This window comes from Kutzneria chonburiensis (assembly GCF_028622115.1).
In the GTDB taxonomy this organism is placed as follows: Bacteria; Actinomycetota; Actinomycetes; order Mycobacteriales; family Pseudonocardiaceae; genus Kutzneria; species Kutzneria chonburiensis.
Map to the genome: position 1 here is coordinate 2,904,001 of NZ_CP097263.1, position 115,343 is coordinate 3,019,343.

Sequence of the window (115,343 nt, forward strand, 5' to 3'; positions counted from 1 at the left end):
GCAGCGAGCACCGCCAGTGCGATGTCACGCGACCCGGCCACGGCCAGATCCGCGGTCAGCTCTTCCGCGCCCAGCCGTTCTCCGCCTGCCAGCAGCAGGTACGAGGTCATGTCGCCACCGGTGTGCACGACCCCGTGGCATGCCAGGTGCAGCAGGCCTCCAGCTCCCGGTTTGTCCAGCCACCCCTCGACATCGGCCTTCGAACCCAGGCCGTCCGGGGCGGTCGTGCCGTCGGGGAGCCTTCCGACGTAATGCATTTCGGGGTAGAGACCAGCGACCGCCGCCGCCTCGGCACGCGCGGCGACCAGTTCCCGCGCGGCCCCGGCGGTATCCGGGTCGCCGACCACCAGACCGGCACCGCTCAAGGCCATCCTGCTGCGCCACGCCACCTGGCACATCAACCGCGCCGACGGGGTGTAGGAGAGGACCGCGCGCTCGATGGCGCGTTCACCCGTTGCCATATTGTGGGCGGCATGCCACGGCACTCGTGCCAGTTCCCGCACCGGCACCAGCACCAGGCGGGCCGGACGGCCAGGCGTTTTGAGCTTACGCAGCAGAGGTCCCATGGCCGCGTCCCACGCCCACAGACACACGTCGTCAAGAGGTTCGGTCGCGGTCTCGCCGGCGGGTTTGACTTTCTGCGCCACCCTCAGATCCCGGGCAGCACCGTCGAGATAGCTCTCGAACGAGCGGAGCTTGGTCGCGTCGAGCGCGGGCAGGGACATCCGGTAGGCGTCATCCCCCGCCGGCACCACGACGGCGACACCGGTCTTGCCCTCGCCTGGGAGGAGGTAGACCAGCGCATCCACCTCCAGGGTCGACAGTGCGGCCCTGATCTCGGCGAGCTCCGGAGGGTCCAGCAACGGAATCTTGCTCTCACCGCGTTGCCCGCCGCTGTCCGGCATGATCGGCACACCGGTCAGGGCACTCATCACCCGGCGTCGCAGATCTTCCGGCTCCACTTGGGAAGCTCCGCGCAGCGACGCCGCCCACTCCTGAGCGAGGCCCGGCTCTCCCACATCGATCAGCCGCTTCTCCAGGTCTCTCGTCTCGAGAGAGGAGAACAGCAGCAGTCCCCGTCCGAGCTCCAGCGCCGCGACTGCGCGTTCGACATCGCTGTCCGCCAAGCACATCCGCGCCACGTCCAAAGCGGTGGAGGCCGCGGACCTCCCCGCGGTGATCACCGCGTCGGGACTCGTTTGCAGGAGCGCGCTCCAGGCCTGGGAGCGAAGGCCGCTGAGGGCCACCTGCCTGCCCAGCTCAGCACGACCAGAAGCGCGATACGCGTACGACAACGGGATGGACAGGGTGCTCCAATGCGTGTTGGCGATCGTCTTAGCATGATCTCTGGCGTGTTCCAGCACCGAGATCGCCCATGTGAGGTCACCGCGTTCGTGCTCCTGGACGAACCTCTCCATCAGCGCCGAGCCCATCGTCGTCTCGTAGAAGACCCGTCGGACGTCGTGGGCAGGTGCCCGGTCCAACGCCAGGGCCAGTAGGTCGATCGCCCTGTCGAGCGAGGACTTTCCGCCGCGGGCGAGGTACCCGACGGCGCTCGTCACCGCTCGGCTCACCCACTGCTCCGTCGACTCGCCAGGACGCGGAGCCATCCCTGGATCTTCAGGCGGCGGGCCGGCCGGATCGATGTCGAAGCCGATGTCGTTGTCCGGGGTCACCGTGGCGTCCGACATCCATGCGACGAAGGGACGCATCGGCTCAACCGACTGTTTGAGAGACACCCGCAGAGACTCTTCGATCCGCGGGTCCTCGGAGAGCGCCACATACCGCGGCCAGAGTGCCTTCAACCGCATGAGATCCTGACGCACCAAGGCCGCCTGAAACTCGGCGAGCACCTCGTACCTGTCCCGGAGCGCATCGTCGAGCACGCTCGGCAGCCTGATCTCCGGCATCCCGAACTGCGGCTGCTCAACGTTGATCAACCGGTGCAAGCCGTCGATCGCCATGTCGACCATCGTGCGGTACGGCTTCTCGTCTCCGACCACCGCGACAAGCCTCTTCGCCTCTTCGAGCGCCGCGACGAAACCGAACCCTTCCTCGCCGTACTGCGCCGCGATCAGCAACCCCAGTGCGCGAACTGCCGCCGAGGCCATCGGCCAGTTCTGAAAGGGCACCGGATCCGCATCAGCCAACGCGGTCAGCCGCACCGCGGCACGGACTCGTTCCTTTCCTCGCATCGCGCCACGTCTGAGTACCGCCGTCACCGCGTACGCGGCCAGCTTCGGCCTGCCAGGAAAGGTCTCGGGCAACGCCAACACGTCAGCGAAGACCCGCTCGATGTCGCCATCGTCCCCGTTGAGGTGCTCGATCCGGACCGCGAGCATCCAGGCGCGCGCGAACGTCCAGCCCGCGTTGTCAGGCCGGCCAACCTGGTCACCCGCAGCCGACGTGTAGTCGATCACCGCCTGCAACGCGTCCTGGCTCAACGCAACTCCTCCGTCGACTCAAATCCTTCGAAGACCATCACCAACGCGCGATCAACCGATTTCGCGCAGTTCTCGGGCAAATCCTGATCGCCAACCGGGTCTCGGCCATTACTACCGACACGTCGGCCTCGATCAAGAGAATCACGTTCTACCAGGTGAGAACCCCATCAGCCCGCCGAAATTCACCCGCATGGCGCAACTCCAGACCTAATCCAGGTGAGGACGAATTTGAAGTCCCGTACGTCGCGAGAAACATCCACCGGAGTCGCGGCGATTGTTCCCGATGACTGTCACGCGTGAATACCAGGGCCAGCACGCACTCGACGACCGCGCGGAAGAGGAGTGAGGAGATGTGAACCACTGTCGCGGTCTTGAACGGTCGCATCGATGATCGGGCTCATCACCGTCTCAGTCGTCATACCCGACAAGCTGACGGACGGCTGGCTCGCACCACTCGCGAACCCCTGCCACGAGTCACCCAACCATGATCACGCCGTCCGATGACGACCTTCCTTGGAGCGCAGGTGAATCCAGCCCCGATTCCCCAAATCCCCGTCTCCCGGAGCAAAGTTCCTTCGGAACCGCAGTGCCGATCGGCCTCAGATGAGCCGGCAGCACACTCCTCCCGCGCCCCACGACGCCAGCACCGCAGGGTGCACACCACTGACGAGGACGACCTGAACGGACGAGCAACAGCGTCAAACCGGCGACGCGCTAAACATCACCCTGCTCGGCGAGAAGAACACCACCGGCGGCTGGCAGGCGGTATTCCCTCGATCCGCCGCAGCCGCCGCGCAACCGTTCATGATGCCCGGGCCTTTTCCCGGTGACGTCAACGACTATCTCGGACACGAACTCGACGCCGGCGCCTATATGCTCGGCGGCACACACCTCCAGATCGAGGTGGAGGGCCGGCGCAACGAGGAGATCATCCTGTACGACGTGCGTCCGCTCGTGCCCGCGATCAAATGCCCACCGGGCCGGTCACAGCGATCGGCAGCCAGGACGGTGAGGCCCTCCAGATGACGTTCAACCTGGACGCTCCGCGGCCGACCGCCACAATTGCCGACGGCTCGCCACAGGACGGCGACGCGTACTTCGACGACCGCCGCATCGGCTTCTCCGACAGCCACAAGGAGACCCTCTCGCTGTCATTGGACAGCCAACACGGGCGCGTACTCCTTCACCATCGCCTTCGACTACGAGATCAGCGGCGTCAAGTACACCCCAAATGCTGCACAGCGGCGCCGGACCGTTCCGCGTGGCGGCGCCGCTGTGCGTGAACCAATCCAGCAAGGCTAGATTACCGGCCGACGTGCAACGCACGTTCGCCGGCTTGAGCTATCAGTCCGCGGTCACGGTCAGGTTCACCGACAGCCCTTACCAGATCGTGCCGATCGATCCGAAGACTGTCTGCATCGGACACTGAGGGGTTCTCGGTTGCCAAGCGCCGACGAGGCCGCGGATCGAGACGACCGTGCGCAGACGCCCAGGCCCACGACGCCCGCTCGCTTGGGCATGGCGGCGTTTCAACACACCCCGATGCCACCGCAGCACCGTCTCCGGGCTGACCAGCAGTCGAATCCGGCGCACCATCACGCGGGCCAGGGGCACGAGCAACGCCCTGTCCTCGGGCCGCAGTCGCGGCCGCTGATCGCCGAGTTGTCTCTGTAAGACTGTAAGTTGATGGCGTAGGGCAAGGATCTCGATGTCTTTCTCGCGGTCCGTCATGTGCAACAGCCGTAGCGCGGCGAAGGCGTCGGAGACGGCGAGGTAGGCGAAACGGACCAGCACGAGCCATGATCATGCCGGCTCGCGACCCGCCACACGGCGATGCCTGCTGACCTGAACGGACGTAGCTATCAGCACGGACAGCATGGCCTACCTAGGCCGCCGGTGCGGGGCCGGGGTGTTTGCGGTGGCGGTGCACGGCGTCCCACGTCGCCACGACCAGTTTGAGGAAGGGGTCCCCGCTGGCCTGGGAGATCATGGCAACCGCGTGGGCTAGCTGGATGCCTGCGAAGGCCTCCGGCGAACCGATGACATTCAACTCGCGCAGGACATCCAAGTGCCCGCAAGGCAATCGCGGCGATCGAGCCATCAGGCTGCATTCCACCAAGGCGTCCAGTTCCGACCGTGGCGTCTTCCCCTGAGGCACACGGTGGTTGCGCCAGCGGCCATCGAGCTGCCGTTTGTGATAGTTGATCTGCGACTCCGACAGCCAGATACCCAGATCGGCTGCGACTCGGACAACAGCAGAACGGACACTCTCCGCAAGACGCTCCTGCCACGCCTGGCGTTTGTCCTCGACCTGCTGCACGGCCATCGCCGCGTCGGCCAACTCGGCGATGGCCTCGGTCAGCTCAACGATCAACTGCTTCGCGCTGGTCGCCCAGTTTTCCGGGGTGCTAGGCAGTCGAGTGCCGCAGGCCTGGTGGTACCAATCGGCTTGAGCACTCGAGTCCAACTCGGACGGCGAGTGCACAAGGACCGTCCGCGCCCGCTTCAGCTCACGCCCGAATCTCTGCGCCCGCTTGGTGTCCTGTCCCGGCACCCCGACAAGGAAACCCACATCCCGCCCCCACTCCTCTTGCCAGAGGACATACACATGGGACACGAGGTCTTTGAAGGTGGAGCGATTGTCGACCTCCGCCGGCAACTCCTGCCGGAGCAACGAGGGCAACGGCTCCCCTGTGCAGTTCCGCTTGTGCTGCGACAGCCGTCCGTGCTCCGCTTCGAACTGCGCGAACTCATCCCACATGGCGCTGCCCACCCTCCGGCCGGCGAGGTCCACGCGCCGGATCCGCGAGCGCGCCCCGCATGTTGAACGCGATATGGAAGTCCGGCAGCGTGTCCCCACGTTGGGGGAGTTCGGAGCCGGTGAAGCGCTTCGGGATGAACGCCATCTCGATGGCGAGATTGTCCAACCACACCTTGCCGCGCCGACCGTCCGGCGAGATCCACGTGACGCGTCCGCTGTGCAGCTGAGGCTCACCGGTTTCTGTGGAGGCGAGGTAGGTGGTCACCACCCTCGAGGAGAGCTCCACAGTGCGCTGGTCGAGATCCTTGAACACCGTCTCCGACCTCCGGTACTGGCCCAGGTGGAACAGCGCGAGGCCGTGTAGGAACTCCATGCGGTACCGGTCGAACGACACCGTGGAGGACATGGACTGCACCAACTGCACGCAGTCGCTCCAATCCTGCTGGGAGAAGGCCAACGCCTCTCGTTCACGTCGCAGGAACTTGTTGCCAGTCTTCAACTCCCAGAACAGATCGAGCAGCAAACGGCAGCACCGCCAGTCCTCCCGCACCTCCGGCGCCGCATCGCGGAGCCTGCGCACGGCCGCTTCTTTGCCCTCTCGGCCCTTGCCGGCGTCGAGCCGGGCCAGGAAGTAGAAGGCCGCGGGATCGTTGTTCGACTCCAGCGACTCCAAGTGCCGCTGCTCGACCACCGGATCGTTGAGCAGTCGACCTACTTCCCTTCTGCGCGAGTCGTACAGGGCACGTTGGCCCGGTGACAGCCCTCCCTCGTCCACCGAGTCCAACGATGCCGCGACGTTCGCCAGCAGGTCCACCCTGACCGTGTCCTCGAGTGCCACGTTCTCCAAGGCCTTCGAGGTTGACCAGGCCACGACGTCGACAGGATGGTAGTCCTCGGGGTCGAGCTGGCGCGCAGCCAACAGGGGACGGGTGACTTCCCTCATCAGCGCCGACAGATGGGCACTGCTGGCCGTCGACGCCTGCTCGTACACCTGTGCGCCGACCGTGCCACCGAGTTCCACCAACAGGTTTCGCTTCGCCTGCCCGGGCAGCTGACCGTTCTCTATGGTCTCCTCGAGCAGGTGTTGGGTGTCGACCAGCAGCGCCAGCCGGGCAGCTTTGTCGTTCTGGGGGTCGTTCTGCCCCCGTTTCACGGATTCCCGCGTCAGGTTGGCTTCGGCCAGCACCAAGCGGTGTTGGGCCCGGCCGAGCTTCTCCCTGAGGTTCTTAAAGGCCACGGCCACCTCCAACCAGTGCCAGGAGTATCTGGGGACATCGAGGGAATTGTGGCCGATCTTGTCGACGAGGGCGACGATGAAGTCGACCTCCGCCCCGCCCCGGTTCGACTGGTCCGGACGCAGGCTCTCGATCATCTCGCAGATCACGCTGATCTCGGCCTCAGTGCTGAGATCTTCCCGGGCCAGCAGTTCCGCCTCGAGCTGGGTGCGCACTCCCAGCACCTGCTCGCCGTCGGGCTCCTCCTCCCACCGGAAGAGGTCGAAGTGCGCAACGATCTCGGCTAGGTGGACCCAGCCGTCCCGCCCGATCACTCGAAGAACCAGTTCGAGCGGCACGGTGAGTCCCCATTTGCCGGCCACCAGCACGATCGCCGTCAGCTGTTCGGCCGTGCTCCGGTCCGAGAATGGCAGGTCGTGCAGGTCTTCGTTCGGCCGCTCGGAGGGCCGCAGCCGGTTGATGTCGTACCCCGCGTCGGCCAGCGCCTGCGCCAAGGTGGTCAGCGGGATTCCCTCGGGTGTCGACTCTTTGGCCAACCGCTCGAACGCGGCCTCGTAGTGTCGAGCCTCCCTCGTGAGTCCTCGTTCAATGCTGAACTTCGAGTCCGGCACCAACCTGTACAGGAGGGCGAGGAAGGATGAGTCGACCCCGGTCCCGACGCCTTGGGGAAGTTCTAGTCCGAACCGCCCCAGCCATTTCCTGGCCTTGACAACCTCTGCCTTGGACAGATTGATGTCGACGAGCACGTACCGGTCGCGATTTCCGAGGGCGCGGTAGTTGCTGCCCACGATCAACACGCGGCGTCCGCGGGCGCGCAGCCTCTTCTGCAGCGAGTAGTACTCGTCGTCGTCGACCATGCCATCCCAGATGAGCAGTGTCGGCAGCCCGGCCGCCTCCTCGGCCCACACGGCGAACTGCTCGACCGCCGCCGCCGTGGGGCGGTCACCACGCCTGGCCTGGTGAAGGACCGCGGCTTGGCCGCTGCGCGCCACATCGAGGGCGAGGCCACACAGTCCGAGGCTCTTTCCCGCAGCGGTCTGCCCGGACACGATGATCGGGTTGAGCGTCGAGAAGTCGGCGAGGCGACGGGTGACGCGTTGGAGCATGGTGTCCTCGAAGTCCCGGCGCAGCTTGTAACCGCTGGCCACGGCCTTGAACGGCAGGACGCCGTCGCTGTAGCCGATCAGGTTGCGGAACCGCTCGTAGTCGATGGCCTCCGACGCCGCGGGGAACGGTTCGAGCAAGCTCGTGTCGATCGGTCGGGCAGCGCTGATGACCTGGTTCCACGTGCCGACATCTAGCTCGACGAATCCCTTGCCGGCCGGGATCAGCCGGCGGCCGCCGGCCCCGCGCCGGACCGCCGTCAGGTCCAACCGGCCGTCAGCCACGGCGTCGCGGAGGACCTGCGCGAAGCCGTCGACGTGGGTCCGGAGCAGACCACGCTGCACGGCAGCGCCGATGAACCTGTCCTTCAGAAGCTCCGGAGTCACGGACAGCAGATGGGCCTGATCGACGTCGAGCCTACTCAGAAAAACGAACAGGTCCTTTGTGGTCAGCCAGTCGCCGATCGCGTAGCCGTCGATGACCACCACGCCACGCGGCGTTATCAGGCGCTCGGCGAGCAGGCCCAGGCTCTCGTTCGCTTGGGCGGTCGCCTCCACCTCGGCCACCAGGTCGGACGGCGGACGCTCGTCCTCGGGCAGGAACGTGCCACCGAACAGGTGGCGGACCTGCAACTCGGTCGCGCTACGCGAGTTCCTCCCCAGCTGCGGCACACCGATCGACCTGACTCGGCGCCAGCTCGCGGTGAACGCCGGCTCCAGCGCGGGGTCGAAGCGCGAGGTGAGGACGCCGTTCCACGGAAACTCGACGATGTCGGCAAGCAGCTCGGGCGTGTCTGCCGAGCTCACCGCATCCGCAACACGCTGGTATGCCCCAGGATCGCTGCCCAACGGGGGCATCGCCGGGAGCGGCTCGGCCCCACAGTCGGCCCACCGCACGGACGCCTGCCCGAGCAGCAGGAACGTCGGCCCCACCGCAAGGCGAGGCAGAAGGGCTTGTAGAGCGTCTTCGTCCATGCCCGACCTCACGCTTCAACTCATCGGGTCGGACAGCTACAGCACGGCCGAACCTGTCCGAAACACACCTACTCATCGACGGATGGCGGAAAACGCTACGGGTACCCGCCGATTGGGTGACCGCTCGCCACAGGGGCTCAAATCTCCCGGAAGGTCAGGCCGAACGCGATGTGCGTCCGCTCTCCGCCGCCTGCATCGTCGGCAGGGTCGGTATCGACTGAGACCGACCCTGCCGAGATATTCTGGATCCCACAGTCCATGGCCTGAGCGGAGCGCGGAAAGGCTGGCATAGCGGGCCAGCACAGCACCGTGACACCCGCTGTCGTCACCGCCGTCAACCCGTTGGTCCAACCAAGCGTTATCTGCCGTGCGGCGGTGCCTTCATCCCGACCGAACACGGCGGCCTAACCTGTGGGATTCCAAAAGCCAGTCATCGGCTTGACCAGCAGCTTTACGCGGCTGGTTCGTACTCGTTGATCAGGCCTCCGAGGAGCCGCTGTCGCGTGATCCGCTGGGAGTCGAGGTTTGCCACGGGGTGGGTCGGGCGGCGTGGTCGGAGCTCGCGGGACCGGTGCGGCCGTCGGCCGTCGTAGTGCTGGATGTATTCGGCAAGCACGGCGTGCAGATGCCGCTGGCTCAGGATCAGCATGCGGTCGGCGAGTTCGGTTCTGACGGTGCGCACCGGGACGGCGTCGAACGAGGCCGCGAACTGGCCAACCCGATCACGGACAAGGAACCTGAACTCCTCGACCCGGTCACCGAGGTCCATCACGAGGGCGTGGACCTACTGGGCAGTCCACGCACCGTCCGGATTGGTTGTCGTGCCGAGGAGGTGGACGTAGCGGCTGCCGACTTCCAGCACGAACTCGCCGGCGGACCGGCCGTGTGGCAGCGGATGGACGACCCGCTCCCAACGTGGGAGGACCTCGACACGCATCATCACGCCATGCCGCACTGAAGGGCCTCCCGTAAGACAGTGCGGCGACGGCGTCAGCAGGTCTGCTCCAGCGCCCGTAGTCGCTCGCCGAGGCTCGGCAACACTTCCTCATAGAGCGTCTCCTGCTCGCGGCCCTCGCCGGTGACGGCGATGTGTTCGGCGAGGGAGCGGAGCGAAACGGGGCCTTCAGCGGCGAGGCGGCGAGCGAGGGTTCGGCCGCGGGCGAGCTGACTGGCGGTCTGCTTACGGTAGGGGCCGGCCATCCAGTGGTCGACGTCCATGCCGATCGGGTGGATAGGGGTCTCGAGGCGGGCCGAGAGGTTGGTGATGATGCCGATGCCGTCGGCGTCGAGGTCGCACCAGGCGGCCAGGGGAAAGGCGGCGAGCTTGTCGAGCAGGGCGACCAGGGCGCGGCTGGCGTAGCCGCGGCCCCACACGCACAGCCACCGGTCCACGATCTCGGGCCGCAGGCAGACCTGCTGGAAGGTGTCCTTGTTCTCCACAAGCAGCACGCCCCGCACGCCCGAGGTGTCGACGCTGCCAGCGAGCCGGAGTCCGGCCGACGGCAGCCCGACCCACGGCTGGACGGCCATGGCGTCGGCGACGACGCTGCCGATCGTCCACTGCAGCTGACCGCGCATCAGGATCTCCACGTCGGCGTCGTCGACGGCGAGGTCGAACGCGGTGCCGACGAGGTTGGCGAAGGCGGTCTCGCGCTCGGAGGTCCAATCCTTGGAGTCCTCAAAAGCGTGCCCAGCGAGGGCTTTCGCGGTGTGCCGGACACCCATCGCCTCGTCCGGGATCCACCGGCACGCGGCACGAATGGCGGCGTCGTACACCGACCACGCCGTGGTGTTGGTGCGCGAGCCGGCGGGGACCCGCAGCGGCGAGCCCTCGGCGACGGCGGTCAGCAGGTCGTGCTCGTCGGCGAGTTCCACGACCGGACGCATCCTGGCCAGGAGCTTGGCCCTGGCCTCGTCCGGATCGGCCTGGCCGGTGAGCTCGGCCAGGTGGTCCTCGGCGATCTCCGCCCAGGCCTCGGTGAGTCGGAACGACGCCGGTTGGTAGTCGAAGCCGTCCACCGAGCACCGGACCACGCCGACGCCGGCCCGCACCAGCTCGATCGCGGTGTCCCAGGCCTGGTCGCCGAATCGCGAGGTCATGCCGGACCAGCGGCGCACGGACTCCGTCCGCAGGATCCAGATCAGGTCGCGCACCGGCAGCGAGGACGGCGGTGCGAGGAACTCGTGTTGGGCCCGTGCGAGGAGGTCGACCTTGGTGACCTTCACCCGTCCCTTGCGGTCTCGGGGCACCCGGTCGAAGTCGAAGTAGTCCGGCTCGCCCGCCGGCACCGGCTTGGGGACGGTGAACGCCGCGAGGTCGGCGGGCAGCTCGGGCAGCATGACCTCGCGCCGGCCGGCGGCCTCGTCGACGAAGAATCCCTTGGCGGGCTTGGTGTCATGCATCGCCACGCCCGCCAAGCAGCTGGTCGGCGGTCAGGTCGACGCGGGCGGCGTTGCTGTCGAATCCCCATACCCGGGTAGGGTGGTTGTAGGCGTTGGCGGTGCTGGTGTGGGAGAACCACATCAGCTCGCCGCACACGTCGGCCGCGTCGGCCAGCACACTGTCCTGACAGGTGCCCAAGATCGTCACCTGCTGCTGCTCGGCGACGCGTTTGAGGGCGCCGAGCACGTCCTTGCGGTTGACCTCGCCGAGGCTGTTGCCCAGTTCATCGAGGACGAGCACCCGGCCGTGGGTGTCGGCATCGGACAGCAGCGCCGCCAGCACGAGCTGCACGGCGTACACCTTGACCTGCGCGCCGTTGGCGACCTCGCGGTAGGGCACGAAAGAGCCGCTACGTGACCGCTTCCAGCGGGGGACGACCTCCCACACCCACTCCCCCGCACCGTTCGGGCGACGGCTGACGAAGGCGATCTCGGCCCCGCAGCCACCACGGTCCTCGTCCAGGCGGTAGAAGGCGGCGCTGACCCGCTTGAGAATGCTCTCGATGCGTTGCTCGATCATGTCCTGCAGCGTCGTGACGCGGACCTTCCAGGCCTCCAGCTCGGTCTCCAATGCCTGGTGCACCTCGGCCCGGCTAGTTCGATCCGCCTCGATCTTGGATCTGGTCACGCGGTCAGTGGAGGCCAGCCCATCGAGCCGCGTCCGCAGCGGCAACACGATGGCGTCTAGGCCGACCGTCGGTGGCCGGCCGCTATTGTCGCTGGCCAGTGCACGCCGTTGGACCACGGCTTCGCGCAGATCGCCGGACAGTGCGGTCAGGTCGCGTTCGTCGATGCCGTAGCGCGTGACGGCGTGGGACAGGTGTTCGATGGCCAGCACCCGGATGCTGGCCGGTGTCCCAGGTTCGCGATCGGCCAGCAGATCGACGGCTTCCTGCTCGCCGGCGCCCCAGAGCTGACGCCAGCGTTCGACCTGGAGCTCGTCGCGCTGTCGGCGCTGGTGCTTCAGCTGGTCGAGCCGCCTCTGTTCCGTCGCCTCCTTGCTTTTGCGTCGCTCGTCCAGCAGCGCGAGCTGGGACTCGCGGCCGGCCAGCAGCTTGAATGCCTCCTCCCAGGCCTGCTGGCACCGCCGAACGTCGGCCAGCACCGGCCTGAGGAGGAGGTCGAGGTCGTTGATCTCCGCGCCGACCTTCTCGATCAGGCTCCGCACGACGACGATCCTGGCTTTGGCAACGGCCGCGTCATGATGGCTTTCGGCGAGTTCGACCGCCGCCCCGGCCTGGCTGACCAGCCGCACCATGTCAGCGAGGTGGTCCCGCGCCTGCTGGAGTTCGCGGCGCTTGCGGTCCAGGAGGGCCTCCCGGCCGGTGACGGGCTCGGCGAACCCGCCCCGGATCCGGAGCCCGAGCGCCTCATCGTGGACGTGCACAGGATCGGCCCCATCGACCAGACGAGAGCCGAGCTCAGCGAGGAAACCGTTGACGGGCAGGCGACAGCGGATTCCGTCGAGTTCGGCGACCGGTCCTGGGTCGGTGCTGATCAGCTGGGCGCCGGCCAGATCCGCGATGGCGGCGAGCGCGTCCGGCAGGTCGTGGTGGTCGACCACGACCGCGTCACGCCAGGGCCACAACCGAAGTTCCCAGGTCGAGCGGAGATCGTCGGCCAGCTCGATGACGTCGAACAGGGCGGTGCCGCCGACGTCGGCGGCGTTCAACGCGTCGATCACGAGGCCGGCGTCACCGCTGCGGCCGTCTTCAGCCCGTCGCAGGGCTTCGCCGGCCTCCTCCACGGCGGCTTCGGCCTGTCTCCGCAGGACATCGAGCTCGCCGCGCCGACCGACGGCGACGCGCAGCGCGTGCTGTGTTTCCTCGGGCGATCGGCCGTCCCAGCCGTCCAGCTTCGGGGACAGGCGGTCGTGCTCCGCGTCGAGTGCCGTCCTTTGGCCGGTGTACTCGTTTCGCTTCTGTTCGAGTCGGTTTTTCTCGATCTGGGCCAGCTGCAGTTCGCGGCGGGCATCATCCTCGGCGGTGGCCAGATCCCTGCGCCCACGCAATTCGGTGAGCTCCGCCACGACGACCCGGGTTTCGGCGGCGGCCTCCTCGTGCAGCTCGGTCAGTTCCCGCAACTGCTGGTCGAGGGCGCGGTCCTGGGCCAGGGCCGAGGTGTACTGGGCAGCGAGGTACTGCTGCCAGAGGCGTCCCGCTTGGTCGAGCTCGTACCGGGCGGCCTCGCGATCACCGACGCCTTTGAGCTCGGCTTCCTCGCGAGAGTGCTGTTCCTCGCCGTTCTCGACAGCGTCGTCGCGCTCGCGCTGCTTTTCCAGCATCCGACCGCGCTGGTCGCGCTCCTCGTCGAGATGGATTTTTGAACCCGACAGGGCGATGAGCGACTCGCCGATCTCCCGTGGCGCCATCTCGGTCATCTGCTGGCTGAGCAGCGACGGCACGGCCGGCCGTAGCGGGGTGTCCAGGTAGGTCAGGCAGCGCGGCGCGTCCCCGTACAGCGCCTCGGACATCTTCTTCGCGGAGAAGGTGCTGTTGCCCCGCATCTCGTGCCATAGCTGGTCGGCCTGGAGGTAGCGGTCGCCGTCGTCGGCCGCGTCCGCCAGGTGGACGCCGTCGGCCGACCTGGCCTGCACGTACGGCGCCGTGGTGGACAGCCGGACCCAGACAGTCAACGCGGAGTCGGCCGGCGAGTCCTGGTCCGCGAACATGCCGGCGATGTAGCCGTAGGTCGCGGGCCGGATCTGCTGCGCCGGGTCGACGCCGGCCGACTCGGGCCGGAACAGCACGCCCGCCGCCGACTTGCCACCCTGGGTGTCCAGCCGCCATTGGGGATCGGCGAGCAGGATCGACACAGCGGCCAGGAAGCTGGTCTTGCCCGAGCCGTTGGAGTCACCCTGGGGACCTTGGCCCGACACCGCGACGAAGGTGCCGGGCACGATCGGGATCACGTGGTTGGTCAGCCGGGCAACGTCGAAGGTCTGCACGGCGACCAGCTGCCGGGAGCCGACGACACCCCTGCTCGCGGTGCGCCGCAGGAACTGCATTTCGGTCACGCGGGATGCTCCTCGTGCGATGGGGCGGGTCGGCCGCGCTCCCGGCGGATCGACAGCGCGAGATCGCCCTGGGGTTCGGCGAGCAGGACGAGTTCCTCGAACAGCACCGAGGTGGCCCGCGAGGTCAGCCGCAGGAACTGCGGGCCGGGCACGATTCCGTTCGCCACCCGTCTGATCAGCCCGGCGTAGCCCAGGTCACGAAGCGCGGTGCGCACGACCGTGGCTTGCAGGGTGCCGGTCTCAAGCAGCTGCGGCGACACGGGATGCTCGCTCGTCCACATGTCGTCGCCGCGCAGGTGTCCCTCGGCGCGCGGGATGGCCACGGTGAACAGCAGCACCATGGTCAGCACGGCCCGTTGTTCCGGCGTCAGGATGCCGATGCCCAGGTCGGCGAGTTCGGCCGCGACCTGGTCGTCGTAGCCGGACACGTAACCGGGCCCGACCTTGATCAGCACTCGGCCGGCGCGGTGCAGAAGCTGTTCGAGGACGTGGCGCAGCGGCGGTTCGAGCAGCGCGCGGAAGTCCTTGGCCGGCACCGGGAAATGCGCGGATTCGACGGCCGCGAGCGCGGCCAGCACATCGGCCTGCCGTTGGAGCGGCAGGCTTTCCATGAGGTCGTCGGTCACTCCTGCTCCCTCGCCGCCGGCAGTTGGTGGTGCTCCCGCCGCAGCGAGGCGATGTCGGCGTCCCGCCAGAACGCGACGTCCGGCCCGAGGCGAACGGTGCCGCTGTCCACCAGCACAAAGCCGAGCACCACCAGTCGATTGAGTGACCGGGTCACGCCACTGATGCCGAGCGGTCGCAACGCGGCGGCGATATCGGAGACCAACGCCGTTGCTCCGGGGTAAAGGGGCTCGTCGGGGTCGGGCCAGCACGCTCGCAGGCAGGCGGCCAGCGCCAGGATCTCGCCTTCGGTCGGTTTCGGCGGGCCGCCAGGGTCGTCCGGCGTCAGGGCGTTGTCCTGCTGCCAGCCCAAGGCCAGCTCCGGTGCGCCGTCCCGGGAGCTCGTCTCCACCAGCCGCCGGCCGGCTCGCGCGGCGGCGACGCGCACCTCCGCCAACTCGTCGACGTCCTCGGGCATCGGCAGGGTGCGGGACGCGCGCAGTGCGGCCAGCCGGACGCGATCATCCATCGTCGTCGTCCTTCGTGGCGCGGCAGAGCCGGAGCGGCGTGAGGTAGGTGACGGAGGCAGTGCCGTCCACGAGCAGGGCCGTCGACAACGTCACCGTGACCGGGATCTCCGGGTCGGCCGAGGCGGCCAGCAGGTCGATGACCAGCTTCGCGGCGCCCGGCCAGCCGGCGGCCTGGATCTCGGCGGTGAGGTCGACCTCGGGTTGGCCCTTGAGGTGGATCTGCACCGCGGCAGCGCGACGCCGCCGCAACGCCTCGCGCCGATGGTGGGACCGTGCGACGGGATCGTCGGTCGTGGGCAGGTCGACCGGGCGGGGCGGGCGTTGCGACACCTCACGCGGTCGATGCTGTTCGAGCGTGAGGAGGATCTGCTCCGGGCCGATCGCGGCCGCCGGCTTGTCGAAGACGGTGCGGCCGAACACCGCGGCCAGCGCCTCGGTGTCCGAGTACAGCGCGGCGGTTCGGTACTGCTCGGGCTCCAGCATGGAGAAGTCCCGCTCGGCCCGCACCTGTCGCAGCAGCCGGTCGACCAGCTCGTTGGCGGCCGCCGAGTAGCGCAGCGCCTGGGTGATCAACTGGCCGCCGGCCGCGCTCAGCTGCGGGAATCGCGTCTCCACGACCTCGACCAGCGTCTTGGCCTGGAACAGCAGCCGGTCGGCTGCCCGGTGGTTGCGGCGCTGCGCGACCAGCTCCATCACCGGTCTGGTGCGCAGCTGGGCGAGCTCGCCGGCGTTGATGGCCAGCGCCCGCCGCAACGTGGCCAGCTTCGCCGCGACGTCGTCAGGTCCCAGCAGTCCGTCCCGGATCCCCTGCGTGGTCTGGTCGAGCAGGAGCAGGATCTCCTGCACGCCGCCCTCGCGCCGCAGCCGTTCGAACAGCAGCAACGCGGCGACGCCAGTCGTGCTGAACACCAGCCGCCGGTGATATGCCTGATCTCGCGGCGCGGCGACCAGGCCGAGCGCCTTGAACACCGCGAGCCTGCTCTCGAACGTGCCGGGCCCGGCCTGTCCGCAGGCTGCCTCGATCTCCGCGACCGTCAGGCCCTCGCCGGTGTCGTCGCGATCGCCGAACGCCTCGTACACCGCGTGCGCCCAGCGCAGCAGCTCCGGATCCTTGATCACCGCGTCCGACTGGTGCGCCACCGGGGCCATGAACGCCTTGAGCCGATCGAGGAAAGCCGCGTCGGGCTCCGGTTCCGGCTCCGGGGAGAACAGGTCGAGCTCCGTCACCGCCGAACGTCCTCGTCGTCGGGCATGCCCGCCACGCCGCTCACCGGTCAAGGATCGACAGGACCGGCCGCGAGCGTTAGCCGCTTCACCGGCAATTCATCCGAATAGACGAGTCCCGGGAAAGCTGTGCCGCGACCGTCGACCCAACAGCCACCGATGCACCCTAAACCGCCCCCGCGGCTAGGCTTTCCGCGTTTTGCGGAACATCTTTCGCATTACGCAAACCCGACCAAGCATGCCTACATGCAGACTGAAATCTAAATCTGCATTCACACAGAGCAGGGCTTTCCAATCACTCGACATGGCAATTAGCGACGCCCACCATCCTTTTACCCGCGCGCTGTGGTCGAGCAGTTCAACCGCACCCTGGCCACCATGCACGCGTGGCTCGACGTCGACGGCCACCGGCACGAGCAGGTCAACGCGTACGTCGGCATCTTACTGACCATGGGCGACATCGCCGGAGCCCGGCGACTACTGGCCGAGGACAACGTGCCGGCCAGCCGACTCGGCCTCGCCGAGCAGGCCCGCTCGCCATGCGCACCGGCGAGTTCGACCACGCGCTGGAGCTGACCCGCCGCTGCATCGTCGGCGGGCCGGCGTTCGGCTTCGGGCCGAGCCAGGTCGCCATGATCCAGATGATGGCCCTCGTCCTGCTCTCCCGCGGCCGCATCGCCCGCGCCCGCTACCTCCTCGCCATCGCCCGTGCCGCCGAACCTGCGCTCCCCACCTACTTGCCGTCGCGGAGTCCTGGATCACCACGCTCCTCGGCGAGCTCGAACACGCCCGCACCGGCAGCCCCGCCGGCACCGACGAGATCTGGTACACCGCCACCCGCCTCGCCGTCGCCGCCGGCGACTTCGACGGCGTCCACCGCTGCCGCCATGAAGCCGAACGCGTCGCCCTTCAACTCGGCACCGCCCGCGCCGAGGCCTACAGCGCCGTAGTCCGCGCGTTCGTCGAGCCCGCGCACGCCCCCGAGGCCATCCGCCTCGCCCGCGAGCGCAACAAGCCCTTCGAGCTCGCCCTGATCATCCACGACCTAGTCCTCGTCGGCGTCGGCGATCCCCACCTACTCGCCGAGGCCTACACCATCGTCGACGAGATGGGCTCCCTCCTCTTCCGCTTCGCCGTCCGCAACCACATGCGCGACCACAACATCCCCATCCCTGGCCGACAGTCCACTGTGGAGGAGAACGAGCAGCTCCTCACCGTCCTGGTGGCCGAAGGCATGGGCAACCGCCAGATCGCCACCATCCTCGACACCAGCGAGAAGAGCGTCGAAGGCCGCCTCTCCCGCATCTTCTCCCGCACCGGCCGCCGCTCCCGCGTCGAAGTAGCCGTAGCCCTCCTCAACGACCAGCTCTGACCGCGCTCCTTCGCCAGCGCGCTACTCGTCCGGCTCGCTGTCCGCTCGCATCGCTGCCCGCAGATCCTCAAGTGCCACCAGGGTGTTTCGAGTAAATTGGTGGTCAATGCCGTACACACGGCGCTGGTCCCGCAGCAGTTCCTCGAACTCGGCGATGGCCCGAGCGGGATCACCGGCCGCGGCCCGCTGCGTGGCCAGATTGCTTCGAATGATCAGCACGTTGGGATCGTCGGACCCACGCACCTTGCTCTGATCATCCAGGAGGCTCTCGAACTCGGCGACGGAGCCGGCGGGATCACCCATCTGGGAACGCCAGAGTCCTAGGTTGTTGCGGGTGGTCAACGTTCCCGGGTCGTCCGGGCCAAGTATCCGGCGCTGGTCGATCAGCAGGCCTTCGAGCACAACGACCACGTCCGGGCTGTCGCCGGCTCGAGCTCGCCAGATGGCGAGATTTCCACGGTTGGCGAGGGTATCCGGGTGGTCAGGTCCGAGCACGCGAAGAAGGTCGACCATGAGAGCGGTGGACTCGCTGGCCGCGAGCGCCGTTTCTCCCGCCTTCCCGCGCAGGGCGGCCAGGTACGCACGAGCCTTCAAAGTGCCGACATGGGCGGGGCCGAACAATTGCGATTGATCGTCAACCAAGCGTTCCATCTCCCGGACCGCCCAGCCGACATCACCCAGCTCCGCCTTCCGGACGATGAGATCGCTGCGCGCACGCATCATGATGGGGTGGCGGCGATCCAGGCCTGCTTGACCTTCCTCGAGTACGCGTTCGAGATCAGCGACAGCTCCCGTGACGTCACCACTTCCAGCTCGCCTGGTCGCCAGGTCGCTGAGAGTGGCGAGAGTGTCCGGATGGCCAGAGCCAAGGACCCGCGAGCGATCCTCGACCAGCCGACCGAGCTCAGCCATCGCGCTGTCGGTTTCACCCGACTCCGCCAGCCAGGTCGCCAAGTTGTGCCGGATCGTCAAGGCCGCAGGGTCGTCAGGCCCGAGGATTCGGAGGGCGTCGACCGCAAGAACCTTGAGCTCTCCAACAGCGCCAAGGTTGTCTCCCGCTTCGCCGCGAGAAACGGCAAGGTTGTTTCTTGCGAGCAAAGTCTTGGGGTGATCGGTACCGAAGGCTCGACCGACGTCGACGACGAGACTTTCGAACTCGGAGATCGCTGCGGCAGTGTCGCCGGCCTTCAATCTCGCGTCGGCAAGATCGTTTCGAGTAGCCAGGGTGTCCAAGTGAGCCGAGCCAAGCAGCACTGTTCGCGCTTCGAACAGCCCCTTCAGGTCTGCCACCGCGCCAGCGAAGTCTCCGCTTTCCGCGCGAACGCGTGCGAGGCTGTCGCGGGTGCGAAGAGTGCTGGGATGCTCCGGGCCAAGCACTCGTTGACGATCCGCACGCACGCGCTCGAGTTCGATCATCGCACTGGCGAGATCACCCAGCCGCCAGCGCGCCATCGCCAAATTGTTGCGTGCAGTGAACGTTTCCGGATGGTCCGGGCCGCGCACTCGTCGAAGGTCGACAAGCAGATCCCCCGTCTCGGCGGCCGCCCTCTCCGCGTTACCCGCTTCTCCCCACAATCGAGTCAAGTTGATGCGCGCACCGAGAGTATTCGGGTCGTCGGCACCGAGAATCTGGCTAAGTTCGACGACCAGACCCTCAAGCTCGGCGATCGCGCCGGTCACGCCACCGACGTCTGCCCGCAATCCTGCCAGGTTGACGCGTGCGCTCAGAGTGGTCGGGTGATCACTACCTAGCGCCCGGCGGAGGTCGACCAGTAGTTCTTCGAGGTCGGCGATCCCAGCCGCCGCGGTCACCTTCACACCCCGCGACACAGCGAGGGTACTTCGGGCGGCCAATGTGTCGTGGTGATCAGGGCCGAGGACGGTGGCTGCTTCACGCGACAGCTCGTCAAAGAAGTCGATCGCCGCCGTCACAAAGCCGTTTTCGGCCAGGGAGTGGCCCGCCTGGGTTAATACTGGATGTCCACCGAGTCTCCAGAGTGCAGGCGTGGTGTTGGTGTGGAGTGTGATGGCGGCCGAGCGAACGGCCGTGGTCAGCAGGCCGTCGGGGTCGACCGACGGCCAGACGGCCACGATCGCGTTCGCCGCAACACTGACGAGTGCGGTCAAATGCTCCGCCTCAAGCGTGTCGCGGACGGCGCGTTGGACGAGGCCGTGGACCTGGACGGCGCGGGCCGGTTCGTTGCGGCTCAAGGTGATCAGGCTGAAGCGGTGCAGGCAGGCCAGGGCGTCGGCGACCGTTTCGGCGTCGGCGGGGGTCTCGGTGATGCTGGCCAGATGGTCCAGGACGGGTTGGCTGGTGAATACGCTGACGGGGACGCCGGCGGGGTCGAGGAGGCTGATCAGCTCCAGCAGCGGACGGGCGAAGCCTTGTGGGGCAAGGGAGTTGGCACGGTCGATGGACAGGGCCCAGGTGGCGGCGACGGTGGCGCGGTGCTCGTCGGGGAGGCCGCCGTCGTCGGGGAGGAGGTGGGCTAGCTGGCGGCGGCGGTCGAGCAGGCGGGAGCGGTAGTCGGCGACGGACATGAGGCGCTTGTCGGCAATGAAGGCGGCGGCCTGGGCGAGTGCCAGGGGAAGGTGGCCGAGGTCGGCGGCGAGGGCGGCGAGTTCGGCGCGGTCGTCGTCGGTGACGGCGTGGTCGGGGAGCTTCTCGGTGAGGTAGGCGATCGACTCGGCCTCGGTGAAGACATCGATCTCGATGACGTGCCGGTCGGAGCGCCGGAGGGCGTCGTCGCGGCGGCGGGTGGTGACGACGGTCTGCCCGACGGCGGTGTGGGGAGGCCAGAGGTCGCGTAGGTCGGCGGGGTCCTGGAGGTCGTCGAGCACAATGAGCCACCGGCGGGTTGTGGAAGCCAACCAGGACAGCAATATGGGCGCTGCCTCGTCGGGGGAACGGCGGTCGATCGACGGGTCATCGTCCCGCAGGACCCGCTGGGCGAAGTCCGTGTAGTCGGTGAGGATCGCGTCGCGGGAGGCGGCGTTGATCCACACCGCGACGTCGACCGACTTGTCGGACCACACGGTCCAGGCGTGGTGGGCGGCCAGCTGTGACTTGCCGACGCCGCCCAGGCCGGACACGACCACGCCGCTGGCGCGTCCTACCAGGACGGCCGTGTCGCCGGCGGCCAGGACCGTGGACAGGTCACGCTCGGCCTCACGCGGCTGGTAGCGGTCGGCGAGCCGGGGCGGCATGCCGACGCGGACGGGCCAGGTGACCGGCGCCGTCGGCGGCAGGTTGATGTACTGGGTGTTCCCGGTGCCGGCCTGCACGCCGAAGCTGCCCTGCACACAGTAGGTGGGGTGCGGGAATTCCGGGTCGCCGGCCGGCAGCTGGGTCATGGTCAGGCGTCGGGCCCGAAGTTCAGGGTCATGGTGTTGCCGTCGCCGACCTGGACGCCCTTGCTGTCACGGACGTTGACAGTGTACTTGCCGGCCTTGGTGCCCTCGGGGTCGGTCAGCGCCAGCAGGCGCCGAGCGGCGGCAACGAGGTCCTCGTTGGAGCCGGCGTCGGCGGCGGTCAGGGCCTTCGTCAGCGCCTCCTGGTGCTGCTGGGGGTCCACCAGCTCGCCCTCCAGCACGTCGTCGTCGTGAGAGCTGTTGCCCTGCAAGACTTTCCGGGTCAGGATCAGCAGCCCGCGATAGGCGTCCTTCACCGCGCTGGACGCGGTGTCGGTCAGCCCGGCCGTCGCACCCGCCGTCAATGCCGCCAGCACAATCTCGATCACCTGTGACGCTCCTGTCTCGAGACGGTTGGTCACGGGCAGTATCGACAACGTCCGGTTCGTCGGTACGCCAAGGGCCAACACCCACCCGAATGGTCTAAATCAGGTTCGGATGAGCTTGCCGGCCACACCATGCCTTGACCTGCGGGCTCCCCGCCACCGTGTCCATCGCCAGCATCCTGGTCATCGCTCCGGACCACCTTTCGTGCCGTGCGTGTTCGGCCTACCTAGGTCACCACACCAAGCACACCTACGAAACGCCAACAGCTGACCAGGGGGATATCCCCCACGTGTCCTGCGGGGACGGATTGACGCACGGAACGGCCAAGACGGTGACCGCGGTCACCAACTACGCGAACACCTGTCCTGCGGTCACAAGTCGTCGCGCCCCGGTTCGGGCAGCGCCCCTCGTAGCTTCGTAATAAAGTCGCGAGTGACCTGGCTGCTGGAGTGGTCAGCGCCCAGGATGCGTGCCTGGTCCTCCAGCAGTCGCTCGAACTCAGCTATCGCGCCCGCTACATCCCCCGCCCTAGCCCTCCAGTAGGCCAGATTGTTGCGGGTGGTCAAGGTGTCGGGGTGATCGTCGCCCAGCACACGCCGGCGATCATGGACCAAACGTTCGAAGTCGGCCACGGCGCCTTCGATATCGCCCGCGTCGCCGCGCCAACCGGCCAGGCTGTGACGAGCCACCAGGGTCGCAATGTGATCGTCACCCATGAGCCGGCGGCAATCCTCAAGCAGACGTTCAAGCTCTGCTACAGCGCGCGCTGCATCGCCGGCCTCCGCACGACAAGCCGCGAGGTTGTGTCGGGAACCCAGGGTGGCTGGATGGTCTGCGCCCAGGAGGCGTACCTGGTCCTGGATCAGAAGCTGGAACTCGACATCCGCACCATCGATATCCCCTGCCTTGACCCGGGCGGTGGCGAGGTTGTTGCGGGCGGCCAAGGTGTCAGGATGATCATCACCTTGCACACGCTGGCGATCTGCAAGCAAGCGCTCGAACTCGACGACCGCGCCCGCGTAATCTCCCGCCTCACCACGGCTCATGGCCAGGTTGTTCCGCGAGGTCAACGTGCTGGGATGATCATCGCCCAAGATGCGACGACGATCTTCAAGCACCCCCGTGTGCTCGGCGACAGCTCCCACGAAATCCCGCGCCTCTGCCCGACAAGCTGCGAGATTATTGCGAGCGACCAGCGTGTCGGGGTGATCATCGCCCAGGACACGTCGACGATCTTCGAGCACCGCCGCCGCCTCAGCGATTGCCCCGTTGAGATCACCCGCCTCTGACCTCAGTACGGCGAGGTAGCTGCGAGCGATCAGGGTGTGCGGATGATCCGCGCCCAGGTGGTTGTCCGCCTCGACCAGTACGCGACGGAAATGATCCGTCGCAGCAGCCACGAGTCCCCCTTCCCTCAACGAATTACCCACCCGAAAGAGCAGTTGGTGTCCATCCGTGGCCCACAACGCTGGGAAGGTGACAGCGTGCAGGACAGCAGAGGCGGATCGGAGTGCTCTGGTGAGTTCCGCATCGCGGTCAATCTCAGGCCAGACTTCCATGAGAGCACCGGCTGCCGCCCGAGCAAGATCGGTGATCTTCCCCGTCAAGTGGTTCTCACGGACAGCGCGTTGTACCAGGGCGTGGGCTTGGACGGCGCGTGCTGGTTGGGTGCGGTCCAACGTGATCAAGCTGAAGCGATGGAGGCAGCTCAGTCCGTCTCGGACGAGGTCGGGATCCGCTTCAGCCGGTGTGACGGCGGCCAGAAAGGCGAGGACGATGTCGGTGGTGAACAACTCGGCCGGGACGCCGGCGGGGTCGAGGAGGCTGATCATTTCGAGCAGCGGTCGCGCAAAGCCCTGCGGGGTCAGGGCATTGGCACGGTCGATCGACAAGGACCACGTCGCCGCCACGGTGGCTTGGTGCTCGTCGGGCAGGCTGGCGTCGTCGGGGAGGGCCTGCGCCAAGGCTTTGCGGTCGGACAAGCGCTTGCGGTAGTTGGTGACAGACATCAGGGGGTTGTCGGCGATGAAGGCGGCGGCCTGGGCGAGGGCGAGTGGGAGGTGGCCAAGGTCGGCGGCGAGGAGGCGCAGGTGTTCACGGTCGGATTCGGTGGTGGCGTGGCTTGGCAGCTTGGCGGTCAGGTAGGCCAGCGAGACCTCTTCGGTGAAGACGCCGACCTCGATGACGTGGCGGTCCTCGCGGCCCAGGGCAGCGTCGCGGCGTCGAGTCGTCACCACGGTTTGGCCCGTGGTGGGCGGCCAGAGGGCCCGCAGGCCGGCAGGGTCCTGGAGGTCGTCAAGGACGATCAGCCACCGGCGGTCGGTGGCAGACAGCCAGTTCAGGAAGGAGAGGGCCACGTCCTCCGGGGGCCGCTGTGCGATCAGGGGGTCGAGGTCGCGGAGGATTCGGGTCGCGGCGTCGGCGTAGCCGAAGAGGATGCCGTCGCGGGAGGCGGCGTTGATCCAGATGACGAGGTCCATCGCCGGGTCGGGCCACGCCCGCCACGCGTAATTGGCGGCCAGCTGGGACTTGCCGACGCCGCCCAGGCCGGACAGCACAATTCCACTGGCCTGCTTGGCCCCGACCAACACCGCCACCTCGCCTGACGCCAAGACATCGGACAGTTCCTGCTCGGCTTCGCGGGGTTGGTAGCGGTCGGCCAGCCGCGAGGGCAGTCCGACCCGCACGGGCCAGTCGACCGACGGCAACGGCGGCTGGATGATGTTGACGGTGTTGCCGTCGCCGATCTGGGCGGCGGTATTGCGGTTGACGTCGAAGGTGGCCCGATGCGCAGGTTGGGGCTCGGCGTCGCCAACTCCGTCCGACTCGATCACCCGGACCCACTTCCGCCTCGACACGCGCTGTTCACGGCAGTATCGACCGCACCGCCAGCCGCGGTACGGCGACCCGCGACGTGCACCTGAATGGCCCAATGGCCGCCATCCCCAGGGCAGCGACATAAAGCCGGTCAGCAGGGCGAACCAGGGAGCGGTGGTAGTCGGCGCCAGCGTCGACTGCGTCGAGCGGAGATAGACGCGAGGCGTCGACGGTGCCAAGAGCGGTGCCGGAGCATCGGCACAAGAGGTGTGTCCTCCACCGAGATGGTCGGCCCGTCCTCGGTCACGATGGCCGGCGGTTCGACGATCAGTTCGACAACGGCCAGCTCGGTCGAGTCGTGCGTCGGCTCGACCGGAGTCTGCGGGCCGGGGCGGCGTTGTAGTTGGGAGTCTTCCACGGTGTCACCGGTGGCATCGTGACGGCCGGACCGGTGGGGCGAGACGCACCGCGTGCCGATGCCGATCCGGGCGCGCGACTCAGTGGCCACGCCCAACGCCTGACGAACGCCCTTGGTGGATGATGGTCCGACGCGACGCCCAACGCGAGGAGCAGCGCCCGTGGAACGGACTGAGGACCAGACGCGATGGGTCGCGCGTGTCGATGCCACGCCGTCGGCGGCGTCACGCGAATGAGCTCGTCGCGCAACGGGGGCTGATCATCGCCAACCAGCTGTACGACGATGGCCGGTTCAACGAGCTGCCCGGCGCAGCCGGCGACGCCCAGCACCTTGCCAAAGCCCTAAAGTCGCCGACCATCGGCGAGTTCGACGTCCAGATCGTCGCCGACCAGGACAGCCGGACCGTGCGACGCGCGATCGAGGTGTTCTTCAAGGAGGCCGGGCGCGACGCTCAACGCGTTGCTCGGCTGCCGTGCGCTCGGCTCGGGTGAGTTTGCGGCCGGTGGGGTAGTCGTTCTCGTCGAGCACTGCGCTCACGGTCAACCCGGTTCTGGTGCGGGTGGCCGAGATGGACTGAAGCAGCACCTCGTGGGTGGTCAGCGGGCGTCCGCGCAGGCTGTGGGTGATGCGGGAGAACAGCCGGTGCTCGACCTTGTTCCACTTCGAAGTCCCAGGCGGAAAATGCACGACGGTGACCGACAGCCCGCTCTGGTCGGCGAAGGCGGCCAAGTTCATCTTGAACAGCGTGGAGTCCGCCGAGTTCGCCCCGCCGGCATCCGCGGTGATGAGCAGTCGGGTCGCTGCGGGGTAGTCGAGTCGGCCTTGTGTGTACCACCAGCAGCGGATGGACTCGACCACGAACGCGGCGGTGTTGCGGTCGGTGCCCACGTTCACCCAGCCGGTGTCACGCCCGAGGTCGTAGACGCCGTACGGGATCGCGATCGGGGTGTCCGGGTAGGTGAAGTCGTGGTCCGGCGCGGTGATCGGCTTCACCGCGGGCCCGGTAGCTGCGCCCAGAGCGGGCGAAGTCTCCGATCGGCTCCTTCTTCTTCGCGTCCACTCTGACCACCGGCAGGCCCTCGGTCAGAAACCGTTGGACATCGGCGTTGATGTGCCGGAACTGCGCGTCGCGGTCGGGCACCTGGGCACCGGCCCGAGTCTTGGCCATGCCCTGCAGGCTGAAACCCATACCGCGCAACAGGTCACCGACGACTGGGCGCTGACCGGGTGCCCCGCCTCGGTCAACTCCCAGGCCAGATCCCGGAGCGAGGCGGTGGTCCAGCGCAGCGCGGACACCGGATCCCCCACCTCCCGCGGCTCGATCAACGCCTCGAGCGCGGTGATTCCGCCGGCAGGCGTTCAAGGATATGAACAAGGTTTCGGCCCGGCGCAACGCCGCTGGTCCAGCATCCACGCTCACCTCCACATCTCCTGACTCATCGCGCGTTCCTTGGTCATCGCGTGCACTCGGCGTGCGGTAGGTTCGGCGGACATCAACTTATAGTTTCACTGACAACGACCAGCCGTTCGGCGACGGAACCAGGTCACTCAGCGCTGGCGGCAGCAACCACCAGTGCTGTGCGCGAACATGAACCAAGCCAGTCACTGACTCGTTCAAGCTGTTCCGTAGTGCCGGTTGAAGCACGTCCAACTGTTGCGCACCGACGGCGCAGTGCGTCCTTGGGGGTAAGGCCGTGCAGCAGCACGTTCAAGCGCTTCATCGCGCAATCCTGGTCGTCGACGTGGAGAAATTCGGCGATCCCGGCCGAACCAATTCCGACCGACTCGTTATCCGACAGGGGATGTACCGCGCGCTTGGCCGCGCATTTGACGAGGCGGGAATCGAACGCACACTCTGGACATCGGATGACTGTGGCGACGGCGCGCTGGTTCTCATCTCGCCGGAGGCACCGAAGGCTCGCCTGGTGACCGCCGTTCCCGAACGCCTGGTCACAGCCCTCCGCGAACACAACAGACTCTCCAGTCCGGAGGGCCAAATTCGCCTTCGCATGGCGATTCACGCAGGCGAAATTCATTTCGACACCCACGGAGTCACAGGTCATGCAATAAACAACACTTTTCGCCTCCTGGAGGCATCTCCTCTCAGGCGAGCACTTGCTTCATCAAGTTGCCCACTCGCCTTCATTGTCTCCAACTGGTTCTACGATGAAGTCGTGCGTCACCACACAGAATCCAACCCTTCCTCGTACACACAAATCCGGGTTCAGGTAAAAGAGACGGACACCCTCGGCTGGATACGAGTCCCCGGCCATCCTAAAGCCATTCCGAAGAGCAAGCCAAACGCCGGAATCGCATCAACCGCGCACGCATACCACCCAACTCCGCAAACCCCGGCCCAACTACCGCGCGACGTGCAAAATTTCGCTGGCCGCGAGCAGGACCTGGCCCTGCTCGACAAGCTGAAGACCGGCGCTCGACTCGCCACTATCAACGGCGTGGCCGGAATTGGCAAGACCACACTTGCCGTCCATTTCGGCCATCAGGTCGCGGGCGATTTCCCCGATGGTCAGCTGTACGTCAATCTGCGTGGATTCGACCCCGCACACCCTCCCATGCAGCCAAATCAGGCGCTGGCCCACCTGATTCGCGGCCTCGGCGTCGATCCGAGTTTCATTCCGCCCGACATCGACGACCAGATGGCGATGTACCGGAGCCTGTTGATGCACAAACGGACGCTCATAGTTCTGGACAACGCCGCCACATCGGAGCAAGTTCGCCCCCTCTTCCCAGGCAGCCCGACATGCCTTGTCCTCGTCACGAGCCGAAACGGGTTGGGTGGACTCACAGCACGCGACGGCGCATCCCGGATCTCACTCGAGGCTCTCGAGACATCACATGGCCTGGAGCTGATCGGCGGCATCGCGGGGACGGACCGGGTAGCCGCGGATCCAGCGGCGGCGAGCCACATCGTCCAGCTTTGTGGTGGTCTCCCGTTGGCATTGTGCATCGCAGCCGAGCGCGTGGCAGCACGCCCTTACTCAACGCTCGGGGATCTTGCCGCCGAGCTGCAGGCCGCGAAGAACCCGCTCCACGTCCTCGCGGCGCCGTTCGATGACGCCGCGTCGGTTCCCGCCGCCTTCTCCTGGTCATACAACGCGATCGCGGACGGCCCACGCCACATGTTCCGGTTGCTCGGCTTGCACGCCGGACCGGATATCAGCAGTGCCGCCGCGGCCGCGCTCGCCGATATCACCGTCGAGGAGGCAGTCAGCCGGCTCGACACCCTTGTGGACGCCCGTCTGCTCGATCAATCCGGCAAGGATCGGTATCGGCTCCACGACCTGGTCAAGTACTACGCGGCCAGCCAGGCCGAACACGAGGAAACGCCGACCGGGTGCGCCAGCGCCATCCATCGCATCAGCTCGTGGTATGCGCGAACCTGCTACAGCGCGGCGCTTACCGTCCAGTGGGCCAGCACCGACGACTTCGGCATCACCAGCTACGATATCCAACCGATGAATTTCACATCACGTGCGCACGCCCTCGCCTGGTTCGATCTTGAAATCGCTAACCTCAGGGCCTACGTCCAACAGGCAGCAGCATCGTCGGAAAACAAGAAAATCGCCTGGCAGATTGCGATCTGCGCAGCCAGGGCTTCTCAAGTCCGCAAGCGCTGGCCCGACTGGTTCCCCATGGGGCAACTCGGTCTCAAGGCCGCTCAGAATTTGGGCGACTTGCACGCCGAGGCATGGTGTCGCTATAGCCTAGGAATCGCACACGCCCACCAGCGCCGATACGGCGTTGCCATCGAACTCCAGAGGTCCGCACTGTCAACATTCGAAGAGATCGGCGATCAAGAGGATAAATTGACCGTGCAGCGCGGACTAGGCTGCACTTACTTCTGGGCAGGAGAAATGGAGGCCGCACGCTACCACTACGAGAAAAACCTCAACGATGCGCGCGACTGGGGAAACAGCACGCTTGAAGGATACGCATTGAACAACATCGGCGAATTCTGGCGCAACATGGGCGATTACGCCAAAGCCGAAGCCTACCTGAAGCAAGCAATTCCGCTGCTACAAGCAACCAGACATCTCGTAACAGAGTCCAACGCTCTCAACAACCTAGGCGCAACTTATCGCGACAGCGGAGACCTCGAGGGCGCGTTCAAGTTTCTCAACCAAGCCCTCGCCCTACGAAAGACGGAAGGTGATCGCTGGGGCCAGGCCTGGACCATGCACGATCTCGGCACTACATTTCGCATTGCCGGAAACACAGCTTCAGCACGCGACCACCTTCTTCAAGCCTTGGCGATCTATCAGGAGCTAGGAGCACCCGAAGCAGAGGATGTCAAACTCAGTCTGGATTCACTGACGTGATCTCAGCGACTTTCAGGTCCGTCGTCCATGTTCGAAATGGGTCAGCGCCAGTGCGGCTCTGACGACGTCACCGATCTTGCGTGGACTGGCTATGGTGTTGCGCCTACCGAAAACTACGTTCACGTAGGTCAGGCAGCACGTCGGCACTCGTGGATGATTCCCCCGAGACGGTCGTATCGGCGTACGTCCAGGCCTGCAGCCCCTCCCGGATCGGTCACTGGTCGCCGGACCGGACGAAGTGGCGCTGCCTGATCCGTAGCTTGGTGGGGGCGGTGCCAATTGTGATGGTCCCCGAACTCGCCCAGCGCGCGCAGGAGGTGGCGCTGGTTCCAGATGAGAGTGCGGTCGAGCTATTCGCGGCGCAACTCCTGCACCCTGTACGTGCCGAAAACTAGGTCCATGCAGGTCAAGCGGCGCGTCGATATTCGTTGAGGACTCCGCCAAGACGGTCTCGTCGGCGTATGGCAAGACGTTCGATCTGGTCGGGTTCAGAGGGTTCAGCGAGGATGCCGGTGTATCGGCCCAAGCAGCGGAAACAGGGTGTTGCCGGTCGCCGACCGGTCTCGGGAGACCGGCCGGCGACCCAGCATCGGGTTCGATGGGCCGCTACGCGGCGGGATTGGGCTCGGCCACCTCGATGGCCGACGCCGGCACAGATCCGCAGTGTCAGAAATTGAGTAATACGCACATAAAGTGGCTAGTCCGCCTTCAGCTGCGTCCGGATGTCCTGCGCGAACCGAGACACGCCATAGGTATTCGGCTGGCCCCACGGCGTGAGCCAGTATCGGCCGTACAACAGCACCACGGCCTTCTTGGCCCGGGTGACTGCGACATAGAAGGCACGGCGATCCTCTGCCAGCTGCTCGGGCGGCGGCTCCAGATAGCGCTTGTGCACGGGAGACCAGGCGAGCTTCGGCACGATCCCCTCGACGAGCCCGGGCAGCACCACGACATCCCACTCGCGTCCCTTGGCACTGTGGTAGGTGGTCACGGTGATCTTATCGATGCGTAGCAGGCCGGTCGCGATCTCGCCGACCGTCAGGTCGTGAGCATTTCCAGCTTTCCTGAAGCCTGCCGCCGCGCTGCGCTCGCGACGAGCTGGGCTGGCCTCGGCAATGACGTCGAGCTCCAGTCCTTTCGCCAGAACGCCAAGCCAGTCGGCGCGCGGCTCGCCGCTGGGGTCGTCGGTGTTGAGCAGTTCGGCGAGCCGGCGTTCGACGTGACGACCGGGTGGATCGGGCAGTCCGCTTGTCCGACGGAGTTGGAGGTGCGCCTCGGCAAGCTCGGCGAGGGTGGCGATGGTCACTGAGGTGCGGGTGTCCGGCAGTCCAATAGGTTGATGCCCGGCAATCGCGCGTGCCGCGCAGGCGCGGATGAAGTCGGCAATCGCTCCTTTCGGGAGCCGTTTGTCACGTTCGTGGGTATAGCTATGCACGCTGCGGTCGAGGGCCTCGATGATCGCGTTGAGCAACAACCCTTTGCGTGGGTACAGAACTGCGATCCGGTGCCTTGGAACACCCGACGTCACGAGCTCGTCGAGTTTGCCGACCATGGCCTCGGCATGCTCGGCCAATCCGCCGTCGACGGAGACTGCCTCGATGACGCCTTGGTCCTCGCGGGTGGGGTCGGCACGGTAGGTCCGCTCCTCGGTGAGTACGGCGTGGCTGGCCGCGACAATGGCGCTGCCGCAGCGGTAGTTCAGGTCGAGCGACAAACGGCGGAAGTCGTCGCGCCCGACGAGTTCGTTGAGATAGCGGGGATTGGCTCCGTTAAAGCCCATCACGGACTGGTCTGGATCACCGAACGCGCTGACCTCGACGTCGGCGGCGTCGTGCAGCAGCAGCACGAGGGAGTGCAGCACGGGCCCGAGGTCCTGGTACTCGTCGATGATCAGTTCGGGATAGCGGTTCGCGACGAGGTGGGCAACCTTCGCGTTGTCGCGGAGGATCGCCAGCGACTGCGTGATCATCGCGTCGTAGTCCCACTTGGCGTCCGCCAGTAGTAACCGGTCGAACGCCGCCGCCGCCCTCGTCGTCACGTCGGTGTCCTCGTCGAGGAAGCCGGCGGCGATCTCGCGGCGCGCTCTGTTCACCGTTGTCGGATCCTGCTGAACGTCGGACGATGCTCCGACCTCGATGAAGGCATCGTTCAGCAGCGCCACCCATTCCGGGTCCGTCTCCTCCAGGACGTCGCCGTTGCCCGGCAGATGTGGTCCGACGAGCGGCCCGAACGGCCGCAGGATCGTCGACAGGCACCAGCTGTGCAAGGTGCCGCAGGCCAACCGTCGACCGGGCTGAACGCCGAGTGCCGCCAACCGCGTCCTGATCTCCGCGGCCGCTTGGCGGGTGTAGGTGATGGCCGCGACTCCCTGTCGTGCCGACAATTTGGTGTCGAGGAGATAGCCGGTCCTCGCCACCAGCGTCCGGGTCTTACCTGAACCCGGGCCCGCGCACACCACGATGTTCCCGTCGTGGCGAGCGGCCTCACGCTGGTCGTCGTTTAGCGCGAGGAGCTCGGCGGCAAGCACTGGATTAGTCGGCAGCGGACCGATCACGTCGACTCCACATCAAGCAAACCGACACCGCGGACCTGCATCGAGATCCGGTCCAGGGCCGCCAACACATACCCATCCGCGCGGCGGCCGATCAGCTCGTTTCCCGGCACTCCCCCGTCCAGGAAATGCACGAGACCTTCAATATCCGAAGCCGAGTCATCGATATGGGCCGCCAGCCGCTGCGCGAAACGTCCCTTGCCCACGTACTTGACGCGGCGCAGTAACTCGACACGATCGGCATCGGTGCCCTTGCCTGCCGCCACCGCCCTGACCGCATCGTGGAACTTCGTCTGGAGGTCGTCGCTGATCCCGAGTTCGCTGTGTGCTGCGATCATCTGGCCAGCGAGCAGCGGAGCAAAGTCGATCTCCAGCGTGATGGTGCCGACGAACACGTCCCAGCCGGCTACTCGCTTCCTCATGGCGGTTGCATCGCCGAGAGCGCGTTCCGCCACCAACTGGCCGAGCTCAACCTCGAGTTCGCTCGCTGCTTCTGCGAGCGGTGCGAGCTTCGAGGCCCGTTTCAGACCGGCGTGCACGTAATCGTCGCCGCTCATCGGATCGCCGTCGGTCAAGATCACGTGGGGGATGTTCAACGCGGCGGTGCCGAGCAGTCGCCGGTACGGAGCGAAGTCCGCGCCGGCGACGTTGGCCACGATCACACCGTGCGCGTCTAGGTCGAAGCCGAGCGCACGGGCGAGTGCCGGAATGACGTAGACCTCGGCGATGCCCTCGACCAGGATGGCCGCCCTGCAAAACAAGAGCTCCGCCCGGCTCACATCCAGGTAACGCTCGATGTCCGCTTCCTGGCGCTTGTCCAGCCTGGCGTTCGCGGTGGTCGCCGCGACCGTGGCGCCGTCCTCGTCACGGCGCAGCAACACCAGCGAGCCGAGTTTGGTCACCGCCGCAATGTGGGGGCTGTGCGTCGGCACCACGAGCGGAGTGCCACTGCCCAGCAGGTATCGGAACAACTGCCGCTGGAGGACCGGGTGCAGATGGGCCTCGGGTTCCTCAACGGCCAGGACCGTCTCGACCACCTTGTCGAGGGCCTTGCGGGCCGCGAGCCGCTCCAGCAGCATACAGAGGTAGATCACGTTGGCGTTGCCGGTGGAGGTCTCCCCCACCGTGCGCGACCGTTTCGCGTCGACGAACAGCCGGATCGACCTCAACAGTCGGTCAGGATCGCTCGGTGCGAATCCGAGCGTCGGCGTCACGTCCATCTGCGGCCCGGCCATGTTCTCCAAGCGCGTGGAGATGCCCTTCGCAACCCCAGTGATCCGCTCGTCCTCGGCCAGGGTCGCCATCGCGACCTCGATGCCCTTGCTCGCCTCGGCCAGCACGGCGGCGTCAGGCGGGCGCGACTCGAGCAGCTCCTGCAGTGGGGAGTTGCGCCTGCGGGACAACATCTCCGCCGCGTCGCGGAGTGCAGGCAGTACGCTCAGCGAGATGTCGCGCCTGATGTGTCGGCCGACTTCCTTGTCATTCAGCCCACCGACGATCTTGAAGTCATAGTCGTCGCGCCTCAGGTCGCGTCCCAACGTGGTGGGATCGACCAGCGGGCAGAAGACGTACTTCACGCTCGCGGTCAGCGAGTCCACGTCGACGAAGCAGCCGTCCAGCGCCGCCTCCGCGGCGCGGTCGCCGTCGATCTCGGCAAGCTCGATCTCGACCCGGACCTCCACGCCGCCGGCCAGCGTCTCCTCCGAATACTCGCAGATGTCCTCCGCCCGCAGCCGCCGCGCGCTGTCCGGGAGGTCGGGGTCGAGCACCAGGCGCAGCGCGTACAGGAGGTTCGACTTCCCGATGCCGTTCTCCCCCACGAGCACCGCTGTCTGCGGGAACAGGTCGATCACCAGGTCGCGGAAATTCCGGAAGTTCACGACCCGCACCCTGCTGATACGCATCTGTCACTCTCCACATGACAACAGGTGGCACTGTCCACCACCACTCTGTTTCCAACTGCTGTCCGCGTTTTCGCGACGCCGCTCATCCGTGTTAGCGCGATCCCGATCCGTTACCAACCAGTAAGCCGACTGAGTCCGTTCGAAACACAATCAGGTGAATTTGCGATGCACGGAACCACCTGCGTCCCGGTACCGCTAACTCCAAGCGACAAGGTCGCGCTCCGGCTGGTCAAACCAGCTCGGCCGCCAAATGCCAGCAGCCGGCCAACACCGTACTGCGCTAGCAGTTCACCCAGCCCAGCGCTGCCGCGTGCACGGCCACTTCGGCGTCGGCGAGCACCCATCCTCGTCATCGCCAGCGCCCACTGCGACAACCACGTCGTCCGTGGGACCCCAGCGGCCGTCTACGGCGAGGACCGCACCATCATCGCCATGGTCAGCGGCGGTCCGACAACTTCCCAGCCCTCACCCGCGCCGCCGCCCACCGCTTACACCTGCGCGTCGTCCGCGCCGCCCCCGTCGAGCTGCGATCCGCACACACTTCCGAGTACCTCATCCGCATCGCCGAACTCCAGCTCAAAGCCTCACGAGCAACTCTCCGACGCCGATCTCGTCGTCCTGTCCGGCGGCCAGTCCAGCCGGCATCCGCTCGGCCCCATCACCAGAATCGCCCTCTACCACGCCTCCTGCCCCGTTCTGGTCGTCCACGCGGTAGTCCCGAGTACGGTTCTTCGTGTGGCCGACGCCATCAACGGGAATCCGGCACGCCATGGCTCGCAGACCGCCGCCATGGCCGCGCTTTGCCAGGCCCTCGCGGTCGTACCGGGGCACCTCGCCGGGAGAACGCATCGGGAGCTCGCGGATGCCTGCGAAGCCATCGGGCTGCCGACGCCTCCGTCGCAGGAGCAGGGCAACAAATTCGAACGGGCATCCGCGAGCTTCGACGCCGCCGAAGACGTGTCACTACCTGCGGTCGCGGCCAACACCCTCACGTATCTTGCGTTGACCTTCCGGGAACGCAACGTCATCCAGGACGCGTTGTGGGCGCTCACCACTCCGGCACCGATCCCCAGCCGTACACGGCGAGAAATCGCCCGCGCTCTCGACATCGACGAGCTCGTCCACTCCCCTGACCGCTTCACCAAGCTGCTGGAGGATCTCTGGGTGGAACGAGGCCCATGGAACGACTTCCTCGACACCAGCCACGGTCTCATCGCCGAATTCCGCCAGCACGTATACCGCAACCCCGACTGGTCCACCGAGGAGCTGTTCGAACAGCTCGGCGCCTACGAGGCCACCGACGCGCGGTTCGGCCGCTTCCTCGAAGGCTTGGCATCCGCCCGCGTCGTCCCAGACGTCGACAAACAGCGCGCCTTCGTCACCACCGTGAACCCCCACCTCAGCCAGCACGGTCTCGAACTACGCGAGACCGGCGACGACGGCGGCTACCCCGAGTTCACCGTCGTCTCCACCCGAACCCACCACGGACGCCCGAAGAACCTCATCTTCGCCTCGTCCACGAAGCCGGACCTCCGCTTCTCCGACGCCATCGATAACAACATCGAGATCGCCTCGAACGCCGACAGCGTCCTCATCTACGACCGGCCAATCGGACGCGACGGCCTCCGCTGGCGCGACCTTCAAACCTGGTGGCAGACCTCACGCAACATCGATGACAACGCCGAGGCAAAGCACACTCTCTACAAGCGTCTCTTGGACTCCCTGCCCGCCAACTCGCCCCCGCAACGCAACCTCTTTCACCAGTATCACACCCTGTTCGGCACCCAGATCCCCGATCTCCCGGCGCTACTGCCCGAGGTCTGGTTGCACTGGGACCCAAAGACCGTCCAGGCCCGCGGCCGCGACGCCCTCCTCTCGTTCCGCATGGACTTCCTCCTCTTGCTGCCCCATGGCCGCCGCGCCGTACTAGAGGTAGACGGCAAACACCACTACGCAACCGGCGACTTGGCAGATACCGCCAAGTATGCGAAGACCATGCGCGCCGACCGCGAACTTAGATTGAGCAACTACGAGGTGTTCCGCTTCGGCGCCCACGAACTCCTCACCGAGGATCGCGCCCGCACCACCGTGCAGGAATTCTTCCCGAACCTCTTCCAGTTCTAGATGTATCCGAAGTTCAACCCGCGCTCCAATCTGATCAATCTCCGCAATCATGATCGAGTTGACAAACCGCCGCAGACCATCTCGCCAGTACCGACTACACCCGAATAACCCCAAAGGACGTCATCAATCCGCGGCAACAAAAAACAACTCAACAAAATTACAACAATCGACACAACCAACCAACCAACCAATGGAAACCCGGCTAAGATATCTCGGGATTTGCAAAATAGCCCTAGCCGTAAATGAATACAGCGCGCGAACTGGAAGCGCTTCCAGTTCGGCGACACGAGCCGACCGGATGTGCACCACCATCAGCTCACAACGTCCAGATGCCGAGAAAATACCCTCCACCCGTATCTCCATCCAAGATCAAAGAGTCGCACAGCAGACTCCTTTACTTTGGCAAGTAGACTTGGACGTGAGCTTGGAGAACGGGCACGAGCACGCCGCTGACCCTGGATTCAACTTGGGGGTCAAGGGGTCGCAGGTTCAAATCCTGTCGTCCCGACGGTCAAGAGGGTCTTCGCAGCTCAGAGCATGCGAAGACCCTCTTTTTATGATCTTGTTCCGTTCGTCGAGCTCAAGCACGCCGCTCCTGGACCCCTTGACTCGACGAGGTCACGATGCCGCTCTTGGACCTGGACAAGATCACGAACGACCTTCCCACAGCGTTGGGACAGTTACCTCCGCAGCTGGGACCGGACTCACGGTTGCCCTACGAGGGGACGGCAACCGCTCACCAGAACGGCCAACTCCAGTAGTCGACCAGCTTCTTGAACCATCCGGGCGGCAGCCCGCCCGGCTTCTTGGCCAGGCCAGGCGGTTTCTTCTCGGTGGTGGTCGGGGCCACGGTGGTCGGATCGGCGCTGACCGGCGGCGGTTGCGTAGCCGTCGTTGTCAGCTGGGTGCTCGTCGTCGGGAGCGCGCTCGTCGTGGGGTGCTCGCTCGACGTCGGTCGACGGCTCGTCGCCGGCGGTTGGTACGGCACCGGCTGCTGAGGCGTCGTGGTGGCGGTCGAGTCGAGTGTCAGGGGCTGTGACGACGTTGTCTGCACGGGCGCGGCCATCGATGGCATGTCTTCGGGCATGAACGCGGGGGCGACCGCGATCACGCCGACGGTCACCAGACCGCCGACGAGAGCGAGCCCGGCTGCCCGGCCCCGCTGCACCGCCGCGGCGGTCGGCGACCAGCGTCCGGGCTCCAGTGCGGCTGCCGCTCGCCGGAGCCGGTGGGCGCACACCGCCGCGCTCGGACGTCGCTCCGGCTCCCCATTCGTCATCGCAGTCAGCACACGGGCCAACGGCCACGGGACCGTGCCGTCGGGCTCAGGCTCATCCGGCCCGCTCAGGCATTGCCGCAGCACAAGCCCGAGTGCGTGCACATCGGCCGATGCCGTGCCGTTCCCGGCTCCACCGAAGCCGAAACCCACCAGGCGCCGCTGGCCGTTCGCATCGACCAGCACGCTCGCGAGGGTCAGATCGCCGTGGACGATGCCCTTTGCGTGCAGGCGGGCCAACGCGTCGGCGAGCCCGGCGCCGAGGGCGGCGGTGTCCGCCGCGGACAACGGCTCCTCGCACGCAACGTCGAGCGAATCGAATCCGTCGACCGATTCCAACACGAGGTACGGGTGGCCGTCGGCGACGCCGCCATCGTGCAGCGCCACCAGGTGGTCGTGTCGCAGGCTGGTGAGGGACCTGGCCTGCGCCGCGAACGTGCGGGCGGCGGCCTGATCCACCGTCGACCTGAACATCTTGACCGTGACGGGCCGGTCCAGGACCAGGTCGTGGGCCCGACAGAACCAGCCGTCGCCGCGCTGCCCCAGCGGTGCGTCGAGCCGGTACCTCCCGGCGAGTACCAGGCTCGGTCGGCTGGCAACCGTCATATCACTCCCCGCCCTCGCGTGACTCGGCTCCGGGGTGACTACGCAATCCGGAACGAGACGGTTCAGTCAACGTCGAGGTCGGGGACACGGCCAACCTCCGGCCGTGGCTGGGCATGATCCTGTCACGGACCGCTGATGTGCTTGCCCCGCAGGAGCTTTCGACGCCCGGCTTCGTGTCCCTTGTCCGAGGGACCTTGCCGCCGGGGCAGCTTGATCGTTGAGGTGCCGTCGCCACGAGACGACGTCGCCGTTCGGGACTACGCTCGCGTCGTGCGCCAGAGCCAGCAGGCGGAGGTGTTCGTCGGCCGCGAGGCCGAACTCGACGTTTTCCGTGCGCTGCTGTCCGGCGTCGTCGGCGGTCGCGGGCGTTCGGTGTTGGTCGAGGGCGAACCGGGCATCGGCAAGTCAGCGCTGGTGACGATGGGGTTGGCCGGCGCGCGAGATCGCGGCTGTAGGGTGCTGTGGGCGGTGGGCGACGAGCTCGGTTGCCGGTTCCCGTTGCGGGCCCTGCTGGACTGCCTGGCCGCTGACGAACAGGCAGCCGTCGTCGCCAAGGATGTCGCGCCGGGGCCGGTCACCGCCGGCGACGCGGTGCTGGCGGCCCTCGAGCGCCTGCTCGTCCTCGTCGACCAGTTGTGCGCGCTGTCGCCCGTTGTGTTCGTACTGGACGATCTGCACTGGGCCGACGAGGCGAGCCTGCTGGTGTGGGGCCGGCTCAGCCGTGCCGTCGACCAGCTGCCGCTGCTGCTGGTCGGGACGTCCCGGCCGGTGCCGCGCCGGACGCAGGTAGCCAGTCTGCGTCGGACGCTGGTCGAGTACGGGGCCGACGTCATGACCCTGAAACCGTTGCCGGCGCAGCGGATCGCCGATCTGGTCGCCGGGATGGTCGGCACCGCGGGCCCTCGATTGCTGGCGATGGCGCAGCAGGCCGGCGGCAATCCGCTGTACGTTCGCGAGCTGGTGGACGCCCTGGTCAGGGAGCACCAGGTCGAGCAAGAATCCGATGACATCGTCGAACTGATCTCGCATACCGCACGGGCACCCGAGTCGTTGAACCTCGCAATCGCCGACAGATTGGGCTTTTTGTCCGACCCGACGGTGCAGGAGCTCCGGCTGGCCGCGCTGCTGGGCGCCGAGTTCGCCGTCGCCGACCTCGCGACGGTCTCCGGCCGCGCGGCGACCGAGCTGGTTGACGGCGTGAACGAGGCGATGGCGGCGGGCGTTCTGACCGAGCGTGGCGACCGGCTGGCGTTCCGGCATCCGTTGATCCGCGAGGCTCTGTACGCGGCGATCCCCGCCGGGCTCCGCTCCGCGCTACATCAGGAGGCAGCGCGCGCACTCGTCAACACGGGCGCTCCGGCCGGGCGGGTCGCCGCCCAGCTGTTGGCTGCGCCTGACGCGTTGACCGGCTGGATCCCGGACTGGCTTGTGCGCAGCGGGGCCGCGCTGACGCAACAGGCCCCGCAGGTTGCCGCGCAGCTCCTCGAATCGGCGGTGGACCAACTGCCGTCGGACGACCCGCTTCGGTTCCGGCTGGAGGCTTTGTTGGCGATCGCGGCCTTCGCGTTGGGGCACCGCGAACAGACCGAGCGGCTGGCCCGGCACGTGATCGCATACTCCCACGAGCCCGATCTGGTCGCCGAGATGAGCTGGACGCTGGCCCGGACCCTGCAACGCTCACGGCTGTTCGCCGAGGCGAGGCGGGTCGTGGACACGGCGCTGGAGGACGCAGCGACCCCGCCGACGTGGCGAGCTCGGCTGTTGGCCGTCAGCGCCAGGGGCCGGCGCTACGGCCGTCGAGACAGCGCGGAGGCCGTCGACGAGGCGCTGGCCGAGGCGGAGCGTTCAGGTGACCCGGTGGCGATCGGGCACGCGCTGCATGAGGTGAGCCAGGTGCGCCTGCGGCAGCGGGACACTGCCGCCGGGCTGCGCGCGATCCGGCGGGGCCTGACCGTGATCGGCGACGATCCGCGAACTGCCGACCTGCGGCAGCTGCTGCTGATCAACCAGACCGCCTTCCTCGCCGAGTTCGACCAGTGGCCGCAGGCGCAAGCGTCCATGCGGGAAGCGATCGACCTGGGTGAGCGGATCGGGACGCCTCGGCTGTGCACCGTCTACACCACGGCGGCTGACTGCCTGTTCGCCTCCGGCCATTGGGACGACGCGATCGCCGCGCTTGAGGCGGCGGCCGAGCATCTGCCCGCACGGGACGCGTGGCCGGAACTGTGGGAGCGGGTGGGCGGCTGCCGACCCTTGATCGCCGGGCACCGCGACGACACCGTCGCGGTCGAGCAGCACCTCACCCAGGCCGACTCCATCCTGCTGGTCCGGGCCCGTGCCCTGGCCGCGGAGCGGGCCGGGCTTCCCGAGCAGGCCCTCGCCGTGCTGAAGGAAACCCTCGATCCCGAGCGGGCCGAGAAGTATCAGACCTGGCGGCAACGCTGGTCGCCGCAGCTCGTCCGGCTGGCCATGGCACTCGGTGAACCGGACACGGCGCGCACCGCCGCCAGGTTGATCGAGATCGAGGCCGACGGCGAGCGCGAACCGATGCCGAACAAGGCGGCGGTAGCCCAGTGGTGCCAAGGACTGCTGGCCGGCGACGCGCACACCGTGCTCGCCGTCGCCGATCACTTCGACAAGTCCGGACGTCCATTGGAATTCGGCAACGCCCTTGAGGACGCCGCCATGCTGATGGCCGGCGACGATCGGGCGGCGGCGCTGCGCACGGTCACCAAAGCCGTGGACGTGTACCTGACCCTGGGCGCCGCGTGGGACGTGATCCGGGCCGACGCACGTGCCCGGCCGCTCGGCGTGCGCCGAGGCCAACGCGGACCACGGCGACGCCCGTCCGCCGGCTGGGATTCCCTGACGGCAACCGAACTGAAGGTGGCGAGACTGGTTGCCGGCGGACAGTCCAATCCGGACATCGCCGCCGAGCTCTTCCTGTCCCGCCGCACCGTGCAGACCCACGTGTCGCACATCCTGGCCAAACTCGGCGCGCACTCTCGCGCCGAGATCGCCCGCCTGGCCGGCGAGCGATCGGCGGCGGAGTGATCAGCGGTTCCTGAGGCTGCCTTCGAGCCGAACGCAGTGCGGACAGTGTTCCGCAATGCGACCATCGGGCGGGCGTCCGGTGCGTCACGCCGGCGGTGGCCACTGCTGGCCGGCAGCGGTGGAGCAGGTGGAGATGACCGGTTGGACGCCGTCGTCGGGCCGGCGATCCGGTCAGACCGCCGGCCCTCACGAGTGGCCGACTACCGCCGGCGAGCGACGAGCCGGAGCGCGAACAGCAGGCCCGCGCCGAGCACGAGCAGTCCGGCCGCGATGGCGATCAGCGCGCCGGAGTTCACCCCGGTGTTGGCCAACGCGGCGTTCTCCACCGACGTGACTGTCGTCGTCGGCGTCGGCGCCACCGAGGTGGTGGTCGTCGTGGACCCCGGCGTCGTGGTCGCCGTGGTGGTGGAGGTTGTCGTCGTGGTGGTGGCCGTCGTCGAGGACGGCGGCGTGCTGTGCTGGCATGCCTTGGCCGGCAGCGTCTTGGTGAACGACCAGCCGTTCTTGCCGTTGGCGTCGTCCCACGCCTTCACCGTGACCACGAACGTCTCGGCCACGTCGCTCGGAATGGTCTTCGCGTCGTGGAACGTCGCGTGGTAGGAGTCCTGGAACGTGGTGTCGACCAGGCTCGTCTTCGTTGCCACACCGTCCGGCTGGACCGTGGCCGACACCGTGTTCGGGTGACTGCCGTTGTAGTCCTTGAGGTCGATGGTCAAAGTCGTCTGCCCGTCCACGCATCCCGCCGTCACGCTCGGCGTGTGTGCGTCAGCAGGGGCGGCGAGCAGAACTGCGGCGCCGATCGCTACGGCCACTGCGGAGCCGATGCCGAACGACCGTCGCGCTGTGAATGTCATCCGTCGTTCCCGTTCTCTGATCAGCCAGGGGAGAGCAAGAGTCACGCGACTCTATGATCCACGCCGGCCATGGACGAGAACGTCCTGTGCGCATTTGGGTATCGGATTGGTGACGATCAGCTGGAGCGCTACCAGGCGCCGCCACGAGCCCACCACGGACAACGCACCCAGCCCGCTCGATGCATCCACATTTGGGATGCGAATTCAACCACGGTCAAAAGCATGATCAAAACGCCGAATCACCGACTCGTTACTCCGGTAAGCAGACTTGGGCGCGAGCTTGGAGAACGGGCACGCGTCCGCCCGATCCTGAAACTTTCACCACTGCGCCCGGCCGAAGGAGCAGGCGATCGGCTCAGTCCACGCGTCCGAGCTGCGCCGACACCGATTCCCGACAAGGACTCGGGGGCGGCGTGAACGCGCGTAGACCCGAGGTGACACCCATCCTCCCTACGATCGCGCATACCGATCGTTCCAACTACCCGGGGAGGGCCGTCAACGGTGACGAGACGACACGGAACACGAGCAATCCTCGCGGCCCTCGCGGCGCTGGGCGCAGTCCTGCTGTCCGCGGCCCCCGCGCAGGCGCACGGCGCGATGACGGTCGCCGGCAGCCGAACCTTCCTCTGCTACGAGGACGGAATCACCTCGACCGGCCAGATCATCCCGCAGAACCCGGCGTGCCAGGCGGCGGTCGCCAAGAGCGGCACCACACCGCTGTACAACTGGTTCGCCGTCGGCAACCGCAGCGGCGCCACCAGCGGAGGCACGGTCGGCTTCATCCCGGACGGAAAGCTGTGCAGCGGCAACAGCAACTACTACGACTTCTCCGGGTTCGACGTGGTCAGCGACAGCTGGCCCAAGACGCACCTGACCTCGGGGGCCACCATCCAGTTCCGGTACAACAAGTGGGCCGCCCACCCGGGCACCTTCCGGCTGTACATCACCAAGGACGGCTGGGACCCGAGCAAGCCGCTGACCTGGGCCGACATGAACACCACGCCGTTCTTCTCGGCCACCGACCCGCCCTCGGTCGGCAACCCCGGCAGCATCAACAGCTACTACTACTGGAACGCCCCGCTGCCGGCGAACAAGACCGGCTATCACATGATCTACTCCGTGTGGGCGCGGTCGGACAGCTCGGAGACCTTCTACGGCTGCTCGGATGTCGTGTTCGACGGCGGCAACGGACAGGTCACCGGCATCGGCTCGAGCGGGCCACCGCCCACCACCACACCGTGCGCCGCGACCTACGCGATCACCAGCACCTGGCCGGGCGGAAGCCAGGCCCAGGTCACCGTGACGAACCCGACCACCTCCACCCAGTACGGCTGGACGGTCAGCTGGGTGCTGGCCAACGGCGAGACCATCAACAGCGCCTGGAACGGCACGGTGGCCCAGGCCGGATCGCTCGCGACGGTCACATCCGCGGACTGGAACCGCGTCCTACCCGCCGGCAGCAGCACCACGTTCGGCCTCACCACGAATTCCACCACGGTGCCCACCAGCATCTCGTGCCAGAGTCCGTGACCACCGAGACCAGCGGCGGCGCGGCTCACCAGCCGCGCCGCCGCCACGCCGCCGTCCTGATGGTGGCCGCGGCGGTCGCGTCGTTGGCCGCCTGCACCACCTCGCCGGCCACCGACACCGGTCACGGGGCGTCGGACATGGCGGACATGCCCGGGATGACGGGGATGCCCAGTGCCCCGACCGCGCCCGCGATCGCCGACGCCGCACCGAGCGACACTGGCCTGTCGGCCAGCCAGGGCGGGTACTCTTTCGTGCCCACCGACCTGTCCGCGGACACCTTCACGTTCCACATCAACGGATCCGATGGCAGGGCGGTGACCCGTTACCAGCCGTACGAGAGCAGGCTCGTCGTCGGCTACCTCGTCCGCTCGGACCTGTCCAGCTACCACCTGCTCGATCCGGCCATGCAGCAGGACGGGACCTGGCGGGGGCGGTTGCCGGCCCTGCACCCCGGCTCCTACCGGGCGTTCGTTACGTTCGCCGCGCCGGACTCCGCTCACGGCACGCCGTTGCACTACACGCTCTCGCAGAGGTTGACGATTCCGGGCAGCGAACCGGACGTCCCCTTGCCACCGGCGGAAAACAGCACGACCGTGGACGGATTCACGGTGTCCTTGGCTGGGAAGCCGACGGCCGGCGTGGCCTCACCCTGCGCATCAGCATCACCAGCGGCGGCAAGGCAGTCCAGCACATCGACCGTTTCCTCGACGGCTACGCGCATCTGACGGCCTTCCGTGCCGGCGACCTCGCCTCCGCGCACATCTTCTCGACCGGCAGGGACGACACAGCGACGCCGACGGCGAACGTGCTGTTCCCCGAGAGCGGGACCTGGCGACTGTTCGCGCAGTTCCAACTGAACGGCCAACTCCACACCGCCGCATTCACGGTCGTCGTGCCCGGGCCGTAGCGGTCCGGCGACGGCACGGCCGGGCCACACCGGGGACTCAAACCTGCGCAAGCCGTGACAAGGCCAGCACCACCGGACCAGCCTGCTCGGGCTTCTTGACGCCCCGAGGCCCTCCACTTCGGTGTCCGGCCACGGAAGCAGGGTGTCGTTGATCCGAACCACGGCGGCGGCAGGGAGAATTGCGGCATGACGACGAGGGCGTGGTGGTCGGCGTGAGCAGGCCGCTGTACCAGCTGAAGGCCGAGTTCTTCAAGACGCTCGGGCATCCCGCGCGGATCCGGGTGCTCGAGCTGCTCAGCCAGCGTGAGCACGCCGTCGCCGAAATGCTGCCCGAAGTCGGGATCGAGGCCGCCAACCTCTCCCAGCAGCTGGCCGTGCTGCGCCGCGCCGGGCTGGTCGCCACCCGCAAAGAGGGCTCCAACGTCTACTACTCGCTGACCAGTCCCCAGGTGGCCGAGCTGCTCGCCGTCGCCCGCTCCATCCTCACCGGTGTGCTGTCCGGGCAGGTCGAGCTGCTCGAAGACCTCCGCAAGCCCGCCGAGGCGTAAGCACCCCCACAGCCCGGCGTGAAAGAGTTGCGATAATCTTCAATTGCATGGAGCAGGGCAGTTGGAGGACCGATGGAACACACGCCGCGCGTGGCGATCATCGGTGACGCCGACACCGAGCTGCCGGAAAAGATCCCCGGCCTCGACATCGTGCCCCTGACCAGCCACTACGACGCCATCTACCTCGGCGGCGTCGATCAAGCCCACGCCCGCCGACGCAAGGCCGAGTTCACCGACGTCCCCTGCCTCACCCGCGAGGAAATGACCGCCGTCGGCCTCACCGGACGACTACTGGTCCTGCTCTCCCGCACCGGCCGAACACCGGCATCGGCACGGGTGGTCATCGTCGAGTCGACCGCCATACCCACGCTGTGCACACTGTTGCTGGCCGCCGGCATCGGCGACATCGTCTCGTGGGAACCCACCGACGCACTCAGCTACCCACTACGCCAGATCACCTACCACTCCGACGCCGTCATCGACCCCCTCGGCGGCGGCGTACCCGTCGTCCTACCCTCCACCGAGACCGGCCAACCACCCCTGATCGCCGCCGACGACCCCGCCTACCCACTGCTCGCCTTACCCGGACTCGTCCGCGCCCTGCTCGCCCACCCCGGCGCCCGCCCCGAGTTCGACGTCCTGCGCGCCTGCGCCTTCGCCCTCGCCGCCCACACCCCGGCCCACCGCTGGCTGCCCGATCAGGACGATCCCGAACTATGCGACACGGTGTTCACCATGGCCAGCCGCGCGATCGGCCGGTGATCAGGTCCCGTTCCCGGCGGCGACCGACGCCGCGGACACCACATCGGCCGGAACCCAGCCGGCGGTGTCCACGCCGTGCGCCGCGGCCCGTTCGAGCAGGTCGAGCAGCCGGGCGCTGTGCCGGTGCACCTCATTGACGTCCCGCGCCTGGGCCAACGCCCGCTGGGCGAGGTCGACCTGGGTGCGCAAGGTCGCGACGAACGCGCTCACTGCCCCTCCGTTCGGTCGCCGACACACCCCATCCTCACAATACTTGCAGACTTTCGCAACTAACGTATCGTGCGACCCCCGCGCCATGTCACGATCTCGAAGTTGCTAATGTTCGCAACTGCTGAAGCGTGCGACCCTGCGAGGAGGGTGCGGATGACCAGGCCCCTCTACCAACTCAAGGCCGAGTTCTTCAAGACGCTCGGGCATCCCGCGCGGATCCGGGTGCTCGAGCTGCTCAGCCAGCGTGAGCACGCCGTCGCCGAAATGCTGCCCGAAGTCGGGATCGAGGCGGCGAATCTCTCGCAACAGCTGGCGGTGCTGCGCCGCGCCGGGCTGGTCGCCACCCGCAAGGAAGGCTCCACCGTCTACTACTCGCTGACCAGCCCGCACGTCGCCGAGCTGCTCGCAGTCGCCCGATCCATCCTCACCGGCGTGCTGTCCGGACAGGTCGAGCTGCTGGCTGATCTGCGCACGCCGGGCGGCCCCGGGCGAAGTTGAGCCGCGGTCACCCCGCCAGTCCTCCTCACTGTCGCCGGGCGGGGTGACCGCTCCCGAAATCCACCACGATGGGAGCACCAGGGTGCTGAGGCTGTGGCACAAGATCCGCCGCACCGGGCGGGTCGCGGAGCCGGCGCCGGCGCGGCCGGCGCCGCACGAGCGCGCCTTCCCCGGGTCGGTGCAGGTGCGGCACGTGGACGCCGGCTCCTGCAACGGGTGCGAGGTGGAGATCGCCTCCGCGTTCGGCCCGGTCCACGACGCCGAGCGCTACGGCGCCCGGCTGGTGGCCTCGCCCCGGCACGCCGACGTGCTGCTGGTGACCGGCCCCGTCACCCGCAACATGGCCGAACCGCTGCGCCGCACCTACGACGCGGTTCCCGGGCCGAAGGCGGTGGTCGCGGTGGGCGACTGCGCCCGTGACTGCGGCGTGTTCGCCGGCGCCTACGGGGTGGCCGGCGCGGTGCACGACGTGATCCCGGTCGACGTGGAGATCGCCGGCTGCCCGCCGCGGCCGGAGGCGATCACCGAGGCGCTGCGGAAGCTGACCGGCCGATGAACCCCACCGGTGTCGGCCTTGGCGTCGCCGTGACCGTCGGACTGCTCACCGCCGTGGCGGCAATGCTTGTGCCGCAACGGATCCGGGCCGCGGTGGTCGGCGTCGGGACGGCGGTCTGCGGCGCGGCGGGCACGGCGGCCGGGATCTCAGCGCTGTCCGGCACGACAGTCGACCTGGACCTGCCCGACCTGTTGCCGCTGTCCGGTGTGGTGATCACCGTGGACGCCCTGGGCGGGCTGTTCCTGGCCGTGACCGGCGGGGTTGCCGTCGCCGCCGGCATCTACGGCATCGGCTACGCCCGCCACACCGCCCGTCTGGCGCAGGCGGTGTTCCCGCTGTTCGTGGTGGCCATGCTGCTGGTCGTCGCGGCCGGCAGCGTCGGAACGCTGTTGGTGTGCTGGGAACTGATGGCGCTGTTCTCGCTGCTGCTGGTGGTCACCGAGCACCAGCGCGGGCCCGAAGTGGCCGCGGCGGGCCGCTGGTACGCCGTGATGACGCACCTCGGGTTGATCGCGATCCTGGCCGGCCTGCTGGTGCTGGCCGCGCACGCGACCGGGGACTCCTTCCCCGCGCTGCGGGCCGCCGGCCCCCACCTGTCGCCGACGGTGGCAGCCACGGTGTTCCTGGCGACCGTGGCCGGATTCGGTTCCAAAGGCGGCATCGTGCCGCTGCACGCCTGGCTGCCGCGGGCCCACCCGGAAGCGCCCAGCCACGTGTCGGCCCTCATGTCGGCGGCTATGGTCAACCTCGGCGTGTACGGGATCGTGCGGGTCGGCTTCGACCTGCTCGGCGGCGGCCCGCGCTGGTGGTGGGCCGTGGTGCTCGGACTCGGCGCGGTGTCGGCGGTCTACGGCATCCTTCAGGCCGCGATGAGCACGGACCTGAAGCGGCTGCTGGGCTATTCGACCACCGAGAACATGGGCCTGGCACTGGTCGGGGTCGGCGCCGCCGGGATGTTCGCCTCGGACGGGAACCGCGTCCTTGCCGGGCTGGCGCTGGCCGCGGCGCTGCTGCACCTGGTCAACCACGCCGCGTTCAAGACGGTCCTGTTCCTGTCGGCCGGGTCGGTCCTGCACGGCGCCGGCACCCGCGACCTGGATGCCCTCGGAGGGCTGCGGCGGTCGATGCCGGCCACCACGGCGGCGTTCGGGCTCGGCGCGCTGGCTGCCTCCGCGCTCCCGCCGGGCACGGCGTTCGTCAGCGAGTGGCTGCTGTTGCAGGCGCTGATCCACGGGCTGCCCGCATCGGGGGTGATCACCGCGATCGCCATGCCGCTGGCCGTCGCCGCGGTCGCGCTGACGGCCGGCCTGGCCGTGGCCACCTTCGTGAAGGCCTTCGGGGTGGGGTTTCTGGCCCGTCCCCGCAGTGCCGCCGCCGAGGATGCCTCGGAAAGCCCGGCCAGCATGCTGATCGGCATGGGCATCGCCGGTCTGGCCTGTGTCGGGCTGGCCCTGCTGCCCACGCTCGTGCTGCCGGCCATCGGCCGCGTCGCCGGGTCGACCCAGACCGATGTGGTGACGATCCAGCTGGTCGGGGCGGCCGGCTCGCTGTCGCCGCTGATGCTGGCCATCGCGCTCGGTGCCGCGATCGTGCTGGTGATGGCCGTGCTGCGGCTGGCCGCCGCGCGCCGGACCGCGCGGTTGTGGGACTGCGGCGCCGGCCCGCTGTCGGCCCGGATGGAGTACACCGCGACCTCCTTCGCCGAGCCCTTACAGCGGGTTTTCGACGACGTGCTCGCCCCGGAGACCGATGTGGACGTCACGCACACCCAGGAGTCCAGCTATCTCGTGGAGGCCGTGGAGTACCGGCGCCGGGTGCCCGACCGGATCGAACGCCGCCTCTACCAACCGGTGCTGGCGCTGGTCGCCGCATGGGGCGCGGCCGGCCGCCGGCTGGCGACCGGCAGCGTGCACCGGTACCTCGGCTACGGCTTCTACACCATGTGCGGACTGCTGATCCTGTTGGTGGTGACCCGGTGAACCGCAGCGTGACGGTCCACCTGCCCGCGCCCGACGAGGAGCTGCCGTCGGGTCCATTGTGGACGTTCATCGAGGACGACGGCGACGGCCTTGTCGTCTCCGGCCAGCCCGACCTGCGGCATGTCGCGCTCACCGCGCGGGATTCGATCAGCCTCACCACGGTGCGGCTGCTGCCGGACGTTGCCCGGGCCGTGGCCGCGGCGCTGCTGGCCGCCGCCGACCATGCCGACGAGCCGGAGGCGACGGCATGAGCGTGGCTGGTGTCGTCGGCGGCGTCGTGCAGCCACTGGTCGTGGTGGCGGGATCCCCGTTCCTGGTCGGCGTGATGCGCCAGGTGCGGGCGAGGCTGGAAGGCCGCGCCGGCGCCGGGATCGGTCAGCCGTGGCGCGACCTGCGCAAGCTGTTCGGCAAGGAGCCGATCACGCCGCGCGGCACCAGCGAGGTGTTCCGGCTCGCCCCGATGGTGTTGGTGGCCACCACCCTGGTCGTCGCGGTCGTGGTCCCGTTCGTCACCACCGACTCCGCGCTGGACCCGGTCGCCGACCTGTTCGCCGTGGTGGCCCTGTTGGCCGCCGGCACGGTCGCGCTCGCGCTGGCCGGCCTGGACACCGGCACCGCGTTCGGCGGCATGGGCGCCAGCCGCGAGATGACCATCATCGCGCTGGTCGAACCGACCCTGCTGGTGGCCATCTTCGCGCTGTCCGTACGGGTCGGGTCGACCAACCTGGCCGCCATCGTGTCCTCGACGCTGCACGACCCGTCCCGGGTCATCTCCCCCGTCAGCCTGCTCGCCGCCGTCGCGCTCACCGTGGTCATCGTGGCCGAGAACGGCCGGCTGCCGGTCGACAACCCGTCGACGCACCTGGAGCTGACCATGGTGCACGAGGCGATGGTGCTGGAGTACGCCGGACCGGACCTGGCGCTGGTCGAACTCGCCTCGGCGATGCGGCTGAGCGTGTTCCTCGGCCTGCTGGCCAACCTGTTCGTGCCGTGGGGCATCGCCACCACCGCCGCGCCACTCGCCGTGCTCGGCGGGGTGATCGCAGTGGCCGTCAAGGTCACCGTGCTGGGCGGGCTGCTGGCGGCCGGCGAGGTCTTCCTGGCCAAGCTCCGCCTGTTCCGCGTCCCGGAGTTGCTGGCCGGCTCCTTCCTGCTGGCGCTGCTCGCCGTGGCCGCGTCGTTCTTCCTGGCCTGACAAGGAGTCCTGGTGAGTGACGGCACCTACGTCCAGCTGCTGGACCTGGCCTGCGGCGGGCTGCTGCTGACCGCGGTGCTGGTGCTGTGGCGGCGCGAGCTGGCCGTGATCATCGGCGTGTTCGCCGCGCAGGGCATCGCGCTGGCCACGCTGGTCGGCGTGCTCGCCGCGCACGAGGGATCGGCCGAGGTCGGCGGCGTCGCGGTCGGGATTCTGGTGCTGCGCGCCGGGATCCTGCCCTGGCTGCTGCACCGGGCCTTGGCCAAGGCCGGGCCGGCGCGGCGCGAGACCCGGCCGGTGGTCAATGTGGCCGCCTCGTTGTTGGCGGCGGCGCTGCTGACCCTGTTGTCCTACGCCGTTTCCCAGCCGCTGGTGGCCCTCGAGCCGTCGACCGCCACCCGCGCGATCCCGGTCGGCGTGACGGTGGTGCTGATCGGGTTCTTCGTGCTGGTCACCCGTCGCCGCGCGCTGTCGCAGCTGGTCGGGTTTCTGTTGATGGACAACGGGATCACCACTGTCGGATTCCTCACCACCGCCGGCATCGGCCTGATCGTCGAGCTCGGTGTGTCGCTCGACGTGCTGTTGGCCGTGCTGGTGCTGCGGATCCTGGCCAGCCGGATGCGGGAGACCTTCGGCGACACCGATCTTGACGAGTTGCGGGAGTTGCACGACTGATGACCACGGTGCTGCTGCTGTCCCCGGTCCTGGTGCCGGTGCTGGGGGCGTTGGTGTTCCTGCTGGCCGGATGGCGGCCGGCCACGGCGTGGCTCAGCGCCGCCAGCGCGGCGCTGGTGCTGGCCGCCGCGATCGGCGATGCCGTCGAGGTCGCCACGACCGGCTCGTACACGGCGCTGGCTGGTCTGCTGCGTGTCGACGCGCTGTCGGCGTTCATGCTGATCGTGATCGGCGCGGTCGGGCTGCTGGCCACCGCCGCGACCCCGGCCCACCTGGCCACGGAGATCCGGGCCGGCCGGGCGAGTCCGCGCACCGCGACTCGGCACAGCCTGCTCGTGCAGGCGTTCCTGGCCGCGATGGCACTGGCGGTGCTGGCCGCCGATCTCGGGGTGCTGTGGATCGCGATCGAAGCCACCACCATCGTCACCGCGTTCCTGGTCGGGCAGCGACGCAGCCGGACGGCGGTCGAGGCGGCGTGGAAGTACGTGGTGATCTGCTCGACCGGCATCGCCCTGGCCCTGCTGGGCACGCTGCTGCTCAACTACGCCGCGCTGCACAGCCCCGGCGCGTCCGGGCTGGACCTGGCCGGGCTGGTCGCTGGTGCGCACACGCTCGACCCCGGGGTCACCCGGATCGCGGTGGCGTTGCTCGTGATCGGGTTCGGCACGAAGGCCGGGCTGGCGCCGCTGCACGCGTGGCTGCCCGACGCGCACTCCCAGGCCCCGGCGCCGGTGTCGGCACTGATGTCCGGAGTGCTGCTGTCAGTCGCCTTCTACGCGATCCTGCGCGTGAAGACGATCTCCGACCTCGCGCTCGGCACCGGATTCGCTCGTGCCCTGCTGGTCGTCATGGCACTGGCCTCGCTGCTGCTGGCGGCGTCGCTGCTGCTGGCGCAACGTGACTACAAGCGGATGCTGGCCTATTCCAGCATCGAGCACATGGGGTTGCTGGCCCTCGGTGCCGCTGTCGGCAGCCCGCTGGCCGTGGCCGCGGTGCTGCTGCACATCCTGGGCCACGGCCTGGCCAAGGCCGTGCTGTTCCTCGGCGCCGGACGGGTGTTGCAGACCACCGGCACCAGCCGGATCGGCGAGGTCCGCGGCCTGGCGGTCCGCCAGCCACTGCTGGCCGGATGCCTCGGCTTCGGCGTGCTCGCCCTCATCGGGCTACCGCCGTTCAGCCTGTTCGCCAGCGAGCTCGGCATCGCCCGCGCCGGCTTCGCCTCGGGACTGGGCTGGGCCACCGCCGTGGCCCTGCTGCTGGTGCTGGTCATCGCCGCCGCCCTCGTCACACACACCAGCCGCATGCTGCTCGGCGCGCCGCCGGAAGGCCCCGGCGCGGCCACGGCCCCGCCGCGTGTCCCGGCCACCGCGCTGCTGGCCGGGCTCGTGGTCTGCGCGGCGCTCGGCGTCACCGCCGCGCCGCTGAACGACCTGCTGCACACCGCTGCCACCATCGTGACGGGAGCACCATGACCCGCGCCTTCGGCGACCTGGTCGGCCACCACCGCACCGCCCAGGCCGTCACCGCCGACGAGCTGCCCGACCGGGCCTCGTCGCTGCTGCACACCGGCCACCGGGTCGCGTTGATCGCCGGCCACGACGACGGCCATCAGCTGCGCGCGGTGTATCTGTTCACCGATGCCGCCACCGACCACCGGGTCGAGCTGCACCTGCCGCTGGACCGCGAGTCCCCGCGCGTGCCGAGCCTGGCCGGCATGTCCTTCGCCGCCGGCCGGTTCGAACGCGAGATGCGTGACCTGTACGGGATCGTGCCCGACGACCACCCGCTGCCCCGGCGGCTGGTCCGGCACTTCCACTGGCCCAAGGGCTGGTACCCGATGCTGGCCGACGCCGGCGACCCGCCCGCGTTCGGCGACGTCGACGGCCCGTACCCGTTCCGCACCGTCGAAGGCCCCGGCGTGTACGAGATCCCGGTCGGGCCGGTGCACGCCGGCCTGATCGAGCCGGGGCACTTCCGGTTCTCCGTGGTCGGCGAGACGATCCTGAACCTCAAGGCCCGCCTGTGGTTCGTGCACAAGGGCATCGAGAAGCTGTTCCAGGGCCGCCGCGCCGACCAGGCCGTCGAACTCGCCGAACGGGTCAGCGGCGACACCGCCGTCGGCCACACCCTGGCCTTCTGCCTGGCGGTCGAAGACGCCCTCGGCATCCCCGTCCCGGCCGCGGCCCGCCGCAACCGGGCGATCCTGCTGGAACTGGAACGCTTGTACAACCACGTCACCGATATCGGCGCGCTGTGCAACGACGTCGGGCACGGCATCCTCAACGCCCACGCCCAGCGGATCCGGGAACGACTGCTGCGGATCAACGACGAGGTGACCGGTCATCGGCTGCTGCGCGGCGCGATCCGCCCCGGCGCCACCAGCCTGGTCCGCTCGCCCGATCCCGGCGCGCTGGCGGCGATCGGCGTCGACGTCGCCGAGGTCGTCGCCCTCGCGGTCGACCACAGCGTGGTCAACGACCGGTTCACCGGCACCGCGGTACTCACCGCCGCCCAGGCCGCCGACCTCGGCACGCTCGGCTACGTCGCCCGGGCCAGCGGCTTGAGCCTCGACGCCCGCCACGACCATCCGTTCCGGCCCGCCCCGCTGCCCCGCACCATCCACGGCCGCACCGACGGCGACGTGCTGTCCCGGTTCCTGGTCCGGGCGGGCGAGATCCAGGAGTCCATCGCGATGATCACCGTGCTGCTCGACGAGGCCGACAGCGGTGAGACAGACAGCGGCGAGGCCGGCCCGGGCCCGGCCGTCTCGGGGACCGGGGTGGGCATCGTCGAGGGCTGGCGCGGCACCGTCGTGCACCGCGTCGAACTCGCCGCCGACGGCCGGCTGGCCCGCGTGAAGATCGTGGATCCCAGCTACTTCAACTGGCCCGCGCTGCCGGTCGCGCTGGCGGACACGATCGTTCCGGACTTCCCGCTGGTCAACAAGAGCTTCAACCTCTCCTACGCCGGCAACGACCTGTAGCGCGATGAGCAACCATGCCAGCGGGCCGCCGATCGTGGCGGGTGTGGACGGGTCGATGTCCGCGCTGCACGCGGTCCGGTGGGCCGCCGCCGAGGCGGCCCGGCGGAGCGTGCCGCTGCGGTTGGTGCACGTGCAACCCCCGGTTGGCACGGGAACACCTGATCTGGGGCAGCAATGGCTGAGCGACGCCGATTTCCTGGCGCGGCGGACCGCACCGGCCGTGCGGCCGGACAGTTGTGTTCGGCTCGGCGACCCTGCGACTGAGCTGCTGGCCGAATCCCGGACGGCCCGGCTGATCGTGGCGGGCGCGCGCGGCGCCGGTGGGTTCTCCGGCCTGGCACTGGGGTCGGTCGCGCTCGCGCTGGCCACCGGTGGCCATTGTCCGGCGGTCATCGTCCGCGGCCGGCCGACGCAGAGCGGGCCGGTGGTGGTCGGGGTGTGCGGCACGCCGCGGTGCCAGGCCGTCCTCGATCACGCCTTCGACCAGGCCGAGAGCCGGGCCGAGCCGCTGCTCGCCGTGCACGCCTGGCACCCGCTGCCCGCCGACGCCGACATCGCCGCCGCCATGGGCATCGCCTGGACGGAAGTGGAGGCCGAGCAGCACGACCTGCTCACCGAGTGGTTGTCCGCCGGGGTGCGCCGGCGCCCCGGAGTCCACGTGACGCGGGTCATCGCCGCCGCGCGGCCGGCCCGCGCGCTGCTCGGCCACAGCCGCTTCGCCCAGCTTGTCGTGGTCGGCTGTCGCGGCCGCAGTCCGCTGACCGGCCTGGTTCTGGGCTCCGTGCCCCGGGCCTTGCTGCACCACGCGCCGTGTCCGGTCCTGGTCGTGCGCGACGGCCACTGCCGCTGATCGGGACATTCCCGGTTCGACACCCCGAAGTCACACACTTGCAGACTTGCGCGTATCTTTAACTGCGCAGACCATGTATTCCTCACGGTGGTGGGTCGCCCACCGAGAGCCAACGAAGGGTCGGGATCGGTGAGTCAGTTCGTCGCGGCGCTGCGCGGCCAGGTCGAGGACGTGCAACGAGCGCTGCGGGCAGCGCGGGAGGCCGGCCACCCCTACGAGGCCGGCCTGCATGCCGGACGGCTGGCCGACCTCGTCGACCTCGCCCGCCACCAGGGCGTCGACGTCCAGCACTGGGTCGACCCGGAAGTCCTGGCCCACCTGGCCGAGGAGGCGCGATGACCGCCGCACGCGCGGATCGCGGCCGGGCGCCACGGGTGGCCGTCATCGTCGACGCGACCGGCCGCGAGACAGCGGAGTTCGGCGGGCTTGCCGGCATCGACACCGTCGTCATGTCCGTCTCCGACGCGGAGCGGGAGCTGCCGAGCGACGTCGAGGCGGTCTACCTCGCCGGTGCCGACCAGGACTGCGCCCGGCGGCTGCAGGCCGATCTGTCGGCGGAGTGGGTCATCCCCTGCCTCACGCGCGAGGAGATGACCGCGGTGGCGTTGGCCGCCCAGTTGCTCGCCATGCTCGCGCGGACCGGCACCGAGCCGGCGAACGCCCGGGTCGTGATCGTCGAGTCGGCGGCGATCCCCACACTGCGGCCGGTGCTGGTGGCCGCCGGCGTCGGCGAGATCACCAGCTGGCGCGCACGCGACGCGCAGACCTTCCCGCTGCGTCGGGTCGCGCGAGGCGCCGACGCGGTCATCGATCCGGTCGGCGGAAGCACGCCCCTGCTCGACGCGGTTCCAGGGCACGGTCGGCCGGCGCTGATCACCGTGCACGACCCGGCGCAGGTGTTGCTCGCGTTGCCCGGTCTGCTGTGGGCGCTGTGGCAGGTCCCGGCCGCGCGGCCCGACGCCGCCACCTTCCGGGCCTGCGCGCACGCGGTGGCCGCGTGCACCGCGCTCGGCCACCGTCTGCCCGACCCAGCCGATCCCGAGCTCACACGCACGGTGATGCGCCTGGCCGTCCGCGCGCTCGCCACGCCCGAGGAGTTCTGATGACCACGACCGTCCCCGGCCTGGATCGGGCGCCGACCACCCACCGGCGGCTGCTGGCGTGGGTACGCGAGATGGCCGAGCTGACCACGCCCGACCAGGTGGTGTGGTGCGACGGCTCGGATCGGGAACGGGACCGGCTCACCACCCAGCTGGTGCACGCCGGCACCCTCGTGCCGTCGCCGGACGAACCGGACTCGTTGCGCGTCGCGGCCGATCCCGCGGACACCGCGAGGATCGGGGACCACACCTACGTCTGCTCCCGCGACCCCGCCGACGCCGGGCCCGCCGGCAAGTGGATGGACCCGGTCGACATGAAGATCATCTTGACCGAGCAGTTCCGGGGCGCGATGCGGGGCCGCACGATGTACGTGGTTCCGTTCCGCACCGGCCCGCTCGGCGAGGACGCCGAGCTCGGTGTGCAGATCACCGATTCCGTCCACACGGTTGTGTCGATGCGGGCGCTGGCCCGCACGGGCACCGCGGCGCTGGCCGGCTTCGTCGACTACGACGGTGCCGAGCGCGATTTCCTGCCGTACCTGCACTCGGTCGGCGCCCCGCTGGCCCCGGGCCAGGCCGACGTGCCGTGGCCCTGCGACCACACCAAGTACCTCAGCTATTTCCCCGAGGAGCGGATGGTCTGGAGCTATGGCTCAGGCCACGACGGCGCGCCGTCGCTGGGCCGACAACGCAGTGCGCTGCGGATCGCCTCGGCGCTGGCCCGCGAGGACGGCCGGCTCGCCGAGCACATGCTGATCCTCAAGCTGACCGGTGTTGAGGGCACCACGCACTTCATCGCCGCCGCGTTCCCGCCGGGCTGCGGTCGGACCACGCTGGCGACGGCGGAGCCGACCAGTCCCGGCTGGCAGATCGAGGCGCTCAGCCACGACGTCGCGCGGTTGCGGTTCGGCGACGACGGCCGCCTGTACGCCGTCGATCCCGTCGCCGCGACCGGTGGTGCCCCGTGGGGCGTGCCCATCTCGGCAATCTTGTTCGGCGGCCGGCGCGGCGACACGGTGCCGCTGATCACCGAGGCCCGCAACTGGCAGCACGGCGTGTTCCTCGGCGCGACGCTGTCCACCGACGAGGCCGGCGTGGTGCGGCGCAATCCGATGGCGATGCTGCCGTTGCTCGGCTATCACCTCGGCGACTACCTGCGGCACTGGCTCGACATGGGCACCCGGTCCGACGCGCTGCCCGCGGTCTTCCTCGTCAACTGGTTCCGCCGCGGCGCGGACGGCCGCCTGCTGTGGCCCGGCTTCGGCGAGAACCTCCGTGTCCTGCGGTGGGTTGTCGAGCGCGTCGAGGGCACCGCCTCCGGCCTCGTGACCCCGATCGGCTACGTGCCCACCACGGCCGCGCTTGATCTGTCCGATGTGGACGCTCCGATCGAGGACGTCCGGGCCGCGATCGCCGTCGACGACGCCCAGTGGCGAGCCGAGCTGCCGCTCATCCGGGACTGGTTCGACACGATCGGCGACCGGCTGCCGTCCGAGCTGCGCGACGAGTTGCACGCGCTGACCCGCCGACTGGCGGCGACCCCCTGACCGCTGGCGGGGCATCCCCGTACCCCGCCAGCACCCTCATCCCGCCCCGACCACCGGTCACTTCTGGCTGCTGGAGACCGGGTTCGCGGAGAAGTTGTCGTGCCACGCGGCCTGCGCGCCGGAGTCGCCGATGCGGTAGACCTCGACGACGGAGCCGACAGAGACCGCGACCGAGAGGACGGCCACGACCACGGTGGCCACCGGCAGCCAACGCAGGCGGGCCAGGCGGTCGCGGTAGCGGTGCAAGGCCCAGACCACGGCGGTGAGCAGGAACAGTCCTCCGACCCACGGCAGCAGACCGTCACCGAGATGGGCATGGGCCCGCACGAGGGGGTCCACCTCCACGTGGCGGATCAACCACTCGCCGGCGCTGGTCGTGACCGGCACGCAGATCAGCGCGATCAACGCGATGACGGGCGTGACGATGCCGAGCCGGCGACGGGCGGCGGGCGGCGGGCCACACGGCACTGCACACGAGCAGCAGGGCGGCCAGCGGCACGAACACCACGACGATGTGCACCAGCAGCACATGCGCGGGCAGGTCGTTGATGGTGGTGGGCCCCATCGGTGTCCTCCAGGAAAGGGTTCTCACGGTACGCGGCGGCTCGGGGACGCACCGTAAGGAGGCGATCTTGGAGCTTTCTCGGAGCGGAGCACCGAGCTGCGCGGAAACCCTGCTGGCAGCTGTCGGCACGGACAGGTTGGACCAAGAATTCACAAAGATTGAGCGGTGAAACTGGGGTCTCGATCATCGAGAGAGGCACCGATGTCCCTACGGATCTGGGCGGACGACACCATCGCGGAGGCGACCGGCCGCCACCGGCGCCACGACCCCGTCGGCCCGGTCACCGGCGGCCCGGCCGGCAACGCCCGTCTCACCGCGTGGCTCGGTGCGCTGCTGCTGGCGTTGTTCCTGGCCGAGCTGGTCACCCTGCTGGCCGTCGAGGACCTGCTGAGCTGGCACATCGTGATCGGCGTGCTGCTGGTGCCGCCGGCCCTGGCCAAGACCGCAACCACGGGTTGGCGCATCGTCCGCTACTACACGGGCCAGCCGGCGTACCGGCGGTCCGGTCCGCCACCGATGCCGTTGCGCGTGCTCGGGCCGCTGGTCGTGCTGTCCACGCTGGCGGTGCTCGGCACCGGGCTGGCGCTGATCGCGGTCGGACCGGACGCCGGCCGAGCGTCGCTGCTGGTGGTTCTCGGCTACCGAATCAGCGCGCTGACCCTGCACCAGGGCACGTTCATCGTCTGGGCGACAGTCACTGGGCTGCACACCCTCGGCCGCGCGGTGCCGGCGCTGCGGATCCTCAGTGGACCGACAGCCGAACGCCCGCTGCCTGGCCGGTGGCAGCGCGGTGGCCTCGTGTTGATCACGGTGTTGGTCGCCGTGCTCACGGCGGTTCTCGTGCTCAATGCCAGCGACGCGTGGCTCACGACCGACCTGCACCGGCACCATCCGCCACGAGAGACGACAATCGGCCCGTGACCGACGACCGGAAACGGGTGCTGCTCGTCGAGGACGACGGCGAGCTCGCGGTGATGCTGGACCGCCTGCTGACGTCCGAGGGCTATGACGTGGACGTCGCCAGGGACGGTCACACCGGACTGCACCGCGCGCTCACCGGTCGCTACGACATCATGGTCATCGATCGAGGCCTGCCCGGTGTGACCGGCCTTGACCTCGTCACGAGGCTGCGCCGGCGCGGGGCCGTCACGCCCATTCTCGTGCTGTCGGCCATGGCCACGCCTCGAGACCGGGTGGCCGGCCTGGACGCCGGGGCCGAGGACTACCTGTCCAAGCCGTTCGACATCGACGAGCTGCTCGCTCGCCTGCGCGCCCTGCTGCGCCGGCATCTCCAGCACGCGGAGACGCTGCCGCTCGGCCCCGACACCATGCTGGATGTCGCCTCCCGCACGGTGTTCCGCGGCGAGCGGGCGCTGGAAGTGTTGTCGGAGCGGGAATCCGACCTGCTGGCACTGCTGGCGTCCCGGCCCGGCGTCGTGTTCACCCGGACCCAGTTGCTGGAATTGGTCTTCGCCGACGCCGTCACCGACACGACCGTCGACACCTACGTGTACTACCTGCGCCGCAAGCTGGGCCGGAAGGTGATCAGCACCGTGCGCGGCATCGGCTACCGCCTTGGCACGACCTCGTGACGCCGACCAGCGAGGCGGTCGTGCGCCGGGCGGCCCGCCGGCTCGGGCTCCAGGCCGCGGGCATGGTCGCGGTCGTGGTGCTGGCGGTCGCCGGGTTCGGCGCGTTCATCACGGCCCGCCAGGAAGCGGCCGACGCGCGGATGGTGGTCGTGGCGGCGGCCAACAACGCCGACGACGTGATCGACCCGCCGGCCGGGATGTGGCTGGCGATGCGGGACTCACACGGCGCACTGCGCGTCACGAAGGGCATGCCGGCCGGGCTGCCCGATCTGTCGGCATTGGACAGTCACAGCCCGGCCGACGACACCGTCGTCGAGCTGCCGCACGGGCACTTCCTCGTGCACACGGCACAACCGCCGGACGGCAAGATCGTGCAGGCGGTGCTCAACCTGGAACCGTGGGAGGCACAGCGCAATCGGCTCCTGCTCGGACTGCTCGCCGCGGCGCTGGTCGGCCTGGCGTTCGCCGCCGTCGTCGGCGTGCTGCTCGCCCGCCGCGCGTTGACCCCTTTGCAGCGAACCCTTCGGCTGCAACGACAGTTCGTCGCCGACGCGTCCCACGAGCTGCGAACCCCGTTGACCCTGCTGCACACCCGCGCCCAGCTGCTCAACCGAGCGCTACGGGACGCCCCGGACGAGCTCCGCGACGAAGCCGCCGGCGTGGTGCGGGACAGCAGCCGCCTCACCGAACTCGTAGAGGACCTCCTGCTCGCCGCGGAGGGCGACGGCAACGCCGACAACGTCGACATCGCGCCGCTCGCGACGGAGGTGATCGCGATGATCGGACCGTACGCGACCGATCGCGGCATCACCGTCGAGTCCGATGTCGTGGCGGCGGCCGGCCGCGTGTCGCCGTCGGCGCTGCGGCGGGCCCTGACCGCCTTGGCCGACAACGCCATCGAGCACACGCCGGCCGGCGGCACGGTGACGATCGCCGTGCGGCCGGCCGGGCACGAAGTGCGCATCCAGGTCAGCGACACGGGTTCCGGCTTCTCGCCGGACCAGGCCGAGGCGTTGATGACCCGGTTCCACTCCGGCGGCCAGCGCTCCGGCCGCCGCCGCTACGGTCTCGGCCTTGCCCTGGTCAACGACATCGCCGACCGGTACGGCGGCCGGCTGGAGGCCGAGAGCCGGCCGGGCCATGGGGCGACCTTCACGCTGGTCCTCCCCCGCGTCACCACCTGATCACTGCCGGCCAGAAGACGGAAAGCGTGCCCAGCGGCCGCACTCGTCCTTGCCTTGCTCGGCAGTGTCGGTGCAAGCCTCGTCGCTTCGGTGGTGGTGACAGAGCGGCTCGTAGTGCTTCGTCCCCGGCGCTGTCGGCTCTCCGACGCCGTTTCGGGGTCTTTCGGACGTGCCCGGTCGAGCACTGCGTCTCTGCGGCGCGACGACCGCCGCTCCCTAACGTCGAGGTGTACGGAATTCGTGCCCTGACAACGAGGAGAGCAACGTGACCAGCAACGTGGCCGGCCGCCCCGTCGTGGCCGCCGTGGACGGATCCGACTCCGCGCTCGACGCCGTCCGGTGGGCGGCGGACGAGGCGACACGGCGAGGACTGTCGCTGCACCTGATGCACATCGTCGAGGTCAGTGCCCTCGCCTACGCCGGGGCTTTCGGTCTGTCGAAGGACTTCTTCGAGGCAATGCGGGAGTCCGGCCGCCACTACCTCGACGACGCCGTCACCGCGGCCGGCAAGCTGCACCCCGAGCTGCCGGTGACGGCCGAGGTCGTCGACGGTTCGCCGATCCCGGCGCTGGTGGACGCGTCGCAGCAGGCTGCGATGATCGCGCTCGGCTCGCGCGGGCTGGGCGGCTTCCCCGGCATGATGACCGGTTCCACCGCGATCGCGACGATCGCCCGCGCGCACTGCCCGGTCGTCGTCGTGCGGGGCGAGCAGCCCGATCCGGCCGGACCCGTCGTGGTCGGCGTCGACGGCTCGCCGACCAGTGAGAGCGCCCTGGCCCTGGCCTTCGAGGAGGCGTCGTTCCGCGGCGTCGAGCTGGTCGCGGTGCACGGCTGGTCCGAGTTCGCCATTCCCGACGCTTCCTCGTTCGCCCAGCGGTTCGGGGTGGACTGGGACGCGGTGCAGAGGAGCCAGGAGGAGCAGCTGGCCGAGCGGCTCGCCGGCTATGGGGAGAAGCACCCGGACGTGACCGTGCGCCGGGTCGTCAAGGGTCGTCGGGCCCGGCAGCTGCTGCTGGACAACGCCCGTGGCGCCCAGCTCGTGGTCGTCGGCAGCCGTGGCCGCTCAGAGCTCGGCGGTCTGCTGCTCGGCTCGACCAGCCAGGCCCTCATCCACCACGCGCCATGCCCGGTGCTGGTCGTCCGAGCCCAGAGCTGAAGCGACGGCGGTCAGGCGGCCGGTGGCCGCCTGACCGCCCGGTTCGGCTGATTCACCGGCTCGTTCCGGGCGGATCGGCCTCCGTGATCGGCCGGGCGCACGAACGCGTTCCAGGCGGGCATGACCAGCCCGATGCCCCACGTGGGCGCGGCAGGAACCCGCGTCGCTCTTCGATCCGCCTGCGTGCGGCTTCCCTTCTGTCATGAGGATTCTCGGTCAGCAGATCCACCTCCTCTCCACAGAGTGTGCCCGTCACGGGCTGCCGGGAGCCACGCGATGCCGACGCGCTCCCCCACGACGAACCGCGAGCCGGCCGACACCGCCTCGCCGAACGGGGTGAGCGGCGGCGTGGCGATCGAGCCGCTGTCGTCCAGCCACACCGGCACCACCAGCGCCGCCTCGACCTGGTCGACGGGCCGGCGCAGCGAGTTGCGGCCCCACCCGACCCGCCGGGCCAGTCCCAGCGGCGAAACGTTGCTGTGCATCGTCGACTCCCTTCTCGCCGGCCACGAGCATCCCGGCGGCACCGGCCGTCGGCACAGAGTCGTTGGCCGGCAAGGAGGTCCCGTGCCGACAGGGGCTTCCGGCCCCGTCGGACGTGCCGGATGGCGGACAGCGCGGGGCCTTGTCCTCTGCGTGCCACGCCCCGCCGAGGAGTCCGATGGAGGGGCAGGACCCCGAGGAGTAAGGAGGCCGAGATGGTGATGCCGGCCCGCAGGCAGCACGGCCTGGTGCCGGACCTGATCGACCGGGTCGAGGAGACGACCGGGAAGAACCGCACCGAGTTCCGGTACGGCTCCTTCTCCCGGACCGTCGCGCTGCCGGCCGACGCACACGAGGACGACATCAAGGCCAGCTACGCCAAGGGAATCCTCACCGTGAGCGTGCCGGTCGACGAGACGACCAAGGTGCACCCCAAGATCGAGATCGAGACCGAGAGCTGACGTCCTCGAGCCGTGGTCGCCGCCCCGGCGGCGGCCACGGCACGCGGTCCGTCGGTGGAGAGGAGAAGACGATGAAGCACCGAGAGATCCGCACCGTGATGACCACCGCCGTGGCCGTCGTGCGGGAGGACACCCCGTTCAAGGACATCGTCACGCTGATGGCCGACAACCATGTCAGCGGCGTGCCGGTGATCACCGAGGACCAGCTGGTGGTCGGCATCGTGTCGGAGAGCGACCTGCTGCACGGCACGACCGAGCACCGCAAGCCGTTCTTCGGTCGGCACCAGGAGCAGCGGCACGCCACCGCCGCCGACCTGATGACCACGCCCGCGGTGTGCGTGCACCCGGACACGACGGTAGCGCACGCGGCGAAACTCCTGGCCGAGGAAGGGGTCCGCCGGGTGCCGGTGGTCGACGCCGACGGCCACCTGGTCGGCATCGTCAGCCGCCGTGACGTGCTGGCCGTGTTCCTGCGCCCCGATCACGAGCTGCGCGAGGAGATCCTGGACGAGGTCTTCCGCCGCTCGCTGTGGATGGACCCGACCGAGGTGTCGGTCGAGGTGACCTCCGGCGTCGCGACGCTGCGCGGACAGGTCGAGACCGAGGCGCTGGTGGACATCGCCGGCTCGCTGACCCGGGGCATCGACGGCGTGGTCGACGTGCACAACCTGCTCACGTTCCAGCGCGAGGTCGACCGGATGGACCGGGCTCACGGCCGGTACGTGGAGTTCGACCACGAGCCGCTCAAGCCCATGCCACACCGTGGAGGTACGTCGTGATGCCCTTGGGCTACTACGGAACCGACGCGACCCCGGCCACGCTGAGCGAGTATGAAGGGTCCACAGTGGACGGGAGGACGTCCGGGTAGAAGGAACCGAACCACGTTGGAACTGGACGACGAGCTCCGTGGACTCGGACACCGCCGACAGCGCCGTCGCCATCCACAGCAGCAGCGCCAGCGGGTGCGTGAACTGCTTGGCCAGCTCACGCCACCAGCGGCGGGTCGACCGCTGCGGCAGCGCGTTCGGACCGTATCGCTGGAGGCGGCGCTGTGCTTCACGGACGGACAGGCCGTGCGGGGTCGAACTCACCGTCAGCGTCATGTTTTCGACGCTCGCGCCGGCGCGTTCGCGCCAACTAGGGCCACAGGACCCCAGGGTCCCGGGCGCGATGGCACTGTCGGACAGGGCCGTGCGCGCGGTCTTCTTGTGCCATGATGTACCCGACCGTGAGATCGGTGATGACCACCCCGGTGATCGCCGTGACGTCCGACGCCCCGTTCAAGGAGATCGCCCGCACGCTGGCCGAGTACCGGATCAGCGCGGTGCCGGTCATCGACGAGAACGGCCGGCTCGCCGGCGTGGTGTCCGAAGCCGACCTCCTCCACAAGGAGGAGATGCGCGGCGGGTACGACGAGGTGCTCAGCGGTCACCGGGTGCGCAGCCGCAAGGCCCACGCCGGTACCGCAGAGCGGCTGATGACCTCGCCCGTCGTCACCATCGGCCCCGACGCGAGCGTCGAGGACGCCGCCAGCAAGCTCGGCCACGCCGACGTGCGCCGGCTGTTCGTCGTCGAGGGCGACGGGCGGCTGATCGGCGTGCTGGCCCGGGCCGACGTGCTGCGCCTGTTCCTCGTGTCGGACGACGTCCTCCGCGCCCGGGTCCTCGCCGCCATGCCGCCCGGAGTGACCGCCGCCGTGGCCGAGGGCGTCGTCAACCTCGGCGGCTGCGTCGCCCGGCGCAGCCAGGCCCTGGCCGCCATCCGCATCGCGTGGGCCCTGCCCGGCGTCGTCGGAGTCACCGGGGCCGTTCAGCACGAGCTCGACGACGTGAACCCCGGTGTCGCGTGACCAGCGGCCGGCAACGTGGAACGCTTCATCCGGAGGTGGCTGGCATGACCATCGGCGTGTTCCTGGTGGACGACCACGAGATCGTCCGGCGCGGGATCTCCGACCTGCTCGAGGGCGAATCCGATCTGAAGGTCGTCGGCGAGGCCGGCACCGTCGCCGAGGCCCTGGTCCGGGTGCCCGCCGTGCAGCCCCAGGTCTCCGTGCTCGACGTCCGCCTGCCCGACGGCAACGGCGTCGAGCTCTGCCGCGAGCTCCGCTCAGCCATGCCTTCGTTGCAGTGCCTCATGCTCACGTCGTTCTCCGACGACGACGCCCTGTTCGACGCCATCATGGCCGGCGCCGCCGGCTTCCTGCTCAAGCAGGTCCTCGGTGGCGACCTCGTCAACGCCATCCGCACCGTCGCCGGCGGCCAGTCCCTGCTCGACACCCACACCACCTCCGCCCTGCTCGCCCGTCTCCGTCGCGACCAGGAGCAGCGCACCGACCCCTTGGCCGTCCTCTCCGACCAGGAGCGCATCGTCCTCGAGCACATTGGCGAGGGTCTCACCAACCGCCAGATCGCCGAGCGCATGTTCCTGGCCGAGAAGACCGTCAAGAACTACGTCTCCCACCTGCTGGCCAAGCTCGGCATGCAGCGCCGCACCCAGGCCGCCGTCCTGGCCACGGAACTGAAGGACAGGCGGGGCTCCTAGGGGTTCGGCCGGATCGGCACCGTCCAGGTGTAGCGGGTGCCGCCGTCCTGGCCCGGTGCCAGGGTCAGCGTGCCGCCGAACGTCGAAGCACGGTTCTCGATATTCGCCAAACCGCTGCGGGCCAACGTCTCCGGCACGCCGACGCCGTCGTCCAGCACGTCGACGATGAGGTCGTGGGCGGCCTCGATGGTGACGACGATGTGCTTGGCCCGGGCATGACGCAGGGCGTTGGACAGGCCCTCGCGGAGAGCGGCCTCGGCGTGCGGGGCGACCTCGGGCGGGACGAGGGTGTCGACGGCGCCGGACATGCGGACGGACGGGGAGACGTCGGTGTTGTTGGTGAGCTCGGAGACGACGTCGAGGAGGGTGCGGCGAAGGCTGACGGTGTCCTCGGCGGTGTGCAGGTCGAAGATGGACGTTCTGATCTCCATGACGGTCTGGTCGAGCTGTCCGACGGCGTGCTGGATCCGCTTGCGGGCCTCGGGGTCGGCGATCATGCGCAGCGTGCCCTGCATGCTCAGGCCGGTGGCGAACAGCCGCTGGATGACGTGGTCGTGCAGGTCCCTGGCGATGCGCTCACGGTCGGCGAGCAGGTCGAGCAGGCTCTTGGTCTGCTGCTTCTCGGCCAACTCGAGGGCCAGCGCGGCCTGGTCGGCGAAGGAGGTCACCAGCGGAACGTCGTCGGGACGGTATTCGGCGCCGCCTTTGTCACGGGCGGTGACCAGGGCGCCGGTGCCGCCGCCGGAGGTGCGGAACTCGACGACGAGCCCGGGCCCGAGCACGTCGCCGGCGAGGCGTCCGTCGAGTTCCTGGGCCAGGTCGGCGATGAGCCGCGGGGCATTGTCGAGCAGCCGGCGGCTGTCGGCCAGCACCCTCCCGGTCAGCTCGTCCGCGCACACCCCGACGACGCTGCGCACGGTCAGCGTGTCGCCCCCGTCGGCCAGCAGCGCCATCGCGCACGTCGACTCGCTCAACTCCATGGCGCGCAAGGCAACGAGCCCCAAAGCATCGTCCACAGTGGCCCCACCGAGCAGCTCGGCCCGGATCTCGGACGACGCCTCCAACCACCGCTGCCGCTGCTGGGACCGCTCGAACAGGCGAGCGTTCTCGATGGCCACGCCGGCCGCCGCGGCAAGGGCCCGCAGCACGACCTCGTCATCGGCGGTGAACCCGCCGCCACCGCGCTTCTCGGTCATGTAGAGGTTGCCGAACACCTCGTCGCGCACCAACACGGGCGCGCCGAGGAAGCTGTGCATCGGCGGATGGTTGGCCGGGAAGCCGACCGAGGCGGGATGGCCGGCCAGGTCGGCCAGCCGGATCGGCTTCGGGTCGTGGATGAGCAGCCCGAGCAGGCCACGGCCCTCCGGCAGGTGGCCCATCAGGCTGCGCTGCTCGGCGTCGATGCCGAGGTAGACGAACTCGGACAGCCCGTCGCCGGTGTTGCCCAGCACGCCCAGCGCCCCGTACCGGGCGTCCACGAGATCGGCGGCGGCCTGCACAATCCGGTTGAGGGTGGAGTCCAGCTCGATCCCGGAGCCCACGGCGAGCACGGCGTCCAGCAGGCCCTGGACCCGGTCCCGGGTCTTGACGATCTCCGCGAGCCGTTCCTGCACCTCCGCCAGCAGCTCGTCCAGCCGCAGGCTGCCGAGCATCGCTGACGGGTCGGGCTCTGGCATCCGCGCTCCTGTCGATCGTCCCGCGGAAAGCCTGCCATGCTCCCGGGTCACGCCCAAGGGGCCTACGCATCTCGTGGACGAGGGCCCTGGTCCACCGTGACTTTGGGCCGTGTCCACGAAATCGCCGTGACGCGCACCGTTGAGCCATGACCAGTCCAGTTCCCGCCGGCCTCGGGCTCAGCCCGGCCGAGGTGATCGCGGTGCTCGAAGCGGCGGCCACGGCGCCCTCGGTGCACAACAGCCAGCCGTGGCGGTTCCGGGTGCTGCCCGACCGGATCGAGCTGTACGCCGACCCGGCGCGCCGGCTGCCGGCCACGGATCCGGACGGCAAGGAACAGCGGCTGGCGTGCGGGGCGGCCCTGACCAACCTCCGCATCGCACTGGAGGCCCTGGGCGTCCGCCCGCTGGTTTCCCTGCTGCCGCACGGCGGGGCTCTCGCCGTCGTCCGTCACGGCGGCCGTGTCACGCCCAGCGACCACATCCTGGATCTGCGGCGGGCGATCCCGGCCCGGCGCACCAACCGCAAGCCCTTCCTGGACGATGGCGTCACGGCGGCTCAGCTGAGCCAACTCCTGCACGCGGCGCAGACCGAGCGCTCGTGGCTGCACCCCATCACCGACCCCAGCCAGCGCAACCGACTGCACGCCCTGGTCGTCCGGGCCCACCAGGTCCAGCTGGCCAACGTCGAGTTCCGGGCCGAACTGGAACGCTGGACCGGGCATGGCGGCGACCGCGCCGACGGCGTGCCGTCACGGTCGGCCGGCCCCGCACACGAGCCGCAGGACCACTGGGTGCTGCGCGACTTCAGCGGTGGCCGGGCGCGCGAACGGGTGCCGGGCAAGGACTTCGAGCACGAGCCGCTGATCCTGGTCATCTGCTCGTACTACGAGGGCATGCTGGCCGAGCTGCACGCCGGTCAGGCGATGCAGCGGGTGCTGCTGACGGCAACCACTCTCGGCCTGTCCGCCTCGTTCATCGCGCAGCCGATCGAGGTGCCGTCCTGCCGCGAGGAGCTGCGCCGACTGCTGGGCGCGGGCATCAGCGCCCAGGTCATCCTGCGAGTGGGCCACGGCAGCCCGGTCGCGCCCACTCCCCGACGTCCGGTGGCGGAGCTGCTCATCGACGCCGAGCCCGTGCTGCCGGGAGGCACCCCATGAAGTCCGTTCTGGTCGGGCTCTCGCCCGACACCGATTCGCTGGCCACCATCACCTGGGCCGCCGAGTACGCCGGCCGCCTCGCCGCACCGTTGCGGGTGGTGCTGGCCGACGGCGGCAGTCTGACGGCGCTGTACAACGCCGTCGCCACCGTCCGGGGCCGCCACCCGCACCTCTCGCTGTCCGCGATGACGGCCGAGGACGGCCTGGCCGACGCCCTGCTCGAACGGACGGCCGACGCCCACGTGACGGTGGTCGACCGGCATGTCGCGACCGCCGGCATCGCCGCCGCCGTGGCGGCCGAAGCCACCTGCCCTGTCGCCGCCGTATCCCCTGGGGTCTGCTGGGCCGCGCAGAACCGGCCGGTGTTGGTCGGCGCTGACGGCACCGAGCACTCCGAGCAGGCGCTGCGCTGGGCGTTCGCGGAGGCCGACCGGCTCGGCACCGGCGTGCGGGTCGTCTACAGCCAGCCGCGTGGCGCCGGCACCGAGCGCCGCAACTCCGTCTTCGACCTGCTGTCGCTGTTCGCCGGCCGCTACCCCTCGATGGAGGTGCAGCTGCACACGCTGACGTGCGCGCCAGCCAAGGCCCTGGCGTGGCACGCGCAGTTCGCGTCGATGGTCGTCATCGGCCACCGCGAGCACGGCCTCGGCGGCCGGATCTACCGCAAGCTGCTGCGCGACGCGACCTGCCCGGTCGTCCTCGCCGGCCCGGACACCGCTCTCGACGCCGCACCGGCGACGTCGACCCTGGACATCGCGAGGAGCTGACGATGAGGGCACAGGACGTCATGACCAGCCCCGTGGCCACCGCGTCGCCCGGCCAACCGGTCAAGGAGATCGCCGCGTTGCTGGCCGACCACGGCTTCACCGCTGCCCCCGTTGTCGACGACGGGCACCTGGTCGGCATGGTCACCGAGGCCGACGTGCTGCGCGACCGCATCCCGGTCGACGCCCGCAGCCGGATCTGGGACTACAACGCCACCGACGTGCACCCGGCGCTGACCGTGGCGGAGGTGATGAGCACGCCGGCCGTGGCCATCACGCCGGGCACGGACTGCGCCGCGATCGCCCGAATGATGCTGGACGACCATGTGCGGGCGGTTCCCGTGGTTGACGGCGGCCACGGCGTCGTCGGCATCGTCACCCGCCGCGACCTGCTGCGGGCCATCGCCACCGACGACACCACGGTGCTCACGGCCGTCCGGTCCCGCCTGGCCGCCTACGGCGGCGCCGGCCGATGGTCGGTCACCGTGCACGACGGCCTCGTGGAGATCGTCGACGACTTCGACGACGCCACCGACCGGCATGTCGCCAAGGTCATCGCCGAGTCCGTGCCCGGTGTCGCCGAGGTGCGTGTGCGCAGCCGGGCATCGGCGCGATGACCGGCACCCGGCCCTGCTGGCGGACGGGTGCGTCGCGCTCGTCCGCCATCGGATGCCGAAGCCGTCCGGCTGCGAGCTCACCGCCACGATTGCCGTGCTCAGCAAGCAATCCGTGCCGCGCGGGCACCGTACCTTCGTCCGGGTCGACGCGGTGCTGGCGATGACCGTGCCGACCGCGCTCGGCGATCCGTCGACCGACATCGCCGACACCGTGGCCAAGGCCCGGGCAGGCGGCCGGCCGACGCCGGTGGTGGCCGTGGACCTGACGCAGCGGGAAAGCCCGCGGCTGGCTGCCGGCGTGGCAAAGCTGTTGCGCTGCTTCGGGATTCCCGTGCTCGACGTCGTAGCGGCAGCCGACGAGGACGCGGCCGCCTTCCGGGCACTGCCTGGCCCGGTCGCGCTCAAAGCCGTCGCACCGGGACTCCTGCACAAGAGCGCCGGCGGCGTCGTCGGCGACGCCTCGTTCGGCCCGCTGGTCGTCTTCGGCCTCGGCGGCACCGACGTCGACAGCCATAAGCTGCTGCGCAGTCTGCCCGCGCCCAAGGCGCTGGCCACAGTCGACGTGGACGCCGTGGCCGCCACGGTCATGCGCGTCGGCCGCCTGGCCGAGCTGCTGCCCGAGGTCGCCGAGATGGACCTCAACCCGCTCATCGCCTACGAGACCGGCTACGGCGCCGCTGACGCCCGGATCCTGCTCCGCCCGGCTGAGCCCACGGACGCCACGTTGCGCGCACTTCGGGTTCGGCGACGTCGTTGACCCGCCGCCCGGTGATCGAGCCGATCCGGACGCGGATCAGGTGGTCGCGGCCGCCGACCGAGGATCGTGGCGCGACCTCCGCCGCCTCCGTGACCTCAGCCGGGTTGTCGACCACGCCGGACCGTCCGACGACGACCACGCTCCAGCCCTTTCCGCTGTCCGGGTCGATCTCGTCCACCTCGAACGCCACCACGGCGTTTCGGGTGGCGGCGGCGAGCTTGCCACCCGCGCCGGTGCGGATCAGCAGCGAGCCGTCCCACACGGAGAAGTTCACCGGCAGCACCGCCGGCATCGCCTGGTCGGTGAACACGATCCGGCCGAGCGACCGGGTCCTCAGCAGCTCAAGGCACTCGGCCCGGTCGAGGATCTCGAGGCCCGCGGCGTCGAACATGCTTTCCCCACTCTCGTACGGACATGACTGTGCGACCAGGGCACCAGCCCTGGCCGCACCGGTCGTTCTCGATCGGTCAGCGCAGCCACGGGTTGTTGCGCACGACGGTCAACCTCTCCCACTGCCGGCCCAGCCCCCACGTCACTCCGGCGCCGAACAGCGCCGCGACGATGAGCACCAGCGCGAACACGATGTGGTAGTCGATCAGCGGGTTGGTCGAGCCGCTGGGCTGGCCGGCGGCGGTCGTGGTGCTCAGCGGCCATTCGGCGGCCCACATCAGCACCAGCAGGATCGTGCCGGCGACGGCGGACAGCCGCAGCGCCACGCCGAGCGTGACGGCGACGCCGATGCCCAGCAGCGCCAGCATGAACAGCCAGTCGGCCCACGCGGCGCCGGCCCAGGCGTGGAACATCGACTGGAACGGGCCGACGTCCACGTTGCCCAGGAAGCCCTTGGTCGGCGAGCCGCCGCTCAGCCACGAGCGCGCGGCCGGGGTCGCGTAGCCGAGCCCGAACAGCTTGTCCACGAAGGCCCACAGGAAGATCAGGCCGGTGGCGATGCGCAGCATGGCCAGCCACTGCCGTGCGGCCGGGCCGGCACTCACCGGGGTCGAACCGGCGGCAGGACGCTCCTTGACGGACATGGTTTCCTCCTCAGTGCAGGATTTCCTCGGTCTGCCTTGCCATCTCCAGGTCCTCACGGGCCGGCGTCACGGTCGGCGCGACACCGAGGAACTCCAGACCCTGAGCCAGCTCGTCGAGCAGGCCGGGCTGGTGCTCCGCGACGCCGCCGGTGAGGACCAGCGCGTCCAGTCGAGGCAAGGACGTTCGAACGGCCGCGATCTCCCGACGCAGCCGGTGCAGGTAGACGCGGGCGGCGAGGTCCGCGTCCGGGCAGCCCTGCGCGCGGGCGGCGAGCACTTCGCGCAGATCGCCGGTGGTGCCGGACATCCCGGCGAGTCCACTGTGGTGGTTCAGGCCGGCGTCCAGCACGTCCATCGGCATCTCACGGGCCAGATGCAGGACCAGGCCGGGGTCGAGCGCGCCGGGGCGGGTCGCCATCGGCACGCCGTCCAGCGGCGTGAAACCCATCGAGGTGTCGATGCTGTGGCCGCCGTCGATGGCGGTGACGGAGACGCCGGAGCCGAGGTGGCAGCAGATCATCGCCACATCCTCGGGGTGCCGCCCCAGCGTCTCCGCTGTCGTGCGCAGCGCGTTGGCGCACGACAGGCCGTGAAAGCCGTACCGCCGGACCCCGTACTTGCGGGTCCACTCCATCGGGATCGGGTACGTCGACGCCGCCGGCGGCAGGTCGGCGTGGAAGCTGGTGTCGAAGCACGCCACCAGCGGCGTGTCCGGCCACCAGGTGCGCAAGGCCCGGCCCAGCAACAAGGAGCGCGGCTGGTGGATCGGGGCCAGCGGCACCAGTGCCCGCAGCCTGTTCTCCTGGAAGGGGTCCAGGAGAACCGGGCCGCGGCGGTCCCCGCCGTGCACGAATCGGAGCGCGATGGCGTCGACCGGGCCGACCGCTTCGACGGCGGCCGGGTCGGGCATGCCGTCCCAGTCCTGCACGGTCCACTGCCCGATCGACTCGCCACCGTCCACAACGGACACCTTCAGGCTGGACGAGCCCGGATTGACGGCCAGCACCCGGGTCACGGCGTCCACCGCCACTCACGGATCGCCGGCAGGTCCTCGCCGGTGCGGCGGATGTGGTCGTGGTGCGCGGCCAGCCGGTCCAGCAGCTGCTGTCGGATGTGCCCGAGCCGGCCGGCGACGCGCGGCACCCGCTCCAGCGCGGCCAGCGCCAGGTGGTAGCGGTCGATCTCGTTCAGCACGCACATGTCGAACGGCGTCGTGGTGGTGCCGTTCTCGTGGAAGCCGTGGACGTGCATCTCGTCGTGGCCGGGACGGCGGTAGGTCAGCCGGTGGATCAGCCACGGGTACCCGTGGTAGGCGAAGATCACCGGCGCATCGGTGAAGATCTCGTGGTACGCCTTGTCGTCAATGCCGTGCGGGTGCTGCCCCGGCGAGAACAGCCGGGCCAGGTCGACCACGTTCACCACCCGGATCCGCAGATCCGGCACGAACTCCCGCAACACCCACACCGCCGCCAACGTCTCCTGCGTCGGCACGTCACCGGCGCACGCCAGCACCACGTCGGTGTCGCCGTCGGCATCCGTGCTGGCCCACTCCCACACGCCCAGCCCCTGCTCGCAGGGTGCGGCGGCCTGGTCGGCGGTCAGGTACTGCAACGCCGGCTGCTTGCCCGACACGATCACGTTGACCAGGCCGTGGCTGCGCAGACAGTGATCTGACACCGCCAGCAGGCAGTTGGCGTCCGGTGGCAGGTAGACCCGGACGACCTCGGGCCGCTTGTTCAGCACGTGGTCGACGAAGCCGGGATCCTGGTGCGAGGCGCCATTGTGGTCCTGCCGCCAGACGTGCGAGGTCAGCAGGTAGTTCAGGCTCGGGATCGGCCTGCGCCAAGGGATCTGGGCGGCGGTGTGCAGCCACTTCGCGTGCTGCGCCACCATCGAATCCACCACGTGCGCGAACGCCTCGTAGCTGGACAACAGGCCGTGCCGGCCGGTCAGCAGGTAACCCTCCAGCCAGCCCTGGCACAGATGCTCGGACAACACCTCCAGCACGCGGCCGTTCGGGTCCAGGTGATCGTCACCGGGTTCGATCGCCAGCTGCCAGCGCCGGCCCGTCACCTCGAGGACGGCGTCCAGCCGGTTCGAGGCATGCTCGTCCGGCGCGAACAGCAGGAAGTTGCGGGGATTCAGTTCGACGGCATCGCGCAGGTACTTACCCAGTTGCCGCGTCGACTCCGCGGTTGTCGTGCCGGGCTCCGGCACGTCCACGGCGTGCGCCGTCGGGTCGGACAACCGGAGATCACGCTGGAGTTGGCCGTGGGCCAGGGTTTCGCACTGATCCGCGCCGAACCCAGCGGACGGTGGTCGCGCACCATGGGCACCGGCGAGCCGTCCTGTTCGAACAGCTCCTCCGGCCGGTAGGACTGCATCCACTGCTCGAGGCAGGCAAGGTGGTGCGCGTCCTCGCGGACCGCCGCGAACGGCACCTGGTGCGACCGCCAGCTGCCCTCGACCTGCTTGCCGTCGATGTCGTGCGGCCCGGTCCAGCCTTTCGGCGTGCGCAGCACGATCATCGGCCACTGGTGTTCCCGGCTGCCGTAACCACGCCGCGCGGCGGTCTGGATGTCGTGGATGTCGGCCACGCACTTGTCCAGCGCGTCGGCGTAGCTCTCGTGCACCTCGTCCGGGTCGCTGCCGCCGACCTCGATCGGCCGCCAGCCGTGGCCGATCAGCAGCGAGTTCAGCTCGTGCCGGGGCAGCCGGGCCAGCACCGTCGGGTTGGCGATCTTGTAGCCGTTCAGGTGCAGGATCGGCAGCACCGCCCCGTCCCGCTCCGGCGACAGGAAAGCCGTTGCGTGCCAACTGGTGGCCAGCGGACCGGTCTCCGCCTCGCCGTCGCCGATCACGCACGCGGCGATCAGGCCCGTGTTGTCCAGCGCCGCACCCGTGGCGTGCGCCAGCGAGTACCCCAGCTCGCCACCCTCGTGGATCGAGCCCGGCAGGTGCGCCGAGGCATGGCTCGGCACGCCACCCGGGAACGAGAACTGCCGGAACAGGCGACGCATGCCGTCCTCGTCCTGGGCGATCTCCGGGTAGCACTCCGAATACGTGCCCTCCAGCCACGCCGCCGCGTTCAGTCCGGCCGCGCCGTGACCGGGTCCGGTCACCAGCATCAGGTCCAGCCCGTGCAGCATGATCATGCGCGACAGGTGCGCGTAGGTCAGGGTCAGGCCCGGCACCGTCCCCCAGTGCCCCAGCAGCCGCGGCTTGACGTGCCTGGGCTGCAACGGTTCCCGCAGCAGCGGGTTGTCCAGCAGGTAGATCTGGCCGACGGACAGGTAGTTGGCCGCGCGCCACCAGGCGTCCAGGCACTGCACCCAACGCGTCGTCGGCTGGTGCTCGATCGAGCCTGCGGTGATCATCGATGCTCCCGTGGTCGCTGCTCTCGATTCAGCTCCCACAGTCGCTGGTCTCCGGCGTCGTCGTCCGCAGGCGGCCGACCCTCACCAACCGGGTCTTTCGGCCCGGCGGCATCCTTACGACAGGCCCTGTCGCAGGTCAGCGCGGTCGACGACGGTGGAGGCACACCCCGAGGAGGTCCCGATGCCCGCCGCCGCCCCGCTGCACGACGTCCGTCCCGTCGACTCGTGTGCCCCCGGTGTAATTACCGTCGGCGTGGATGGGTCTTACTGGGGCAACATGGCCCTCGACTGGGCCGCCCGCCACGCCTGGACCCGCGGCGCCTCCCTGCACGTCCTGCGCGCCCGTGTCGACGTGCCCTCCGACGTGCCGACCGACCTCGGCCTCAGCCACGCGCACCGGCTCTACCCGCTGCTGCCCATCAACTGCCGGCCCGTCGGCCCGGCACCGGTCGTCGAGCTCACGACCGCCAGCCAGGACAGCTCCCTGCTCGTCCTCGGCTGCCGCGGCCACCGCCACTTCGGCCTCGGCGAACTCGTCATCCCCGTCCTCGCCGGCGCCCACAGCGACACCGTCGTCGTCCGCGGCACCCCCGCCACCGTCCGCGGCGAGCACCACATCGTCACCGCCATGATCAGCGGCGGCCCCGACGACGATGTGGTCCTCCGCCGGGCCGGGGAATTCGCCCTCTCGCACCGCTCCCGTCTTCGCGTCGTGCATGCCGCCCCCAACGACCTCCGCCCCGGCCGCACCCCCGAAGACGTCCTCCACATCGCCGAGCTCCAGCTCAAGGCCCTCGGCCTCGCCGTCCGCGCCTCCTTCACCCTCGCCCGGCAGCTTCCCCACGAGGTGTTGGAGAACCCCGGCGACACGGACCTGCTCGTCCTGGCCCGCGGCGACTCCCCGCGCCACCCCCTCGGCCCCGTCACCCGGGCTGCGCTCTACCACTCCCCCTGTCCCGTGTTGGTCGTCCATACCTAGTACTCAGCCGCAGTTCGTAGTCAGTTGCTGATGGCCGGGAGTCCGAACGCGGCCAGCGCTGCCGCGGACGGCGTCCCTTCCCAGATCATCTCGCCGATCAGCGCCTGACCGTCGCGGGATGGTCCAGCAGCACCTGCTGAAGCCACTCGCCCTCACCACAGCCGAGGTCGACCACGCGGGCGCCGACCGCGGGGCTCAACCACCCGACCAACTCACGCACCCGGTCGGGCGCGACCGGCGCGGCGATGGGATGCTGTTGTTCGTGATCTGTGACTGACAGCCGCTGTTCGGGGCTTCGGAACGACGACGGCCTCAGTGCTGGAACCGGTTCTGGAATGCGCTCCAGCCGGCATCTGTCGGCAGGCCGTTGCCGCCGACACCGGGGCCGTGCTGCGCCTCCCAGGTCCGTCCGGCCACGGTGCCCTTGAAGTAGTTGTCGGCGGCGACCGCGTCGTGGCAGGCCTGGCAACCGCCGCCGGCCTTGCCGCCGAGCGAGCCTTCGATCCGTGCCTTGAACACGGTCTGGTCGGGGCCGAAACCCGGCATGCGCATGTGGTCCGGTTGGAACAGCAGCGGGTCGACCGGCAGCAGGTCGTAGGCCATGACCGCGAGTTCGCGCCCGGCGGCGCCCCATTCCCCCTCCCGCAGATGGGCCCCGGCCAGGAAGGAGTGCTTGGCCACCGTCCACGCCATGGCGACCTTGCCGGCGAACCCGACGGCCTTGAGTCCGAGGCCGGCGGCCTTGCCGGCGATGCCCCCGGCACCCTTGGCCAGGACCTCGGCGCGAGCGAGGGTCCGGGCGTTCTGCCGTTCGAGACGGGCCTCGAACTGGGCGATCCGCCGACCGGTCTCCTTCAGGGACATGGTCTCGAAGTGGCTGCCGTCCTGTCCGATGAGCGTCGCCCCGCGCTGCCCGGCGGTGGACTTGGACTTGATGCTCTCCGCGACCTGGTTCCAGTCGCGGTCGGCCCGCAGGAACAGATCCTCCTTGTAGTCGATCCCCTCCCCCGCCGCGACCTTGTCCTCCAACTTGCGCAGCTGGCGGTTGTCCAGCCGGTCCTTGGGCACCTTGCCCCGCTTGTCCATCCGCATCACCTCGGCCCGCTCGTAGCCGTTGGTCCGCACGTAGTCGCTCTTGCCGGTGGTCGGATCGGTCATCATGAGCTCGGCGTGCGACCCCGGCATCGGATGCTCGAGGAAGGTGACCTGGTTCTTGCCCACCTTGCTGGCCGCGGTCTGTTTCATCTTCGAGTACGGGCCGTGCGTGCCGATGCCGTAGTTGCTCTGCCGCCCGGGCGCCTTTTTCTTCGGGGCGTGCCCGTCGGTGTCGGTGAAGTGCAACGGATTGCCGGCGGCGTAGGCGTACTGGTTGCTGCCGCCGTCCGCGCCGATCGGATCGGTCGAGGTCCACCGGGCCAGCCAGGGTGCGTAGTAACGGCTGCCGTGATAGGCGAGCGAGCTCTCCTCGTCCCGCTCGCGCCCGGTGAAGCGATACCTCTTACGGGTATAGCTGCCGAAGGTCGTTTCACCGTAAGGCGAGTACTCCTCACGATTGGTGAGCACGCCGGCGCCGTCCACGGTGGCCGTGCTGCTGCCCAACTGGTCGGCGAGCTGCACGGCCACGGCCGGCCCACGGTCGTCGGGATGCGCGGGCCCGACCCGGACAACCGCGATGCGGTGCTGATCGTCCATCAGGTGCACGGCATTGTTCGCGCCGCCGGACCACCGGCGGTGTTCGAAGAACCCGCTCACGTAGTGGGTCACCTCGACCGCCCCGCCCTGCCGGCGCACCAGCTTCTTGATCCGCGCGCCGGTGGCGTCGTACAGGTAGTGGGCGTGCACCGAAGGCTCGGCGCCGGGGGTCTGGGTCGCGAACGTCACCAACCGGTCGGCGTGGTTCCAGCCGAACCGCCGGGTGCCGCCCTCGCCGCGCACGTTGCCGTTGGCGTCCAACAGGTAGTCGAACGGGGTGCTGCCAACTGTCAACCGCTGCAACCGATTGCTGCCGGCGGCCAGGGTGAAGTCCCGCGTGTACCCGGCCGCGCTGGCGTGAACCAGTTGCGTGAGGTTGCCGCCGGCGTCGTACTGGTAGCGCTCGACGTACGCCTGCGTTGTCGTGGGGTCGACGCTGCGCGGCAGGTCGATCCACGGGTCCTGGTTGGGCGGGGTGGCCTGCTCGCGGCCGGTCGCCGACAGCAGCCGGTACGCCGGGTCGTACCCGAACTGCCGATCGAGCGCGTTCGGCGTCGCCGGCAGGCCGGCTCCGGGCGTGCGGTCGCGCAGGGTCAGCAGGTGCCCGATCAGGTCGTAGTCGTAGCCCTGGTCCTGGAGCACCGCACCGCCCGGGCGGAACGTGCCCGGTGCGGGCACGCTGTACGACTCCGTTCGCAGCCGAACGAGGTGGAAGGTGTGGGGGTCGTACGCGTGTCGGGTCAGGATGCCGTTGCCGTAGGCGATGAACTGCCGGTGCCCCTTGGCGTCGTAGGCGATCTGCCGCACGTGCACCGTGCCGTCGAATGTCATCTGGGCCAGCTCGCCGGCGCGGTTGTAGCTGGCCCGGATCTCCCGCCGCCGCCCTTCGACGTCGACCGGCAACACGTGCACCGTCGGCCGGCCGAGTCCGTCGTAGCTGGTGGTGCTGGTGTACCCGGTCGGCTCCAGCAGCTCGGCGTCACGCTGGTCCTGGGTCTGCCCGGCGCGCGGCTGCCAGTCCACGGCGAACGCCGCCACGGACCAGCCGTTGGCCGATGCCTGCGCGTACGTGGCGAGGATCGGCGCGTCGGCGATCACCCGTCGCGTCGCCCGCAGCAGGCTGCCCTTGAAGTCGACGGCCTCGGTGACGGCCGTGCCCGCCTCGTCGTACTGACGAACCGGCCGGCCCAGCAGGTTCGCCGCCCGGGCGGCCGCGCGGTCGGCCGCCGGCTGGTCGGGGCGGCCGGCGTCGCCGTACTCGATCCGTTGCCGGAGGCCGATCGGTGCGCCGGCGGCGTCCCGCGCCCAGGTACGGATCGGCCGGTGCACGAGGTCGTAGCCCAGCAGCCCGAGCGCGCCCTTGCTGTCGCGGCTCTCCACGGGCTTCGACAGCGCGTCGAGCACGGTGTCCCGGACGCCGCCGTCGATGCCGGTGGTCCGCCAGCGCCGCCCAGGCAGGTCATAGGTGTACCGGAACGCGACTCGGCCGAGCCCGTCGGTGATCGACAGCAGCTGGCCGGTGATGTCGTACGCCTGCTGGGTGATGATCAGGTCGGCGCCGTTGCGGGCCACCGCGCGCACGGTCCGCCCGAGGGCGTCGACCTCGACGCTGGACGGCGTGTTCCAGTGCGACTGGAAGGCGGTGCTGGTGGTCGGATGCGTGCGGCCGGCGTTGTCGTTGCCGTCATAGGTGTACTGCTCCCACACCGTGGGCGCGTAGCGGCTCGGGTCGGTCAGGTCGGCCGGAATTCCGTGCACGACAAGCTGTTCGCTGCCGTCCGGGTGCACGGTGCGGATCAGCTCGCCGCGCGGGTCGTAGAACATGGTCGCGCGCTGGCCGAGTACCGCGTCGGACGGTTGGCCGTAGTCGAATCCCGTGCCGAAGAACGGCTCGTACGCCTGCACGACCCGGCCCTTGTTGTCGTAGCGCTGCCAACCGGACACACGCACGTTCTCGGGATCGGTCGCCGCCCGCACCCGGCCCACGACATCGCCGCCGGCCGGCGCGGCCAGGTCGGCCGGCAGCGTCCCGCCGCCGAAGGCCGGATCGCCGAACAGTATCTCCTCGGCCTGGGTGCGGGTCTGCACCGTGCGCCCGAAGCCGTCGCAGAACTGCACCGAAACGATGACCGCGTCGCGGTCGGCGGCCGGGACGTCGACGTCGGTGTCGTGGTGCACACGCGTTGTGGTGCGCACCGACGCCGGTTGCCCGGCGCGGTCGAAGGCGTGCATGTCGTACACGGTCGCGCTGCTCGGCGCGGCGCTGTCGCCCTCACCGTTCTTGCCCTGCACGAAAACCGCCGTCACCAGGCCGGCCGGCGAGTACACGGCCCGGCTGGTGTTGCCGTTCACGTCGGTGACCGTGCGCGGATGCAGCACCCGATAGTCGTTGTCCGCCAGTGTCTCCAGACCGACGGCGTCGGCCGAGCGCACCGGCAGCAGGTCGTGGGCATCGTACGAGACGGTGCCGACGCCGCCCAACGCGTCCATCGAGGCGGTGACGAGGCCGCGCGGCACCCGTCCGGGCTCGTGGACGTCGTACCGCCGCCGATTGGTCGACGTGTAGTAGCCGGCGGGCGATCCGGGCACCGCGCCGTCCGCGTAGTGCACGTACCCGGCCAGCGCCGGCAGCAACGTGCGGAACTCGGCCGGATACTCGGCGGGCCATGACGCCACCCCGGCCGGGTTGAGGTAGACCGGCGGCGTGGCACCGTAGAGCCCGGGGAGGAAGGTATCGTCGAAGACCAGCGACTCCTCCCGTACCGGCAGCCCGTAGTCGCCGAGCACGCCGAGCGGCAGGCCCGTGAACGCCGCGCCGTCATAGAACGTGCGGCTGTGCGCGACGACCCGCAGCGAGACACCGGCCACCGCCGCGTCGCGCAGATCGGACACCGACAACCGCCCGTCGTTGACCACCTCGTAGTTGGTGGTCCGGCTGACGTGGCCGACCAGGTAGTGGTCGGCGTCGTCGCGGTCGGCGTACTCGATGACGGACGACGTGGCGAGATACGGCGCGCCGGGCCCGGCCGCGACCATCGGGTCACGGCCGCGTGGGACCGCGATGTGCACCTGGCCGAGGGGGAAACCGTGCCGGTCGAAGCCGGTGTGGAAGGTGAACTCGTGATGCGGGTCGGTGCCCCGCTCCCACTGCGTGGTCCGACCGGCGGCGGTGAACGGGAAATACACCCGTGCGGCCTCCTGCCGCACGCCGATGGCCGACTCGCTCACCGTGTACGGCCGCGACGCCAGGTCGGTGCCGTCGAGCGCGTACAACTCGGTGCGCAGCAGGCGCCCACGCATGGCACGCAGCGCGTCCCGGCGGTCGGCCCGTGACAGCCCGGCCAGGAACGCCGCCTGCCCGGCCGGGGCGGCCAGCTTCGGCGGATCACCGTTCCAGTACTCGGCGGTGAGGTCGAGCTCGGTCCAGTCGCCGGCCTCCGTGGCCGCGACCGGCCCGACGTGGAACCAGTTGCGGGTCATGGTCGGCGGCGAGAAGTGCTCGTCCGCGCCGACCGTCTCGCTGTCGAGTTGCTCCACGAACGCGAACCCGCGGAACTCGCGCTCGTAGCCGTCCCAGTAGCCGTGCCGGTACCGGAACTGCGAGACCAGCCGGCCGCCGGAGATGGCGTCGACGACCTCGATCCGCGAGACCACGTGCACCGGCATCGGCAGCGGCGTGCGCCAGCGTGTCGCGCGATTTCCCTGGTCCCGTAAGAACTCCGCGGTCGAGGTGCGGTACTCCACCCGCGTCGTCGCGCCCAGGTGGTTGTCCATGCCGACCACCAGGTACGGCTTGACGCCGCCGGTGAAGTCGAGGAACCGCGGTTCCGGTCGGTCGGCGGTGCGGCTGAACAGCAGCCCGCCCATGCCGACCCCGGTCAGGTCGATCAGCTGGGCCGAGTCGCGGCCGCCGAAGCGCGGCGTGCCGGTGATCGTCAGCGGCTCGGCCGTCCAGCCGTTGCCGGACTGGTTGAGCCACACCAACACCCGGCCGTCCTCGATGTAGACGAGATCGGCGACCCCGTCGCCGTCGACGTCGCCGAGCAGCACCCGGCGGGCGTCGTAGCCGATGCCGCCGTCCGGGCCGCCGGGCAGCCGCGGCGCCCGCCGCATCGTCACCGGCGTGCCCCACCGGTTGTGGCCGAGATTGGGCCAGTAGCGGACGTTGCCGTTGCCCAGCAGCACGATGTCCTGGAGCCCGTCGCCGGTCATGTCGGCCAGCCGGACGCGCGGATCGGACAGGTCGGGCGGCCGGGCCGGGCCGGCGCTGGTCGCGGTGCGCCGCCAGGCCAGCCGCGGATCCCGGTCGTTGAACCACGCCTCCAGCCGGCTGCCCGATCGCAGCACGTCGGTGAGCCCGTCGCCGTCCAGGTCGACCAGCTTGACGTTCGGCTCGCCGAGTCCGACGGCCGGCGTCTGCCGGTAGGGCTGGAAGGACCGCCTCGACCAGCCGCCGGCGAAGGTCATCGGGAAGTAGCCGGCCGGGAAACCCTTGGTCCGGCCGGACAACACGAGATCGGGACGGCCGTCGCCGTCGGCGTCCATGAACTCGACGCCGTCGGCCGGCCCGCCGGGCGGCGCCTGCTCGATGGAGCGCGCCGAGTCGAACCGGAGACCGCCGAGGTTGCGCCAGAACCGTTTCGCCGCGCCGAATTCCACGATGTCCGGCAGCCCGCTGCCCAGCCGGTCCACCAGTGCGAAGCCGGGACTCTCCAGCGACACGGCCGGCAGCGGACCGGTCAGCCGGTCCAGCCGGTGGCCGGCCGGGTCGAACTCGGCGTAGCTGAACGTCAACGGCGGCAACGGTTCCTCGGCCGTCCCGTCGATACCAACCGGATCGACCCGCTCGAGCAGCGTCACGCCGGTGTACGCGGCCTGCCGGTAGCCGAGCCGGATCTCCTGCGACACCCGGGAAATCCCGTCGGCCGCGTGCGTGGAAACGCGGATCGTGCGGCAGCGCAACGACGTCCGCAGCTCGAACCCGGCCCGGCGGTCGGAGAACGGGTCCGGGCGCGGCTCGTAGTCGAAGTCGACCCGTACCAGGAACGACGGCGCGGCCCGGTCGCCGTAGTCCGCGTACGAGATCGCGCTGAGCACCGGCTGGTCCCACACGTGCGCGGCCTCGTTGCCGGTGTCGCGGATGTACTCGTAGCGGATCAGGTTGCCGAGCACATCCCGGCTTTCCGTGATCTGCCAGGCGAAAACCCGACCGGGCTCGGCCGGGTCGGCGTCAACGGCCGGATCCCGCCAGTCCGACGGCGCGCCGGCCGGCCGTGGCGTGCCGAACCGGGCCAGCGCGCCGTCGGTGCCGCGTACCTCCCAGTAGTCGGATCCGTCGGCCCGCACGTGCTCAATGCGGGCGAACTGTCCCTCGGTGCGCGGCCGGTACCGCTGCCGTCCCACCGCGCCGCCGTCGACCGGCACGAGGTCCTCGCCGCCGGACAGCAGGAACACGTCCTGGTCGTCGAGATAACGCGGGACCCCCTCGCCGTCTTGCGGGACACGCCGGCCAGGCCGAGGTGCCAGCCGAGGCCGAACAACCCGTTGCCGTGCCCGGTGCTGTACGCGAGCGCGAGCTGCGGGGTCGCACCGGACCGCCCTGCCGGCACCGGCAGCGGGACCGACAGCGAGGCCGCGCCGGTCGACAGGTCGGCCGAGAACTTCTCGCCGAGGTCGCTGACCGCGCCGCCACCCTGCGGCAGCGAGATCACCGACCCGGACGCGCCGGCGGATGTCGTGGACACCGGGATTCCCTTCACACGGGCCAGGCCGGGGCCTGACCGGTCCAGCTGATGACCAGCACGATGTCGTCGAGTCCGCCGGAGGCGAACAGAGCCCGGGCGTCGGCCCCGAAGCTCAGCACCCAGTCTCCGGTGGGACTGCTGCCGCACAACGGATTCCAGGCGGCGGCATTGCCACGGCGGACACTCGCGATGCCGTCGGCCGTCGTGGCGTCACCGCCGGCCGCGCCACGGTGCAGCGACACCACCGTGGCCGGCACCGGGTCGTCGCCGGCCAGCCGCACCGCGATCGACGCGGTCGCCAGCCCATCGATCGCGAACGGGAAGTCGATGCCCCGCAACGTGATCGTCACCGACCGGGCGGTGGAGTCGGGCGGGTTGTTCAGGTCGTACCACTGGTCGGGGAAGTCGCGGGCCAGGCTGAACACGCAGTCCGCGCCGCGGTCCCGGTCGGCGTTGAGGCGGGTGGTGACCTGGTCGCGGTAGCCGTCGTCGTACAGCGCGGTGTAGTCGATGGTGATCAGCGCGTCGACGATGGTGGCGAAGTCGAACGGATTGGCCGCCTGCGGCAGTTGCAGCTCCCAGGTGGTGTCCACGCCGCTGGACTCGAACGGCAGCAGCATGTCGGACTGGGCGTCGAGCTCGAACACCCCGCTCGCGTTGAGCGGCGAGGTCAGCGCGACGACGCCGGGATCGTGCCGCACGGTGACGTCCTGGAAGACGCCATCCTGGCCGGTCGTGACGGTCGAGATCCCGTTGGAGTACAACGTGGCGCGGATGCCCCGGTCCGGCGGCACCAGCGCCACCAGGCTGGTCCGCACCTGCCGCACCAGCCGCAGGTAGTGCCCGGGGAAGTCCTGGTCGAACAGGGCCATCGGGGTGGCGAAGGACAGCACCCCGGTCTTCCGGAAGGCCATGAACTCCACCGGCATCAGCTTGGCCAGCGAGAACGTCTGGGACAGGTTGAGCCGCCGCCGCTCCGAGCTGAACGCGTACTGGTCGAGGCTGGCCAGGTCGGCCTCGAGCTGCTCGGCCCCGGTCAGCCCGCGGCGGTCGACCGCGGCGTTCTGCTCGGGCGTCTGCCAGTAGTCGTCCCGGATCAGGGTCTGCGCCGGCTCGGCCCGCTCGAACGCCAGCTGGGCCTGGGCCAGCCGGGCGGTGGCGGTGGCCTGCTGGAGGAAGTACCGGTAGACGCCGCCGAGCGTGTAGCTCATCCACAGGTACAGGTCGGCGTTGGTGAACTGGTTGCTGAGGAACGTCAGCGTGGCCACGGCCTGATCGTGTTGCAGCGACGCGATCGCGCCTTCCTGGGTCGCGATGGTCACCTGGTCGTTGGCCACGTCCACCTGGGCCGCGGCGACCAGGGATTCCTGGAGCGACGCGGTTTGCTGCAACCGCCACTCGGCCTTGCGCTGCTCGATGCCGGCGTGCAGCTGGTCGGCCTGCATCTGCGACTCGAGGTCGTTCTGCGCGAGCTCGAGGCCGCCGCGCACGGTCGTCGCCGCGGAGATGCCGGCGGCCAGGGCCGCGCTGGCGCCGCCGCTGAAGAACAGCTCGGCGGCGTTGGACGCGGCCGCCGCCGCCTGCATGACGCCGATCGCGGTGTTGGCCACCGAGATGCCGTCCCGGATGTCGCGCATGTCGGTGAACTCGTGCAGCAGGCTCTGCTCGTACTGGTTCGGCGGCGCGGCGATCGCCTCGCCGTAGGCCGCGACCATGGTGTCGGCCTTGGTCTGCTGCGCGGTCGCGGCGGTGACGGCGTCGTGCGACTCCTCCACGCGCAGGGCCGCCAGGCCCATCTGCGCCGCCGTCAGGTCGATGCCCTTGAGCGCGTCGAACAGCCCCAGGTTCTTCTGGTCGTACTTCTCCAGCGCGGCCAGATAACCGGCCTCCATCTGGGCCGCCTGCCCGGCCAGCTGCTTGGCCCGCTCCAGCAGCGTCTTGAACCGGAACGGGGTCGGCTGGGTCACCGTCAGCGCGGTGGCCGGGCCCTGGGTCCGCGGCAGGCCGGCCACGTTGCGGCCCTGCCGCAGCTTGGTCAGCTGCACCGCGACCCGCGTGCCGAGGGCGTCGAGCTCCGGGATCGGCAGCGTCGGCTCGCCGAAGTTGGTCGGTTGCTGCGGCTGGAGCTTCGGGTGGCCGAGCAGCCGCCGCGCCGTGACGTAGAGCGTGCGGGCGTTGGCCACCGACTCGTCGGTCTCGCGGCCGAACTCGGCGTCGGCGAAGTCGACGTGGCAGCGGATGACGCACAGCAGCGTGTACCGGGTGTACGGCGTCGGCCGCGGCGCGGTCGCGTCCTGCACCAGCGCGAACGGATCCAGCCGCGCCTTGGTCGTCCAGCCGGGACGGATGGTGAGGTCGGGCCGGAACGACGTCTCGGTGAAGATGCGGTTGTAGATGGAGAAGACCGGCGCGTCGGCGTCGTACGGGTAGACGATCCAGTACCAGTCCAGCGCGGCCTGGAAGTTGCCGGCCGACTGGAGCCGCTGGGCCAGCAGCAGCGGCACCAGCCAGAAGATCTCCCGGTTGGCCGGCTCCGGACGGGCGGCCGACACCGCGCGCAGCGCGTCCTGGTGCGCCGCGGAGCGGCCGGCCGGATCGAGGTACGTGAAGGTCGTGATGCCGATCGCCTTGAGGTAGGTGTTGGCCTCCCGCACGGCGTCGGCCGGGCCGAACGGACCGGTGCCACGGATGTTGGCGCGCAACGTGTCCAGCGGCATCGGCTGCGTCGCGACCACCGGTGGCACGACCGCCGCCGGCAGTGCCGGGTCGAGGTGTCGCTCGGCGAACAGGAAGGCCGACGTCGCCGACCGCCAGTCGCCGATCTCCCCCATCCACACCCACGCCGCCGTGAACACGCCGAAGTCCGTGATCTGCCAGGCGAAGGCCGGATGGGTGGACACCAGTTCGCCGGATCTCTTGGCCAGCAGCAGGGACTGCACGCTCTCGATGGCCTGCCGGATCCGCGTGGTGCGCAGGCTGCCGCCGGCCAGCACGTCCACGAAGAACCGGGCCGACATCGCCTCGCCGACATCGCCGGGCGTGCCCGGCGCGAGGTCGGCGAGCAGCGCGTCCCGCAGGATCGGCAGCGCCGCCTGTTCGGCCGCGGCCACCGCCGCCGCGCCGGCGTCGAGCAGGTTCCGCCGCTGTGCGATCCGACCGCGCAGCACGCTCTGCCACGCCGCCCGGGCCCGGGAATCCGCGCGGTACAACGGGGTCTGCGGCGCGGTGTCGGAGAGCACGAAGAAGTCGGGCGAGAGCACGAACGCCGTCTCCTGGGCCCGCCAGCCGGCGTACATGGACGGCTTGTGCGCGGCGGTGAGGATCGCGTTGGCGTCGGCCCATTCGAACTGGGTGGCGGTGGCGGCGATCGTGCCCAGCTTGACCAGGAACAGGAATCCGCTCCGGGTCAGCCCGGCGGCGGCCAGTGCGGCGCTGATGTCGACGCCGCGCTGGTCCTTGGCCGACAGGTCGTTCAGATCGACGCCGGGCAGGCCGAGCGCGAGTATCGCGGCCAGCCCGGCCGCCGGTGTGCCGGCGGCGACCCGTGCCTTCTCGATGCTGTTGGAGAAGCTCTTGAGCTGGCCCGCCCGCTGGGTCAGCAGCAGCCGGATCGGATCGCCCTTCACTCCGGCGATCACGTCCGGCGCGCCGACCAGGTCGGGATCGAGCAGCACCGGGAACTTCCGCGGCGGGTTCGGGTGCTGGTCCTCGTCGGCCCAGGTCAGCGCCTGCGCCGCCAGCTGCCAGGTGCGCATCAGCGGGATCACCGGCGCTCGCAGCGGATCCGCGCCGGTGCTCGACGGCAGGCCGAACAACGTCTCCAGCGCGGCCTCGGTGAGCTTGCTGCCGTCGAGGGTCAGCTGGTCCAGCTCGTCCGGCGTCTTCGCCGACAGGCGGATGCCGATCCGGTCGGCCAGCGCCTGGCGGTCGGCCGCCGACGCGCCCCGGAGCTGGCGCAGCTGCGTGTAGCTCGTCCCGTACGAGGCGAGCAGCGAGGCGTAGGCCGCGTCCCGGTAGGCGGCTTCGCCGACCGCGCCGGGATCCGGGGCGGCGTGGGTGGCCGCGATCTGCGCCCGCAGCAGCTCGATCGGTACCCGCAGCTGGTTGATCTCCTGCCCGCCGCGGTCGGCAGCCGCGGACAGCGGCTGGCTCAGCCGGTCCACCGGCTGGCCCAGCGCCGCGACGAGCGTCGCGGTGTCCAGCGGCGGCCGCGGGGTGCCGGGCAGCGTGACCTGTTCCTGGGTGAAGCCCAGCAACGCCGCGAGGTACTGCCGCTCGTTCAGCCGTTCGTCCAGCGTGGCCGGCACGAACGAGCTGATCACCGTGACCGGCACGGTCTCCGGAGCGAGCGGCGGCGTGACGTTGCCGACCGCGTCGGTCACCCACAGGTAGATGGTGTGCGCGCCGAAACCGGTCAGCGGGACGTCGGCGGTCCACCCCGTGAAGTCGCCGGCCGCCTTGGGCACCGCCGCGGTTCTGGTGCCGGTCGGGGTCAGCGCCCAGGCCACCGACGCCTGACCGCCGACCATGCCCGCCTGGTTGTCCGACGCCGTGCCGCGCATATGCACCGTGGCCGCGCCGTTCACGTCGCCGATGATGGTGCCCTGCGGCAGCGGCTCGGTGACCGTGAGATGCGGCGGTGCGATGTCGCGGCCGGTGACCGTGACGGTCTTGGTCGACGTGAGGTTGTCACGGTCGAAGACCGTGACGGCGATGGTCCGTGCCCCCAGCGGCATCGGCGAGAGCGGCACCGAGATCTGGTACGTGGTGGCGGAGATCGTCTCGCTGGAGAACGCCTGCCCGTCGCGGGCGATCGCCACCGTCACCGGGAAGTACTGGTCGGCCGGGATGGCCACGGTCACGTCGACCCGGCCGCCACCTTCACCGAGCGGCACCACCGCCCCGGCGACCGGCGCGGTGACGGTGAAGGCCGGCGGCACCGGCGCCGTGACATGGACGGTCACCGGGGCGGACACGATGACCTCCCCGCTCGTGGTCGGCGCGGACGCCGTCAGCGTGTGGTCCCCCGGGGTCGGGAAGGTGACCGTGCCGCCGCGGAACACCTCCACGTTGTCGCGGGTGAAGAAGATCTCGCCGGTGAAGGTGACCGCCGGCTCGTCCTCCCAGCTGTCGTCGCCGGGAATGTAGTGCCACACCACACCGGGGTCGGTGGACACCGTCCGCGACATCGACACCGGGAACCCGGCCAGCACGCGGCCGGCCGGCGCCGTGACCGACACGCTGGCCGGCTGGTTCGGCCCCGGCTGTGGCCGGGTGGTTGGCAGCAAGCTCTCGACCGACGCCTCTTCGACAGACACCGTGACCCCTTTCCCTGCGAGGTCGGCAACTGTCGTCCGCGCCGTCGACAATCCGTCGACAGTGTCCCGGCGTCGGACCGGCCGACCGGGCTCCACCCCTGGCGGCGAACGGCGGCGTGGGCCCGGCTCGACGTATCCGGCGATTAGGCTCTTCACTCCTGTTCAGGACATACGACCCGAACGGAGCTGGGGGTGGTGTGGGCGACAATCCGCATGTCGTCGACATCCGGGTGCTCGGTCCGCTCGAGGTCGACGTCGACGGCGACGTGCTGAACCTCGGGGGACCGCGGCTGCGGGCGCTGCTCGCCCTGCTGGTCGCCGCGGCCGCCCGCCCGGTGAGCGTGTCGGCGCTGGTCGAACTGCTGTGGGGGTACGCGGCGCCGCCGGACGCCGGACGCACCGTGCGCACCTACATGTCCAGGCTGCGCAAGTCGATCGCGTCCGCGACCACGGCGGTGGGGGCGAGCGAGCTGATCGTCACCAAACCGCCGGGATACCTGCTGCGCGTCGAGCCTGCCCTCGTCGACGCCGTGCGGTTCGAGCAGTTGGCCGCGGCCGGGCACCGCTCGCTCAACGCCGGCCGGCCGGAGGTCGCCATCGGCCAGCTCGGGGCGGCGCTGCGGCTGTGGCAGGGCGGCGCGTACGAGGAGTTCACCGGCATGCCCGCCCTCGACGCCGCGAGCCGGCGGCTGGCGCAGCTGCGTGACGACGCCGTACAGGACCGGATCGACGCCGACCTGGCCACCGGGCACGGCCAGGAGCTCGTCGCCGAGCTGACCGAGATGACCGCCGCGGCGCCGGGCAACGAGCGGCTCTGGGGACAGCTGATGACCGCGCTGTACCGTGCCGGCCGGCAGGCCGACGCGCTGGACACCTTCCGCCGGGCCCGCTGCGCGTTGATCGAGGAGTGCGGTGTCGAGCCGTCGCCGGTCCTCACCGCGATCCACCAACGGATCCTGGCCCACGAGGACGGTCTGCTCGTCGTCGGCGAGCTCACGACGCGGGATGACGGGCGGCGCGAGCGGCTGCTGGCGGCCGGCGCGAGCGCGTTGCACACCGACGGCGATCTGACCGTCAGCCGGGAGCAGTTCGAGGCCGCCCACCGCGACGCCGAGCAGCACGGCGACGTCATCGGCATGGCCCATGCCGTGCTGGGGTTGAGCGGTCTCTGGGTTCACGAGCATCGCACGGCGACCACCACGACCCAGTTGCGCTCACGGCTCGAGCACGCACTGGCCGCCGTCGACCGGGACAGCCCGTTGGCGCTGCGGCTACGCGTGCGGATCGCCGGTGAGACCGAGTATCCGACCGCGACGCACACCGAGATCCTGCGGCTGGTCGAGGACACGCGCCAGGCCGGCGACCCGGTCGCCCACGCCGAGGCGTTGAGCATCGCTCACCATTGTGTGCTCGGGCCCGACCACGGCGCGCTGCGGCACGAGCTCGCCCTCCGGCTGATCGCCGAGAGCGACCGCACCGGCCGGCGCATCGACCGGCTGATGGGCCTGCTGTGGCACACCGTCGACCTGTTCCTGGCCGCCGACCCGCACGCCGAGCGGCGGCTGGGTGAGCTGGAGGCCGTGCTGGCCGACGGCGAGCACCTGGCCGTCCGCTTCGCCGCCGACGCCGTCCGCGTCATGCTGGCGATCCGCGGCGGGCGGTTCGACGAGGCCGAGGTCATGGCCCAGGCGTGCGCCGAGCTCGGGCAGCAGGCCGGCGACGCCGACGCACTCGGCTGGTACGGCGCGCAGCTGGTGGCGATCCGGTGGTTCCAGGGACGGCTCACCGAGCTGCTCCCCATGCTCGAGGTCCTCGTGCACTCGTACACGCTCAGCGCCATCGACAACTCCTACTTCGCCGCGCTCGCGTCGGCCGCCGCCGTCGCCGGCGACCACCGCGCCGCGGCGACCGCACTGGCCAGGCTCACCGGCCACGATCTCGCCAGGGTGCCCCGGTCCAGCACCTGGTTGGTCGCCATGAACGGCGTCGCCGAAGTCGCGTTCCGCCTCGGCGACGCCGACACCGCCGCCCAGGTCTACCGGCTGCTCTCGCCCTTCGCCGACCTGCCGATCATGCCCAGCCTGGGCATTGCCTGCTTCGGTTCGGCCCATCACAGCCTCGGGCTCGCCTCGCTCACCACCGGCCACCTCGATCGCGCCGTGCAGCACCTTCGCACCGCCGTCCAGCACAACCTCGCCCTCGCCCACTGGCCAGCCGTCGTCGTCTCGCGCATCCGGCACGGCCAGGCGCTGCAACGCCGCAACCGGCCCGGCGACACTGCCGCCGGCGCGCACGAGCTGGCCGTCGCGGCCGAGGACGCGGCAGCCCTGAAGATGTCGACCGCCCACCTCGAACACCCCTACGCCAACTGATCCCACCTCCGCGCCTCCGCCGGCGCTAGTCCCCTCGTGCCACATGCGCTTCCTACTTGCCGCCAACGCACAAGTAGGAAGCGCATGTGGCACACGGGTGGTGATTTCTGTTGCGGCGCACGAGAAGTCGCGTGCGATCAGGTCGGCTGCCACAGCGGCCGCCGGATGCGGGACAGTGGTCGTGCGCCAGCGTTTCGGCGCTCGTCCGGCTCGTCCGGCCTGGCGCATCAGTCGGGCGACGCGTTTGCGGGAATGCCGATCGCCGTGGGCGAGCGCCCTGGTGATCCCTTGCGGTGCTGAGGATCTCGTCGATCAGCGCGGCCGGTTCACGAAGCCAGGGCTAGACCATGGTCAGCCGGCGGACGACGACGCCGCGGACGTTGCGTGCGTCGAACGGGCCGGCCTGCCGGGAGTCGTAGCTCATGTTCTCGTTGTCGCCGGTGACCACGATCTCGGCCGCGGAGACGACCGCCGAGTCACCCGGCAGCGGATCGCCGGGCACCGCCACCGCACGCTTGATCAGCAGGGTGCGTTCCTCATTCGTCGCGCCCGCCATGAAGTCGGCGGGCGCGACGCCAAGGCCGGGCATCCTCGGCCCCAGGAGCACGACGATGTCGCCACGCCGCACCAGGTCGACCGCGCAGCGGCGCACCAGCACCCGGTCGCCGTCGCGCAGTGTGGGGGCCATGCTCGGGCCGGCCACCGTGACCACCATGAACCGCCTGCTCAGTGCGACCACGCAGAACATGCCCGCCAGCACGACCCCCACCAGCACCACCACGGCGATCACCGCGCCGCCCGGGGCGCGAGGGTCTCGACGACATCGTCGAACCTGATCATCACAGCGGCGACGAAGACCGCCGTCACCGCGCCGACCAGGACCTCGACGAACCCGGGCAGCGCGGTGGCGACCTCCACCAGCCCGACGAACCCAGGCGGCGGGGTGTCGATCCCGGCCAGCCCGACGACCGCCACGGCTACCAGCAGACCGTTGCGCACCAGGTGCCTGCGGTTCAACAGGTCCGCCGACGCGCCGAAACACGGGCAGGCCACGCGGATGTCCCTGCGCACCGACGACTCGATGACCACGCCGAACAGCACGCACAGCAGGATCACCAGCATGAAGCCGGCGACCGCGACGCGGGACGGCAGCAGGAGCAGCCCGGCGGCCGCCGCTTCCGCCGCGACGACCAGCCGGGCGACCGGCCGCGGCCACGCGTCGGGCACCAGGCGCAGCCCCCGGACGGCGGCCACGAAACCGCCGAAGTTGCCCAGCTTCCCGATGGCGGACGCCGCGAACACCAGCACCAGCACGCCACGGCACGTCAAGTACACTGTGGACACGAATCGCTCCCCTCAGCCGACCGCGGTCGGCTCCTGATATCCCTTGGCCTGCAACGCGAACAGCCGGGCGTACACGCCACCGGCCGCGACGAGCGAGGCGTGCGAGCCCTCTTCCGACACCACGCCGTCCTCGATGACGAACACGTGGTCGGCGTCTCTGGTCGCCCCGAGCCGGTGCGAGATCAGCACTCTGGTCGTGCCGGCGGCGTACGACCGCAGCGTCTCGTGCACCTGGTGCTCGGCCTCCGGGTCGAGGCCCGAACTCGGCTCGTCGAGGATGAGCAGGTCCCGCCGGCCGCGGAACAAACCCCGCGCCAATGCGAGCCGCTGCCACTGCCCGGTCGACAGGGTGACCCCGACGCCGGACTCGTCGTCGCCGGTCAGCCAGGCGAGCGCAGCCGACTCGGCCGACGCCGAGCCTGCGGTGCCGAACGTCCGGCTCAGCAGCGTGTCGTACCCGGCGGGCAGGCGCGCCAGCGTCTTGTGCACGCCGGCCAGCCGCGCCGCCTCCTCGACCCGGGGCCGGTCATCACGACACCCGACGTCGCCGACCCCGACGTTCTCGGCGGCGGTCAGGTCGTACTCCATGAAATCCTGGAACACCGCGCCGATCCGCGCCCGCAGGTCGGCGGGCGCCATGTCACGCAGGTCGACGCCGTCCCACAGCACCGAACCGCGGGTCGGGTCGTAGAAGCGGCACAGCAGCTTCACGATCGTGCTCTTGCCCGCGCCGTTGCGCCCGACGATCGCCACCGCGCGGCCGGCCGGGATGGTCATGTTCACCCCACGCAGCACCCACGGATGCGCTGGGGAGTAACGGAACCACACGTCACGGAGCTCAACGCCGCCGCTCAGCTCGGGCACCGCCGCCGGCGACGCCGCGACCGGCAGGTCGGAGTCCGACCGCAGCAGGGCGAGGTAGTGCTCGAACATCACCAGCGACCTGCTCGCCATCGCGTACGCGCCGACCAACATCGACAGCGACGTCTGCACCCCGGCGACGGCGGCGACGAACATCGACACGTCGCCGACGGAGAGCTGCCCCCGACTCGCCGCCACGATCGCCGCGACGAGACCCCCGCCGGCCACGACCGAGGACAGCAACACCAACCCGCCCTGCACGCGCAGCTCGTGCCGGTCGACCCGGCGTTCCGCCGCGTTGGCCGTCGCGCGTTCGGCCAGCATCCGCTGCCGGAAGAACCCGCCGATCCCGAACAGCCGCACCTCCTTGGCCGCGCGGACGTCGGTGAGCAGCCGCGCGTAGAACAGCTCCCGCCGGATCGACGGGCTCATCTCGAGGAACACCGCCGCGCGCCGGCGGGCGAGCGCACGCTCGGCCAGCACCGCCGGCACCCCCGCCGCCAGCACCACCACCGTGATCAGCGGGTCGAGCACGGCGAGCGAGCCGACGAACCCCGCGATCGTCACCAGCGCCCGGCCGACCCCGACGAACCCGTTGACGACGTTGCTCGGCGCGGACCGCCCGGACTCCTGCGCCACCCGCAACGTGTCCTGGAAGTGGGGGTCCTCGAATCGGCTGAGCCCGACGAACCGCTCGGTCGCGCCGTAGAGCCGGTCCTCGCTCAGCAGCGTGACCCGCCGATCCGCCTCGACCCGCAGGTGCTCCATCACCTGCGGCACGACACCCGCGATGACACCCACCACCGCGAGGATGCCGACCAGCCAGAGCAGCGGGTACAGCGGCGTACCGCGCAGCAGCGCGTCGAGGATGAGCTTGACCAGCCACGCGGAAGCCACCGGGACGACCGCGCCGAGCACGTTCAGGGGCACGTACACGGCGAACAGCCCCGGCGCGGCCCGCCACGCCAGGCCGACCGCCGCAACCACACCGGCGAACCGCGACCTCACTTGACGACCGCCGCCATCGGACCGAGCAGCTGGTTGATCTCGTACGACGTCGCGGCCACCGTCCCGTCCCCACTCAGGACGAAGATGACCGGCATCGCGGTCACCTTGAACGCCGCGGCCAGCGGCCCGTTCATGTGCTCGACCACGACCTGCGCGACCGGCTCAAGCCGGGCGGCCATCGGCTTCGCCTCGACCTCCTCGCCCATCAGTACCGCGATGACCTGCCGCCGGCCCTCCGGCAGCACGCCGACGTGCTCGACGAAGCTCGACAGGCCGGCGACACACGGTTTGCAGTGCGGCGACATGAACGCCACCACCGTGCCGTCGACCAGGTCGTCCAACGCCACCACGCCGCCGTCGGTCGTCGTCGCGGTGAACGGGTCCGGCCGCGAACCCTGCACGAGCGAGCTCGCCAGGTTGTCCAGCGCGCTGTAGTCGGGGGCCTTCTCCAGGCGGGCCTCGTGTTCGCGAAGCCGCCTGAGCACGCCCAGCGTGAGCACGAGGTCGAACAGGCAGAGACAACACAGCACCATCACGGAAGCGACCAGCACCGCCATTGCGAAACCTCCTGTCTTCGGGTCATGGGACCGGCGCCCCGGCGGGCGGACCGCCGGGGACGCCTGGTCACATCAGCAGGACACGCACTGGGTGGTGCAGACGTACGTGGTCGCGCTGACCCAGCAACAGCGGAACGACCACGCCCCCGTGCACTGGTCACACCAGCACCCGGGCGGCGGCGCGGCCTGCGCCGTCGCCTTCGGCACCACCCGTGCCAGCACCCGGTCACCGAGCTTCTCGATCAGACGAACCATGGGACACATTCCCTTCTGGTGGCACGGAAACCAGGGCGTGTTCCCTAGTCACGCCATGGCCGCCGACCACCTTTCCGGCCGCTGTTCACAGCTCGGCGACATCTCGATGACCTCGGGTAGGCTCGCGGTCGGAGGGGCACATTGTCCGAAGGGTGGAGTTTCCGGCTGCTCGGTGAGCTGGCCGCGCTCAATGGGCCGACGCCGGTTCCGCTGGGCAGCGGCCGGCTGCGGGTGGTGCTCGCGACGCTGTTGCTGCGTGCCGGGCAGACCGTCTCGCGGGACGAGCTCATCGACCGGTTGTGGGGAGACGCTCCGCCGGCCCGTGCCCGGTCCACCGTGCCGACCCACGTCATGCGCCTGCGGCAGGCGCTGGACGACCCGGCCCTGATCACGACCCGGCCGAGCGGCTACCGGATCGACATCGCACCCGACCAGGTCGACCTGACCCGGTTTCACGCCATGGTCGAGCATGCGGGGCGGCTCGACCCGGTCGCCGCCCTGGCGGAGCTGCGGCAGGCGTTGGCGCTGTGGCGTGGCCCGGCGCTGGCCGACGTGCCGTCGGAGTCGCTGCGGCGCGACGAGGCGCCCCGGCTCGACGAGGAGCGGTGGCAGGCGCTGGAGCGGCGCACCGAGCTCGAGCTGGAGCTCGGCGGCCACGGCGATCTGATCGGCGAGCTCACCGCGCTGACCGCACAGCACCCGTACCGCGAGCGGTTCTGGCACCAGCTGATGCGGGCGTTGTCCGGAGCCGGGCGGCAGGCCGACGCCTTGGCGGCCTACCAGGCGATCCGCGTGCGCCTCGACGAGGACCTCGGCGTCCAGCCGGGGCCTGCGCTGCGCCGGCTGCACGCCGTGATCCTCAGCAACGAGGACCAAGTCCTTCCCGTGAGCCGGCCCGCGCCGGCGGCCTCCCCGGCGCCCCGGCAGCTGCTCGCCGACGCGGCGTCCTTCACCGGACGTGACACCGACCTCGCCGAGCTGGACAAGATCACGGCCAGCCAGGGCCGGGTGGTGGCGGTGATCCACGGCACGGCGGGCGTCGGCAAGACCACGTTGGCCGTGCACTGGTCGCACCAGGCAGCCGAGCGGTTTCCGGACGGCCAGCTCTACGTCGACCTCCACGGCTTCGACCCCAAGCACGCGCCGACCGATCCCGGCACGGTCCTCGCGCGGCTGCTGCGCTCGCTCGACGTCGAGCCGGGCCGCATTCCCGTTGACAACGAAGAGAAAGCCGCGCTCTACCGGTCGGTGACCGCGGACCGGCGGATGCTCGTGCTGCTGGACAACGCGGCGGACGAGGAGCAGGTCCGGCCCCTGTTGCCGGGGACGCCCTCGTGTCTGACGTTGGTGACCAGCCGCAACCAGCTCACCGGTCTCGTCGCCGTCGACGGCGCGCACAGCCTGCGCATCGACGTGCTCGACCGGCCGGAGGCCCTGCTGCTGCTGGCGAACGTCCTCGGCCACGAGCGGATCGCCGCGCAGCCGCAGGCGGCGGAGGAGCTCGTCGGCCTGTGCGGGCAGCTTCCGCTCGCGCTGCGACTGGCTGCGGGGAAGCTGCGGGTGAGCGCGCGCCAGAGCATCGCGTCGGTCGTCGCGGACCTGCGCGACGCCGGTCCGATCACCGCGCTCGAGGTGGCGGGTGACTCGCGTGCCGCCGTCCGGCCCGCCTTCGCCGTGTCCTACGGCGCGTTGCGGCCCGACGAACGCCGCCTCTTCCAACACCTCGGCCTCCTCCCCGGCCCGGACTTCACGCCGGCCGCCGTGGCCGCGCTCCTCGACGCGGCCGAGCCGGACGTGACCCGGCTGCTCGACGGCATCGCCCGGTCGAACCTCGTGGAGTCGCACGAACCCGGCCGGTACCGGCTGCACGACCTCGTCCTGCTCTACGCCCGCGAAGTATCCGAAGTAGACAGACGGGAACCGTTGCGGCGCCTGTACGACTGGTACGTGGCGGTGGCCGAGGCCGCAGCGCGGCTGCTCTACCCGCACGTGCCGATGCTGTCCGGCCCGGTGGGCCAGGAGGTGTTCGCGGACGCCGCGAGCGCGTGGACCTGGCTGGAGAACGAGCTGTCCAACCTGGGCGCGATCATCGAGAGTGCGCCCGCGCACGGCATGCTGGCGGTGGCGTGGCGGCTGGCGGACGCGACCCGCGGGTTCTTCCTCGCCCGCACCTACCACAACGACATGTGGCGGGCGTTCGCGCGGGGCGGCCTGTCCGCCGCGACAGCGGTGGGCGACCGGCAGGCCCAGGCCGCGATGCACATCAACCTGGCCACGGCGTCCTGGAGTGTCGGCGACAACCACGGATTCCTCGACCACAGCGAGGAAGCGGCGACCCTCGCCCACGACACCGGCTGGCGCACCGGCGAAGCCAGGGCACTGGGCAACGCGGGCCACGCGCTGCTCGGCCTCGGCCGCCGGCGCGAAGCGCTCGGGTACAGCGAGCGGTCCATCCAGATGTGGCGGGCCGAAGGGTCGCCGGAGGGGATCGTCCACGCGTTGCGGATTCTCGCTCACATGAACAACGAGTCGGGCGACCTCGGCGAAGCGGAGCGCAACTTCGGTGAGGCGCTCGACCTCGCCAGGCGGAACGGCTCGGTCTTCGGCGAGCTGGACGCACTGGCCGGCCTGGCATGGGCCGCCTGGCTGCGCGGTGACCTGCACGACGCGGAGAAGCTGTACAGCCGGACTCTCACGATGGCGCGGAAGCTGGGCTCGCGCTTCCGCGAGGCGCAGGGTCTCGGCAAGCTGGCCGAGATCGCGTCCGTCGAAGGCGGCCTGGCGCGGGCGGCGGACCTCGGGCAGCAGGCGCTGGCACTCGTGCGCACCGCGGGCCGCGCCCAGAATGAGGTCGACATCCTCAACGCGGTCGGCCGTATCGCCGTCCGCTCAGGACAGCCGGGGGCGGCCGTCACGCACCACCGGCAGGCGACCGGCCTGGCCGACGGCCCGAACCTGTACCACTACGGCCTCACCGACGCACTGGTCGGCCTGGCCGACGCACACCTGGCACTGGCCGAACACGACGAGGCCACACCAGCGGCGAAGCGCGCGTACGACAAGGCGCGGGAACTCGGCTACCGAATCCTGCAGGGCAAGGCGACGATCATCCTCGCCGAGGCCGAGCTGGCACGGGACAACCTCGCACGGGCCGCGGCGTACGCGAGTGAGGCGCTCGAACTCCACCACGAGACCGGCCACCGCCCAGGCACCGAACGCGCGTCGACGACGGCACGCGCCATCGCCACCCGACTCGGCAATGCCCGCAAGCACTGACGCCATGGTGAAGATCGCTTCCGTGCGCGCGATGGCGTGCGGCGGCGTCGCCGGTTACTCGACCGGGCGAGGACCGGCGGCGCGGCGGAGGCGGTTGGCGATTGCGAGGCCCAGCCCCGCTTCCACCGGCAACGACGCGATGATGAGGTCGCATCCGCGCTGGTCGAGCTCACGCAGGAACCCGTAGAGCCCACGCGCGTAGGCGGCCATCGAGTCAGGGACCTCGACGACGGCATGCACGTTCAGCGGGGTGCCGGCGAGGAAACCGGGAGCGAACACACCGACCCGATGTCCCGTCTCCTGCGCCACCTCCGCCTCGACGACGAGCTTCTCCGGCTCGACGAGGACGACGCGTGCCCGCGGCGCGTAGTGCGACGGGTGCTGGCCCGGCACCCGGACCGGGCTCGTCTCGGGGACCGTGAGCGGGAATCCCAACGCTGCCTCGAGCTGCTCCCGCGTCACACCGCCGGGCCGCAGCACGCTGGGGACCTCGCCGGTGGCATCGACGATGGTCGACTCGACGCCGACCTGGCAGGGGCCGCCGTCCAGCACGAAGTCAACGGCATCGCCGAGCTCGGCGCGAACGTGGCTCGCGGTGGTCGGGCTGACGGACCCGAACCGGTTGGCCGACGGGGCCGCCACACCCCCGCCGAAAGCCGACAGCAGCGCGAGTGCGACGGGATGGGCGGGCACGCGCACGGCCACGGTCTCCAGGCCGCCGGTCGCCTCCAGCGGCACTCGACGACCCCGCCGAAGAACCAGCGTCAGCGGCCCCGGCCAGAAGTGCTCGGCCAGGATGCGCGCGGTCTCGGGCACGTCGGCGACCCAATCGCCCAACTGGTCCGCAGTGGCGATGTGGACGATCAGGGGATGGGTGGGCGGGCGGCCCTTGACCTCGAAGATGCGCGCGACGGCGGCGGGGTCCTCGGCGTTCGCGCCCAGCCCGTAGACGGTCTCGGTGGGCACGGCCACCAAGCCCCCGTCGCGCAGCACACCGGCCGCCTGCTCGATGTCCGCGGTTTCTGCCGTCACCCGCAGGATCCTCGCACCCGTTCCCGTACCACGCCGCGGCGGCCCTGGTAATCCGGCGTGGCGACCGATCCGGCGGCCGGCGGTGAAACTTTCATGCTTGAAGCCTGTCTCAGGTTTCGTCCGCTGTAGTACCGGGCACGGCCGGTTGACGAACCGGTACCGGTTGGGCACGCTCGCGTATGGAAGCGCTTCCAGACCGGCCTGTCACCACAAGGGAGTGTTGATGTTGTCAAAGCTGTGGAGGACGACGGTCGTGCTCGGGGCGGCCGCGCTGCTCGCCGGTGCGACCGCCCTCACGACCACGTCGACCGCCGGCGCCGACACCCAGGTCTGCGACAAGTACGGCTCGGTTCGGGTGTCGGGCGGGCGCTACATCGTGCAGAACAACGAGTGGGGCGACACCACCACCCAGTGCCTTTCCGTACGCGACAACGGGTTCACGATCACCACGGCCGATCACAACAAGCCGACCAACGGCGCACCGGCGTCCTACCCGTCGATCTACGCCGGCTGCCACTACGGCAACTGCACGAGCGGCAGCGGACTGCCCAGGCAGGTGGCCAACTTCCACTCGGTGCAGTCCTCCGTCGCCTACACCGTCGCAAGTGGACAGTGGGATGCGTCGTACGACATCTGGTTCGACCCGAACCCGAACCCGTCGGGGCAGAACACCGGGGCCGAGCTGATGATCTGGGGCAACCACCAGGGCGCTCCGCAGCCGGTCGGGTCCAAGATCGCCACCGCGTGGATCGGCGGCGCCAGCTGGGACGTCTGGTTCGGCAACACCGGCTGGAACGTCATCAGCTACGTCCGCACCTCGCCGACGACCTCGCTGAACGTCGACATCGGCGCGTTCACGTCGGACTCGGTGGGGCGCGGCAGGATCAGCCGGTCCTGGTACCTCACCAGCATCCAGTTCGGCTTCGAGCCGTGGCAGGGCGGGACCGGGCTCGGCGTGCAGTCCTTCAGCACCTCGGTGAGCTGACCCCGCCGCCGCCGGCGAACCCATCTCGTCACCACCGAGGGGACAGACATGCGACCAGTGCTCAGATTTCTCGCCGCGCTGGTGGTGGCCATGGCCACCAGTGCGCTGCTCGGCGCCGGCACCGCCGCCGCCGAATCCAACGGCGGGGTCCGGATCATGCCGCTCGGCGACTCCATCACCGACGGCGTCCAGACCCCCGGCGGCTACCGGATCGGACTCTGGCAGCGGTTCGTGGCCGCCGACTACCGCGAGGACTTCGTCGGGTCGCTGTCCAACGGCCCGGCCGCCCTCGGCGACCATGATCACGAGGGCCATTCGGGATGGCGCATCGACCAGATCGACGCGAACATCGTCAGCTGGCTGCGGAACACCACCCCGCACTCGGTGCTGCTGCACATCGGCACCAACGACGTCCTCCAGAACCACGACGTCGCCAACGCCCCCAACCGCCTTTCCGGGCTGATCGACCACATCACCGCGACCGTGCCGACGGCCGAGGTGTTCGTCGCGACGATCATCCCGCTCGCCAATTCCGGGCAGGAGCAGACCGTCCAGCGGTACAACGCGGCGATCCCCGGCATCGTGCAGGGCAAGGTGGCCGCGGGCAAGCACGTGCACCTCGTCGATATGCACTCGGCGTTGACCGCCGCCGATCTCGTCGACGGCATCCACCCCACCGCCGCCGGCTACGACAAGATGGCCGCGGTCTGGTTCACCGCGCTGCGCGCGGTGCCCGGCAGCATCGGCGACCCCGTCGTGCCCTCGGGCCGGGAACTCGTCGGCACACAGTCGGGCCGATGCGTGGACGCGCAGAACACCAATGGCGCACAGGCACAGTTGGCCGATTGCGCGAACCGCACGAGTCAACTGTGGACGGCCACGTCCAGCGGGCAGCTGTCGGTCTACGGGAACAAGTGCCTGGACGCCTCGGGACAGGGCACCGCGAACGGCACGAAGATCATCCTGTGGTCGTGCAACGGGCAGGCCAACCAGAAGTGGACACAACCGACGCCGTTCTGACCGCCGAAAGACCGCCGGCGGCGAGTACTCGACCCGGCGGCCGCTCCCCTGTCACCCGGAGGTACTCGTGCCACGACGTCCGTCCCGAGCCCTGCTCGCGCTGGCCGCGGCCGCGCTCGCGACCCTGTCGATCACCGTCGCCGTGGCCGCCGGCCACCCCGCTGCGGTGACGCCGGCGGCCGGTGGCCTGCCCTACCAGGACCCGTCGCTGCCGGTCGCCGACCGGGTGCACGACCTGATGTCGCGGATGACGCTCGACGACGAACTCGGCCAGATGACCCAGGCTGAGCGCACCGCGCTGAATCCGCAGAGCGACCTCGCGACGTACCGGATCGGCTCGGTGCTGTCCGGCGGCGGCTCCGCGCCCAGCCCGAACACCGCCCAGTCGTGGGCCGACATGTACGACAGCTTCCAGCGGACAGCGCTTTCCACCCCGCTGGGCATCCCGATGATCTACGGCGCGGACGCCGTGCACGGCCACAACAACGTATATGGCGCAACGATCTTCCCGCACAACATCGGCCTCGGCGCCACCCGCGACGCCGACCTCGCCCAGCGGATCGGGCGCGCCACCGCCGAGGAGGTGTCCGGCACCGGCGTCGACTGGGACTTCGCGCCCTGCCTGTGCGTGGCCCGTGACGACCGCTGGGGCCGTACCTACGAGTCCTTCGGTGAAGTGCCGGAAATCCCGACTGCCATGACGTCCATCATCACCGGCCTCCAGGGCACCACGCTGGGCGGCCCCGCGTCGGTGTTGGCGACCGCCAAGCACTACGTCGGCGACGGCGGCACCACCGGCGGCGTCAACGAGGGCAACACGCAACTGTCCGAGGCCGACCTCAGGGCCATTCACCTGCCGCCGTTCAAGGCTGCGGTGGACAAGGGCGTCGGCTCGGTGATGATCTCGTACAGCAGCTGGAACGGCGTCAAGATGCACGGCAACCACTACCTGATCACCGATGTGCTCAAGGGCGAGCTGGGCTTCAGCGGCTTCGTGGTGTCGGACTGGGCCGGCATCGACCAGATCGACGGCCAGTCCGGCTTCTCGGCGGCCGACATCGACGCCGGCATCAACGCCGGCATCGACATGGTCATGGTGCCGACCAACTACAAACAGTTCATCAGCCTGCTGCGCACCGAGGTGAACAACGGCCACATCGCGCGCTCGCGGATCGACGACGCGAATCGGCGCATCCTGACCAAGAAGTTCCAGCTGGGCCTGTTCGAGCACCCGTTGACCGACCGTTCCTACACGGCCACGGTCGGGTCCGCCGACCACCGCGCGCTGGCCCGGCAGGCGGTGCGCGAGTCGCAGGTGGTGTTGAAGAACGCCGGGAACGTCCTGCCGTTGTCCAAGTCGGCCAAGGTGTTCGTGGCCGGCAAGTCGGCCGACGACATCGGCAACCAGAGCGGCGGCTGGACCATCAGCTGGCAGGGCGGCAGCGGCAACGTGACGCCCGGGACCACTGTGCTGCAAGGCATCCGCAACACGGTGACCGGCAGCGGCTCGGTCACGTACGACCGTTACGGCAACGGGATCAACTCCACCTACACCGCCGCTGTCGCGGTCATCGGCGAGACCCCGTACGCGGAGGGCCAGGGCGACCGACCCGGTGGCCTCGGCCTTGACCAGGAAGACCTCACCACGCTGACGCGGCTGCACGCGTCCGGGGTGCCGGTGATCGCGGTGCTGGTGTCCGGCCGCCCGCTGGACATCGCCGCACAGCTGCCGAACTGGAACGCACTGATCGCCGCGTGGCTCCCCGGCACCGAAGGCAACGGCGTGGCCGACGTGCTGTTCGGCGACTACGCGCCGACCGGGAAGCTGCCGGTGACGTGGCCGAGCAGCAGCTCGCAGGAGCCGATCAACGACGGTGACGGCCAGACGCCGCTGTTCCCGCTGGGATACGGCCTGACCTACCCCGGTACGACCACCCCGCCCCCGACCACGACGACCACCACCGGCCCGGGGCCGGTCGGGTGCGCGGCGGACTACTCGGTCACCAGCACGTGGCAGGGCGGCTTCCAGGCCGCGGTGACGGTCACCAACCGGGGCAGCGCGCCGATCGCCGCCTGGACCGTGGCCTGGACGTGGCCGAGCGGCCAGACCGTCACCAACGTCTGGAACGGCACGTACACCCAGACCGGGACGGCCGTCACCGTTCGCAACGCGACGTGGAACGGCACGGTGGCGCCCGGCGCGTCGGTCACGTTCGGGCTCACCGGCAACGGCAACGCGGTGATCCCGACGCTGACCTGTTCCTGACCGACAGGCCGGCGTGGCGGGCCGACCAGCAATGGGGGCTCGGGCAGCCACCGGTCGGCCCACCCACAAGCTGTGACGGAGGTCCCGATGTCCTACCGGCGACGAGCACGACTCAACGCCGCTTGCCTGCTCGTGGCGACGATGACCGCGGCCACACTCGTCCCGTCCGCGTGGGCGGACGGCCCGGCAGCGCCGGGCGCGAGCGCGGTGCCGATCTACCGCGACACCCACCACAGCTTCGCCGAACGGGCCGCTGACCTCGTGTCCCGCATGACGCTCGGCGAGAAGGTGCTGCAACTGCACACCAACAGCGCGCCGGCCATCCCGCGGCTGGGCGTGCAGCAGTACACGTACTGGAGCGAAGGGCAGCACGGACTCAACACGCTGGGCGCGAACACCGACCACGGCACCGTCGGCGGCGGGGTGCACGCGACGAGCTTCCCGACCAATCTGGCCAGCACCATGTCCTGGGATCCGGACCTGGTCTACCAGGAGACCACGGCGATCTCCGACGAGGCGCGCGGCATGCTGGACAAGTCGCTGTGGGGCGCCGGGCAGAACAACATCGGCCCGGACCGCAACGGTTACGGCTCACTGACCTACTGGGCCCCGACCGTGAACATGGACCGCGATCCCCGGTGGGGGCGCACCGACGAGGCGTTCGGCGAGGATCCGTTCCTGGTCGGCCGGATGGCCGGCGCGTTCGTGAACGGCTACCAGGGCCAGACCCCGTCCGGCCAGCCGATGACGCCGTATCTCAAGGTCGCGGCCACCGCCAAGCACTACGCCCTCAACGACGTGGAGAACGACCGGCACGCGGACTCCTCCGACACCACCGACGCCAACCTCCGGGACTACTACACGGCGCAGTTCCGGGACCTGATCCAGAACGCGCACGTGTCCGGCCTGATGACCTCGTACAACGCGATCAACGGCACGCCGGCGCCGGCCGACACCTACACGGCGAACGAACTGGCCCAGCGGACGTACGGCTTCGACGGCTACACCACCTCCGACTGCGGCGCGGTCGGCGACGTCTACGCGCCGGGCAGCCACAACTGGGCGCCGCCGGGCTGGACCACGGCCACCGCCACCGGCGCGACGCAGTGGACCAACACCGCCACCGGTCAGCAGGTCTCCGGCGCGGCCGGCGGCCAGGCGTACGCGCTGCGGGCCGGCACCGAGCTCAACTGCACCGGCGCCGAGGACACACTCGCGAACATCCAGGAGGCCATCAAGGCCGGCGTGCTGTCCGAGGGCGTGATCGACGACGCCCTGGTGCACCTGTTCACCCTGCGCATGCGGACCGGCGAGTTCGACCCGCCGGGCCAGGTCGCCTACACGAAGATCAGCAAGGACCAGATCCAGAGCCCCGAGCACCAGGCGCTTGCCGCGAAGGTCGCGGCGAACTCGGTGGCGCTATTGAAGAACGACCTGGTGTCGGGTACCAATTCGCCGCTGCTGCCGGCCGATCCGAGCAAGCTCGGCACCGTGGTGGTGGTCGGCGACCTGGCCGGCAAGGTCACCCTCGGCGACTACTCCGGCGAGCCGGCGCTCCAGGTGGACGCGGCACAGGGCATCACCGCCGCGGTCAAGGCGGCCAACCCCGGCGCGACCGTCACCTTCGACGCCTGCGGCACGTCCACCGGCACGACCACGGCCGCGAGCTGCTCGGCGGCGACCCTGGCCGCGATCAAGACCGCCGACCTCGTCGTGGTGTTCGTCGGCACCGACACGAGCGTGGCCACCGAGGGCAAGGACCGCGGCAGCATCGCCATGCCCGGAAACTACGGCTCACTGATCAGCCAGGTCGCCGCGGTCGGCAATCCGCGCACGGCGCTGGCGATCCAGGCCGGTGGCCCGGTCGCCCTCGACAACGTGAAGGGCGCCTTCCCGGCCATCGTGTTCAGCGCGTACAACGGGGAGAGCCAGGGCACCGCGCTGGCCGATGTGCTGTTCGGCAAGCAGAATCCCAGCGCGCGCCTGGACTTCACCTGGTACGCCGACGACACGCAGCTGCCCGACCTGAAGAACTATGGCCTGACACCGTCGCAGACCGGTGGCATCGGCCGCACCTACCAGTACTTCACCGGGACGCCGACGTTCCCGTTCGGCTATGGCTTGTCCTACACCAGTTTCGGCTACTCGCACGTGCGCACCGACGACCGGAGCGTCGACGCGGACGGCCGGGTGACCGTGCACGTCGACGTGACCAACACCGGGCACACGGCCGGCGCCACCGTCGCCCAGCTGTACGCGTCCACGCCGTTCACCGTGCCCGGCGTGGAGCTGCCGCGCGAACGACTGGCCGGCTTCCAGAAGACGAAGGTGCTGGCGCCCGGCCAGACCCAGCACCTGGCGATCTCGGTGCGGGTCAGCGATCTGGCGTTCTGGGACGAGTCCAAGCACCGCGACGTGGTGTACGACGGTTCCTACCGGTTCGGTGTCGGCACCGACGCCGACCACATCGTCGGCGCCAGCACGGTGCGCGTCACCGGGGCGATCACCCCCAGGACCCGGTACGTGACCGTGCAGCCCGACCAGGTGGTTTTCGCGCCAGGCCAGAGCATCGACCTGGCCGGCAAGAACCCGTGGATCGCCGACGACACCGCGCAGGCCGCGCAGCACGTCCCGGCCGACCACATCGTCGAGGCGGTCAACAACGACCAGTCGCTCGTCGACCTGACGCACACGAAGGTGAGCTACCGCAGCAGCGATCCCCGAGTGGCCGAGGTGAGCCGGACGGGCAAGGTGACCATGGTGGCACCCGGTGTCGCGACCATCAGCGCCACGGTCAACGGGGTCACCGGCTCGACGCCGGTCGTCGTGAAGCAGCCGTTCACGCTCAACGCGCCGGCCCAGGTGCAGCCGGGCATGACGTACACCGTCAGCACCACGCTGCCCAACCCGGCGGGGGCCAGGCCGCTGCGCGATGTGGCCCTGACGCTCACCGTGCCCACGGACTGGACCGCGAAGGCCACGTCGCCGTCCACCTTCGCCACCGTGGCCGCGGGGCAGACCGTCAGCACCACCTGGCAGGTCGGCGTGCCGGCGTCGGCGCAACCCGGCAAGTTCGACGTGTCGGCGCAGGCCGCGTTCACCTCCGTCAACGGGCGGGCCAGCTCCGTGGACGCGACCACCGTGCTGCTGCCGCATGCGCCGTACCCGTCGCTCCCCTCGGCGTTCAACAACGTGGGCATCAGCGACGACGCGAGTCCCGGCAGCGGCAACCTCGACGGCGGCAACGCCAGCTTCTCCGCCCAGGCGCTGGCGGCCGCGACGCCCAGTCTCACGCCGGGGGCGACGTTCACCCACGACGGGCTGACGTTCACCTGGCCGGACGCACAACCGGGCAGCCAGGACAACGTGGTCGCCGGCGGGGCGGGCGGCGGGCAGACCATCGCGATCGCCGGCTCCGGGCACACGCTCGGCCTGATCGGCACGGGCGATTACGGCAGCCCGAGCGGTACCGCCACGGTGACCTACACCGACGGCACCACCGAGTCCCACACCGTCAGCTTCGCCGACTGGTGGGCCAATGCCGCGACCGGCGGCGACATCCTCACCACCCTGCCGTACCTCAACAACAGCAGCGGCCGGCTGGACCAGCGGGTAAGCCTGTACTACGCCCCGATACCCCTGCAAGCGGGCAAGACCGTGCGCTACGTGACGCTGCCGGACATCAGCGACGGCGCCCCCTCCGGCACCGCGGCCATGCACATCTTCAGCATCGCCATCGGCTGAGCCCGGGCTCTGGTTGTCCCGCCGGCCGTGATGCCGGCGGGACAGCCTCGTCAGCTCGGCGGGCTCGAGACCGGTGCGGTCGAGCCGCGTACGACCAGTTCGGTGGCGAGCTCGATGTGGTGGGACTCGATCTTCTCCCCGTCGGCGAGGCGGAGCGCGGTGCGCAGGGCGACCCGGCCCATCTCCCGCAACGGCTGACGCATGGTCGTCAGCGGCGGGGAGGCCATCCGCGCCAGCAGGGTGTCGTCGAAGCCGACCACGCTCAGGTCTTCGGGGATGCGCAGGCCGCGGGCGCGGGCGGTCTCGATGACGCCGAGGGCGATCTCGTCGTTGCCGGCGAAGATCGCGGTGGGCGGCTCCGCGAGGTCGAGCAGCGCCGCCGCGCCGAGCAGCCCGTTCTGGTACGTGAACTCGCCGGGCCGGACATAACCTCGGGCCACCGGTGCTTTCGCCGCTTCCATGGCCGCTCGATAGCCGTGCGCCCGCGCCTGGTTGCACGCCGCGGTGGCGGGTCCACCCAGGTAGGCGATGCGGCGGTGGCCGAGGGAGAGCAGGTGCTGGGTCGCGGCGAGGCCGCCGGCGAAGTTGGTCGACCCGACGCTGTTGACCTCGCTGTGCGGCAGGTGCAACGGGTCGAGGACGACCAGCGGGAGGTCGGCCCGGGCCAGCTCGTCCAGGTCGGCGGCGGTGTGCACGCTGGTGACCGCGATGAGCGCCCGGCGTCCGCCCGCGACCAGGTCACGGGCCCAGTTCGGCGCCCGTCCGGGTTTGCTGACCACGACCGAGACCCCGCACTCGGCGGCGGCCGCGACGATGCCCTCAAGGGCCTCGGCCCCGTACGACCGGAGCTCGCCCGCGAACTGGACCTCGATGATCGAGGGCCGCACGGGCGCGCCGCGGAGCACGGGGGTCACGTAATCGTGCTGGTGCAACAGTTCCTGGATCCGGGTCCGGGTTCGCGGCGCCACGTCGCTGCGTCCGTTGACGACTTTCGACACGGTCGCGACGGAGACACCGGCCAGCCGCGCGACGGTGGCCAGGGTCGTACGGCTAGCCTTCGCCGGCATCGGTTTCCCCAGGCACGATGTCCACCGGTGTGGTGAGCCGCCGGTCATGGCCGACCACCCGGGTGGCGCCGGTCAGCCGAACCGTTGTCCGGCAAGGGAGATCGACCGAGGACGTGCCGACCTGCACCTCGACCTCCCCGGGTTCGACGATCCGCCGCAGATCCCGGCCGGTGAACGCGGTCCGGTCGGCGTGCAGCTGGAATCGTACCCGCGCGCTCGCGCCCGGTTCCAGGCGCACAGCGGCGAAGCCGGCCAGTTGCCGCACCGGTCGGGTCACCTGGGCGACCAGGTCGTGCAGGTACAGCTGGACGACCTCGTGGCCGGACCGCGCGCCGGTGTTGCGTACCCGCACCGACACGGTGAGCTCGCCGTCGGTCGGGATGGCGGTCGCGCTCGTGCGCAGGTCGTCGACCTCGAACGTGGTGTAGGACCGGCCGTGGCCGAAAGCGAACAGCGGCGTCGGGTCGAGATTGCTGATGCCGCTGCTGTTCATGCCGAGCGGCGGCTGGAGGTACGTGCCGGGCTGGCCGCCCGGGCGGCGGGGAATCTGCACCGGCAGCTTGCCCGTGGGCTGGACCCGGCCGGACAGCACACCGGCGATCGCCGCCGCGCCAAGCTGGCCGGGCATGAACGCCTGCACCAGGCCCGCGGCGTGGGGATGCACGTCGCCGAGGGCGTACGGACGGCCGGAGACCACCACCACGACCACGGGTGTGCCGGTGGCGAACAGCTCGGCGAGCAGGTCGGCCTGCACGCCGGGCAACCGCAGGTCCTCGGCGTCGCACCCTTCTCCGGAGGTGCCGTTGCCGAACAGGCCGGCGCGATCGCCCACGACCGCGACACACAGGTCGGCCTGGCTCGCCGCGGCCGTCGCCGCGGCGAAGCCGGACCGGTCCGCGCCATTCACGTCGCATCCCGGCTCGTGGACGATCTCGGTGTCCGGCAGTTCGCCGCGCAGCGCATCGACCACGGTCGGCACGGTCACCCCGATGGGTAGCTCGGGGTAGCGAGGCAGGACGTGGTTGGGAAAGGCGTAGCACCCCATCAGGGTCCGCGGGTCGGCGGCGCACGGCCCGACGACGGCGATCCGACCCGGCGACGGTCGCCCCTTTCCGACGAGCGGCAGCGCGCTGCCCGCGTCCAGCAGTACGACGGACCGCTCGGCCAGCTCGCCGGCCAGCAGCCGGTTGGCCGGCGAGTCCAGGTCGACCCGTTCGGCCCCGTCGACCGACGCTTCCGGCGTCCACTCAGGATCGAGCAGTCCGAGTTGTATCTTCTGGGTGAGCAGCCTGCGCACCGCTCGGTCCACTGTGGACTCGTCGAGCTCACCACGGCGGACCCGGTCGACGAGGTGCTGGCCGAAGCAGAGCGTGTCGGGCAGTTCCACGTCGACACCGGCGCGCAGCGCCTGGACGCCGGCCTCATCGGGGTCCGCCGCTGTGCGGTGCATGGTGGCCAGGAACGCGATCGCCCCGTAGTCGGACACGACGGTGCCGGTGAACCCCCACTCGTCGCGCAGCAATTCGGTCAGCAGCCACGAATCGACGCCCGCCGGCACACCGTCCACATCGGAATAGGAATTCATCACCGAACGGGCGCCGCCCACCGCGATCGCCGTCTCGAACGACGGCAGGACGACGTCCATCAGCTCCCGGCGGCCGATCGCCGCGGGAGCGTGGTTGCGCCCGGCTCTCGACGCGGAGTATCCGGCGAAGTGTTTGAGGGTGGCGATGACACCGGCGCCTTCCAGACCCTGAACGTAGGCGGAGCCCAGCATCGCGACCAGACAGGGATCCTCGCCCATGGTCTCCTCGACCCGACCCCACCGGTAGTCCCGGACGACGTCGAGCAGCGGCGCGAGACCTTGGTGCACGCCGACCGAGCGCATGTCCCGCCCGATCGCGGCGCCCAGCCGCCGCACCAGCTCCGGATCGAAGGTCGCCGCCCAGGCGATGGCCGCCGGGTAGACCGTGGCGCCGTAGGTGGTGAAACCGGTGAGGCACTCTTCGTGCACCAGGGCGGGAATGCCCAGCCGCGAGTTGGCCACGACCGTGCGCTGCGACCGAACCAGTTCGGCGACGCCTTCCGCCACGGTCACCGGCCGGCTGCCGAACACCCGGGTCAGATGGCCCAGCCCGTGCCGGCTGGCGTCGGCCAGCGGCGCCATCCCGGCCGTGAACACGTCCTGCATCGGCGCCACCTGAGAGCTGCCGCCCGGCTCGGCGCCGGCGGGTGGCGTCTCGTTGCCCAGCCAGCGACTGCCGAGCTGGCCGACCTTCTCGGTCAGCGTCATCTCGGCCAGGAGAGCGTCGACGCGATCCGGCGCCGGCAGCGTCGGGTCCTGCCAGCGCGGCACGTCGCGGCCCGTGACCGAAGCCTGGTCAGCCGTGGTCATCGCGCTCCTCTCCTCGGGCTTTTTCGAAAACTTTCGATAACCAGAATACGGAAATAGCTTGGGGTGAGCAAGTAAGTTACATGGACCTTGACAGTGTTAGACGGCCGTATCTAGGGTGGAAAGCCGTCACAATTTCGAAAGTTTTCGGAGTACGGCCCCACTGAAGTCGGCGGCTTTCGGGAACGGAGAACCCAGCGTGGCAAACCAACTCTCTCGACGTACCGTCCTCGGCCTGGCCGCCGGCGTGCCACTGTCGCTGGCGCTCGGCTCCTGCGGCACGTCCGGTCCGGGCGCCAGCAGCGGCGCCACCTACTGGTTCCTGAACGGGCAGCCCCAGGAGGGCATCCGGACCGGCGCCGTCGACAGATTCAACAAAGCCGATCCGAGCGAAAAGATCAGCCCGACCACATTTCAGAACGACGCCTACAAAACGAAGATCAAGACGGCCATCGGGGCCGGACAGGCGCCGACCATCATCTGGGGCTGGGGCGGCGGCACCCTGCGCACGTACGTCAAGGCCGGCCAGGTCGAGGACCTCACCTCATGGTTCGACCAGAACGCCAAGGTCAAGGGCCGGCTGTTCCCGACCGCGTTCAGCGCCGCGACCGTCGACGGCAAGATCTACGCGCTGCCGTGCGAAACCGTGCAGCCCATCATCATGTACTACAACAAGCGGGTCTTCGACTCCGTCGGCGCGCGGCCGCCGCAGACCTGGGGCGAGGTCATGGATCTGGTGCCCAAGCTCAACGCGAAAGGCATCGCGCCGTTCTCGCTCGGCGGGCAGTCCCGGTGGACGAACATGATGTGGCTGGAGTTCCTGTTCGACCGGATCGGCGGCCCCGAGGTGTTCCAGGCCGTCTTCGACGGCCAGAAGGACGCCTGGTCCAACCCGGCCGCCATCGAGGCGCTGACCAAGGTCCAGGACCTGGTCCGGGCCGACGGGTTCATCAAGGGCTTCTCGTCGATCACCGCGGACTCCAACGCCGACCAGGCGCTGCTCTACACCGGCAAGGCGGCCATGATGCTGCACGGCTCCTGGTCGTACGGCATCCAGCAGTCGCAGGGCGGGGACTTCGTCTCCAGCGGCTCGCTCGGCTTCATGAACTTCCCCGCCGTCGACGGCGGCAAGGGCGACCCGAGCGACACCGTCGGCAACCCCGCGCAGTACCTGTCCATCTCCTCGAAGGCCACCGACGAGCAGAAGAAGATCGCCAAGGACTTCTTCGCCAAGGGCGTCCTGGACGACGAGGAGATCAAGCAGTGGATCGGCACCGGCGGGGTCCCGGTCGTCAAGGGCACGCAGGACCTGCTGGCCAAGGACCGCAACGCCGAGTTCCTCAAGTTCACCTACGACATCGCCAGCAACGCCAAGGTCTTCGCCCAGTCCTGGGACCAGGCGCTGAGCCCGACCGCGGCCGAGACGCTGCTGGACAACATTTCCAAGCTGTTCCAGCTGTCGATCACGCCGCAGCAGTTCGCCACCAACCTCAACGCGGTGATCGGCCAGTGAGTTGAGCGTGCGCAGCGTTGCGATGGCAACGACCGAACCCGCGAGCGATCCGGCGGCTCGGGGCACCCGGACCAGGCGCGACCGCGGCGGCGTCCTGCCGTGGCTGGCCGCGCCGGCCCTGGTGTTCTTCGTCGGCTTCGCCGTCATCCCGCTCGTCGGCGTGTTCGCGCTGAGCTTCACCACGTGGGACGGGATCGGCGCGATCGTCCCGTCCGGACTCACCAGCTGGCAGGCCGTGCTCACCGATCCCGGGCTGCCGCACGCCCTGTGGGTGACGTTCCTGGTGATGGTCGCGTCCTGGGCGGTCCAGACCCCGTCGAGCATCCTGCTCGGCACGTTCCTGGCCGGCTACCAGCGCCACCGGGCGGTGCTGTCGGTGGTCTACTTCGTCCCGCTGCTGCTCAGCTCGGCGGCGATCGCGATCGCCTACAAGGCGTTGCTGGACCCCAACTTCGGGCTCGGCGCCGGGCTGGGCATCGGACTGCTCAGCCAGGACTGGCTGGGCCGGCCGGCACTCGCGTTCGGCCTCGTGGTCTTCGTCGTGTCCTGGCAGTTCATCCCGTTCCACGCGCTGATCTACCAGGGCGGTGTCCGGCAGATCCCGCGTTCGCTGTACGAGGCCGCGCAGCTGGACGGCGCCGGGCGGGTCCGGCAGTTCTTCACCATCACGCTCCCCCAGCTGCGGTACACGATCATCACCTCGTCCACGCTCATGGTGGTCGGGTCGCTGACCTTCTTCGACCTCATCTTCGTGTTGACCGAGGGCGGGCCGGCGGACGCCACCCGCGTGCTCGCGCTCGACATGTACAAACGGGGGTTCCAGGCGAACCTGATGGGCCCCGCCAGTGTCATCGCGGTCATCCTCGTCCTGGTCGGTCTGGTCCTCGCCCTGCTGCTGCGCCGGCTCGGTGGCCGTGACGCGAGCCAGAGCCAACTCGAAGGCGTCTGACATGTCCACCACACCGACCAGGCCACGACACCACGGCGGTCCGGCCATCCGGCGCAACTGGCTGGGCAACCTGTCCGCGTGGCTGTGGCTCGCCGTCGTCGTCATCCCCCTGTACTGGATTCTCATCACCAGCCTCAAGGCCCAGAGCGGCTACTACGCGAGCAATCCGCTGATCCCGCCGGCCGACCCCACGCTGGACAACTACCAGTTCGTGCTGCAGTCCGACTTCCTCACGTATTTCGTCAACACCGTCGTGGTCACCGCCGGCGCGGTGGTGCCGGCGGTCACGGTCTCCTTCATGGCCGCGTACGCCATCGTGCGCGGCTGGTCCAGCCGGTTCCTGCGGGGCGTCAACGGACTGTTCCTGATGGGCCTGGCCATCCCGCTTCAGGCCACGGTCATCCCCATCTACCTGATCATCATCCGGCTGCACCTGTACGACAGCCTGCTCGCGCTGATCCTGCCGTCGATCGCGTTCGCCATCCCGCTGTCCGTGCTGATACTGGCGAACTTCATCCGCGACGTCCCCAAGGAGCTGTTCGAGGCGATGCGCGTGGACGGCGCCACCGAGTGGATGACGATGTGGCGGCTGACGGCGCCGTTGACCCGACCGGCGCTGCTCACCGTGACGATCTTCAACGCGCTGACCATCTGGAACGGGTTCCTGCTGCCGCTGATCCTCACCCAGAGCCCGGACAAGCGCACCCTGCCGCTCGCCCTGTGGACCTTCCAGGGCCAGTACAGCGTCAACGTCCCGGCCATCGCCGCCGCCGTCGTCCTCACCACGCTGCCCATCCTGGTCCTCTACGCGTTCGGCCGCCGCCAACTCCTCGGCGGCCTCGCCGCCGGTTTCAGCCGATGACCCGGTGACCTCCGAGCGCATGCTCCGGGCCGTCATCGCGCGGCGGCGCCGACCCGCTGCCAGGTGAGCATGCCCAGCCGCTTCCGGAGGTCGTCCGCTTCCGCCGTGCGATGTTGTTCCTGGTACAGCTGAAGGGCCAGCGTCCAGGTGTGGTGGGACGCGGCGATGTCGTCGAGGGCGAGGTGGGTGCGGCCCAGGTAGTCCAGGACGATGGCCCGGTAGTAGGTGTTGCCGACGTCGTGCAGCAAGGTGTCGGCCTGTTCGAAGTGGCCCAGCGCGGCGGAGAACCGGCCGGTGTGGAAGGCGACGTAGCCCAGGACGCTCCTGCTCAGGCCTTCGTCCTCGACGCAGTGGTGACGACGGGCCATGGCCAGGGCCTCTTCGCTCTGGACCTGGGCGCGGGCATGGTCGCCGAGCAAGGCGTAGTACCAGCTCATCACCGTCAGCTCGCGGACTTCACCCGCGGGCATGCCCGCCGCCCGATACCGGCGCAGCGCCTCCGTCGCGTGCCCCAGCGCCTGCCGGTGGTCCCCGCGCAGCGACGACAGCCAGCCGAGGGTGTGGTGGGTGTACGCCTGGGCGGGCGTGTCGCCCGACCGCACGGCCAGATTCAGGTGTTCCATGGCCTCGGCGTGTCGGCCGAGTTCCGCGAAGATCGCGCCCAGTAGCTGGTGGGTGCGGGTGCGGACGACCGGGTCGTCCAGTTGCCGGGCGGCGGCTTCGCCGGCCCGCCAGATGGCCAGGGCATCCTGGAAACGCCCGTGCCGGTAGAGGAAAGTGGTCAGGATCCACGCCAACCGCCACACGTCCGCGGCCCACTCCTGGGCGGCCGCGAGGTCCTGGACCGCATGCAGGGTGGGGTATTCCGCGGTGAACCAGGCCAGTGCGGCCGCCTGGTCGGTGAGCACGAGAGGATGGCAGCCGTCGGCCGGCTGCCTGAGTCCGATCGGCGGCAGCAGCGGCAGCAGGAGTTGCTCGGCACCGAACGCGGTGTGCAGGTAGAAGTCGACCACCCGCCGAAGCGCGGCCGTGCGCGCTTCCTTCGACACCCGCTGGTGTGCGGTGTCGGCGGCATGGGCGCGAATCAGGTCGTGCATCGAGTAGCGGCCGTCGGGGCCCCGGTCGAGCAAGTTGGCCTGGTTCAGACCACGAAGCGCCCGCTCGGCCTGGTTCACCGCAAGGCCCAGCAGGCTGGCCGCCGCCGGCAACGCGATGTCCGGGCCGGGAGCGATCCCCAGCAACCCGAACAGGTGAACCTGTTCCTCGGTCAGGGCCCGCAGGGACCACGACAGCACCGCGCGCAGGCTCGCGGCCGGATCGTCCTCGTCCTCGAAGGCACCCAGCCGGGCCGCGTCCCGCAGGTCGGCGGCCAGGATGGACAGCGACTGGTCCGGGGCGGCGTGGATGCGGGCGGCCACAATGGCCAGCGCGAGCGGGAATCCGGCGCAGCGAGCCAGCAGCTCACCGGCGGCGACCGGTTCGGCGCGCATCCGGTCGACCCCGAGTCGGCTGGTCAGCAGCTGGCGGGCCTCATTGTCGGCGAGCACGTCCAGCTTGAGTTGGTGGGCGCCGTGCCGGACCGCGACGCTGGTGAGGTGCCGGCGGCTGGTCACGATCACCGTGCAGGTCGGACTGCCCGGCAGCAGGGAGTCGATCTGCGCGGCGTCCGCGGCGTTGTCCAACACGATCAGCAGGCGCTTGTCCGCGACGAGGCTGCGGTACAACCCGACCTGTGCCTGCGGATCGGGCGGGATGCCGGCGGGATCGACGCCGAGGGCGTCCAGGAAGCCGCGTATCGCCACCGCGGGCGTCAGCGGCGTGTCCACGGGAGAAAACCCGTGCAGATCGACGAACAACTGCCCGTCGGGGAACCCGCGAAGATGCCGGTGGGCCCAATGCAACGCCAGCGCGGTCTTGCCGATGCCACCCGCTCCGGTCAGCGTGGAGATGACGACCGTGCCGGCGCTGTCGGCGTGCTCGTGCAGCGCGGTGTCCAGATACGCCAGCTCGGTG

83 protein-coding genes and 5 pseudogenes (2 of these 88 only partly in view) are annotated in these 115,343 nt (G+C 69.8%); 47 read left to right on the forward strand and 41 right to left on the reverse strand.

The features are described 5' to 3' along the window. The 4 genes from M3Q35_RS13375 to M3Q35_RS13390 form a co-directional block, all read right to left on the reverse strand. On the reverse strand, positions 1 to 2,444 hold the 5' portion of the coding sequence (locus M3Q35_RS13375) for a CHAT domain-containing protein (RefSeq protein ID WP_273942054.1). The gene continues 322 nt to the left of window position 1, outside the view; only the first 2,444 of its 2,766 coding nucleotides appear in the window; the start codon lies at positions 2,442 to 2,444; its stop codon lies beyond the left edge, outside the window. A 1,380-nt stretch (positions 2,445 to 3,824) separates the two neighbouring features. Then, positions 3,825 to 4,238, reverse strand: a complete 414-nt coding sequence (locus tag M3Q35_RS13380; protein ID WP_273942055.1) for a hypothetical protein — start codon at positions 4,236 to 4,238, stop codon at positions 3,825 to 3,827. A 91-nt stretch (positions 4,239 to 4,329) separates the two neighbouring features. Next, positions 4,330 to 5,205: a hypothetical protein gene (locus M3Q35_RS13385; RefSeq protein WP_273942056.1), complete on the reverse strand. Its 876-nt coding sequence runs from the start codon at positions 5,203 to 5,205 to the stop codon at positions 4,330 to 4,332. Then, positions 5,195 to 8,350: a hypothetical protein gene (locus tag M3Q35_RS13390; RefSeq protein ID WP_273942057.1), complete on the reverse strand. Its 3,156-nt coding sequence runs from the start codon at positions 8,348 to 8,350 to the stop codon at positions 5,195 to 5,197. The genes M3Q35_RS13385 and M3Q35_RS13390 overlap by 11 nt, the downstream gene beginning before the upstream one ends. A gap of 703 nt (positions 8,351 to 9,053) precedes the next feature. On the opposite strand from M3Q35_RS13390, the gene M3Q35_RS48490 reads away from it, so the two are divergent. Next, on the forward strand, positions 9,054 to 9,476 hold the full coding sequence (locus M3Q35_RS48490; RefSeq protein ID WP_337960580.1) for a hypothetical protein: 423 nt from the start codon (positions 9,054 to 9,056) through the stop codon (positions 9,474 to 9,476). Positions 9,477 to 9,508: 32 nt separating this feature from the next. Here M3Q35_RS48490 and M3Q35_RS13405 read toward each other — a convergent pair whose 3' ends face one another. Genes M3Q35_RS13405 through M3Q35_RS13425 form a run of 5 tightly spaced genes read right to left on the reverse strand, consistent with a single transcriptional unit; the run spans position 9,509 to position 16,336 of the window. Next, positions 9,509 to 10,921 (reverse strand): Wadjet anti-phage system protein JetD domain-containing protein, encoded by a 1,413-nt coding sequence (locus M3Q35_RS13405; protein ID WP_273944332.1) that lies wholly within the window; start codon positions 10,919 to 10,921, stop codon positions 9,509 to 9,511. Further along, positions 10,914 to 13,976: a coiled-coil domain-containing protein gene (locus M3Q35_RS13410; RefSeq protein WP_273942059.1), complete on the reverse strand. Its 3,063-nt coding sequence runs from the start codon at positions 13,974 to 13,976 to the stop codon at positions 10,914 to 10,916. Before M3Q35_RS13410 ends, M3Q35_RS13405 begins: the two co-directional genes overlap by 8 nt. Further along, positions 13,973 to 14,602: a hypothetical protein gene (locus M3Q35_RS13415; RefSeq protein ID WP_273942060.1), complete on the reverse strand. Its 630-nt coding sequence runs from the start codon at positions 14,600 to 14,602 to the stop codon at positions 13,973 to 13,975. Before M3Q35_RS13415 ends, M3Q35_RS13410 begins: the two co-directional genes overlap by 4 nt. Next, a complete protein-coding gene (locus M3Q35_RS13420) occupies positions 14,599 to 15,108 on the reverse strand; it encodes a hypothetical protein (RefSeq protein ID WP_273942061.1) in 510 nt (169 codons plus the stop codon). The genes M3Q35_RS13415 and M3Q35_RS13420 overlap by 4 nt, the downstream gene beginning before the upstream one ends. Next, on the reverse strand, positions 15,101 to 16,336 hold the full coding sequence (locus tag M3Q35_RS13425; RefSeq protein ID WP_273942062.1) for a hypothetical protein: 1,236 nt from the start codon (positions 16,334 to 16,336) through the stop codon (positions 15,101 to 15,103). The genes M3Q35_RS13420 and M3Q35_RS13425 overlap by 8 nt, the downstream gene beginning before the upstream one ends. A gap of 342 nt (positions 16,337 to 16,678) precedes the next feature. On the opposite strand from M3Q35_RS13425, the gene M3Q35_RS13430 reads away from it, so the two are divergent. Next, positions 16,679 to 16,909: a hypothetical protein gene (locus tag M3Q35_RS13430; RefSeq protein ID WP_273942063.1), complete on the forward strand. Its 231-nt coding sequence runs from the start codon at positions 16,679 to 16,681 to the stop codon at positions 16,907 to 16,909. Positions 16,910 to 17,066: 157 nt separating this feature from the next. Here M3Q35_RS13430 and M3Q35_RS13435 read toward each other — a convergent pair whose 3' ends face one another. Then, positions 17,067 to 17,375 carry a hypothetical protein gene (locus M3Q35_RS13435; RefSeq protein ID WP_273942064.1) on the reverse strand — a complete coding sequence of 103 codons (309 nt, stop codon included), beginning with the start codon at positions 17,373 to 17,375 and terminating at the stop codon, positions 17,067 to 17,069. A gap of 66 nt (positions 17,376 to 17,441) precedes the next feature. Between M3Q35_RS13435 and M3Q35_RS13440 the strand changes: the two genes are divergently transcribed. Further along, on the forward strand, positions 17,442 to 17,705 hold the full coding sequence (locus M3Q35_RS13440) for a LuxR C-terminal-related transcriptional regulator (RefSeq protein WP_273942065.1): 264 nt from the start codon (positions 17,442 to 17,444) through the stop codon (positions 17,703 to 17,705). A gap of 21 nt (positions 17,706 to 17,726) precedes the next feature. On the opposite strand, the gene M3Q35_RS13445 is transcribed toward M3Q35_RS13440, so the two are convergent. From M3Q35_RS13445 to M3Q35_RS13455, 3 genes are all read right to left on the reverse strand, one after another. After that, on the reverse strand, positions 17,727 to 21,062 hold the full coding sequence (locus tag M3Q35_RS13445; protein WP_273942066.1) for a tetratricopeptide repeat protein: 3,336 nt from the start codon (positions 21,060 to 21,062) through the stop codon (positions 17,727 to 17,729). Between the two features lie 2 nt (positions 21,063 to 21,064). Further along, positions 21,065 to 21,448, reverse strand: coding sequence for an RIP homotypic interaction motif-containing protein (locus M3Q35_RS13450; RefSeq protein WP_273942067.1), 384 nt, complete (start codon positions 21,446 to 21,448; stop codon positions 21,065 to 21,067). Positions 21,449 to 21,817: 369 nt separating this feature from the next. Then, complete coding sequence (locus M3Q35_RS13455; RefSeq protein ID WP_273942068.1) at positions 21,818 to 24,280, reverse strand: tetratricopeptide repeat protein; 2,463 nt, start codon at positions 24,278 to 24,280, stop codon at positions 21,818 to 21,820. A 598-nt stretch (positions 24,281 to 24,878) separates the two neighbouring features. Here M3Q35_RS13455 and M3Q35_RS13460 point away from each other — a divergent pair. Then, on the forward strand, positions 24,879 to 25,172 hold the full coding sequence (locus M3Q35_RS13460; RefSeq protein ID WP_273942069.1) for a caspase family protein: 294 nt from the start codon (positions 24,879 to 24,881) through the stop codon (positions 25,170 to 25,172). Here the strand turns inward: M3Q35_RS13460 and M3Q35_RS13465 are convergent. Next, positions 25,150 to 26,025, reverse strand: a pseudogene (locus tag M3Q35_RS13465) (ISAzo13 family transposase); the annotation flags it as partial. The gene M3Q35_RS13460 and the pseudogene M3Q35_RS13465 overlap by 23 nt on opposite strands. Before the next feature lie 350 nt (positions 26,026 to 26,375). Between M3Q35_RS13465 and M3Q35_RS13470 the strand changes: the two are divergent. After that, positions 26,376 to 29,021, forward strand: a complete 2,646-nt coding sequence (locus tag M3Q35_RS13470; protein WP_273942070.1) for an ATP-binding protein — start codon at positions 26,376 to 26,378, stop codon at positions 29,019 to 29,021. Positions 29,022 to 29,718: 697 nt separating this feature from the next. Here M3Q35_RS13470 and M3Q35_RS13475 read toward each other — a convergent pair. Together M3Q35_RS13475 and M3Q35_RS13480 are read right to left on the reverse strand one after the other, a co-directional pair. Next, entirely contained in the window at positions 29,719 to 31,575 is a 1,857-nt protein-coding gene (locus M3Q35_RS13475; protein WP_273942071.1) for a UvrD-helicase domain-containing protein, read from the reverse strand. Next, the gene (locus M3Q35_RS13480) at positions 31,572 to 33,476 is read right to left on the reverse strand and encodes an ATP-dependent nuclease (protein WP_273942072.1); all 1,905 of its coding nucleotides are present in this window, start codon (positions 33,474 to 33,476) and stop codon (positions 31,572 to 31,574) included. Before M3Q35_RS13480 ends, M3Q35_RS13475 begins: the two co-directional genes overlap by 4 nt. A 735-nt stretch (positions 33,477 to 34,211) precedes the next feature. Between M3Q35_RS13480 and M3Q35_RS13485 the strand changes: the two genes are divergently transcribed. Further along, positions 34,212 to 35,600, forward strand: coding sequence for an AbiJ-related protein (locus M3Q35_RS13485; protein ID WP_273942073.1), 1,389 nt, complete (start codon positions 34,212 to 34,214; stop codon positions 35,598 to 35,600). A gap of 123 nt (positions 35,601 to 35,723) precedes the next feature. Here M3Q35_RS13485 and M3Q35_RS13490 read toward each other — a convergent pair whose 3' ends face one another. Continuing rightward, on the reverse strand, positions 35,724 to 35,951 hold the full coding sequence (locus tag M3Q35_RS13490) for a hypothetical protein (RefSeq protein ID WP_273942074.1): 228 nt from the start codon (positions 35,949 to 35,951) through the stop codon (positions 35,724 to 35,726). A 385-nt stretch (positions 35,952 to 36,336) separates the two neighbouring features. Then, a complete protein-coding gene (locus M3Q35_RS13495) occupies positions 36,337 to 37,482 on the reverse strand; it encodes a protein kinase (RefSeq protein WP_273942075.1) in 1,146 nt (381 codons plus the stop codon). A 270-nt stretch (positions 37,483 to 37,752) separates the two neighbouring features. Between M3Q35_RS13495 and M3Q35_RS13500 the strand changes: the two genes are divergently transcribed. After that, complete coding sequence (locus M3Q35_RS13500) at positions 37,753 to 40,536, forward strand: ATP-binding protein (RefSeq protein WP_273942076.1); 2,784 nt, start codon at positions 37,753 to 37,755, stop codon at positions 40,534 to 40,536. A gap of 200 nt (positions 40,537 to 40,736) precedes the next feature. Here M3Q35_RS13500 and M3Q35_RS13505 read toward each other — a convergent pair whose 3' ends face one another. Further along, on the reverse strand, positions 40,737 to 41,390 hold the full coding sequence (locus M3Q35_RS13505; protein WP_273942077.1) for a hypothetical protein: 654 nt from the start codon (positions 41,388 to 41,390) through the stop codon (positions 40,737 to 40,739). Between the two features lie 501 nt (positions 41,391 to 41,891). On the opposite strand from M3Q35_RS13505, the gene M3Q35_RS13510 reads away from it, so the two are divergent. The 4 genes from M3Q35_RS13510 to M3Q35_RS13525 all read left to right on the forward strand — a co-directional run bounded on the left by M3Q35_RS13510 (position 41,892) and on the right by M3Q35_RS13525 (position 45,137). Beyond that, positions 41,892 to 42,920 carry a lytic polysaccharide monooxygenase auxiliary activity family 9 protein gene (locus M3Q35_RS13510; RefSeq protein ID WP_273942078.1) on the forward strand — a complete coding sequence of 343 codons (1,029 nt, stop codon included), beginning with the start codon at positions 41,892 to 41,894 and terminating at the stop codon, positions 42,918 to 42,920. Next, positions 42,905 to 43,645, forward strand: coding sequence for a hypothetical protein (locus M3Q35_RS13515; RefSeq protein ID WP_273942079.1), 741 nt, complete (start codon positions 42,905 to 42,907; stop codon positions 43,643 to 43,645). Before M3Q35_RS13510 ends, M3Q35_RS13515 begins: the two co-directional genes overlap by 16 nt. A 394-nt stretch (positions 43,646 to 44,039) precedes the next feature. After that, positions 44,040 to 44,375: an ArsR/SmtB family transcription factor gene (locus tag M3Q35_RS13520; RefSeq protein WP_273942080.1), complete on the forward strand. Its 336-nt coding sequence runs from the start codon at positions 44,040 to 44,042 to the stop codon at positions 44,373 to 44,375. Positions 44,376 to 44,447: 72 nt separating this feature from the next. Beyond that, complete coding sequence (locus tag M3Q35_RS13525; RefSeq protein WP_273942081.1) at positions 44,448 to 45,137, forward strand: hypothetical protein; 690 nt, start codon at positions 44,448 to 44,450, stop codon at positions 45,135 to 45,137. On the opposite strand, the gene M3Q35_RS13530 is transcribed toward M3Q35_RS13525, so the two are convergent. Further along, complete coding sequence (locus M3Q35_RS13530) at positions 45,138 to 45,347, reverse strand: hypothetical protein (protein ID WP_273942082.1); 210 nt, start codon at positions 45,345 to 45,347, stop codon at positions 45,138 to 45,140. It lies immediately after the preceding gene. Between the two features lie 153 nt (positions 45,348 to 45,500). Between M3Q35_RS13530 and M3Q35_RS13535 the strand changes: the two genes are divergently transcribed. The 12 genes from M3Q35_RS13535 to M3Q35_RS13590 all read left to right on the forward strand — a co-directional run bounded on the left by M3Q35_RS13535 (position 45,501) and on the right by M3Q35_RS13590 (position 56,730). After that, positions 45,501 to 45,845 (forward strand): ArsR/SmtB family transcription factor, encoded by a 345-nt coding sequence (locus tag M3Q35_RS13535; RefSeq protein WP_273942083.1) that lies wholly within the window; start codon positions 45,501 to 45,503, stop codon positions 45,843 to 45,845. 82 nt (positions 45,846 to 45,927) lie between these two features. Further along, positions 45,928 to 46,401 carry an NADH-quinone oxidoreductase subunit B family protein gene (locus tag M3Q35_RS13540; RefSeq protein WP_273942084.1) on the forward strand — a complete coding sequence of 158 codons (474 nt, stop codon included), beginning with the start codon at positions 45,928 to 45,930 and terminating at the stop codon, positions 46,399 to 46,401. Next, positions 46,398 to 48,380: a proton-conducting transporter transmembrane domain-containing protein gene (locus M3Q35_RS13545; RefSeq protein ID WP_273942085.1), complete on the forward strand. Its 1,983-nt coding sequence runs from the start codon at positions 46,398 to 46,400 to the stop codon at positions 48,378 to 48,380. Before M3Q35_RS13540 ends, M3Q35_RS13545 begins: the two co-directional genes overlap by 4 nt. Beyond that, positions 48,377 to 48,631: a hypothetical protein gene (locus M3Q35_RS13550; RefSeq protein ID WP_273942086.1), complete on the forward strand. Its 255-nt coding sequence runs from the start codon at positions 48,377 to 48,379 to the stop codon at positions 48,629 to 48,631. Before M3Q35_RS13545 ends, M3Q35_RS13550 begins: the two co-directional genes overlap by 4 nt. Further along, the gene (locus tag M3Q35_RS13555; RefSeq protein WP_273942087.1) at positions 48,628 to 49,575 is read left to right on the forward strand and encodes a respiratory chain complex I subunit 1 family protein; all 948 of its coding nucleotides are present in this window, start codon (positions 48,628 to 48,630) and stop codon (positions 49,573 to 49,575) included. Before M3Q35_RS13550 ends, M3Q35_RS13555 begins: the two co-directional genes overlap by 4 nt. A gap of 12 nt (positions 49,576 to 49,587) precedes the next feature. Continuing rightward, positions 49,588 to 50,250 carry a hypothetical protein gene (locus tag M3Q35_RS13560; protein ID WP_273942088.1) on the forward strand — a complete coding sequence of 221 codons (663 nt, stop codon included), beginning with the start codon at positions 49,588 to 49,590 and terminating at the stop codon, positions 50,248 to 50,250. Next, entirely contained in the window at positions 50,250 to 51,722 is a 1,473-nt protein-coding gene (locus M3Q35_RS13565; protein WP_273942089.1) for a proton-conducting transporter transmembrane domain-containing protein, read from the forward strand. Before M3Q35_RS13560 ends, M3Q35_RS13565 begins: the two co-directional genes overlap by 1 nt. Continuing rightward, positions 51,719 to 53,233: a hydrogenase large subunit gene (locus M3Q35_RS13570; protein WP_273942090.1), complete on the forward strand. Its 1,515-nt coding sequence runs from the start codon at positions 51,719 to 51,721 to the stop codon at positions 53,231 to 53,233. Before M3Q35_RS13565 ends, M3Q35_RS13570 begins: the two co-directional genes overlap by 4 nt. A 4-nt stretch (positions 53,234 to 53,237) precedes the next feature. Beyond that, positions 53,238 to 54,083 carry a universal stress protein gene (locus M3Q35_RS13575; protein ID WP_273942091.1) on the forward strand — a complete coding sequence of 282 codons (846 nt, stop codon included), beginning with the start codon at positions 53,238 to 53,240 and terminating at the stop codon, positions 54,081 to 54,083. Positions 54,084 to 54,212: 129 nt separating this feature from the next. Next, the gene (locus tag M3Q35_RS13580; RefSeq protein WP_273942092.1) at positions 54,213 to 54,422 is read left to right on the forward strand and encodes a hypothetical protein; all 210 of its coding nucleotides are present in this window, start codon (positions 54,213 to 54,215) and stop codon (positions 54,420 to 54,422) included. Next, positions 54,419 to 55,186, forward strand: coding sequence for a hypothetical protein (locus M3Q35_RS13585; protein ID WP_273942093.1), 768 nt, complete (start codon positions 54,419 to 54,421; stop codon positions 55,184 to 55,186). Before M3Q35_RS13580 ends, M3Q35_RS13585 begins: the two co-directional genes overlap by 4 nt. Beyond that, a complete protein-coding gene (locus M3Q35_RS13590) occupies positions 55,183 to 56,730 on the forward strand; it encodes a phosphoenolpyruvate carboxykinase domain-containing protein (RefSeq protein ID WP_379793938.1) in 1,548 nt (515 codons plus the stop codon). Before M3Q35_RS13585 ends, M3Q35_RS13590 begins: the two co-directional genes overlap by 4 nt. 57 nt (positions 56,731 to 56,787) lie before the next feature. On the opposite strand, the gene M3Q35_RS13595 is transcribed toward M3Q35_RS13590, so the two are convergent. Next, positions 56,788 to 57,198 carry a DUF2231 domain-containing protein gene (locus M3Q35_RS13595; protein WP_273942095.1) on the reverse strand — a complete coding sequence of 137 codons (411 nt, stop codon included), beginning with the start codon at positions 57,196 to 57,198 and terminating at the stop codon, positions 56,788 to 56,790. Between the two features lie 298 nt (positions 57,199 to 57,496). On the opposite strand from M3Q35_RS13595, the gene M3Q35_RS13600 reads away from it, so the two are divergent. From M3Q35_RS13600 to M3Q35_RS13615, 4 genes are all read left to right on the forward strand, one after another. Next, positions 57,497 to 58,216, forward strand: a complete 720-nt coding sequence (locus tag M3Q35_RS13600) for a hypothetical protein (protein WP_273942097.1) — start codon at positions 57,497 to 57,499, stop codon at positions 58,214 to 58,216. Beyond that, positions 58,213 to 58,887: a response regulator transcription factor gene (locus tag M3Q35_RS13605; RefSeq protein ID WP_273942098.1), complete on the forward strand. Its 675-nt coding sequence runs from the start codon at positions 58,213 to 58,215 to the stop codon at positions 58,885 to 58,887. The genes M3Q35_RS13600 and M3Q35_RS13605 overlap by 4 nt, the downstream gene beginning before the upstream one ends. Further along, positions 58,884 to 60,071: a sensor histidine kinase gene (locus M3Q35_RS13610; protein WP_273942099.1), complete on the forward strand. Its 1,188-nt coding sequence runs from the start codon at positions 58,884 to 58,886 to the stop codon at positions 60,069 to 60,071. Before M3Q35_RS13605 ends, M3Q35_RS13610 begins: the two co-directional genes overlap by 4 nt. A 265-nt stretch (positions 60,072 to 60,336) precedes the next feature. After that, positions 60,337 to 61,227, forward strand: a complete 891-nt coding sequence (locus tag M3Q35_RS13615; RefSeq protein WP_273942101.1) for a universal stress protein — start codon at positions 60,337 to 60,339, stop codon at positions 61,225 to 61,227. 200 nt (positions 61,228 to 61,427) lie between these two features. Here the strand turns inward: M3Q35_RS13615 and M3Q35_RS13620 are convergent, their stop codons facing one another. Then, positions 61,428 to 61,712: a hypothetical protein gene (locus M3Q35_RS13620; protein ID WP_273942102.1), complete on the reverse strand. Its 285-nt coding sequence runs from the start codon at positions 61,710 to 61,712 to the stop codon at positions 61,428 to 61,430. Positions 61,713 to 61,925: 213 nt separating this feature from the next. Here M3Q35_RS13620 and M3Q35_RS13625 point away from each other — a divergent pair, with 213 nt between their 5' ends. Continuing rightward, positions 61,926 to 62,171, forward strand: coding sequence for an Hsp20/alpha crystallin family protein (locus M3Q35_RS13625; protein ID WP_273942103.1), 246 nt, complete (start codon positions 61,926 to 61,928; stop codon positions 62,169 to 62,171). 71 nt (positions 62,172 to 62,242) lie between these two features. Further along, positions 62,243 to 62,950 carry a CBS domain-containing protein gene (locus tag M3Q35_RS13630; protein WP_273942104.1) on the forward strand — a complete coding sequence of 236 codons (708 nt, stop codon included), beginning with the start codon at positions 62,243 to 62,245 and terminating at the stop codon, positions 62,948 to 62,950. A 156-nt stretch (positions 62,951 to 63,106) separates the two neighbouring features. Here M3Q35_RS13630 and M3Q35_RS13635 read toward each other — a convergent pair. Beyond that, positions 63,107 to 63,274, reverse strand: a pseudogene (locus tag M3Q35_RS13635) (cation-transporting P-type ATPase); the annotation flags it as partial. Positions 63,275 to 63,411: 137 nt separating this feature from the next. Here M3Q35_RS13635 and M3Q35_RS13640 point away from each other — a divergent pair. Both M3Q35_RS13640 and M3Q35_RS13645 read left to right on the forward strand, forming a co-directional pair. Continuing rightward, positions 63,412 to 64,020, forward strand: a complete 609-nt coding sequence (locus M3Q35_RS13640) for a CBS domain-containing protein (protein WP_273944334.1) — start codon at positions 63,412 to 63,414, stop codon at positions 64,018 to 64,020. 44 nt (positions 64,021 to 64,064) lie between these two features. Continuing rightward, on the forward strand, positions 64,065 to 64,712 hold the full coding sequence (locus M3Q35_RS13645; RefSeq protein ID WP_273942105.1) for a response regulator: 648 nt from the start codon (positions 64,065 to 64,067) through the stop codon (positions 64,710 to 64,712). Here the strand turns inward: M3Q35_RS13645 and M3Q35_RS13650 are convergent. Continuing rightward, positions 64,709 to 66,388 (reverse strand): GAF domain-containing sensor histidine kinase, encoded by a 1,680-nt coding sequence (locus M3Q35_RS13650; protein WP_273942106.1) that lies wholly within the window; start codon positions 66,386 to 66,388, stop codon positions 64,709 to 64,711. The two genes, M3Q35_RS13645 and M3Q35_RS13650, sit on opposite strands and share 4 nt — an antisense overlap. A gap of 146 nt (positions 66,389 to 66,534) precedes the next feature. Here M3Q35_RS13650 and M3Q35_RS13655 point away from each other — a divergent pair, with 146 nt between their 5' ends. Genes M3Q35_RS13655 through M3Q35_RS13670 form a run of 4 tightly spaced genes read left to right on the forward strand, consistent with a single transcriptional unit; the run spans position 66,535 to position 69,683 of the window. Next, the gene (locus M3Q35_RS13655) at positions 66,535 to 67,545 is read left to right on the forward strand and encodes an Acg family FMN-binding oxidoreductase (protein ID WP_273942107.1); all 1,011 of its coding nucleotides are present in this window, start codon (positions 66,535 to 66,537) and stop codon (positions 67,543 to 67,545) included. Then, positions 67,542 to 68,312 (forward strand): universal stress protein, encoded by a 771-nt coding sequence (locus M3Q35_RS13660; RefSeq protein WP_273942108.1) that lies wholly within the window; start codon positions 67,542 to 67,544, stop codon positions 68,310 to 68,312. The genes M3Q35_RS13655 and M3Q35_RS13660 overlap by 4 nt, the downstream gene beginning before the upstream one ends. 2 nt (positions 68,313 to 68,314) lie before the next feature. Next, complete coding sequence (locus M3Q35_RS13665) at positions 68,315 to 68,926, forward strand: CBS domain-containing protein (protein ID WP_273942109.1); 612 nt, start codon at positions 68,315 to 68,317, stop codon at positions 68,924 to 68,926. 52 nt (positions 68,927 to 68,978) lie between these two features. Beyond that, positions 68,979 to 69,683 (forward strand): acetate--CoA ligase family protein, encoded by a 705-nt coding sequence (locus tag M3Q35_RS13670; protein ID WP_273942110.1) that lies wholly within the window; start codon positions 68,979 to 68,981, stop codon positions 69,681 to 69,683. On the opposite strand, the gene M3Q35_RS13675 is transcribed toward M3Q35_RS13670, so the two are convergent. From M3Q35_RS13675 to M3Q35_RS13690, 4 genes and pseudogenes are all read right to left on the reverse strand, one after another. Next, positions 69,574 to 70,074, reverse strand: a complete 501-nt coding sequence (locus tag M3Q35_RS13675; RefSeq protein WP_273942111.1) for a pyridoxamine 5'-phosphate oxidase family protein — start codon at positions 70,072 to 70,074, stop codon at positions 69,574 to 69,576. The genes M3Q35_RS13670 and M3Q35_RS13675 overlap by 110 nt on opposite strands. Before the next feature lie 76 nt (positions 70,075 to 70,150). After that, entirely contained in the window at positions 70,151 to 70,717 is a 567-nt protein-coding gene (locus tag M3Q35_RS13680) for a DoxX family membrane protein (protein WP_273942112.1), read from the reverse strand. A 10-nt stretch (positions 70,718 to 70,727) separates the two neighbouring features. After that, positions 70,728 to 71,747, reverse strand: coding sequence for an acetate/propionate family kinase (locus M3Q35_RS13685; RefSeq protein ID WP_379793911.1), 1,020 nt, complete (start codon positions 71,745 to 71,747; stop codon positions 70,728 to 70,730). Beyond that, positions 71,729 to 74,094: pseudogene (locus M3Q35_RS13690) on the reverse strand (phosphoketolase family protein). Before M3Q35_RS13690 ends, M3Q35_RS13685 begins: the two are co-directional and overlap by 19 nt. Positions 74,095 to 74,347: 253 nt before the next feature. Between M3Q35_RS13690 and M3Q35_RS13695 the strand changes: the two are divergent. Continuing rightward, complete coding sequence (locus M3Q35_RS13695) at positions 74,348 to 75,073, forward strand: universal stress protein (RefSeq protein ID WP_273942114.1); 726 nt, start codon at positions 74,348 to 74,350, stop codon at positions 75,071 to 75,073. Positions 75,074 to 75,093: 20 nt separating this feature from the next. Here M3Q35_RS13695 and M3Q35_RS13700 read toward each other — a convergent pair whose 3' ends face one another. The 3 genes and pseudogenes from M3Q35_RS13700 to M3Q35_RS48855 all read right to left on the reverse strand — a co-directional run. Continuing rightward, entirely contained in the window at positions 75,094 to 75,219 is a 126-nt protein-coding gene (locus M3Q35_RS13700) for a hypothetical protein (protein WP_273942115.1), read from the reverse strand. A 166-nt stretch (positions 75,220 to 75,385) separates the two neighbouring features. Then, a complete protein-coding gene (locus tag M3Q35_RS13705) occupies positions 75,386 to 81,310 on the reverse strand; it encodes a toxin TcdB middle/N-terminal domain-containing protein (protein ID WP_420704774.1) in 5,925 nt (1,974 codons plus the stop codon). A 633-nt stretch (positions 81,311 to 81,943) separates the two neighbouring features. Next, positions 81,944 to 82,374 (reverse strand): annotated as a pseudogene (locus tag M3Q35_RS48855) (SpvB/TcaC N-terminal domain-containing protein); the annotation flags it as partial. Between M3Q35_RS48855 and M3Q35_RS13710 the strand changes: the two are divergent. After that, entirely contained in the window at positions 82,322 to 82,558 is a 237-nt protein-coding gene (locus M3Q35_RS13710) for a hypothetical protein (RefSeq protein WP_273942116.1), read from the forward strand. The pseudogene M3Q35_RS48855 and the gene M3Q35_RS13710 sit on opposite strands and share 53 nt — an antisense overlap. Here the strand turns inward: M3Q35_RS13710 and M3Q35_RS13715 are convergent. Beyond that, entirely contained in the window at positions 82,521 to 87,827 is a 5,307-nt protein-coding gene (locus M3Q35_RS13715) for a Tc toxin subunit A-related protein (RefSeq protein ID WP_273942118.1), read from the reverse strand. The two genes, M3Q35_RS13710 and M3Q35_RS13715, sit on opposite strands and share 38 nt — an antisense overlap. A 197-nt stretch (positions 87,828 to 88,024) precedes the next feature. Here M3Q35_RS13715 and M3Q35_RS13720 point away from each other — a divergent pair, with 197 nt between their 5' ends. Continuing rightward, a complete protein-coding gene (locus M3Q35_RS13720; protein WP_273942119.1) occupies positions 88,025 to 90,199 on the forward strand; it encodes an AfsR/SARP family transcriptional regulator in 2,175 nt (724 codons plus the stop codon). A 340-nt stretch (positions 90,200 to 90,539) separates the two neighbouring features. Here the strand turns inward: M3Q35_RS13720 and M3Q35_RS13725 are convergent, their stop codons facing one another. The 5 genes from M3Q35_RS13725 to M3Q35_RS13745 all read right to left on the reverse strand — a co-directional run bounded on the left by M3Q35_RS13725 (position 90,540) and on the right by M3Q35_RS13745 (position 94,224). Then, positions 90,540 to 90,980, reverse strand: a complete 441-nt coding sequence (locus M3Q35_RS13725; protein WP_273942120.1) for a S26 family signal peptidase — start codon at positions 90,978 to 90,980, stop codon at positions 90,540 to 90,542. 5 nt (positions 90,981 to 90,985) lie between these two features. Further along, on the reverse strand, positions 90,986 to 91,543 hold the full coding sequence (locus M3Q35_RS13730; protein WP_273942121.1) for a MauE/DoxX family redox-associated membrane protein: 558 nt from the start codon (positions 91,541 to 91,543) through the stop codon (positions 90,986 to 90,988). Positions 91,544 to 91,555: 12 nt separating this feature from the next. After that, positions 91,556 to 93,412 (reverse strand): ABC transporter ATP-binding protein, encoded by a 1,857-nt coding sequence (locus M3Q35_RS13735; RefSeq protein WP_273942122.1) that lies wholly within the window; start codon positions 93,410 to 93,412, stop codon positions 91,556 to 91,558. Beyond that, a complete protein-coding gene (locus tag M3Q35_RS13740) occupies positions 93,409 to 93,969 on the reverse strand; it encodes a peroxiredoxin family protein (protein WP_273942123.1) in 561 nt (186 codons plus the stop codon). Before M3Q35_RS13740 ends, M3Q35_RS13735 begins: the two co-directional genes overlap by 4 nt. 72 nt (positions 93,970 to 94,041) lie before the next feature. Next, positions 94,042 to 94,224: a hypothetical protein gene (locus M3Q35_RS13745; protein WP_273942124.1), complete on the reverse strand. Its 183-nt coding sequence runs from the start codon at positions 94,222 to 94,224 to the stop codon at positions 94,042 to 94,044. A 141-nt stretch (positions 94,225 to 94,365) separates the two neighbouring features. Here M3Q35_RS13745 and M3Q35_RS13750 point away from each other — a divergent pair, with 141 nt between their 5' ends. After that, positions 94,366 to 97,500, forward strand: coding sequence for an AfsR/SARP family transcriptional regulator (locus M3Q35_RS13750; protein WP_273942125.1), 3,135 nt, complete (start codon positions 94,366 to 94,368; stop codon positions 97,498 to 97,500). 54 nt (positions 97,501 to 97,554) lie between these two features. Here M3Q35_RS13750 and M3Q35_RS13755 read toward each other — a convergent pair whose 3' ends face one another. Beyond that, positions 97,555 to 98,532: an L-threonylcarbamoyladenylate synthase gene (locus tag M3Q35_RS13755; RefSeq protein ID WP_273942126.1), complete on the reverse strand. Its 978-nt coding sequence runs from the start codon at positions 98,530 to 98,532 to the stop codon at positions 97,555 to 97,557. A 223-nt stretch (positions 98,533 to 98,755) separates the two neighbouring features. Between M3Q35_RS13755 and M3Q35_RS13760 the strand changes: the two genes are divergently transcribed. The 5 genes and pseudogenes from M3Q35_RS13760 to M3Q35_RS13775 all read left to right on the forward strand — a co-directional run bounded on the left by M3Q35_RS13760 (position 98,756) and on the right by M3Q35_RS13775 (position 106,547). After that, positions 98,756 to 99,517 (forward strand): GH12 family glycosyl hydrolase domain-containing protein, encoded by a 762-nt coding sequence (locus M3Q35_RS13760; protein ID WP_273942127.1) that lies wholly within the window; start codon positions 98,756 to 98,758, stop codon positions 99,515 to 99,517. Between the two features lie 48 nt (positions 99,518 to 99,565). Further along, positions 99,566 to 100,537 carry a GDSL-type esterase/lipase family protein gene (locus M3Q35_RS13765; RefSeq protein WP_273942129.1) on the forward strand — a complete coding sequence of 324 codons (972 nt, stop codon included), beginning with the start codon at positions 99,566 to 99,568 and terminating at the stop codon, positions 100,535 to 100,537. A gap of 67 nt (positions 100,538 to 100,604) precedes the next feature. Further along, positions 100,605 to 102,458: pseudogene (locus M3Q35_RS13770) on the forward strand (glycoside hydrolase family 3 protein); the annotation flags it as partial. Beyond that, positions 102,450 to 102,803: a cellulose binding domain-containing protein gene (locus M3Q35_RS48860; protein ID WP_420704775.1), complete on the forward strand. Its 354-nt coding sequence runs from the start codon at positions 102,450 to 102,452 to the stop codon at positions 102,801 to 102,803. The pseudogene M3Q35_RS13770 and the gene M3Q35_RS48860, both read left to right, overlap by 9 nt. Positions 102,804 to 102,890: 87 nt before the next feature. Beyond that, positions 102,891 to 106,547 carry a glycoside hydrolase family 3 C-terminal domain-containing protein gene (locus tag M3Q35_RS13775; protein WP_273942130.1) on the forward strand — a complete coding sequence of 1,219 codons (3,657 nt, stop codon included), beginning with the start codon at positions 102,891 to 102,893 and terminating at the stop codon, positions 106,545 to 106,547. 50 nt (positions 106,548 to 106,597) lie between these two features. Here the strand turns inward: M3Q35_RS13775 and M3Q35_RS13780 are convergent, their stop codons facing one another. Both M3Q35_RS13780 and M3Q35_RS13785 read right to left on the reverse strand, forming a co-directional pair. After that, on the reverse strand, positions 106,598 to 107,614 hold the full coding sequence (locus tag M3Q35_RS13780; protein ID WP_273942131.1) for a LacI family DNA-binding transcriptional regulator: 1,017 nt from the start codon (positions 107,612 to 107,614) through the stop codon (positions 106,598 to 106,600). Continuing rightward, positions 107,598 to 110,009 (reverse strand): beta-glucosidase, encoded by a 2,412-nt coding sequence (locus tag M3Q35_RS13785; RefSeq protein WP_273942132.1) that lies wholly within the window; start codon positions 110,007 to 110,009, stop codon positions 107,598 to 107,600. The genes M3Q35_RS13780 and M3Q35_RS13785 overlap by 17 nt, the downstream gene beginning before the upstream one ends. Before the next feature lie 196 nt (positions 110,010 to 110,205). On the opposite strand from M3Q35_RS13785, the gene M3Q35_RS13790 reads away from it, so the two are divergent. Genes M3Q35_RS13790 through M3Q35_RS13800 form a run of 3 tightly spaced genes read left to right on the forward strand, consistent with a single transcriptional unit; the run spans position 110,206 to position 113,330 of the window. Then, complete coding sequence (locus tag M3Q35_RS13790; RefSeq protein WP_273942133.1) at positions 110,206 to 111,519, forward strand: extracellular solute-binding protein; 1,314 nt, start codon at positions 110,206 to 110,208, stop codon at positions 111,517 to 111,519. Positions 111,520 to 111,541: 22 nt separating this feature from the next. Then, positions 111,542 to 112,468, forward strand: a complete 927-nt coding sequence (locus M3Q35_RS13795; RefSeq protein ID WP_273942134.1) for a carbohydrate ABC transporter permease — start codon at positions 111,542 to 111,544, stop codon at positions 112,466 to 112,468. Between the two features lies 1 nt (position 112,469). Next, entirely contained in the window at positions 112,470 to 113,330 is an 861-nt protein-coding gene (locus M3Q35_RS13800) for a carbohydrate ABC transporter permease (RefSeq protein WP_273942135.1), read from the forward strand. 32 nt (positions 113,331 to 113,362) lie between these two features. Here the strand turns inward: M3Q35_RS13800 and M3Q35_RS13805 are convergent, their stop codons facing one another. Continuing rightward, positions 113,363 to 115,343: the 3' portion of an AfsR/SARP family transcriptional regulator gene (locus M3Q35_RS13805; protein ID WP_273942136.1), read on the reverse strand. 866 nt of this gene lie beyond the right edge of the window; only the last 1,981 of its 2,847 coding nucleotides appear in the window; its start codon lies off the right edge, out of view — the gene reads right to left on this strand; the stop codon is at positions 113,363 to 113,365.

Excerpts from the sequence above, each read along its gene's own strand:
- M3Q35_RS13775 (WP_273942130.1), top strand. The coding sequence starts at position 102,891 with ATGTCCTACCGGCGACGAGCACGACTCAACGCCGCTTGCCTGCTCGTG.
- M3Q35_RS13505 (WP_273942077.1), bottom strand. The coding sequence starts at position 41,390 with ATGACATTCACAGCGCGACGGTCGTTCGGCATCGGCTCCGCAGTGGCC.
- M3Q35_RS13800 (WP_273942135.1), top strand. The coding sequence starts at position 112,470 with ATGTCCACCACACCGACCAGGCCACGACACCACGGCGGTCCGGCCATC.
- M3Q35_RS13620 (WP_273942102.1), bottom strand. The coding sequence starts at position 61,712 with ATGCACAGCAACGTTTCGCCGCTGGGACTGGCCCGGCGGGTCGGGTGG.
- M3Q35_RS13480 (WP_273942072.1), bottom strand. The coding sequence starts at position 33,476 with ATGCGTATCAGCAGGGTGCGGGTCGTGAACTTCCGGAATTTCCGCGAC.
- M3Q35_RS13645 (WP_273942105.1), top strand. The coding sequence starts at position 64,065 with ATGACCATCGGCGTGTTCCTGGTGGACGACCACGAGATCGTCCGGCGC.
- M3Q35_RS13385 (WP_273942056.1), bottom strand. The coding sequence starts at position 5,205 with ATGTGGGATGAGTTCGCGCAGTTCGAAGCGGAGCACGGACGGCTGTCG.
- M3Q35_RS13525 (WP_273942081.1), top strand. The coding sequence starts at position 44,448 with ATGGAACACACGCCGCGCGTGGCGATCATCGGTGACGCCGACACCGAG.
- M3Q35_RS13740 (WP_273942123.1), bottom strand. The coding sequence starts at position 93,969 with ATGGCGGTGCTGGTCGCTTCCGTGATGGTGCTGTGTTGTCTCTGCCTG.
- M3Q35_RS13625 (WP_273942103.1), top strand. The coding sequence starts at position 61,926 with ATGGTGATGCCGGCCCGCAGGCAGCACGGCCTGGTGCCGGACCTGATC.
- M3Q35_RS13670 (WP_273942110.1), top strand. The coding sequence starts at position 68,979 with ATGCCGAAGCCGTCCGGCTGCGAGCTCACCGCCACGATTGCCGTGCTC.
- M3Q35_RS13660 (WP_273942108.1), top strand. The coding sequence starts at position 67,542 with ATGAAGTCCGTTCTGGTCGGGCTCTCGCCCGACACCGATTCGCTGGCC.
- M3Q35_RS13545 (WP_273942085.1), top strand. The coding sequence starts at position 46,398 with ATGAACCCCACCGGTGTCGGCCTTGGCGTCGCCGTGACCGTCGGACTG.
- M3Q35_RS13570 (WP_273942090.1), top strand. The coding sequence starts at position 51,719 with ATGACCCGCGCCTTCGGCGACCTGGTCGGCCACCACCGCACCGCCCAG.
- M3Q35_RS13795 (WP_273942134.1), top strand. The coding sequence starts at position 111,542 with ATGGCAACGACCGAACCCGCGAGCGATCCGGCGGCTCGGGGCACCCGG.
- M3Q35_RS13640 (WP_273944334.1), top strand. The coding sequence starts at position 63,412 with ATGACCACCCCGGTGATCGCCGTGACGTCCGACGCCCCGTTCAAGGAG.
- M3Q35_RS13535 (WP_273942083.1), top strand. The coding sequence starts at position 45,501 with ATGACCAGGCCCCTCTACCAACTCAAGGCCGAGTTCTTCAAGACGCTC.
- M3Q35_RS13495 (WP_273942075.1), bottom strand. The coding sequence starts at position 37,482 with ATGACGGTTGCCAGCCGACCGAGCCTGGTACTCGCCGGGAGGTACCGG.
- M3Q35_RS13785 (WP_273942132.1), bottom strand. The coding sequence starts at position 110,009 with ATGACCACGGCTGACCAGGCTTCGGTCACGGGCCGCGACGTGCCGCGC.
- M3Q35_RS13680 (WP_273942112.1), bottom strand. The coding sequence starts at position 70,717 with ATGTCCGTCAAGGAGCGTCCTGCCGCCGGTTCGACCCCGGTGAGTGCC.
- M3Q35_RS13760 (WP_273942127.1), top strand. The coding sequence starts at position 98,756 with ATGTTGTCAAAGCTGTGGAGGACGACGGTCGTGCTCGGGGCGGCCGCG.
- M3Q35_RS13440 (WP_273942065.1), top strand. The coding sequence starts at position 17,442 with ATGGGCTCCCTCCTCTTCCGCTTCGCCGTCCGCAACCACATGCGCGAC.
- M3Q35_RS13705 (WP_420704774.1), bottom strand. The coding sequence starts at position 81,310 with ATGGACGCCGACGGCGACGGCCGTCCCGATCTCGTGTTGTCCGGCCGG.
- M3Q35_RS13405 (WP_273944332.1), bottom strand. The coding sequence starts at position 10,921 with ATGCATGACACCAAGCCCGCCAAGGGATTCTTCGTCGACGAGGCCGCC.
- M3Q35_RS13780 (WP_273942131.1), bottom strand. The coding sequence starts at position 107,614 with ATGCCGGCGAAGGCTAGCCGTACGACCCTGGCCACCGTCGCGCGGCTG.
- M3Q35_RS13765 (WP_273942129.1), top strand. The coding sequence starts at position 99,566 with ATGCGACCAGTGCTCAGATTTCTCGCCGCGCTGGTGGTGGCCATGGCC.
- M3Q35_RS13445 (WP_273942066.1), bottom strand. The coding sequence starts at position 21,062 with ATGACCCAGCTGCCGGCCGGCGACCCGGAATTCCCGCACCCCACCTAC.
- M3Q35_RS13630 (WP_273942104.1), top strand. The coding sequence starts at position 62,243 with ATGAAGCACCGAGAGATCCGCACCGTGATGACCACCGCCGTGGCCGTC.
- M3Q35_RS13585 (WP_273942093.1), top strand. The coding sequence starts at position 54,419 with ATGACCGCCGCACGCGCGGATCGCGGCCGGGCGCCACGGGTGGCCGTC.
- M3Q35_RS13575 (WP_273942091.1), top strand. The coding sequence starts at position 53,238 with ATGAGCAACCATGCCAGCGGGCCGCCGATCGTGGCGGGTGTGGACGGG.
- M3Q35_RS13600 (WP_273942097.1), top strand. The coding sequence starts at position 57,497 with ATGTCCCTACGGATCTGGGCGGACGACACCATCGCGGAGGCGACCGGC.
- M3Q35_RS13565 (WP_273942089.1), top strand. The coding sequence starts at position 50,250 with ATGACCACGGTGCTGCTGCTGTCCCCGGTCCTGGTGCCGGTGCTGGGG.
- M3Q35_RS13655 (WP_273942107.1), top strand. The coding sequence starts at position 66,535 with ATGACCAGTCCAGTTCCCGCCGGCCTCGGGCTCAGCCCGGCCGAGGTG.
- M3Q35_RS13665 (WP_273942109.1), top strand. The coding sequence starts at position 68,315 with ATGAGGGCACAGGACGTCATGACCAGCCCCGTGGCCACCGCGTCGCCC.
- M3Q35_RS13555 (WP_273942087.1), top strand. The coding sequence starts at position 48,628 with ATGAGCGTGGCTGGTGTCGTCGGCGGCGTCGTGCAGCCACTGGTCGTG.
- M3Q35_RS13650 (WP_273942106.1), bottom strand. The coding sequence starts at position 66,388 with ATGCCAGAGCCCGACCCGTCAGCGATGCTCGGCAGCCTGCGGCTGGAC.
- M3Q35_RS13745 (WP_273942124.1), bottom strand. The coding sequence starts at position 94,224 with ATGGTTCGTCTGATCGAGAAGCTCGGTGACCGGGTGCTGGCACGGGTG.
- M3Q35_RS13420 (WP_273942061.1), bottom strand. The coding sequence starts at position 15,108 with ATGGATGATCGCGTCCGGCTGGCCGCACTGCGCGCGTCCCGCACCCTG.
- M3Q35_RS13675 (WP_273942111.1), bottom strand. The coding sequence starts at position 70,074 with ATGTTCGACGCCGCGGGCCTCGAGATCCTCGACCGGGCCGAGTGCCTT.